The following is a 108,841-nucleotide window of genomic DNA, read 5'->3' on the forward strand; positions in this document are numbered from 1 at the left end:
GCATAGGCCTGCAGCGATTTCTGCTGCCGGTAATGCCGGTCGACCAGCGAGCGGAACTTCTCGATCTGGCGCGCCTGGCGCGAGATCGGCTGGTGCGGGGCGTTGCCGCCGGCGTCGAGCACCTCGACGATGCGGTGCACCTGCACCATCAGCGCCAGCAGCAGCGAGGTGCTGACCGCCACATGGCCCGGTGCATGGGCGCGCGATTCCTGCTCCAGCGTCTGGAACAGCGGCATCAGCTGGTCCACATAGCGCATGTCGTCCTGCCAGCTGATCAGGCGCGGCTTGCGTATCGTCGGCAGCAGCTCGGGCATCGCCACGCCGGCCACCGACTCGAGCATGCGCTGCGAGGCCGTGACCACCGGGCCGTTGACGTCATGGCTGAAGCGAAAGCCGTGCACATGGCCACAGGGCACGACTATCAGGCAGGGCGCCAGGCCCTGCCAGTGCGCGTCGTCGAGCAAGAAGTCGACCTGGCCCGTGCTCAGGTAGAGCAGCTGCAGGAAGGTGTCGTGCCGGTGCGGATGGATGACCCAGTTGTAGGGCTGGGAGCGCTGCGGAATCCACTCGAAGTTGAACGAGTCCGACCACTCGGGCGAGGCCTGGTCGCCATAGAGGTCGTAGTTCGGAATCACCCTGGGGTAGGCCATCGAATGCTTTCATGGGAGCGGGTTGCCTGGAGCCGGATCATAAGGCGAGGGCTCCAGGGCCAGGGCCGACGCTTACTGGAAGAACAGGTCCACCAGCCCCAGGGTCAGCGTCGGGAACAGCAGCAGCACGATGACGCGCAGCACGTCCCAGGCCAGGAAGGGGAATACGCCCTTGTAGGTTTCGCCCATCGAGGTGTCGCCGGCCAGGTTGTTGACCACATAGACGTTGAGCCCGACCGGCGGCGCGATCAGGCCGATGCCCACGGTCATCAGCACCAGGATGCCGAACCAGATCGCCTTCATCTCGGGCGCCAGTCCCCACAGGTCCAGGCCCATGATGGCCGGGAAGATCACCGGGATGGTCAGCAGCAGCATCGACATCTCGTCCATCACGCAGCCCAGGATGACGTAGAACACCAGCACGCTGACGACGATCCAGAGCGGCGCGATCCCGAGATGCGTGACCCAGTCGGCCAGCTGGGCCGGCAGCTGGGTCAGCGACAGCGAGGCGTTCATCATGTCGGCGCCCAGGAAGATCAGGAACACCATGGCGCTGGTCTCGGCCGAGGCGATGAAGCTGTTGCAGATCGCCTTCAGGTTGAGCTCGCGGCTGGCCAGGCCGGCGAACAGCGTCAGCGTGGCGCCGACGGCCGCGCCCTCGGTCGGCGAGAAGATGCCGCCGTAGATGCCGCCGAACACGACCAGGAAGATCGACAGGATGGGCCAGACCCCGAACAGGGCCTTCCAGCGCGCGGCCCAGGGCACGGGCGCATGCGGCGGTGCCAACTCGGGCCTGACCATGCAGTAGAGCGCGATCACGACCAGGTAGCCCAGCATGGCCAGCACGCCCGGCAGCATGGCCGCGGCGAACAGCTTGCCCACGCTTTGCTCGGTCAGGATGGCGTAGACCACCAGCGGGACCGAGGGCGGGATCAGGATGCCCAGGGTGCCGCCGCTGGCCAGCGCCGCGGTCGAGAGCCGGCCCTGGTAGCCGTAGCGCCGCATCTCGGGGTAGGCCACCTGGGTGATGGTGGCCGAGGTCGCGACCGAGGAGCCGCAGACGGCACCGAAGGCGCCGGCCGACAGCACGGCAGCCATCGCCAGTCCGCCGCGCACATGGCCGACGAAGGCGGCGGCGGCGCGGAACAGGGCCCGGCTCAGGCCGCCCTGGGTCGCGAACTGGCCCATCAGCAGGAACAGCGGGATCACGCTCAGGTCGTACAGGGTCAGGCGCGCGACCGCGCTGCCCTTGAGCATGTTGAACAGCGCGACCTCGTTGCTCATCGCGAGGTAGCCCAGCGCGCCCGGAATGAACATGGCGGCGGCAATCGGTATGCGCAGCACCATCAGCGCCAGCATGCCGGCGAACATGACCAGGCCTATCGTCATCGGACTCATGCGAATTCTCCTTGTCGCTCGCCCTGCAGGGTCTGCAGGTCCTGGCCGGTGAAATGCAGCCAGGCCTGCACCAGCGCCACCAGGGCGGCCAGCATCAGGCCGGGCGCCAGCGAGGCGTAGGCCCACCACATCGGCAGCTCCAGTGTCATGGTGGTCTCGTTGACCTCGTGCACCGCGAAGGCGCCGATCGTGGTGCGCCAGGCCAGCAGGCCGTACATCACGGCGATCAGCACGCAGCCCAGGCCATCGAGCCAGCGGGTGGTGCGGGCGCTGGCGTTCTGGGTGAAGAAGTCGACGATGATGTTGGCGCCGCGCAACTGGCACCAGGCGATGCAGAGCGAAATCGCCACCGCCACCCCCATCTGCACCATTTCCACGTCGCCCTGGATCGGTTGCGTGGTGAAGAAACGCAGGGACACGCTGGCCACGGTCATCACGCCGACCGCCAGCGCGACCAGGCCGCCCAGGACGGCGAACAGCCAGGTGATTTTTCTCAGTAACAGCCTCATGGCTTGCCTTCTTTCAGATCGAGAGCCGTAAAAAAGCCGGTGCGCGCGGCACCGGCTGCGGGACCGATGCGCCCGCAATTACTTCTTGCTGTATTTCTGCACCAGCTCGCGCGCCTCCTGCACCATGGCCTTGCCCGGCAGGCCCTTCTTCTCGACGTCGGCGACCCAGCTGTCGTAGATCGGTGCCGAGGCCTTGATCCAGTTGTCGGTCTCGGCTTCAGGCAGCACGTAGACCTCGTTCTTGCGCTCCTCGGCCACCTTGCGCGCGGGGGCCTGGCTCTCGTCGTAGGTCCGGCCGAGCTGGGCCGACAGCGCGGCGCCGCTGTTGCGGTCGATGATGGCCTTGAGGTCGGCCGGCAGGCTGTCGTACTTGGCCTGGTTCATGCCCCACATCAGCACCGCGGTGTAGAGGCCGGGACGCGACTGCGGGGTCTCGGTGTGGTACTTGACGTTCTCGGTGATGCGGAAGCTCGGCAGCGTCTCCCAGGGCACCACGGCGCCGTCGAGCGTGCCCTTGGAGATGGCGTCGGCCACGCCGGTGATCGGCATGCCGATGGCCGAGGCGCCCATCAGCGTCAGCAGCTTGGTGGTCTGGCGCGTCGGCGCGCGCAGCTTGAGTCCCTTGAGGTCGGCCAGGGTCTTGATCGGGTGCTTGGCGTTGTGGATATAGCCTTCGTCGTGGGTCCAGATCGCCAGCAGCTTGGTGCCGACGAATTCCTTCATGCCGTATTTCTGCGTGTAGTCCCAGATCGCGCGCGAGGTGGACTCGGCGTTGTAGGACATGAAGGGCAGCTCGAACACCTCGGTCGACGGGAAGCGGCCGGGGGTGTAGCCGGGCAGGGTCAGGACCATGTCGTCGACGCCGTCCTTGACGCGGTCGACCAGCTGGGCCGCCGTGCCGCCACCCGACATCGCGGGCATCAGCTGGCACTTGATGCGGTTCTTGGACTCGAGCGCGATCTTGTCGCACCAGGGGTTGAGCACCTTGCTCGGCACGATCGCGGTGTTGGGCCAGATGTGATGCACCTTGAGCGTGACTTCCTGCGCGTGGGCGCCCCAGGCGCTCAACGCCGCCAGGGCGATCAGGGAATGGTTAAGCAAGCGTTTCATGGAATGACTCCTGGGCTGTTGTTTGCGGGGTGCGGGTCACGCGCTGGCGGGCGGCATCGGGGGCTAGGTTTTTGCAATCTGTCCTGCTGGTAGCCCTGCTCGATATCGACCGATGGCTGTGCCCTTGCGCAAGCGGTTTGGACTGGCCGATTGTTAGAGGGGATGCGATCCGCGATTGGGACGATTCGGCTTTTAGCTTGGACAAATCGTGCGGATTGGTATTTTTTCGCAGAACCCGAGGGTTTACCCGGGGATGTTTCTTGCTGTCATATATGGCATTAATATCATCAAATTATCGAATATGGAATTTGATTCCAGATTTCCTGCCTGGCGCTTGCTGCATCCGCGGCGGCTGCGGGTTCAAGCCTCGTTAAGGCTGGTTCAGCATGAAAATTCACGCCTTACTGTTGTTATTGGCGTTGAAAAGATAATTTTTGATAATTATTTTCTTGTTTATCGCATTTTCATCCGGCTCTTTCCTTGGCCGGACAGGCGGCTGCCGAGCTGCAGCAGCGGGGTTGCGGCGGCGACGGGTGGGTGGGCTGGACGCCTGGCGGATCGGCCGCCTAGCTCCTGAATCCAGGCCCTGGGTGGTTGGCCGGCCGGCTTGGGAAGCTGGACGAATTTGTCCTTTCGGGCCGGATTTTTCGCTGCAGCAAGCGGCCTGGATGGGGTTTCTTTGACCCGGAGTGGGCGCGCTGATCGGGGTCCTGGCTGGATTTTTCGGACGGAGGATCAGCCAGGCCAGGCACCGCAATGGGGCATGGAACCGGAATTGATGCACGAATCGTCCTGTCGTTGGCAGGAATCGTCAAGCTTGGAGCGGGCGCCGGACTCAACAATCACTGCCATTCAAGTAGGAGTTGTTTCTCATGAGCAGTAGTCAGGATTGGTTGGGCTTGCAGGGCAAGGTCTGTGTGGTGACCGGTGCCGCCAGCGGCATCGGTGCCGCGGTGGCCAGCGGCCTGGCAGCCGTCGGGGCCCGGGTGGCCTTGCTGGACCGCGATGCCGAAGGCGCCGAGCGCGTCGCCGCCGCGCTGCGCGCCCAGGGGGCGCAGGCACTGGCGGTCAATTGCGACATTTCGCAGGAGGCCAGCGTGCTGGCCGCCGCGCAGCGGGTGCAGGCCGAACTCGGCGCTGCCTACGCGCTGATCAACAATGCCGGCCTGTTGCGCTCGGGCAGCCTGGACGAGGTCAGCCTGGACGACTGGAACGCGGTGCTCTCGGTCAACCTGAGCGGCTACCTGCTGTGCGCGCGCGCCTTCTCCGAGCCGATGCGCCGGGCCGGCCAGGGCAGCATCGTCAACATCGCGTCGATCGCGGGCCTGTTCCCGCAGACCGGCAGCGGCGCCTACAGCGCGAGCAAGGCCGGCGTGCTGCTGCTGTCGCGCCAGATGGCGGTCGAGTGGGGCCCGCTGGGCCTGCGCAGCAACGCGATCTGCCCCGGCATGATCCGCACCGCGCTGTCGGCCAAGTTCTACGAGGAGCCGGGCTTCGAGGCCAAGCGCGCCGCCGTGACCGCGAGCCGTCGCGTCGGCGAGCCGCAGGACATCGCCGATGTGGCGCTGTTCCTGGCCAGCCCGCGCGCGGCCTATGTGAATGCCGCCGAATTCCTGGTCGATGGCGGCATGGGCGCGATGCTGATGGATATGGTGCCGCGCCCTGGCTACAACAAGACCACCTGAACCGGAGAAGTCCATGTCAAACGCTAGCGAATGTGATCTGATCGTCGTCGGCTCCGGTGCCGCCGGCCTGGCCACCGCCATCACCGCCAGGAAGCGCGGTCTCGACGTGATCGTGCTCGAGAAGGAGCCGGTCTTCGGTGGCACCACCGCGCTGTCGGGCGGGGTGCTCTGGATTCCGATGAACCCGCATGGCCGCAAGCAGAACCCGGCCGACAGCGCCGAGGCCGTGCGCCGCTACATGATGGAGGAGACCGGCAAGTTCTATGACGAGGCCACGGTCAATGCCTTCATCGAGAACGGCCCCAGGATGGTCGAGTTCTTCGAGCGCGAGACCGAGATGCAGTTCATCCCGACGCTCTATCCCGACTACCACCCGAACCTGCCGGGCGGCGTCGATATCGGCCGCTCGATCCTGGCCGCGCCCTACGACATCCGCGGCCTGGGCAAGGACATGGCGCGCCTGAAGCTGCCGCTCAAGACCATCACCTTCATCGGGATGATGTTCAACTCGTCGAATGCCGACCTCAAGCATTTCTTCAACGTCACCAAGTCGCTGACCTCCTTCGTCTATGTCGCCAAGCGGCTGGCGAACCACCTCAAGGAGCTGGCGCTGTACCGGCGCGCCATCAACGTGACCAGCGGCAACGCGCTGGCCGCGCGGCTGGCCAAGTCGGCGCTGGACCTGGGCATCCCGATCCTGACCGGCACGCCGGCCCGGCAGGTCCTGATCGAGGATGGCCGCGCGGTGGGCGTGCTCGCCGGTGGCGCGGACGGCGAGCGCCGCATCCGCGCGCGCCACGGCGTGGTGCTGGCCGCCGGCGGCTTCCCGCACGATGTCAAGCGCATCGCGCAGGCCTATCCGCACCTGGCGCGCGGCGGCGAGCACCTGTCGCCGACGCCCAAGAGCAACACCGGCGACGGCGTCAACATGGCCGAGGCCGCCGGCGCGGTGGTCGACATCCGCTTCCAGGAGACCTCGGCCTGGATGCCGGTCACCAAGGTCGATTTCGGCAATGGCGAGATCGGTGTCTTCCCGCACCTGCTGGACCGCTACAAGCCCGGCATCATCGGCGTGCTGAAGAACGGCAAGCGCTTCACCAACGAGTCCAATTCCTACCACGATGTCGGCGCCGCCCTGGTCGAGGCGTGCAAGGGCCAGCAGGAGACGGCGATGTGGCTGATCTGCGACAAGACCGCGCTGGGCAAGTACGGCCTGGGCTATGTCAAGCCGGCGCCGATGCCGATCGGCCGCTTCATCAAGAACGGCTACCTGACCGAGGGCAGGACGCTCAAGGAGCTGGCGCAAAAGACCGGCATCAACGCCGCTGCGCTGGAAAAGACCGTGCGCGACTACAACGTCGGCGCGGTCAAGGGCGAGGACCGCCAGTTCGGCCGCGGCACGACCAGCTTCAACCGCTACCTGGCCGATCCGGCCAACCAGCCCAACCCCTGCGTGGCGCCGGTGCAGACCGGTCCGTTCTACGCGGTCAAGGTCATCATGGGCGACCTCGGGACCTTCGACGGCATCAAGACCAGCGTGGTCGGCGAGGTGCTCAAGCGCGACGGCAGCAAGATCGACGGCCTGTACGCGGTGGGCAACGACCGTGCCAGCATGATGGGCGGCAACTACCCCGGCGCCGGCATCACGCACGGCCCGAACATGACCTTCGGCTTCGTGACGGCGAACCATATCGCCGACCTGGCCGGAGCCCGGGCATGAGCGCGCTGACCCCGGCATTGAGCCAGTCGCTCGTCAAGCCGCTGGTCGATCACCGCATCTACACCATCGCGCTGCGCAAGATGCCCGAGTTCCTCGAGGTCTTCAACCGCCTCGCGATGCCGGTGCTGATGCAGACGCTGGGCCATCCGGTCGGCTGCTACACCAGCCTGGTCGGGCCGCAGAACCAGTTCGTCCACCTGTGGGCCTACGACGACCTGGCCGACTACGAGCGCCGCTGCCGCGCGCGCGACACGCACCCGGACTTCCCGGCCTATCTGGCGGCCTCGGGCCACCTGATCACGGCGCAGGAAACTCGCCTGATCAAGGCCTGCGCGATGCCGGGCTGGGTGGTGTCGGGCGGCTGAGCGGGCGGCGATCGAGCCAGCGCGGCGCCAGCCCGATCGGCGGCGGCCTGTTGCCAGGCCGCCGCTCTCAGGACCGCGCCGGCTTGCCCGGGCGGCCCGGAATCATGGCCAGCATATGGTCGGCTACGCCGCCGTCCACCACCAGGTTCTGCCCCGTGACATAGGCCGCGCTGGCGCTGCTCAGGTAGGCGACCGCAGCGCCCACGTCCTCGGGCCGGCCGATGCGGCCCAGCGGTACCAGTGCCTCGCGCCGCGCCAGCGTCTCGGCGTCCTGGTAGACGGCCTCGGTCAGCGGCGTGCGCGTCATGCCGGGGCAGACCGTGTTGACGCGGATGCCGTCGGTCGCCCATTCCTGCGCCAGCTGGCGGCACAGCATGATCAGCGCCGCCTTGGCGGCCGAGTAGGCGCCGTAGCCCGGGTGCGGATGCAGGCCCGACATCGAGGCGATCGCGGTGATGCTGCCGCGCGTGCGCGCCAATTGCTCACGCGCCGCCTGCGCCAGCAGCCAGGCCGAGCGGGTGTTGAGGTTGAAGGTCAGGTCCCACTGCGCGAGCGGCAGGTCGGCCAGCTGGCCCGGGCCGGAAGCGCCGGCGTTGCAGACCAGGGCCGTCAGGTCGCCGCCATCGGCCTGGGCCCGGGCGACCAGCGCCGCGCATTGCGCCGGATCGGTGATGTCGCCGCCGAGGCCGGTCGCGCTCGCGCCGGCCGCGCGCAGCTCGTCGAGCAGGCGCTCGAGTCGCTCGCCCGGCTGCGAGCCTGCCGCCGAGACATGGATGGCCTGGCCGTCGCGCCTGGCCTGTTCGACCAGCGCGAAGCAGATGCCGCGACCGATGCCACCGGTGGCGCCGGTGACCAGCGCGTGGACCCGGGATGGAACGGGAGTTGCCATGAGATCGGGCTCCTTCTGCCGCGCGTCGATCAGAGCGCCGCGTTGAAGAACTCGCCCGCCATGACCTGGAGGTCGGCGGCGATGCGCGGCTGGAATTCCATCTGGTCGAGCACGTCGCGCTGCAGGTCGATGCCGGGGGCAAGCTCGAACAGCTCGACGCCCTCGGGGGTCAGGCGGAAGCTGGCGCGCTCGGTCAGGTACAGCACCTGCTGGCCGCGCACCAGGCCCTGCGGGCCGCTGAAGGTGATCTGGTCGACCTGCTTGACCAGCTTCCTGACGCCGCCCTGCTGCAGCACGCGCATCTGGCCGTCGCCGGTCGCGAGCTTGACGCCCTTGGCGGCAAAAGTGCCGCAGAACACCACCTTCTTCGCATTCTGCGCGATGTCGATGAAGCCGCCGGGGCCGACCGTGATGCCGCCCAGGCGCGAGACGTTGACGCTGCCTTCTTCGTCGAATTCGCCGAAGCCGAGGAAGGCGATGTCGAGTCCGCCGCCGCCGTAGAAGTCGAACTGGGTCGCCGCGTCGAGCATCGCGGTCGCGTTGCGCGCGTAGCCGAACAGCACGCCGTCCATCAGCGTGCCGCCATAGGTGCCATGCTCGATGGTCTGGTAGATGCGGTGCTGCTCGTTGCGCGCGGCGATCAGCTTGGCCACTGCGTCGGGCACGCCGACGCCGTAGTTGATGACCGGGCGGGCCTTGCCGGTGTTGAACAGCTCGACCGCCGCGCGGCGCGCGACGGCCTGGCGCTCGCCGAAGGCCTCGGCGGCGGCGGCGACCTCGGCCGCGTGGTCGGCGACTTCGGCAGCCAGCCGCGCGGCGCCGGTCAGCTCGCCGCTGAAGGCCGGATCGAAGGGGATGGCGTAGCTGGTCTGCTGCTCGGGATCGACCACGATCGCATCGACCCAGGCGGCCGGAATCCGGACCTCGCGTGCCTTGAGCGAGCCCTTGGGCAAGCGCTCCTTGACCTGGACGATGACCTTGCCGCCGCTGTTGCGCGCGGCCAGCGCGAGCGACTGGGCGTCGAGGTTGGCGGCTTCGTGCTCGAAGCTGATGTTGCCTTCCTCGTCGGCGGCGCTGGCGCGCACGATCGCGACCTGGATCGGGAACGGCTTGTAGCGCAGCCACTCGCGGCCGTCCATGGTGATGACATCGGCCAGGTTTTCCTGCGCCGCGTCGTTCATCTTGCCGCCGCCATGGCGCGGGTCGCAGACGGTGCCCAGGCCGACATGGGTGATCAGGCCGGGGCGGCCGGCGCCGATCTCGCGCATCAGCTGGCTGCTGACGCCACCGGGCAGGATATAGGCCTCGATCTTGTTGTCGAGCGCGAGCTGCTGCATCGCGGGCGACCAGACCCAGTGGCCGCCGATGACGCGCTTGACCAGACCTTCGTGCGCGAAGCAGTTCATGCCCTTGGTCTTCTTGTCGCCGATGCCCAGCGCGTGCATCACGGTCAGGTTGCGCGGGGATTGCGTCGCGAGGAAGCGCGCCTGCACCGCCTCGAACATGTGGGTGGCTTCCATCAGGCCGCCACCGCCGCCCATCAGGCCCACGGTGTCGCCGTCACGGATCAGCTCGGCCGCCTGGGCCGCTGTCATGAATTTGTCCATTGTTGTCTCTTGTTTGTATTTGGTGTGCCGTAGCGGTTCTGGCGGGTGGAGGGGAGGCTTCCTCATGGCGGGGTACCGCAAATCGTCAGCCTCCCCTCCGCCCGCCAGAACCTCGTGCTGGCGCAGCGTTGCGATCAATGCGCTCGCTGCAAGGCAGAGGCAGGGGGCACATGATGGATGTGTCTTCATTCAGACGCATCAGCCGGCTCACGCCGCAAGCCAGGGGTAGGGCGGCCGACGATTTGTGGTACTCCACCATGAGGAGGCTGCGCTACCCCTGGCTTGCGGCTAACCATTTCTGCTGCCTTGGCATGAGGAGGCCGCCTTGTCCCCGGCTCCCGGCCCCCCGCTACCTGCCAACGCAGCAGCAGGCCTAAGAAATCAGCGGTTGACGTCGAACAGCATCGCGCCCTTCTTGAGCGCGCTCTTGGCGATCACGCCGCGGTGAATCTCGCTGGTGCCGTCGAAGATGCGGTAGATGCGCGCGTCGCGGTAGTAGCGCTCGATCGACAGCTCCTTGCAGAAGCCCATGCCGCCGAACACCTGCACCGCGCGGTCGACCACCCGGCCCAGGGTCTCGGCCGCGTGCACCTTGACCATTGCGATCTGCTCGCGCGCATCCAGGCCCTGGTCCAGCATCCAGGCGGCGTGATAGACCATCCAGCGCGCGGCGTTGATCTCGATCACGCTGTCGGCCAGCATCTGCTGCACCATCTGGAAGTCGCCGATGCGGGTGTTGAACTGCTTGCGGTCGTTCGCGTACTCGACCATCATCTCGCAGACATGGGTCGCCTTGCCGACCGCGCGCGCGCCGACCTGGGCCAGGCGCACCACGTTGAGCGCGCCCATCGCGAGCTTGAAGCCCTGGCCCTGCTCGCCCAGCAGCGCGGCGTCTTCCAGCACCACGTTGTCGAAGAACAGTTCCAGGTGCGGCGTGCCGCGCAGGCCCATCATCTTCTGGTCCTTGCCGACGGTGAAGCCCGGCAGGCCCTTGTCGACCATGAACATCGAGATTTCCTTCTCGCCGGTCCGGGCCGAGACCAGGAAGAAGTCGCTCCACTCGCCGTCGCTGATGAAATGCTTGGCGCCGTTGAGCACCCACTGGCCCTGCTCGTTGCGCTTGGCATGGGTCTTGATGCCGGCGGCATCCGAGCCGGCGCCGGATTCGGTGATGGTGATCGCGCAGGTGCGCTTGCCCTCGACCGCGGGCTTGAGCCAGCGCTCGACCTGCTCGCCCTTGCAGTGCAGCAGCGGCTCGTAGACGTTGCCGAAGGCGCGGCGGATCAGCATGTCGCTGGTGTGGCCGAACTGCTCCTCGCACATGATGCGGTCGAGGTTGGACAGGCCGCCGCCGCCGAGCTCGGCCGGCATGTTGAGGGCGTACAGGCCGAGCTCCTTGCCCTTGGCGTGGATGGCGGCTGCCTTTTCAGGCTCGAGGTAGCCTTTCTCCTCCAGCTCGTCTTCCAGCGGCTTGAGTTCCTCGGCGATGAAGCGACGGATGGTATCGATCATCATTTTCTGTTCGTCGTTCAGGGAAAAGTCCATCTTGTGCTCCTCTATCGATGCAAAGTCTTGGGCTGGCCAGGCCAGCCCCGGGTTCAGTAAAGCGCTGGGGAAAGGGCAGGGGCCCGCCTCAGGCGCTGCTGAACCAGCGCGCACCGAAGAAGAAGGGCAGGCGCGAGAGGATTTCCGAACGGATCAGCATGGCTTCAGCGCTCGACGAAGGGACGGCTGGCCGCCAGGCAGGTCGCGGCCCATTCGGCCGGGCTGGCGCTCTTTTCGCGCTCGAAGTTGACGACTTCGACGCTGATCGGCAGGTCGGCCGGCAGGGCGTCGAACAGGCCCTGGAGGTCGATGTTGCCGTCTCCGGGCAGCAGGCGCTCGCAGCGCGCGGTGTGGATCATCTGCTCGGTCGTGAAGCCGGTGCCGGCTTGCGCGTCGCAGATCTGCGCGTAGTGCAATAAAGAGCGCGGGATGGCGCGGATGTCGTCCAGCGTCGTGCTTGAGCGGCCGAAATGCAGCGCGTCGACCAGGATGCCGGCATTGGCCGGTTGGCCCGCGTTCTGCACGATGCGCAGCGCCGCTTTTGCGTCGGGTACCGCGGTCCAGGGCATGAACTCGAGGTCGGCCGTCATGCCATAGGGTTTCATGACCTCGCACAGGCGGGCGTAGTTGGCGGTCAGGCGGGCCTCGTCGGCATCGTCGCCGGCGACCAGGATCGCCTTGGCCTGCAGCGCCGCGCCGGCCTCGTAGAGTGCCTGCCAGCGCTGCGGGTCGAAGTCGGCATCGAGGCGGATGATCTCGAGGTCGAACACGCCGACCCCGGTATCGCGCTGGGCGGCCAGCGTCTCGCGCAGCACCTCGGGCCGGCCGAGCAGGAACTGCTGCGGCGCGCCAGCCGCGTTGGGCCACAGGCGCAGCCCGACATGGGCGTAGCCGGCCTGGGCAGCGACCCGGATGGCTTCGGGCGGGCTGCAGCGGTGCGAGCTCAGGTAGGCCAGCGAATAGATGCGTGCCCTCGCGCTGGCGCTGCCCCCCGAGGGGACGTTTGCGCCTTGAGGCGGCTCGGCGGTGCTCAGATGCTGCGACATGTCCGGCTCCGGTGGCTTACTTCAGCGGCGAGACGGCCGTGGGCAGGGCGATGGTCGAGACCATCGCCGTGGTCAGGTGGGCCGGACCGCCCTTGGGCGGCCAGATGCCCTGCGCCACCGCGTCGGCGCGTGCCTTGCTGCGCGCGTCCAGGCTGGGGTAGGCCCAGATGTTGGTGAAGCGCAGCGGGCCGTCGAGCGCGACCATCGCGACCACGCAGGGCGACAGCACCTCGCGCGGCGGCACGTACTGCTGCCACAGGTCGATGGTGGGCTGGACGCCGCCCGGCTTGATGCCGTAGGTGCGGATCTCGTAGACCGGGCCGCTGATGCCGCTCTCGGCGCTCGGGCGCACCGGCTTCATCCACGGGAAGCCCTGGTAGCTGTGCTGCTCCAGGCTCTGGAAGATCTCGCCGCAGCCGAACGGGCTGGCGCTGTGCTGGGTGCGCGCGCGCTCGGCCAGCAGGTCCTGCTCGTCGGCGAAGCCGCGCAGCACGATCATCTGGTTCAGCACGCCGATGTCGGTGAACCAGCAGGCCAGCAGCTCGCCCCTGGCTTCGGGGGCGGTGGCGAAGGCCTGGACATTGGCGGCAGCCGTGCCGGCGCTGCCGAACGGCAGGGTCATGGTCGCGAGTTCGTAGTACATGGGATTCCTGTTGCGAAAGGGAAGAAGGGGGTCGGGCGTCCTGGCTGCCAGGGCAGCGGCTCAGCGGGCGCTGCTGGCCGGATCGATGCCGGCCGCATGGTGGGCGGCGATGAAGCCGAAGGTCATGGCCGGACCGAGCGTGATGCCACCGCTCGGGTAATGGCCGCCCATCAGGCTGCTGAGGTCGTTGCCGCCGGCATAGAGGCCGGCAATCGGCTCGCCCTGAGCGTCGAGCACCTGGGCCTGCTGGTTGACCTTGAGTCCGGCGAAGGTGCCCAGGCTGCCCATGACGACCTTGACGGCGTAGAACGGACCCTGTGCCAGCGGCCCCATGCAGGGGTTCGCGAGGCCGGCGGCCTGGGCCCGGATCGCGTCGCCCTGGATGCGGTTGTACGGCGTCTCGCCCTTGGCGAAGTCCTGGTCCCGGCCCTGCAAGGCCATGGCGTTGTAGCGCTCGACCGTGGCCTGCAGCGCGGCGGCCTGGATGCCGCAGGCCTGGGCCAGTTCGGCCAGGGTGCGGCCGCGCTTGAGGTAGCCGTTCCTGAGCCAGGGGCCCAGCGGCAGCGGAAACGGCTTGACCGCGCCCAGGCCGTAGTAGCGGATGAAGGCATGGTCCACCACCAGCCAGGCCTCGGGTTTTTCGCCCGCAGGGGTGGCGGCCAGCAGGCCTTGCATGAAGTCGTGGTAGCTGTCGGCTTCGTTGGTGAAGCGCTGGCCGCGCGCGTTGACCGCGATCAGCCCGGGCTTGGCGCGCTCGATCAGGTGCGGAAAATGCGCGAACGTGCCGTCGGCGCGCGGCACCAGCGACACTGGCGCCAGCGCGGCGGCCTGCACCAGGTCGTCGGCCACCTGGCCGCCCGCGGCTTCGCCCAGGCGCAGGCCGTCGCCGCTATTGCCGCGGCTGGCGGCCGACCAGTGCTCCTGCCCGGTCGGGGCATGGGGCAGCAGCTGTGCCTTGCGCACCGGATCATGCGGGAAGCCGCCGGTGGCCAGCAGCACGCCGCGCCGGGCATGGATCGCCAGCTCGCCGGCCGGGGTCTGCACCAGGGCGCCGGTCACGCGACCGCCGGCGCGCAGCAGCTGCCTGGCCGGGCTGTTGACGCGGATCTCGACCCCGCGGTCCAGCGCCGACTTGGCCAGCGCCGCGACCAGCGCGTTGCCGTTGACCGAGCGGGTGCCGCGCCGCTTGAGCAGCAGGTCCTTGCAGTGGCGCAGCAGCAGCTTGGTCACGTACCGGAACGAGGCCGGCTGCGAGCTGGCATTGAGGAAATGGCGCAGCTCGGCGCCCGAGGCGATGCCCATGCCCCAGAGCGTGGTCTCTGGCAGCGGCGGCTTGAGGTCGTGCAGGCGCGCGCCGAGCTGGGACGCATCGAAGGGCGCGGCGCAGATCGAGCGGCCGCCGGTCGCGGCATCGGGGCTGCGGCCATGGAAGTCCGGGATCGCATTGCCGTCGATGAACTGCAGCGCGGTCCTGCGCTGGAAGAACTCGACCATACGCGGGCCGTGTTCCAGGAAAGCCAGCGCGCGTGGCAGGTCGAAGCGGTCGCCGAGCTCATGGCGCAGGTAGGACAGCGGGCGCTCGACGTCCTCGACGATGCCGGCCTGCCGCGCCAGCGGGTTGCGCGGAATCCACATCCAGCCGCCCGACCAGGCGCTGGTGCCGCCGAACTGCGGCTCCTTCTCGACCACGATCACCCGCAGACCCAGCTCGGCCGCCGTGACGGCCGCCGACAGCGCGCCGGCGCCCGAGCCCACGACCAGCAGGTCGCATGTGGTGGGGGGGGAGGCAGGATAGGACATGCGGCTGGGGAAGGGGGGTCAGAGCGCGTAGATCGGCTTGCGGCCGGCGGCGCCCTGGCTGGCGCCGGTTTCGGCGGTCAGGGTGAAGAAGGGCGAGGCACCACTGGTCGCTGCCAGCTGGTCGGCGGTGGACAGCAGCTCGGGCAGCAGCGCCTGCATGCGCTCGGGCGTGAAGCGCACGGTCGGACCGGCGACCGTGACCACGCCGAAGGCCGGCTGGCCGGCGAAGCGCACCGGCGCCGACATCGCGCTCAGGCCGGCGGTGTAGGTATCTATCGTCAGGCTGTAGCCTTGTTCGCGCGTGCGGTGCAGCGCCTCCAGCACGGCCGGCAGCGTGGCCGGCGCGGCCGGGCCGAAATCTTCCGGCTGGCCTATGCCCTGGCGCGCCACCAGGGCCAGCGCCGCGTCGTCGCTCATGGTCGACAGCCAGGCCCAGCCCGACGAGGAGCAGGACAGCTGCGCGTCGCTGCCCATGTCGGGGTCGTAGCGCAGGCCCTGGCGCGCGCCCTGGGCCCGGGCGACCCAGGTCAGGCGCTCGCCGTCGACCACCGACAGCCGCACCAGCTCGCCCGAGATCTCGGCCAGGCGATTCAGCAGCGGCTGGGCGATGTCGATGATGCCGCTGTTGCCCAGGTAGCTCAGTCCCATCGAGACCAGCTTGGTCGTCAGCAGGTAGTCGCCGTGGCCGCGCGCCTGGCGCACATAGCCCAGCCGCACCAGGTCGGCCAGCAGGCGGTGCACCGCGCTGCGCGGGATGTTGAGCTGGTCGGCGATGGCGCCGAGCTCCATGCCTTCGCCGTGCTGGGCCAGCAGTTCCAGGATGCCCAGGGTTCGTTCGAGTACGCCGTTCATGTTTGCTTCTCCTGTGTTGGGTCAGGGGGCTAGCGTACAGGCGATGGCCTGGCCCGAGCCGGCCGATGCCAGGTCGGCCATGCCGGTCAGGGCCAGTTCGGGTTTGCGTGGAATCCGGTCAATGCGGGTGTGGCCGATGGCGCCAGCATCCAGCACCGCCAGGCGGTTGGCTTGGGTCATGGGTCTTGCTTGAGTTCTTGTTTGTAAGTGTATTCAAAAATTGAGAGATATTCAATAGTTGAATGTAATTCCACTTTTATGTATGATCCGACGCAAACATCCACTCCTTCCTTGGCAGAGACAGACATGACCCAGCTTCTCAACGGCGCGACCCGCGTGCATTTCATCGTCGGCGACCCGATCGCCCAGGTGAAGTCCCCGGCTGGCGTGACCCAGGCCTTCCAGCAGGCCGGCCACGACGCGATCTGCATCCCGGCCCATGTGGCGCCGGCCGACCTGGCGGGCTGGCATGCCGGCGTCTCGCTGGCCGGCAACGTCGACGGCATCATCGTGACCGTGCCGCACAAGTTCGCCTACCAGGCGCTGTGCGACACCAGCTCCGAGCGCGCCGCCTTCCTGGGGGCTTGCAACGTGCTGCGGCGCAATCCAGATGGCAGCTGGCATGGCGACATGTTCGACGGCCTGGGCTATGTCGAGGCCCTGCGCAGCAAGGGTTGCGCGATCGAGGGCAAGCGCGTGCTGCTGGTCGGCGCGGGGGGCGCCGGCTCGGCGATTGCCTATTCGCTGGTCACCGGCGGCGTCAGCCAGCTCGCGATCCACGATCCGGACCTGAGCCGCCGCGACATCCTGGTGCAGCGCCTGGGCAGCCTGGGCCTGTGCCCGGTGGTCGCCGGCAGCCCCGACCCGAGCGGCCAGGACATCGTGCTCAACGCCACCCCGGTCGGCATGAAGGAGGGCGACCCGCATCCGATCGACTCGAGCCGCTTCACGCCCGAGATGTTCGTCGGTTGCGTGATCACGGCGCCGGCCGTGCCGCCGATGATCCAGGCCGCGCGCGAGCTGGGCTGCCACACCATGACCGGCGCCGACATGTTCGCCCGGGTGCGCGACCTGATGGTGGCCTTCCTGCTGGGGAAATGAATGCAAGTCCTGAGCCAGAACCTGCAAGCCATTCCTGAGCAGGACAGCTACGACCTGGTCGTGATCGGTGCCGGTGGCGCCGGCATGTCGGCCGCGCTCTATGCCGCGATCGACGGCGCCAAGGTGCTGCTGGTCGAACGCAGCGAACATGTCGGCGGCACCACCGCCTGGTCTGCCGGCACCACCTGGGTACCGGGCAGCCACCATGCAGCCAAGGTCAATCCGCAGGACAACCTGGACCAGGCCAGGCGTTATCTCGACAACGCCATCGGCGAGTGCAGCGACCCGGCGCTGCGCCAGGCCTTCCTCGACCATGGCAAGGCCGCGGTCGAGCGGATCGAGGCCCACAGCGAGCTGCGCTACCGGCCCTACCCGAAGCACCCGGACTACATCTCCGACCTCGGCGGATCGACCCTGAGCGGGCGCGCGCTCGAGCCGCTGCCCTTCGACGGCCGCCTGCTCGGCGAGCTGTTCCAGCTGATCCGCCCGCCGATCCCCGAGTTCACCGTGCTCGGCGGCATGATGGTCGACCGCACCGACATCAACCACCTGCTGGGGATGACGAAGTCGCTGGCCTCGTTCCGCCATTCGGCCCGCATCCTCCTGCGCCACCTGAAGGACCGGCTCGGCCACAGCCGCGGCACCCGGCTGGTGATGGGCAATGCCCTGGCGGCACGCCTGCTGTATTCGCTGTCCCGGCACGACAAGGTCACGCTGGCGCTCAACACCACGGTCGAGCAGATCGGCCACAAGACCGGCCAGAGCGGTCAGGTCGTCGACAGCGTGACGCTGCTGCAGCATGGCCAGCGCCGCAAGGTCCAGGTGCGCGGCGGGGTCGTGCTGGCCAGCGGCGGCTTCAACCGCAACCCGGAACTGCGCGCCAAGCTGCTGCCCGGCATTCCGCTCGACTGGTGTCCGGCCGCACCCGGCCACACCGGCCAGGCCCATGGGCTGGCGTCAGCCCTGGGCGCGCAGTACGGCGAGGGCGCCCTGTCCCACTCGTTCTGGGCCCCGGTGTCGCGACGCCAGCGCCCGGACGGCAGCTGGGCGGTGTTCCCGCATTTCGTGATGGACCGTGCCAAGCCCGGTTTCCTGACCGTGAACCAGGCTGGCGAGCGCTTCGTCAACGAAAGCACCTCCTACCACCTGTTCGGCCTCGGCATGCAGGCGGCGCATCAGCAAAGTCCCAGCATCCCGGCCTACCTGGTCTGCGACAGCGCGGCGCTGCACAAGTACGGCATCGGCATGGTGCGACCCGGCGCCAGCACCGGCTTGCTCAAGTCCTTCCTGGCCGACGGCTACCTGACCCAGGGCGCGACCCTGGACGAGCTGGCGGCCAGGCTCGGCATCTCGGCCCAGGGCCTCAAGTCCAGCGTCGAGAAGATCAATGCCTATGCCCAGACCGGCATCGATCCGGATTTCGGCCGCGGCTCGACCGCCTATTCGCACAACATCGGCGACGCCAGCGCGGGCGGCAAGAACCCCAACCTGGGGCCGCTGCGGCAAGGCCCGTACTACGCGGTCAGGCTGTATCCGGGCGACATCGGCGCCGCCACCGGCTTCGTCACCGATGCCCAGGCACGCGTGCTCGACGCCGAGCGCCAGCCGATCGCCGGCCTGTACGCGGTCGGCAACGACCAGCATTCGATCATGGGCGGCGTCTACACCGCGCCGGGCATCACGATCGGTCCGGGCCTGGTGTTCGCCTACCTCGCGAGCCGCGACGCGCTGGCGCGCGCCCAGGCCTGAAGCCTAACCCCCGTGCTTACCCTTGTTGCGATCGATGATCGTTCTGAAGTTATCGATCATCGAGCATTGAAGGGACAGGCCAGCGAGGCCAGCTGCCTCGACCGGCCTACAGTGCGCAGGCTATCGCATCGCTGCGGACTTTCTGCCCTTGAGTCCGGGACGCAGGACTCCAACCCTTTCCATTCCTGACAGGAGACAAACCATGCAAAGCCACAAACGCAAGATCCTGACGACAGCCCTGCTGGCCGTTGCCGCCACCACCCTGGGGGGCAATGCCTTTGCCCAGGCCTACCCGGCGCGCGACGTCACGGCCGTGATCCAGTGGGGTGCCGGCGGTGGCACCGACGTGGCGATGCGTGGCTACGCGCCTTACGCCGAGGAGGCGCTGGGCAAGAAGATCGTGCTGCAGAACAAGCCCGGCGCCGCCGGTGCGATCGGCGCCAACTTCGTGCTGCAGCAGCCGGCCGACGGCTACACCCTGCTGATGGGCGCCGAGCCGCAGTCGCTCTACAAGGTCATGGGCACGGCCGACTTCGACTACGACAAGTTCTACCCGATCAACATCGCGGCCGTCGCCAACACCATCCTGCTGGTCGCGCGTCCTGACGCGCCCTGGAACACCACGCAGGACCTGCTGAGCTTCGTCCAGTCCAACCCCAGGAAGGTCAAGCAGTACCTGGCCGGCCAGGGCACGGTGCCGTTCACGGTCAACGCGATGATGAACAGCCTGACCAAGTTCGACACCATCAAGGTGCCGTTCGATGGCGATGGCCCGGCGATTGCGGCGCTGCAGGGCGGCCATGCCGACATCGGCTTCATCGCCTCGGGTGCGGTGATCGAGCATATCAAGGCCGGCCGACTCAAGGCGCTTGCCGTGCTGAGCGACAAGCCCTTCCAGAACATCCCGCCGATGACCGATGCGCCCTCGCTGCGCGGCCTGCCCAAGTACCTGCCCTGGGGGCCTTGGTATGGCGTGTTCGTCAAGAAGGAGACCCCCGACGATGTCAAGGCCAAGCTGGTCGCGGCCTTCAAGAAGGCGGGTGACAACCCGAAGTACCGCCAGCTGATGGAAAGCCGCGGCACGACCATGCTCAACATCGGCGGCGCCGAGGCCGAGAAGTTCATCCAGAAGTGGCAGTCGACCACCGCCTGGCTGTACCAGGACGCCGGCGTGGCCAAGAAGAACCCGGCCGAGCTCGGCATCCCCAAGCCCTGAGTCGGTTCCGGCCCCGGGGCTGGTCGGCCACCAGACCTGGCCGGTCCCGGATTGAATGGATCGGCAGCCCCCGGGCTGTCCGGTCCTGCCTGGCTTACAAGAGGAAACCAATTTCATGCACACCAGCCATCCCCGCCTGCCCGGTGAGCTGACCTTCATGGCGCTCGCCGTGGCATTCAGCGCTTTCATGCTCTGGGCCGCCTACAACATTTCCCACTTCGAATCGATTTCCTCGCCTGGCGCCTTCCCGATGCTGTGCGCGGCGCTGCTCCTGGTCACCGGCCTGATGAGCCTGGCCAAGACCGCCCGGGCCAGGCTGGAGCTGGAAGGCGATACCTTCTTCCAGCATTTCGTGCGCAAGCTCGCGCCGCTGCAACTGGTGCTGTTCACGCTGCTGATCGTGGCTTATGCGCTCACGCTGGAGATCGTCGGCTTCCTGCTCGGCTCCTACCTGTTCCTGCTGCTGTCGATGCAGGTGCTGGGCAGCCAGCGCTTCGGGCTCAACCTGCTGGTCAGCGCGGTGGTGTTGGCAGCGATCTTTGTCGTGTTCCAGACCGCCTTCTCGGTCGTGCTGCCTGCGGGCAGCCTGGTCGGTCCCTATCTGCCGGAGTTCCTCAAATGACGGAAGCCCTTGGTTATTTCCTGATGTCCTGGCTGGACCCGATGATGCTGCTGCTGACGGCAGCGGGCACCTTTGCCGGCATCTACATCGGCGCGATTCCCGGCCTGTCGGTCACGATGGCGGTCTCGATTCTGATCTCCTTCACCTTCAAGTGGGACGTCAACCACGCGCTGGCACTGATCTCGGGCATCTACCTCGGGGGCGTCTATGGCGGCTCGCGCAGCGCGATCCTGCTCAACATCCCGGGTGCGCCGTCGGCCATCGCCACCGGCATGGACGGCTTTCCGCTGGCCAAGCGCGGCGAGGCGGGCCAGGCCATCGGCCTGACCACGGTGGTCTCGGTCTATGGCGGCTTCGTCGGCATCCTGGCGCTGGCCGTCGCCGCGCCGGCGGTCTCCGACCTGGCGCTCAAGTTCGGTCCGCGCGAGTACCTGCTGCTGGCCATGTGGGGCCTGCTGCTGGTGGGCAGCCTGTCGGGCGAGTCGCTCTCGAAGGGTATCTTCTCGGGCGCGCTCGGTGCCCTGATCGCCTGCGTCGGCCTCGACCCGATGACGGGCGAGCAGCGCCTGACCTTCGGCAGCCTGCAGCTGTCGGCCGGCATCTCCTACATCGCCGCCATGATCGGCTTCTTCGGCGTCGCCGAGGTGATCGCGCAGATCCATGAGCTCAAGATCAAGGCCATCAAGCAGGATGTCAGCAAGATCATCCCGTCCTGGAACCTGGTGCGCAAGCACCTGGGCCTGGCAACCCGCACCTCGACCATTGGCGTGGTGGTCGGTGCGCTGCCCGGCGCGGGTGGCGACATCGCGGCGCTGATGGCCTACGACCATGCCAAGCGCACGGTCAAGAACCCGTCGCGTCCCTTCGGCCAGGGTGCCTACGAAGGCCTGGTGGCACCGGAGTCGGCCAACAACGCCGCCGTCGGCGGTGCCTACGTGCCGATGCTGACACTGGGCATCCCGGGCGATGCGGTGACCGCCGTCATCATCGGTGCGCTCTACATCCACGGCCTCAAGCCGGGTCCGATGCTGATGATCGAGACCCCGCACCTGTTCTGGTTCATCGTCGGCTCGCTCTGCCTGGCCAACCTGTTCCTGTTGGTGTTCGGCCTGACCGGCATCAAGATCTTCGCCAAGATCGTCGAGACGCCCAAGCCCATCCTGCTGCCGCTGATCCTGGTGCTGTCCGCCGTTGGCGCCTATGCGATCAACAACAACCCGGTCGATGTCTACTGGATGCTGGGCTTCGGCTTGCTGGGCTATTTCCTCAAGATGTACGGCTTCCAGGTCGGTCCGGTCATCCTGGGCATGATCCTGGGCCCGATGATGGACCGCAGCTATCGCCAGGCCATGATGTCGACCGGCGACGATGTCGGCCTGTTCCTGACCGAGTTCGTCACCACCCCGCTGTCGGCCATCATCCTGGCCGCGGTGGTCTTCACCGTGGTCAGCCAGACCCAGTGGTGGAAGAGGCTGCTGCGCCGCGCCTGAGAAGCCGCCGCTCCTGCCACCATGGCCCGGGCTTCGTCCCGGGCTTGCTGTCTGTGCCGGCCGCGGACCTCCTGGGATTAACCCTATGAGTGAACGCTCATCGATCATGGCTGTGCGTTGATCGTGCCTTGTCGCCAGGTGGCACCGGTCTGGCGGCCCGACTTGACCCTACAGTCCAGTCACCGCATGGAATGCCGACCAGGCCGCTGCCATCCAGCCCGCTGGCCGGCACGGGCGGCAGTCCACCAGCCCTTCACTCATCAGAGGACAGACAGATGCAAGTATTCAAACGCCAGTTCCTGGCCGCCAGCTGCGCCGCGCTGGCCGCCGTCGCCTTCAGCGCTCCGGCCTTCGCCCAGGTCAAGGAACGCACGATCAAGTTCGCGATGCAGAACAGCGCCGGCAGCGCGCAGTACGATGCGGCCGTCCGGTTTGCCGACATCGTCAAGGCCAAGAGCGGCGGCAAGATCAAGGTCAACGTCTTCGGCGGCGGCACGCTGGGCAAGGACACCGCGGTGGTCTCGGCGATGCAGGGCGGCACGGTCGACATGTGCGTGATGAACTCGAGCCTGCTGGCCGGCGTCGTCAAGGAGATGGCGGTCTACGACTTCCCCTTCGTCTTCGGCACCGAGCAGGAGGCCTACACCGTGGTCGATGGCGCCTTCGGCAAGAAGCTGCACGCCATGCTCGAGCCCAAGGGCCTGGTCGGCCTGTCCTACTGGGAACTGGGCTTCCGCCATTTCCACAACAGCAAGCGCCCGATCGCCAAGTTCGAGGACCTGCAGGGCCTGAAGATCCGCGTCATCGAGACCCCGATCTACGTCGACTTCATGCGCGCCATGGGCGCCAACCCGGTGCCGCTGCCTTATCCCGAGCTCTATGGCGCGCTCGAGCAGGGCGCGGTCGACGGCGGCACCCAGCCGGTCATCAACATGACCAACGCCAAGCTCTACGAGGTGCAGAAATACTTCTCGCTGACCGGCCACATGTACAACCCGCAGTCGGTGATCTACAGCAAGAAGATCTGGGACAGCTTCAGCGCCGAGGAGAAGAAGCTGCTGCAGGACGCTGCCGACGAGGCGCGCGACTACCAGCGCAAGATCTCGCGCGAGCGCAATGCCGCCGGCCTCGCCGAGCTCAAGGCCAAGGGCATGCTGATCAACGAGCTGCCGGCCGCCGACCGCGCCAAGATTAAGGAAAAGGCCCAGCCGGTGGTCGACAAGTACACCAAGCAGATCGGCGAGCCGCTGGTCAACGAGCTCTACGCCGCCGTCGACAAGGCGCGCGCCTCTGCTGCCGCACCGGCCGCGAAGAAGTAAGCCCTGGCCTGGTTCCCAGCAGCAGTGACTTGACCTGGAGCAGCAGCCATGCAGCCGATTGAAGCGGTGATCTTCGATGCCGACGGTACCCTGGTCGACAGCGAAACCCCCGGCCTCGACGTGCTGCACGAGCAGGCGCTGGCGCTGGGGCTGGACTGGCAGCGCGAAGCCCTGCACGAGCGCTTTCGCGGCGTGCGCATGGCCGACTGTGCCGCCCGCCTGGCCGCCGAGGCCGGCCGCCACGAGCCTGGCTTCGCCGATGCCTTCCTGTTGCAGCTGCGCGCCGCGATGGCCGAGCGCTTTCGCCTCGGCCTGGCGCCGATGGCCGGCGCCGAGGCCCTGCTGCGCCGCCTGGCGCTGCCGTTCTGCGTCGCGACCAACGGCCCGCGCGAAAAGGTCGAGCTCACGCTCGGCCTGACCGGCCTGCTGCCGCTGTTGCGCGACCGCATCTACAGCGCCTACGAGGTCGGCAGCTTCAAGCCCGAGCCGGGCCTGTTCCTGCATGCGGCCGCTGCGCTGGGCGTGGCGCCGGCGCGCTGCGCGGTGGTCGAGGACAGCCTGCCCGGCGTCGAGGCCGGACTGGCCGCCGGCATGCAGGTCTTCACGCTGCTGCCGCGCGCGCAGGCGCCGACCGCGCTGCGGCAACAAGTCGTCTTCATCCGCGAACTCGCCGAGCTCGCGGACCATTTCTGAGCCTCAGGCGCCGGGCGACTTGAACGCGACCACATGGTCGACGTCGAGCCGGATGCCGATCGGCTCGCCGAGGGCATGGTTGTGGTGGCTCGGCACCAGCGACAGCACCCGCTCGCCGCTGCCGAGCTCCAGCGTGTAGAGGATCTCGGCGCCGCGGAAGGCCTTGTTCACCACCTTGGCCCGTACCGGGCTGTCGTCGTCATGCACCACGTCGTCCGGGCGCAGCAGCACGTCGACCGCGCAGGGCTCGGACGGCTGGCGCTGCGGACAGCCGGCGCAGCTGCGGCCGCATTCGACCGGATCGACCGAGGGCAGGACGCCGAGCGCGATCTCGACCTCGTGCTCGTTGATGACCCGGCCCGGCAGCAGCACGCCCTGGCCGATGAAGTTGGCGACGAAGCGGTTGGCCGGCCTGTGATACAGGTTGTAGGCGCTGTCCCATTGCTGGATCCGGCCCTCGGTGACGACGCCGATCACGTCGGCCATCGCGAAGGCCTCGTTCTGGTCATGCGTGACCAGCACTGCGGTTGCGCCCTCGCGCTTGAGGATCTCGCGCACCTCGAGCGAGAGCCGCTCGCGCAGGTCGACGTCGAGGTTCGAGAACGGCTCGTCGAGCAGCACCAGCTGCGGCCGCGGCGCCAGCGCGCGCGCCAGCGCGACCCGCTGCTGCTGGCCGCCCGAGAGCTCGTGCGGATGCTTGTGGCTCTGGCCCGACAGCCCGACCCGCTCGAGCAGATGCTCGACCCGCTGCTGCCGTTCGGCCGCGCTGGCCTGGCTCAGGCCGAAGCCGACGTTCTGCGCCACCGTCAGGTGCGGAAACAGCGCATAGTCCTGGAACACCATGCCGATCCGGCGCTTCTCGGGCGCCAGGTTGTAGCCCGGGCGGCTGACGCAAACGCCATCGAGCCGGATCTCGCCGCCGGCCACGGCCTCGAAGCCGGCGATGCAGCGCAGCAAGGTGGTCTTGCCGCAGCCCGACGGCCCGAGCAGGCAGGCGATCTGGCCCGCTTGCACCTGGAGGCTGACGTCCTGCACGATGGTCTGCCGATCGTAGCGTTGCACGAGATTGACGATGTCCAGATGAGCCATGGCAGCAGGGATAGTTAACAAACGATTATTATTCTCAACTAAAAACCGGTTCCGTTCACCATGCGCCCCATTTCTCCCTTGCTTCAGCTGTCGCTGCTGGTCGCTGCCCTGGCGGCGCTGCCGGTCGCCAGCATCGCTTTCTATCTGCTGGCCGGAGGCACTGGCGCGACCTGGCAGCATCTGGTCGACACGGTGCTGGCGGACTATATCCTCAACTCGCTGCGGCTGTGCCTGGGGGTGGCAGCGGGCGTGATCCTGTTCGGCGTCAGCACCGCCTGGCTGACCGCGATGCACGAGTTCCCGGGCCGGCGCGTCTTCGAGTGGGCGCTGGTGCTGCCGATGGCGATGCCGGCCTATGTGCTGGCCTACCTCTACACCGACTGGCTGCAGTTCGTCGGTCCGGTGCAGACCGCCTTGCGCGAGGCCTTCGGCTGGCGCCGCAGCGACTACTGGTTCCCCGACGTGCGCAGCCTGGGCGGTGCGGCCGCGATGTTCACGCTGGTGCTCTATCCCTATGTCTACCTGCTGGCGCGCAATGCCTTCCTCGAGCGCAGCAGCGGCATGCTGGAGGCGGCGCGCACGCTGGGGCAGGGGCCCTGGCAGGTGTTCTGGCGCGTCTCGCTGCCGCTGGCGCGGCCCGCGATTGCCGCCGGCGTCGCGCTGGTGCTGATGGAGACCCTGGCCGACTACGGCACCGTGGCCTATTTCGGCGTCGACACCTTCACCACCGGCATCTACCGCGCCTGGTTCTCGCTCGGCGACCGCACGGCAGCGGCCCAGCTCGCGACCCTGCTGCTGGGCTTCGTCGTGCTGCTGCTGCTGCTCGAGCGCCATTCGCGCGGCCGCGCCAGCTACCACAACACCACCGGCCGCAACCGGCCCATGCCGGGCCATCAATTGCGCGGCGGGCGCGCCTGGCTGGCGGCGCTCTGGTGCCTGCTGCCGCTGCTGCTGGGCTTCCTGCTGCCGGCCGGCCTGCTGCTGCGCATGGCCTGGGCCCAGGGCATCGGCGAGTTCGGCAGCCGCTTCTTCCAGCTGGCCGGCAACAGCCTGACGCTGGCGCTGCTGACGGCGGCGCTGGCGGTCGGCCTTGCGCTGCTGCTGGCCTATGCGGCGCGCCTGTCGCGCAGCTGGCTGGCGCGCGGCCTGAACCGGCTGGTCGGACTCGGCTACGCGGTGCCGGGATCGGTGATCGCGGTCGGGGTGCTGATCCCGGTGACCCGGCTCGACCACTGGCTGGCGGCCGGCTGGCAGCAGCTGTTCGGCAGCAACCCCGGCCTGCTGCTGACCGGCGGCATCGCCGCCCTGGTCTATGCCTACCTGGTGCGCTTCCTGTCGGCCGCGCTGCAGACCGTCGAGGGCAGCCTGGGCAAGATCACCCCGAGCATGGACGACGCCGCGCGCAGCCTGGGCTCGGGCCAGCTCGCGGTGCTGCGCCGGGTCCACCTGCCCCTCCTGCGTGGCAGCCTGTTCACCGCCGGCCTGCTGGTGTTCGTCGATGTCATGAAGGAGCTGCCCGCCACCCTGGTCATGCGGCCGTTCAACTTCGACACCCTGGCGACCCAGACCTACAACCTGGCCTCCGACGAGCGCCTGGCCGAGGCCTCGAGCGCCGCGCTGGCCATCGTCCTGGTCGGCCTGCTGCCCTTGATCCTGCTGTCGCGCCAGATCGCCCGCAGCCGCAAGGGCTGACCCTTCGGTCCTCCATCCGCCTTGCAGCAGCCCGCGCCCTGGATCCGCGCGGGCTGAATTTTTGCTTGCAAATGAGATTGATTCTTGTTTGGTGTCATAATTGTGCCATCCAGCCAGCCACAGCGCATCCCCGGCGTTGCCAGCCAGCCAGCAATCTCTCCAACGATTCTGCAACATGACTCGCAACGTCCGCCCCGATCCGCTCCACGCTTCCCTGGCCCGCCAGGCCCTGCGTGCCGAAGTCTCAACCCCAGCCGCTGCCGGCCTGTCCCTGCTGCCGCTCGGCGCGCTGCTGCTGGCCGGCTCGATGAATGCCGGCGCGCAGACGGTTCCTGCCACCAGCGAGGCCACCCTGTCGACCGTGACCGTCAAGGAGCAGGGCGATCCGGTCGAGGCCAGGACCAAGAACAGCCTGCGTACCACCGCCAGCCGTATGGCCAAGGGCGAACAGGCGCTGCGCGACATCCCGCAGAGCGTCACCGTGATGACCGAGCGGCTGATGGACGACCGCAACCTCGACGACTTCCGCGAAGTGCTCAAGACCACCGCCGGCGTGACCTTCATGGCCGGCGAGACCGGCGAGGAGGATGTGCGCCTGCGCGGCTTCTCGCTCGGCCAGGCCGGCGACATCTACGTCGATGGACTGCGCGACGCGCCGCTGATCGAGCGCGACACCTTCAACCACGACCGGGTCGAAGTCCTCAAGGGCTCGGCCTCGATGCTGTTTGGCAAGGGCTCGACCGGCGGCGTGGTCAACCAGGTCAGCAAGCAACCCTTCCTGATGGACCAGCACGAGGTCGATGTCACCGTCGGCAGCGGCAATGAATTGCGCGTGACCGGCGACTTCAACCTCCAGACCGGCGAGGACTCGGCGCTGCGCCTCAATGCGATGACGCATGACGCCGACAACCATGGCGCCAGCAGCAGCAAGAAGGGCATCGCGCCGACCTACCGCTGGGGCATAGGCTCGCGCGACGAATTCTCGGTCGGCCTGTACCACCTCGAAACCGACGGTCAGCCGCTCTACAACCATCCCTGGTTCACGGCCAACGGCAAGATCGAGCCGACCCTGCCGGCCAAGAACTACTACGGCCTGGCCAGCGACTACCTCAAGACCGAAAGCAGCTACGCCACTTTCAGCCACCTGCATCGCTTCAGCCAGGACTCCGAGCTCAAGACCACCGTGCGCACCGGCCATTACGAGCGCGACCTGCTGGCCAGCGCGGTGCGCTTCGCGCCAGCGGCGCAGCAGCCGGACGGACTGGCCGTGACGGCCGACAACCTCAGCGCCGACAGCGTGCTGTCCCGCAGTCCCAAGGCCCGCGTCGGCTACAGCGACCTGACCCAGATCCAGAGCGACTACAGCGACAAGTTCCAGGCCTTCGGCAAGCAGCACAGCCTGATCGCCGGTGTCGACCTGTCCTACGAGGATGCCGAGCGCAACAACAGCTACATCAGTGGGCTGGCAGCATCGCCGAACACCAAGGTAGGCTCGCCGAACGATGGCGCGGCGTTGGCCGACACCCGCCTGCCGCCGCTGCTCAACACCTTCCAGGCCAGCAACATCGGCCTCTATGCCCAGGACACCGTCAGCCTCAGCGATACCGTCAAGCTGATCGCCGGCCTGCGGCTGGACCATTTCGAGGCCTCCTACCACGCACCGGCCAGCGGCAGCACGCCGGCGGCGAGCTTCAAGCGCAGCGACGACCTGGTCAGCCCGCGCCTGGGCGCGCTCTACCAGCCGAGCGATACCGAGTCCTACTACGCCTCCTTCGGCACCTCGTACAACACCTCGGGCGACAGCTACCAGTTCGCGCTCGGCTCCCTGGCGGCCGGCAGCAGCAACGCCAAGGCCGCCCAGACCGACCCCGAGAAGAGCCGCAACTTCGAGCTCGGCGGCAAGTTCGAGCTGTTCGACAACAAGGCCTCGCTCGGCGTCGCGCTGTTCCACTCCGAGAAGTACAACGAGCGCAACACCGACCCGGACAGCGCTTCCGCCCAGATGCTGCTGTCGGGCAAGCGCCATGCCACCGGCATGGAATTCAACCTGGCCGGCCGCATCACGCCGAAGTGGGAAATCTTCTACAACCACAGCTGGATTCCGTTCGCCGAGATCGACGAGAGCAATGTCGCGCTCAACGCGGCTGGCACCGGCGCCCAGGTCAAGGGTGACCGCCCGGCGCTGACGCCCAGGCACAGCGCCAGCCTGTGGACCACCTACCGCGTCGCACCGCAATGGCGCCTGGGGGCCGGCCTGAACTACCGCGGCGAGCAGAACCCCGAGGGCGCGCGCCATCTCACGGCCAAGGCCTTCACCACGGTCGACGCGATGGCCGAATACACCGTGGATGCCAACCAGACGCTCAAGCTCAACATCACCAACCTGACCGACGAGCTCTATGCCGACACCCTGTACCGCGGCTTCTACGCACCGGGCGCCGCGCGCCAGGTCCAGCTGAGCTACAAGGTCCTGTTCTGATCCCTTGCTGAACCGCTCCGGCCTCGCGGCCGGGGCCCTTGCCACCATGCTGCTGCACCTCAAGAATCTGCTGGGCCCCGAAGAACTGGCCCGCGCCCGCGCCCTGCTCGGCGACGATGCACCCTGGACCGATGGCGCCAGCACGGCCGGCGGCCAGGCCGTCGCGCACAAGCGCAATGCCCAGCTGGCGCAGGACAGCGCGCAGGCGGCCGAACTGCAGCAGCTGGTGCTTGCCGCGCTGCGGCGCGACCCGCTGTTCTTCTCGGCCGCGCTGCCGCGCAAGATTTTCAACCCGCTGTTCAATCGCTACAGTGGCGACATGAACCACTACGGCCCCCATGTCGACGGCGCGGTGCTGCATTCCAGGGCCAGCCAGGAATGGGTGCGCACCGACCTGTCCTGCACCCTGTTCCTGGCCGATCCCGACGAGTACGACGGCGGCGAGCTGCGGGTGCACGACAGCCATGGCGGCCTGGCCAGCCATGCGGTCAAGCTGGCCGCCGGCGACGCGCTGCTGTATCCGGGCACCAGCGTGCACGAGGTCACGCCGGTCACGCGCGGCGCGCGCCTGGCGAGCTTCTTCTGGATCGAGAGCATGGTGCGCAGCGACGAGCAGCGCCGCACCCTGTTCGAGCTCGACATGAACCTGCTGCGCCTGCGCCAGCGCCATGGCGAGAGCGCCGAGACCATCGCCCTGAGCGGGGTCTACCACAACCTGCTGCGGCAATGGGCCAGCACCTGAGCCCGGCCTGGAACGATGCCTTCCCTGCCACGCCGCCAGAGCCTGCCGCCCGGCCTGTTCACGCTGTCCGACCACGAGGCGATGGCGCAAGGCCGGCTCGATGCGGCGGCCTGGGCCTATTTCCACGGGGGCGCTGCCGACGAGATCACGCTGCGCGCCAACCGCCAGGCCTGGGACCGCTTGTCGTTGCGTCCCCGGGTGCTGCGGCCGCTGCAGCCGCTCGACCTCGGTTGCCATCTGCTCGGGAAAAGCTGGCCGACCCCGCTGCTGGTCGCGCCCATGGCCTGCCAGCGCCTGGCCCATCCCGACGGCGAGCGTGCCACCGCGCTGGCCGCCGCCGCGCTGGGCGCCGGGCTGGTGCTGAGCGCGCAGACCAGCACGCCGCCCGAGTTGGTGGCCCAGCTGGCGCTCGGCGACGCCGGGCGCGGCCCGCTCTGGTTCCAGCTCTACGGGCTGGGCGACCGCGCCTGGATGCTGGAGCTGGTGCAGCGCGTGCAGCAGGCCGGCTACGAGGCGCTGGTGCTGACGGTCGATGCCCCGGTCAACGGCGTGCGCGACCGCGAACGGCGCGCCGGCTTCACCCTGCCGCCCGACTGGCTGGCACTGCCCGGACCCGCGGCGCCGGCCGGCACGCCAGGCGGTCCGGCCGGCCTGCAGGCCTTGCTGAGCCAGGCGCTGAGCTGGGCCGATGTCGAGTGGCTGCTCGCGCGCAGCCCGCTGCCGCTGCTGCTCAAGGGCATCACCCATCCGGACGACGCGCGCCAGGCCGCCAGCCTGGGCGTGGCGGGCCTGATCTGCTCCAACCACGGCGGCCGCGTGCTCGACACCCTGCCGGCGACGGCCGAGCTGCTGCCCGCCATCGTGCAGGCGGTGCAGGGCGCCTGTCCGGTGCTGGTCGACGGCGGCATCCGGCGCGGCACCGACATCGTCAAGGCGCTGGCACTCGGCGCGCAGGCGGTGCTGGTCGGCCGGCCGATCCTCCACGGCCTGGCCAATGCCGGCGCCACCGGCGTCGCCCATGTGCTGCGCCTGCTGCTCGACGAGTTCATGGCCGCGCTGGCCCTGTGCGGCATCGACCGCCTGGCCGACCTCAAGCCGGATTGCCTGTGGTTAAAAAATACAAATGAGATTGATTCTCGTTTATAATTTATTCAGCCCTGGATGCCGGCCCGACCCGTTTCCGTGCCACAGGGCGCAACCCCATGACCATTTCCCCTCCCATTGCCCACAGGCCTGATCCGGCCCCAGGACTGACAGCCCGCCAGCGGCGCCTGGCTTCGGTGCTGGCCGCCGTGCTGGCCTTGCATGCGCTCGGCCTCTGGGTCCTGCTGGCCGGCCAGTCCGAGCCGCCCGAACTGCCGGTGCCTGGCGAAGTCGTCACCACCGCCTTGCTGCTGCCCGAGCCGGCCTCGGCCGCTGCACCTGCTGCGCCAGCCAGGCCTGCCGTCGCGAAGCCGCAGCCGGCCAGGCCCCAGGCCAAGCCGGCGCAACAGCCGCCGACAGCCCAGCCGCTCCCGACTCCCTCGGTGCCTGCCAGGTCGCAGCCACCCGCTGCACTGCCAGCGGCCGTCCCGGCCCAGGCGCCCAGTTCGCAGGCGCCGGCGGGCGCCAGTGCGCCGGCCGCGCCTGCGGCCCAGGCCAATGCGGCGTCCGCCAGCACCGCTGCCGGCAGTGCCGCTGCCGCCAGCCCGGCGCCGGCGGCCCGCATCGAGCTGCCAAGCTCGAGCGCCGACTACCTCAACAACCCCAGGCCGGCCTATCCTGGCTTGAGCAAGCGGCTCGGCGAGGAGGGCAAGGTCGTGCTGCGCGTGCTGATCGAAGCCGACGGCAGTGCCTCGAAGGCCGAGATCCGCAGCTCGAGCGGCTACGACCGGCTCGACCAGGCCGCGCTGCAGACCGTGCTGCGCTGGCGCTACCTGCCCGGCAAGCGCGGCGGCGTGCCCGAGGCCATGTGGTTCAACGTCCCGATCAATTTTGTCTTGGAGTAGTAAGTCTATGGAAACGCAATTCGGCCTCGCGCATGTCTGGAACCAGGGCGACTGGGTCACCCGTACCGTCGCGCTGATCCTGCTGGCCATGTCGGTCGCCTCCTGGGCCGTCATCATCGTCAAGGCGCTCGACCTCAGGCGCCACCGGGCCCAGGCCCGCCGCAGCCATGATTTCTGGCACAGCCAGGATTTCGCCGCCGCCCTCGACAAGCTGCCCGGCAGCGACAACCCGTTCCGCCTGCTGGCCCAGGAAGGCCAGGACGCGACCCGGCATCTGCTGCACCTCGACGGCGAAGCGCCGGCCCAGCTGCGCGACAGCCTCGACGTCAGCGAATGGGTCACGCGCGCGCTGCGCAACTCGATCGACGACTTCACTGCCCGCCTGCAGTCCGGCCTCAGCGTGCTGGCCTCGATCGGCTCCACCGCACCCTTCGTCGGCCTGTTCGGCACCGTCTGGGGCATCTACCATGCGCTGCTTGGCATCGGTGCCGCCGGCCAGGCCAGCATAGACCAGGTCGCCGGCCCGATCGGCGAGGCACTGATCATGACCGCGCTCGGCCTGGTGGTCGCGATTCCGGCCGTGCTGGGCTACAACGCGCTGGTGCGCGGCAACAAGGGGGTGCTGCACCAGCTCAACCGCTTCGCCCATGACCTGCACGCCTATTTCGTCACCGGCGCCCGCGTCAGCGTGAGCCGCAAGGGCTGAGGAGGACGGGATGGCCTTCGGCAAGTTCGACTCCGACAGCCAGGACGAGGTCCTGAGCGAGATCAACATGATCCCGCTGATCGACGTGATGCTGGTGCTGCTGATCGTCTTCATCATCACGGTGCCGGTGATCCGCCACGCGGTGCAGCTCGAGCTGCCGCAGGCGGCGACCCAGCCGAGCCAGGAGCGCCCGCAAACCATCCGGCTCGCGATCGACGCCCAGGGCCAGTACCACTGGAACGAGGCCGCGATCAGCGACGAGGAGCTGCAGACCCGCCTCACTGCGGCCGCCGCCCAGCAGCCCCAGCCCGAGCTGCACCTGAGCGGCGACAAGGCGGTGCGCTACGAGCGGGTGGCCCAGGCCATGGCCGCGGCCCAGCGCGCCGGCCTGGGCAAGATCGGCTTCCTGACCCGGCCATGAGCGCGCCTGCTCGACCTTCTTCCTCCCTCCTGTCGGCAGCGGAGCCAGCCGCCGCCGCGCCGGCTGGGCAGCCGCCGCTCGCACCGCTGCCGGCGGCGCAGCTTGGCGTCAGCGAACCGGCCGGAGCCAGCCTGCCGCTCGACAGCCAGCTGCTGCTGCAGGGCCGGCGCGAGCTGCAGATCCGGCACCAGGGCGAGATCTACCGCCTGCAGCAGACCCGCCAGGGCAAGCTGATCCTGACCAAGTAGGTCGCCCGCCTTTCCCTGCCCGACATTTCAGCCGGCTGGCAGCGTCAGCCGCACCGACAGGCCGCCGCCGGCGCGGTTCTCGGCGCTCGCCTGGCCGCCGTGCAAGCGCATGACCCGGCTCGTGATCGCGAGCCCGAGCCCATAGCCGGCCTGGGACTGGGCGCCCGCGCTGCGCACGAAGGGGGCGAAGATCTGCTCGAGCTCGGCCTCGGGAACGCCCGACCCCTCGTCGTCGACCCGGATCTCGAGCCAGCCGGGTTGGCTCCCGGCGCGGCTCGTGATGAGCACCGTGCCACCATCGGGCGAATGCCGCAGCGCATTGCGCACCACGTTCTCCAGCGCGCGGTGCAGCAGCTCGCGGTCGCCATGCAGGACCGCGCCACTGTCGCCCTCGGTCACGATCCGGCAGCCGCGCTGCTGGCCTTCGAAGGCTGCATCCTCGGCCACGTTGGCCACCAGTTCGGCCAGATCGACCCGCTCGCGCTGGCGCGGCGCGATGTCGGCATCGAGCCGCGCTAGCGTCAGCAGTTCGCCGACCAGCCGGTCCATGCGCCCGCTCTCGCGCTCGATCCGCTCGATGAATTCGGCCGCGCGCTCGGGCTGCTGGGCCAGCAGGTCGGTAGCCGCCTGCAGCCGCGCCAGCGGCGAGCGCAGCTCGTGCGAGACATCGTGCAGCAGCCGGCGCTGGCCCTCCAGCAGCTGCTGCAGCTGGCCCGCCATGCGGTCGAAGTCGCGCCCCAGGTCGGCCAGCTCGTCGCGCCGGCCCGCCAGCCGGGGACCGACTCGGGTCCCGAGCTGGCCGTTGGCGGCCTGGTCGAAAGCCTGCCGCAGGCTGCGGATCGGGCGCGCGAAATACCAGGCCAGGGCGGCCGCGAACACCAGGCTGACCAGTCCGCCTGCCAGCAGGGTCAGGTAGAGCGGGCGCAGCAGCCAGGTCCTGGCGCCAGGGCGGGGCCGAGGTCGAGGCCGTTCGGCCAGCAGGCCGGGCGGCAGCGGGCCGGGACGCAGCTCGGCCGGCCCGCGCCAGCCGGGCGCTGCCGGCATCCCCATGCCGGGCGCCTGCCAGTGCTGCGCCGGCCGGTCGCCGCGCAGCATCCAGACTGCCGCTCCGACCCCGGCCGAGGTCAGCAGCTGGGCGCTCCAGAAGGCGAAGAAGAACTTCCAGAACAGGCGGCCGGTACTTTTTCCCGTCATGGCAGCACCAGCATATAGCCCTGGCGGATCACGGTCTCGATCGGCGAGCGGCCGTCGGGCAGCGGGCCGAGCTTCTGCCGGATGCCGCTGATGTGGACATCGATGCTGCGGTCGAAGCGTGTCAGCGGCCGCCCGAGCGCTTCCTGCGACAGCCGGTCCTTGCTGACTGGCTGGCCGGCATGGCGTGCCAGCAGTTCGAGCAGGCTGAACTCGGTGCTGGTCAGCTCGAGCGCCTGGCCGTTCCAGGCGGCGCGCCGCCTGCCGGGCCAGAGCTGCAGCGCACCGACCCGCAGCTCCTGCGCGGACTCGATGCCCGCGCCCTTGCCGGCCTGCACCCGCTTCAGGATGGCGCGTAGCCGCGCCGCCAGCTCGCGCGGGGTGCAGGGCTTGGGCACATAGTCGTCGGCGCCGAGCTCGAGCCCGACGATGCGGTCGGCGTCGTCGCCACGCGCGGTCAGCATCAGCACCGGCACCTGGCTGCTGGCGCGGATGCGGCTCAGCGCCTGGATGCCATTGATCCCGGGCATGGTGACATCGAGCACCACGATGTCGTAAGCGCCCGAAGCCGCGGCGCTGGCGCCGGATTCGCCGTCATGGGCGCAGTCGACCGCGAAGCCGTCGCGCCCGAGGTAGTCGCGCAGCAGGCCGGCGAGCTCGATGTCGTCGTCGACCAGCAGCACCCGGGCCTGGCTGGCGGGAAGGGAGGGAAAGGGCATGGCTGCCGATCTTAGGCCCGTGTGCCTGCCGCTGCGGCGCTCTTTACGCGAATTTACTTTGGCTTAACACCCGTTAACTGCCCGGGCCGCAACAATGGGCTGTCTTTCACCAACAGGAGTTCACGATGAAATCACCCGCTGTCTTGCGCAACACCGCCCTCGGCTTGCTCGCCGCCCTGAGCCTGACCGCGATGGCCGCCCCCCCGGAGGCCGGCGAAGGCTGCGACCCGCAGGGCCGCCACGGTGGCGCCATGTACGGCATGGCCGGTGCCGAAGGTCACCACGGCGGTCGCATGGGCCATGGTCCCATGGGCGGTCATATGGGAGGACACATGGGCGGCCTGTCGCCCAGGATGCTGCAGTCGCTCCAGCTCAGCGACGCCCAGCGCGACAAGGTTAAGGAACTGATGCAGGCCCAGGCCAAGACGATGCAGGAGCAGATGGGCCAGAGCCGAGCTCGCCACGAGCAGCTCGACCAGCTGTCACGCGCGCCCAGCTTCGATGCCGCCAAGGCCCGTGCCCTGGCCGACGAGCAGGGCCAGCAGATGGCCCAGCACCTGTTCCAGCGCGCCCAGTTCCAGTCCCAGCTGCGCGCGCTGCTGACGCCCGAACAGCTCAAGCAGCTCGACGAGCGCCAGGCCGCTGGCCGCCCGATGGACGGCAAGGGCCCGCGGCCCCAGCCGCGCTGAGGCCCCGGTCCGGCTTCAGCGGAAGCCGGCGCGGTCGAACACCATCTGCGCCTTGGTGCGGTACATCGCGAGCTGGCCGATCGGCAGCTGGTCGACCTTGAAGGCGCCCAGCGCCTTCAGCGCCGGGTTGGTGGTCTTGACGCTGGCGACTACCGGCCATTCGTTGTTGCCGTCGGCCAGGTAACGTTGGGCCTGGTCGCTGGCCAGGTACTCGAGGAACTTGACGGCGGCCTGCGGATTCGGCGCATGCTTGAGCATGCCGCCGCCCGAGACGTTGACATGGGTGCCGTTGCCCTTCTGGTCCGGCGCGATCACGCCCACGCTCTCCATCACCTTGCGGTCGGCCGGATCGGTCGAGCGCATCAGGCGCGCGACGTAATACGAGTTGGCGATCGTGACGCCGCATTCGCCGGCTGCCACCGCCTTGATCTGGTCGGTGTCGCCGCCCTTGGGCGCGCGCGCGAAGTTGGCCACCAGGCCCTTGGCCCATTGCTCGGCCTTCGGTTCGCCCTCGTGCGAGATCACCGAGGCCAGCAGCGAGATGTTGTAGGGGTGCGAGCCCGAGCGCGAGCAGAACTTGCCCTTGAGCGCCGGCTGCGCCAGGTCGGCATAATTGCGCACCTGCTCGGGCTTGACGTCGAGCTTGTTGTAGACGATCAGGCGGGCCCGGGTCGAGAACGAGAACCAGTCGTCGGTGCGCAGATAGGCCGGGATCCGGCTCTCGAGCAGCTTGGACTTGACCGGCGCGAACAGGCCCAGGTCATGCGCCTGCGCCAGTCGCGCCGCATCGACGGTCAGCAGCACGTCGGCCGGGCTGTTCGCTCCCTCGTTCTTGATGCGCTCGAGCAGTTCCTCCTCCTTGCCCTCGATCCGGTTGATCTTGATGCCGGTCTGCTTGGTGAAGTCGCTGTACAGCGCCTCGTCGGTCTGGTAGTGGCGCGCCGAGTAGAGGTTGAGCACCGGTTCGGCGGCCTGGGCGCCCAGGGCGGTGCCGGCCAGCAGCAGGGAGAGCAGGGGGATGCGGAAAGACATGTGAGGCTCCGGGTCGAGGTCAGTGGATGAGCGATTCTAGGAATCTGCCGCTTGATTGTAAATGAGACTGATTATCAACCGTATTGCTGCTCCGGGTATTGCTGTGATTGTTGGGACTTTTGCGTGCTGCCGGCAAAAAAGCCGGCAAGCCCCGGAAATCCTGCTATACTTGCGTTTTCAGCGGCTGTAGCTCAGTTGGATAGAGTACTTGGCTACGAACCAAGGGGTCGTGGGTTCGAATCCTGCCAGCCGCACCATATTTCGGAAGACGTCGCGCCAACGGTGACGCCTTCAGCGTGAAAGTTTCATCCGTCGCAAGGCGGACTACGGTTTAGCGGCTGTAGCTCAGTTGGATAGAGTACTTGGCTACGAACCAAGGGGTCGTGGGTTCGAATCCTGCCAGCCGCACCATGTTTCGGAAGACGTCGCGCCAACGGTGACGCCTTCAGCGTGAGAGTTTCATCCGTCGCGAGGCGGACTACGGTTTAGCGGCTGTAGCTCAGTTGGATAGAGTACTTGGCTACGAACCAAGGGGTCGTGGGTTCGAATCCTGCCAGCCGCACCAATGAAAAAACCTGCAACAGAAATGCTGCAGGTTTTTTTTCGCCCTTAGACTTTTCCCATGAGCAAAGCCTTCACCCGCGAGACCGATGCCGAGGACGACGACGAGGATCTCGGTGCGCCCAAGCTGCCGGCAGGCGGCAAGAACTACATCACCCGCGCCGGCCACGACCGGCTGCGCGCCGAGCTGCTGCAGCTGCTCGACGTCGAGCGGCCGAAGATGGTCGAGATCGTGCACTGGGCGGCCAGCAACGGCGACCGCTCGGAAAACGGCGACTACCTCTACGGCAAGAAGCGGCTGCGCGAGATCGACCGCCGCATCCGCTTCCTGACCCGGCGGCTCGATATCGCGCTGGTGGTCGACCCTTCGCTGCACCATGGCAACGAGCAGGTCTATTTTGGCGCCACCGTGACCTATGCGCGCGAGGATGGCAGCGAGACCACCGTGACCATCATGGGCATCGACGAGGTTGACAGCGCGCAGGGCCAGGTCAGCTGGATCTCGCCGGTGGCGCAGGCCCTGCTGAAGGCGCGTGTCGGCGACGAGGTGCGCCTGCGCACGCCCGCCGGCTGGGAGACGCTGGAGATCCTGGAAGTCAGCTACCCGGCGCCGGTGGCCTGAGTCCGGCCGGCGCCCGGCGCCTGGTCCGACGGCTGGTCTGGCCGTCGCGTTGCCTCACGGGTTGTGCGGCGCGGCGCGGCCCGGGTCCTCGCGCAGCACCCGCATCACGGTCGGCGTGCGCTTCAAGCTGCGCAGCACATGCGCGAGGTGCACCCGGTCGCGTACCGCGATCGTGAAGCGGATGTCGAGCGCGGACTGCACCGACTCCTCGCTCATCTGCAGATGGGTGATGTCGGCCTCGGCGGCGGCGAGGGCGGCGGCGACCTTGGCCAGTGCGCCCTTGACGTTGTTGAGCGTCACGATCAGGCAGGTCTCGAAGGTGCGCACCGGCTCGTCCGACCATTCGACCGCGGTGAAGCGTTCGCTGTCGCGCAGCAGCTGCTTCTGGATCACCGGGCAGTCGTCGGTATGCACCACCAGGCCTTCGCCGCGTCCCAGGTAGCCGACGATGGCGTCGCCCGGGATCGGATGGCAGCAGGTGGCGTAGCGCACCGAGGCGCCCTCGCTGCCGTCGAGCGCGAGCACGCCCTGGCTGAGCTTGTCGTGGCCGCCGGCGTAGCGCTCCTGGGTCATCAGCAGCACGTCGGGCTTCTGGCCGGCCTCGTTGAGCAGGGCGGCGAGCTTGATCGCGACCATGGTCGCGATGCGCTTGCCCAGCCCGATGTCGGCCAGCAGCTCGTCGCGGTTCTTGTTGCCGGTGAAGCGCAGCAGCTTGTCCCACAGGCCCTGGGTCGGTCCGCTGACCGCGGGCAGGCTGGCGATGCCTTCGGCGCGCAGCGACTGCAGCAGCAGCCGCTCGCCGAGCTCGCGCGACTCCTTGAGCTCGAGCGTCTTGAGGTGGTGGCGGATCTTGGAGCGCGCGCGGCCGGTGCGCACGAAGCTCAGCCAGACCGGGTTCGGCTTGGCATGCTGCGAGGTCGCGATCTCGACCACGTCGCCGTTCTTTAGCTCGGTGTGCAGCGGGCTCTGCTCGCGGTTGACCGTGGCGCCGATCGCGTGCGAGCCGATGTCGGTGTGGATCGCGTAGGCGAAGTCGACCACGGTCGCGCCGCGCGGCATCGCCATGATGCGGCCCTTGGGCGTGAAGACATAGACCGCCTCCGGGAACAGGTCGATCTTGACATGGTCCCAGAACTCGGCCGCGTCATGGGTCTCCTGCTGGATGTCGAGCAGGGACTGCAGCCATTGCGTGCTGAGGTCCTTGGCGGCGGCGCTGTCGGGCTCGCTGGCCTTGTAGAGCCAGTGCGCGGCCACGCCCGACTCGGCCACCACGTCCATCGGCTCGGTGCGCAGCTGGAACTCGATGTTGGTGCCGAACGGGCCGACCAGCGTCGTGTGCAGCGACTGGTAGCCGTTGGCCTTCGGGATCGCGATGTAGTCGCGGAACTTGCCCGGCAGCGGCTTGTAGAGCTGGTGCAGCACGCCCAGGGCGGTGTAGCAGTTCATCAGCTCGGGCAGCACGATGCGAAAGCCGTAGATGTCGGTCACCTGCGCGAACGACAGGTGCTTGAGCTGCATCTTGCGGTAGATCGAGAACAGCGTCTTCTGCCGGCCGCGGATGCGCGGCTCCATGCCATGCTGGTCGAAGGCGGTCTCGACCTCGGCCTGCACCTTGGCGATCAGGTCCTTGCGCCGGTTGCGCGACTTGGCGAGCGCCTTGCTCAGGATCTCGTAGCGCCAGGGATAGAGGTGCTTGAAGGCCAGATCCTGCAGTTCGCGGTAGCTGTGGTTGAGGCCGAGCCGGTGCGCGATCGGTGCGTAGATCTCCAGCGTCTCGGACGAGATCCGGCCCCATTTGCTGCGCGGCATGTCGCCCATGGTGCGCATGTTGTGGGTGCGGTCGGCCAGCTTGATCAGGATCACGCGCACGTCGCGCGCCATCGCCAGCAGCATCTTGCGGAAGGATTCGGCCTGGTTGTGCTCGCGCGAGTGGAACTCGAGCTTCTCGAGCTTGGTCAGGCCGTCGACCAGCTCGGCCACCGGGGTGCCGAAGCGCTCGATCAGGTCGGCCTTGCCGATGCCGCAGTCCTCCATCACGTCGTGCATCAAGGCGGCCGACAGCGCCTGCGCGTCGAGCTTCCACTCGGTGCAGATCTGCGCCACCGCGATCGGGTGCGTGATGTAGGGGTCGCCATTCTTGCGCATCTGGCCCAGATGTGCCTCGTCGGCCAGGCGGTAGGCGCGACGCACCAGCTCGATGTCGCTGGCACCCAGGTAGTCCAGGTTGGCTTCCAGGGCGGCAAAACTGGCGGCGGACGCCCGTGCCGCCGCTTGCGCCGGGCTCAGGGAAGTTGTCAAGGTCGCGTCCTGATTCATGCCTTTACTTTAGCCTGAATACGGCAAATTGACGTGGAAGCGGTCATGGCAGTCGGATTCGGGCCACACAAAACGAGAAGGCACCGCGTTTGCGGTGCCTTCTTGCTGGAGGATCTGAGGTTCAGATCGGAACTTTCTTGAGCATCTCGAGGCCGACCTTGCCGTCTGCGATCTCGCGCAGGGCGGTCACGCAGGGCTTGTTCTTGGTCTCGACCCGGGCGCTGTGGCCCTGGTGCAGCATGCGGGCGCGGTAGGTTGCGGCCAGCACGAGCTGAAAGCGATTGGGGATCTTTTCCAGACAGTCTTCAACGGTGATGCGTGCCATGACGGGCTCCGGTGCGGCGCTAGGCCGTGGGATTAGGGGATATCGAGAGCGCGGAAGGTCTCGGCGCGGGCGCGACGCTGGGCGGCCACCTTGAGCCGCTGCGCGTGCGCAATGGCTTTCAGGTCGAAAAGCGCGCGCTCGAACAATTCGTTGATTATAACGAAATCGAACTTGTCGACCTGCGCGACCTCCTCGGCGGCGTTCTTCATGCGCAGCTCGATCGTCGCTTCGGAGTCCTCGTTGCGGCGCATCAGGCGCGCGCGCAGCTCGGGCCAGCTCGGCGGCAGGATGAAGATCAGCACCGCGTTGGGGAACTGCTGCTTGATCTGGACCGCACCCTGGAAGTCGATCTCGAGCACGATGTCGGCGCCGGCCGCGATCTTGTCCTCGATCGTCTTGCGCGAGGTGCCGTAGCGGTTGCCATGGACCTGGGCCCACTCGACGAAGGCGTTGGCCTCGACCATGCGGTCGAATTCCTCCTGGCTGGTGAAGTAGTACTCGCGGCCGTGCACTTCCTGGCCGCGCGGGGCGCGGGTGGTGTGCGACACGGACAGCTCCATGCGCGAGTCGACTTCCAGCAGGGCCTTGACCAGGCTGGACTTGCCGGTGCCGCTCGGGGCTGCGACGACGTAGAGGTTGCCAGGGTAATCCATCTTGTTCTGCTTCATTCGAGGTTCTGTACCTGTTCGCGCATCTGCTCGATCATGACCTTCATGTCGACCGAGATCTTGGTCAGCTCCAAGCTGGACGACTTGCTGCCCAGGGTGTTGGCCTCGCGGTGCAGTTCCTGGATGAAGAAGTCGAGCCGCTTGCCGACCTCGCCGCCCTTGCCGATCAGGCGCTCGATCTCGTCGAGATGGGCCTGCAGCCGGGTCAGTTCCTCGGCCACGTCGATGCGGATCGCAAACGCGGTGGCTTCGGACAGCGCGCGCTCCTGCGCGGCCTGGGCCGCGGCGTCGGTCTGGGCCGCGCCGAGCGCCTCGTTCCAGCGCTCGAGGAAGCGCTGGCGCTGCAGCTCGACCAGCTGCGGCACCAGCGGCTGGGCCTGGGAGGCCAGCGCGCGCAGCTGCGCCGTGCGGTCGAGCAGCATGGCGCTGAGCTTGGCGCCTTCGCGCTCGCGCGAGGCGGTGAATTCCTCCACGGCCTGGCGCGCCAGCGCCAGCAGCGCATCGGTCAGGCCGGTCGGCGCCGGCGTGCCGCGGCCCAGCGCGGCCAGCACCTCGGCTACCGACAGCGGGCGCGATTGCGGCATCCAGCTCAGTACCTGGTCCTGCACGCTGATGAGCTTTTGCAGCTCGGCCATGCCGGGCTGGCGCAGGCCATGGTCGCCGCGGCCCTCGATCCAGGCGCGCAGCTCGACCTTGCCGCGCTTGATGCGCGCGCCGATCAGCTCGCGCAGCGCGGGCTCGGCCGGGCGCAGCTCGTCGGACAGGCGCAGGCTGAAGTCGAGGAAGCGGCTGTTGACCGAGCGTATTTCCATGCCGAGCATGGCCGAGGCTGCGGGGGTGGGGAGGTCGGTGTCGGCGGGCTGGCTCTGGGCCGTGGCATAGCCGGTCATGCTGTAAACTGGCATTTCAATTCTCGCAGTCGGGACGCAACGGCGTTGCATAGACTGCGATTATGTCAAAGACCAGGGTCGCTCCCGCGCGACAGGCGTCAGGGCGGCTATCCTCCTGCCCCATTCATTGTCCAAGACCTCCCCCATGACCGACCCGACCCTGACCGCCACGGTGCTGCGCGCCGATGGCCGCCGCCCCGATGCCCTGCGCCCGGTGCGCATCACCCGTCACTACACCATGCATGCCGAGGGCTCGGTGCTGGTCGAGTTCGGCAACACCAAGGTGCTCTGCACCGCCTCGGTCGAGGAGAAGGTGCCGCCGCACCAGAAGGGCAGCGGCGAGGGCTGGGTCACGGCCGAGTACGGCATGTTGCCACGCGCGACCCACAGCCGCAGCAGCCGCGAGGCCGCCAAGGGCAAGCAGAGCGGCCGCACCCAGGAGATCCAGCGCCTGATCGGCCGCTCGCTGCGTGCGGTGTTCGACCTCAAGGCGCTCGGCGAGCGCACCATCACGCTCGACTGCGACGTGCTGCAGGCCGATGGCGGCACCCGCACCGCCGCCATCACGGGCGCCTTCGTCGCGGCGCAGGACGCGGTGCACCAGTTGCTCGCCGAGGGCAAGATCACCGTCAGCCCGCTGCTGCACCCGGTGGCGGCGGTCTCGGTCGGCATCGTCAAGGGCCAGCCGGTGCTCGATCTCGACTACCTGGAGGATTCCGGCTGCGACACCGACATGAACGTGGTCATGACCGGCGCCGGCCATTACGTCGAGGTCCAGGGCACGGCTGAGGGCCAGCCCTTCAGCCGGACTGAAATGAACCAGCTGCTGCTGCTGGCCGAGCAGGGCATAGCTGAGCTGATCGTGCTGCAGCAGGCCGCGCTGGCCGGCGCCGACGTGATCTGAGGAGGCGGACATGACAGGCAGGAAACTGGTGCTGGCGTCTAACAATGCCGGCAAGCTGGCCGAGTTGCAGGACATGTTCGGGTCGCTCGGGGTCGAGCTGATCCGCCAGGGCGAGCTCAACATTCCCGAGGCGCCTGAGCCGCATCGCACCTTCATCGAGAACGCGCTGGCCAAGGCGCGCCATGCGGCGCGCTTGAGCGGCCTGCCCGCGATGGCCGACGACGCGGGCCTCTGCGTCGACGCCTTCGGCGGCCTGCCGGGGGTCGACACCGCCTACTACTGCACCCAGTTCGGCTACGCCAAGAGCGACGCCAACAATGTGCGCGCGCTGCTCGAGCAGCTGCAGGGCCAGGCCAACCGGCGCGCCGCCATGGTCAGCACCCTGGTCGCGGTGCGCAGCGCCGACGACCCCGAGCCGCTGGTGGCGAGCGGCCGCGTCGCCGGCCTGATCACCGAGCAACCGGTGGGCGAGAACGGCTTCGGCTTCGATCCGGTGATGTACATCCCCGAGTTCGGCCAGACCTTTGCCCAGCTGAGCCACGAGGTCAAGAACGCCAACAGCCATCGCGGCCGCGCCGCGCGCGCCATGTTGGCGCTGATGCGCGAGCGCTGGTATCCGGACGCTGCCGCATGAACCAATCTGTCATCCAGCTGCACCGCCCGGGCCAGCTGCAGCTGTCGGCCTTGCCGCCGTTGTCGCTCTATATCCACCTGCCTTGGTGCCTGAAGAAATGCCCCTATTGCGACTTCAACTCGCATGAGTCGGCGCAGCGCGATTTTCCCGAGCAGCGCTACCTCGATGCCTTGCGCGCCGACCTGGAATCCAGCTTGCCGCTGGTCTGGGGCCGCAGCGTGCACAGCGTCTTCATCGGCGGCGGCACGCCCAGCCTGTTCTCGCCCGACGCCATCGACCGGCTGCTGTCAGACGTGCGCGCGCTGCTGCGGCTCGAGGCCGACACCGAGATCACGCTCGAGGCCAATCCCGGCACCTTCGAGAAAGACCGCTTCAAGGCCTTCCGCGAGGCCGGCGTCACGCGCCTGAGCGTGGGCGTGCAGAGCTTCGACGACCGCTTCCTGCAGGCGCTGGGCCGGGTCCACAGCGCCGACCAGGCCCGGGCCGCGCTGGACGAGGCCGCGCGTCATTTCGAGACCTTCAACATCGACCTGATGTATGCGCTGCCGGGCCAGACCCTGGCCGACCTGGACCGGGATCTCGACATCGCGCTCGGCTTCAATCCGCCGCACCTGTCGGTCTACCACCTGACGCTCGAGCCCAACACCTATTTCGCCAAGTTCCCGCCCGCCTTGCCGGACGAGGACCTGGCCTACGAGATGCTCGACCGCATCACCGAGCGCACCGGCCTGGCCGGGCTGTCGCGCTACGAGGTCTCGGCCTATGCGCGCGCCGGCCATCGCTGCTTCCACAACTGGAACTACTGGCAGTTCGGCGACTACCTCGGCATCGGTGCCGGGGCCCATGGCAAGCTCAGCTTCGCGCACCGCGTGCTGCGCCAGGTGCGCTGGCGCGACCCGCAGCTCTACATGGACAACGCCTTGAAGGGCCAGCCCATGGCGAGCGAGGAGGAGGTCGCGCCGGCCGAGCTGCCGTTCGAGTTCATGCTCAATGCGCTGCGGCTGCGCGAGGGCTTCCCGCTGGCGCTGTTTGCCGAGCGCACCGGACTGCCGCTGAGCCGCATCATGCCGGCGCTGCAGCAGGCCGAGGCCAAGGGCTGGATCACCCGCGATCCGGCCAGCTTGCGCCCGACCGAGCGCGGCTTCGATTTCCTGAGCGACCTGCAGGAACTGTTCTTGCCGGACCCCGGTCGCTGACGCGGCTTTCCCCGCCTGGCAAAGACAGGCGACAATAGCGCATGACCCATGCCGGGGCGAAGCCGTCCCGCGCATCTAATTTCTGAATACTGTTCGCGTCGTGAATACCTCCAAGCCTTCCTCCAAGCCCGCCGACCTCTCGCAACTCGACGCCCTCACGGGCGGAGCCTTCACCGCGCCGACCTCGGGCGAGCGCGCCGCCCGCCTGCGCGAGTGGCTGGCGACCGATCCTTCGGTCGACCAGATGGCCGAGGTCTACCGCGAGCTCTCGCACCGCGACAAGGGCGCGGCCAAGGCCTTGAAGGAAAAGCTCGACGAGCTCAAGCGCGCCAAGGCGCAGGAGGCGATCGCCGAGGAATGGGCCGCCAAGGCGCGCGCGCTGATCGAGCAGCCCTGCCTGAACCTGGCCAATGCGATGGCCTGGCAGCGCGATGCCGCCAAGGCCGGCGCGCCGCTGTCGCGCGAGCCGCTGGCCGGCCTCAAGGCCGCGCTGGCCGAGCGCATGAAGGCGGTCGAGGACCTGCAGCACCGGGTCCAGGTCGAGCGCGAGACCGCACTGCTGCTGGCCCAGCGCATCGAGGTGCTGTCGACCAAGCCCTGGCGCGAGGCCCAGGCCCTGCTCGAGACCCTGCGCACCGATGTCACGCAGTGGCAGGCCGCCGCCGCGCAGTTCAATGCCGATCCGGCCTGGAGCAGCCTGGATCCCAAGTTCCCCAAGCAGCTCGAGGCCTCAAGCCAGCAGCTGACCCTGGTCTGGGAAGCCTTCTGCGCCGCCCTCGAGCAGGCCGCCGCCGCCGCCGAGAATGCCGAGGCGCCGCTGCCCGCGGTCCCGGTCTGGGCCGACGAGCTGCGCCTGGCGCGCGGTGAGGTCCCGCTGGCTGCCGCTGCCGTTGCTGCGACGGCCGCCGCGGTCGAGCTCGATCTGGCCCAGCTGCAGGCCAAGGCGGCCGAAGCCGTCGGCGCCGCGCTGGCCGCGCTGCAGCAGAACCTGGCCGAAGGCCACAACAAGGCCACGCCCAAGCTGGTCTCGGCCCTGCGCGCCGCGCTCAAGGAGCATGGCCGCCATGTCTCGGCCGAGCTCGAGCCCCAGGTCCAGGCCGCGCTGGCGCAGGCGGGCGAGCTCGCGGGCGACCAGCGCCAGCGCGCCGACCAGCTGCGCGAGGAGCTGCTGGCCAAGGCAGTCGCGCTGACCCAGGCCCCCGAAGGCCAGCGTCCGGGCGGGCGCAAGATCCAGGAGACGCTGCGCACCCTGCGCGAGCAGTGGAAGGCGACCGACCAGGGTGGTGCCCCGAACCACGCGCTGTGGAAGAAGTTCGACGAAGCCTGCACCGCCGCGCACAAGCTGGTCGAGGCCTGGCTTGGCAAGCTCAAGGAACAGAACGAGGCCAGCCGCGCCCAGCGCCTGGCCATGGTCGAGGACCTCAAGGCCTGGACCGCTGCCCATGCCGACAACAGCGACTGGAAGGCCCAGCTGCGCGAGCTGCATGCCTTCTCCGAGCGCTGGCGCCAGTCGGGCCATGTCAGCGAGAAGCTCTACACCGAGCTGCAGCCGCAATGGAAGGCCGCGATGCAGGCGGCCCATGCCCGCCTCGAAGCGGCGCAGCAAGAGAGCGTGGCACGCCGCCATGCGCTGATCGACGAAGCCAAGCAGCTGGGCGCCGCCCCGACCCTGCGCATCGACGCGGTCAAGGCGCTGCAGCAGCGCTGGCAGCAGGAAGCCCATGCCGTGCCGCTCGAGCGCAAGCAGGAGCAGAAGCTGTGGGAGGCCTTCCGCCAGCCGATCGACGAGGCCTTCGAGCGCAAGGGCTCCGAGCGCAGCAAGTCGGCCTCGGCCGTCAGCGAGCATGACAAGATCGTGCTCGAGGCCGCCAAGGCGCTCGAGGCGGCCAACGCCGGCGGCGACGCGCAGCAGATCCGCGCCGCGATGCAGGCGCTGCAGGACGCGATCCGCGGCCAGGCCGCTGCCGTGGCCGCCGAGCAGGCCAAGCCGGCTGCGCCGGCCGAAGCGGCTGCCGAAGCCGTCGCTGATGCTGCGACCGAAGCCGCCGCCGAGCAAGCACCGGCCAAGCCGGCGCCCGCTCCGCGCAAGATCGTTGCGGTGCGCGGTGACGACCGCCCCGGCATGGTCAAGGCCCAGCCGGCCGTCGGCCGTCCGGGCGACAAGGGACAGCGTGCCGGTGGCCGCGACGAGCGCGGCAGCCGCGATGGCCGTGACGGCCGCCGCGAGGGTCCGGGTCGCTTCGAGCGCGGCGACCGTGCCGACTTCGAGCCGCGCGGTCCGCGCCTGGGCGACAGCGCCTTCCGCGCCCAGCGCGAGGCGATCGAGCATGCCGAGGCCGCGCTGCGCAAGCTCGCCGCGCAAGCCCATGGCGAGGTGCTGACCCAGCTGCTGGGCGCCTGGGAGCAGCGCGATGCAGCTGCCCTGCCTGCGGCCCAGGCCCTGGGTGGCCGGGTCGGCAATGCCCGCGCGGCCTGGGTCCAGGCCCTGGGCAAGGCACCGACCGCTGCCGCCACCGAGAGCCTGCTGCGCCTGGAGATGGCCGCCGAGGTACCGACCCCGGCCGAGCAGCTCGACGCGCGTCGCGCGCTGCAGCTCAAGCTGCTGACCCGCCGCAACGACCCGGCGCCGGCCCAGACCTGGGCCCAGGACGTGGCCCAGGTGCTGGCCTCGGGCTATGACGCGGCCCAGGCGCGTCGCCTGCAGGCAGCGCTCAAGTCGCTGCTGCGCAAGTAAGCGCCTTGGATCGGGTGGCCGCGCCGTTCAGCGCGGCGGTCGCCTGAAGAAGGCGTCGAGCAGCGGCGCCAGCTGCGGGAACTCCAGCGCGAAGCGTTCCCGCGCCACCCAGTAGGCCTCGCAGGCGCAGGCGAAGAACTCGGCCGGTGCCTGCGCGGCATAGGGGTCGAGCCAGGGCGCCGGCTGGCCGAAGCGCTCGGCCAGCTCGAGCTGCTGGCAGAACTCCGCATAGGCCGCGCTCCAGTCCTGCTGCCAGCGTTGGCGCGCCGCGCCCGGGCCCAGCCCCATGAAGCCTGCCGGCAGCGGCGGGCAGCCGTTGGCGTCGCTGCCGGCCGGCTTGCCGCGCAGGTCGAGCTTGTGCGCGAACTCGTGGATCACCAGGTTGTGGCCCTCGGTCTGCGCCTGCCGGTCGCCCTGCACATGGGACCAGGCCAGCATCACCGGGCCGCCGGCCATCGCCTCGCCGATCAGCGGCTCCTGCCAGTGGTGCAGCACGCCGGCTTCGTCGAGCGCCTCGCGCGGCGCCAGCACCTCGTCGGGGTGCAGCACGATGCCGACGAAATCGTCATACCAGTCGAGCGCGTCCGTTCCCCAGTACAGCAGCGGCAGGCAGGCCTGGGCCGCGACCGCCAGTGCCATCGCGTCGCTGACCGCCAGGCCCTGGGCACCGTGGAATTCCTTCTCGGCCAGGAAACGCGCGCACAGCTCGCGCAGCCTGGCCTGCTCGTCGGGGCCCAGCCCGGCCAGCCAGGGCAGGCGACCCAGGGTCTGCTGCCAGAGCGTCGCGGGGATGGTTGCGGGCGGCACCAGGCCGGGGCGGACCAGCCAGCGCCGGACCCAGCCGGGCAGTCCTTGCAGCAGTCGGGTCCAGCGGCTTGGCGGCTTCATGGCTCGGTCGGTGTCAGGGCATCAGGCCAGGTCCGGACCTGGACTCAGTCCGCCAGCCCGATCCGTTGCCAGCGGCCCGAGGCGTCGAGCCGCAGTGCCTCGGCGCGCGCCGGGCGTGCCTCGGCCTCCCAGTCGCTCAGCACCAGGCGTTGCCGCCCGTCGCCCAGCTCGTGCCGTCCCGGGCGGTGGGTGTGGCCATGCACCAGCGTGGCGGCGTCGCTGGCTTGCAGCCAGGCGGTTGCCGTCGCGGCATCGACATCGGCCCAGTCCTGGGCCGGGTCCTGCTTGCGCGCTTCGCTGGCCGCGCGCAGGCCGCGCGCGAGCGAAGCGCGTTCGGCCAGCGGTCGCTGCAGGAAGGCGGCCTGCCAGCCGGGGCTGCGCACCTGGGCGCGGAATTCGAGGTAGTCGCCATCGCCCAGGCACCAGGCGTCGCCGTGGCTCAGCAGGACCCGCTGCTCGCCCCAGCGCAGCAGGGTCGGGTCGTCGAGCAGGGTGGCGCCGCTGGCGGCGGCAAAGCGCACCCCGAGCAGGAAGTCGCGGTTGCCGTGCATGACGTAGAGCGCTTGCCGGGCCGAAAATGCGCGCAGATCGGTGCAGATGCCGGCCAGGAAGTCGTATTCGGGCTCGGCTGTCCGTTCGGCAGGACTGGCGTCGAGCAGGTCGTCGCCGATCCAGACCTCGAACAGGTCGCCGAGGATGAAGAGCGCGTCCGCCTGGCAGTCCTGCAGGTAGCGCCTGAAGGCCTGCGCGGTGGCGGGATCGCCGGCCTGCAGGTGCAGGTCGGAGATGAAGTCGATCGTGCGCCAAGGCGCCGGGGCGTTCAGTTCGCCCCAGCGCGTCGGCGCCTCGGGATCAGAGCGCAACGGCCTTTTCGATCACGACATCGGCCACCGGCACATCGCTGTGATAGCCCTTGTTGCCGGTCTTGACGCCGCGGATCTTGTCGACGATCTCGGTGCCGCCGACGACCTTGCCGAACACGGCATAGCCCCAGCCGCTCGGGGTCTCGCTCTTGAAGTTCAGGAACTCGTTGTCGGCGACGTTGATGAAGAACTGGGCCGTCGCCGAGTGCGGGGCGTTGGTGCGCGCCATCGCGACCGTGTACTTGTCGTTCTTGAGCTGGTTGTTGGCTTCGTTCTTGATCTCGGCGCCGGTCGGCTTTTGCTTCATGCCGGGCTCGAAGCCGCCGCCCTGGATCATGAAGCCGTTGATCACGCGGTGGAAGATGGTGTTGTCGTAGTGGCCGCTCTTGACGTACTCGAGGAAGTTGGCGGCCGAGATCGGCGCCTTCTCGTCGTCGAGTTCGAGCGTGATGACGCCGTGGTCCTTGATGTGCAGTTCGACTTGGGGCTTGGCCATGTTCATTTCTCCAATGTGGCTTTGAGGATGGTGACGGGGGTGGTCGGGACGTCCTGGAACATGCCGCGGTTGCCGGTGCGGACCTGGCGGATCTTGTCCACCACGTCGGCGCCGGCAACGACCTTGCCGAACACCGCATAACCCCAGCCGTTCAGCGTCGGCTGGGTGTGGTTGAGGAAGCGGTTGTCGGCGATGTTGATGAAGAACTGGGCCGAGGCCGAGTGCGGGTCGTTGGTGCGTGCCATCGCGACCGTCAGCGGCAGGTTCTTCAGGCCGTTGTCGGCCTCGTTCTGGATCGTCGCGCGGGTCGGCTTTTGCTGCATCTCGGCCGTGAAGCCGCCGCCCTGGATCATGAAGCCGTCGATCACACGGTGGAACACCGTGCCGTCGTAATGCTTGTCCTTGACGTACTGGACGAAGTTGGCGACCGTCCTGGGCGCCTTCTGCGCGTCGAGCTCGAGCACGATATTGCCCAGGCTGGTCTCGAGCTTGACGCGCGGTGCGGCGGCCGGCGCTGCCGCATTCTGGGCCGAGGCGGGCAGGGCGGCGGCCAGTGCCAGCGCGGCGCCGGCGACCCAGCGGGTCAGGGTTCTTCTGTGCATGGCGGGTTCTCGATCAATCGGTGGATGGGGTCAGATCAGGGCGTTGCCTGCGTCGCCGGCAGCTGCTGGATGATCTGCAGCCGGGGCGGCAGCGCGGGATTGGCCGGGTCGAGCTCGAGCGCGCGCGCCCAGGCCCGGCCCGCGAGGCGGGCGTAGACATCGCCGAGGTTCTGCTGCGCGGTCGCGTAGCCGGGGTTCAGGCGCAGCGCGGTCTCGAGCGCGGCGCGGGCCGCGTCGAGCCGGCCGGCGGCGGCCTCGAGCACCGCGAGGTTGTTGTAGGGCTCGGGCAGCTCGGGAAATTCCTGCGTCAGCGCGCTGAAGGTCGCGCGCGCGGCCTCGGGCTGGCCGCCCTGGCTCTGCGCCACGCCCTTGAGGAAGCGCAGCTGCGCGTCGTTCGGCCGCGTGGCCAGGCCGGCCTCGGCCTTCTGTTGCGCTTCGCCAGCCAGCCCGGCGCGCAGCAGCCGCGCGACCTCCTCGTGCGCCGGCGACTGGGCCTGCGCGGCGCCCGCGGCCAGCCAGCAACCCAGGCCGAGCAGGGCCTGCAGGGCGATGGACCGGAGGGGAGCGAAACCTGGGTGGAAGCTTGGCATGGTGGCGTTGCGGCAAGGGGTGGGGCCGGCGGCGCGCCAAAACGGGCACAATACGCGACCTTGCGCAGCGTGGGATTGTCCAACACGATCCCGTCAGCCTGCGCCGATATACTGCAAAAGATTGTATCTGAGGGGTCCCGCCCCCAAGCTCCCCATGACCTTGCGCATTTATAACTCGCTGACGCGCCGCGTCGACGACTTCTCCCCGCTCGAGCCCGGCCATGTGCGCCTCTACGTCTGTGGCATGACGGTCTACGACCTGTGCCACCTGGGCCATGCCCGCTCCATGGTCGCCTTCGACGTCGTGCAGCGCTGGCTCAAGGCCAGCGGCTACCGCGTCACCTATGTGCGCAACGTCACCGACATCGACGACAAGATCATCGCCCGTGCCTTGAAGAATGGCGAAACCATCCGCAGCCTGACCGACCGCATGGTCGATGCGCTGCACCAGGATGCCGACGCGCTCAAGATCGAGCGCCCGACCTTCGAGCCGCGCGCGACCGAATATGTGCCGCAGATGCTGGACCTGATCGGCAAGCTCGAGCGCAAGGGCCTGGCCTACCGCAGCGCCAACGGCGACGTCAACTACGCGGTGCGCCAGTTCGAGGGCTACGGCAAGCTGTCGGGCAAGAGCCTGGACGACCTGCGCGCGGGCGAGCGCGTGGCGGTCGATGACGGCAAGCAGGACCCGCTCGATTTCGTGCTCTGGAAGGCCGCCAAGGCCGAGGAGCCGGCCGAGGCCAAGTGGGACGGCGCCTACGGCCTGGGCCGCCCGGGCTGGCATATCGAATGCTCGGCCATGAGCTGCGAGATGCTGGGCGAGAGCTTCGACATCCATGGCGGCGGCGCCGACCTGCAGTTCCCGCACCACGAGAACGAGATCGCGCAGAGCGAAGGCGCGACCGGCCAGCCGCTGGCCGCCTTCTGGATGCACAACGGCTTCGTGCGCGTCGACAACGAGAAGATGTCCAAGAGCCTGGGCAACTTCTTCACCATCCGCGAGGTGCTGCAGAAGTACGATGCCGAGACGGTGCGCTTCTTCATCCTGCGCGCGCATTACCGCAGCCCGCTCAACTACAGCGACGCCCATCTCGACGACGCGCGCAATGCCTTGAAGCGCCTCTACACCGCGCTGGCCTCGGTGCCGGCGGCGCCTGCTCGGGTCGACTGGAGCGACGACTACGCCGCCCGCTTCCAGGCCGCGATGGACGAGGACTTCGGCACGCCCGAGGCGGTCGCGGTGCTGTTCGAGCTCGCCAGCGAGGTCAACCGCAGCCGCTCGCCCGAGCGCGCCGGCCTGCTCAAGGCGCTGGGCGCCATCCTGGGCCTGCTGCAGGAAGACCCGACCGCCTTCCTGCAGGGCGGAGCCGCAGCCGGCCTCGACGAAGCCGCGATCCAGCAGCAGATCGAGGCCCGTGCCGCGGCCAAGGCCGCCAAGGACTGGCCCGAGGCCGACCGCATCCGCAAGGCCCTGCTCGAGCAGGGCGTGGTGCTCAAGGACGGTCCGGCCGGCACCAGCTGGGAACGGGCCTGAAATGGGCCAGACTCCGATCTTGTCGGCCACCTTGCCGGTGGCCGAAGCGGTTGCTGGCGCATTGCCACCGCTGCGCCCCGCCTACTGGGCCGAGGCCTGTCGCCACCTGATGAAGCGCGACCGCGTGATGAAGAAGCTCATCCCGCAGTTTCCGGACGCGACGCTGCAGTCGAGCGCCGATCCCTTCACGACGCTGGCGCGCAGCGTGATCGGCCAGCAGATCTCGGTCAAGTCGGCGCAGGCGGCCTGGCACCGCTTCGTCAAGCTGATGCCGGCGGTCAGCCCGGCCGCCTTGCTGGCGCTGCAACCCGAGGCCATGCGCGGCGCGGGCCTGAGCGCGCGCAAGATCGACTACCTGGTCGACCTGGCGCGCCATTTCGATTCGGGCGAGCTGCATGTCGATGCCTGGCACGACATGGACGACGAATCCATCATCCAGGAACTGGTCGCGATCCGTGGCATCGGCCGCTGGACGGCCGAGATGTTCCTGATCTTCTACCTGCTGCGCCCCAACGTGCTGCCGCTCGATGACGCGGGCTTGATCCGCGGCATCAGTCTCGGCTATTTCTCGGGCGAACCGGTCAGCCGCAGCGAGGCACGCGAGGTTGCCGCGGCCTGGTCGCCCTACTGCAGCGTCGCGACTTGGTATATTTGGCGCTCGCTCGACCCCGTCCCAGCGGCGAGCTGAAGCGTTCGCGCATCACAGAACCGACCAAAGGAGTACACCTTGGCGAAAAAGAACTTCCTCGACTTCGAGCAACCGATTGCCGAACTCGAAAACAAAATCGAAGAACTGCGCTATGTCCAGAGCGAGTCCGCGGTCGACATCTCGGAAGAGATCGAACAGCTTGGCAAGAAAAGCCTGCAGCTGACCAAGGACATCTACAGCCAGCTGACGCCCTGGCAGATCACCAAGATCGCGCGCCACAGCGACCGGCCCTACACGCTGGACTATGTGAACGGCATCTTCACCCATTTCGTCGAGCTGCATGGCGACCGCCATTTCGCCGACGACCTGGCGATCGTCGGCGGCTTGGCGCGCTTCAACGGCCAGCCCTGCATGGTGATCGGTCACCAGAAGGGCCGCGACACCAAGGAGCGCGCCGCACGCAACTTCGGCATGACCAAGCCCGAGGGCTACCGCAAGGCGCTGCGCCTGATGAAGCTGGCCGAGAAGTTCAAGCTGCCGGTCTTCACCTTCGTCGACACGCCGGGTGCCTATCCGGGCATCGACGCCGAGGAGCGCGGCCAGTCGGAGGCGATCGGCCGCAACATCTTCGAGATGGCGCAGCTGGAAGTCCCGATCATCTCGACCATCATCGGCGAGGGCGGATCCGGTGGCGCGCTGGCGATCTCGGTCGCCGACCAGGTGCTGATGCTGCAGTATTCGGTCTATTCGGTCATCAGCCCGGAAGGCTGTGCCTCCATCTTGTGGAAGACCAGCGAGCGCGCCAGCGACGCGGCCGAGGCGCTCGGCATCACCGCGCACCGCCTGAAGGCGCTGGGCCTGGTCGACAAGATCGTCAACGAGCCGGTCGGCGGCGCCCACCGCGACCCGCAGGCCATGGCCACCAGCCTCAAGCGCGCACTGGCCGAGGCCTGGCGCCAGCTGGCCGACCTCAAGACCGACGAGCTGATCGAGCGCCGCTACGCGCGCCTCAACAGCTACGGCCGCTTCACCGACACCAAGGCCGATGCCAAGGGCCGACGCGGCTGACAATCCCTGCTGGGGCGCGCTGCGCGCCTGGGCGGCACGCCATCCGCTGCCCGCCGACGCCGCTGCAGTTCCCCATCCCTGGGCCGTCGCCTACAGCGGCGGCGCCGATTCCAGTGCGCTCCTGCTGGCCGCCCAGGCCTTGTGGCCGGGCCGGGTGCAGGCCATCCATGTCCACCACGGCCTGCAGGCCGCTGGCGACGACTTCGAGCGTCATGCGCGCGCCGCCTGCGCCGCGCTGGCCGTTCCGCTGCAAGTGATCCGCGTCGATGCGCGCCATCTGCCCGGCCAGAGCCCCGAGGATGCCGCGCGCCAGGCCCGCTACCGCGCGCTGGCCGCTGCGGCGCAGCAGGCCGGTGCGGCCTGCGTGCTGCTGGGTCAGCATGCCCAGGACCAGGCCGAGACCCTGCTGCTCGCGCTGAGCCGTGGCGCCGGCCTGCCCGGACTGGCCGGCATGGCCGAGTCCTTCCAGCGCCACGGCGCGCGCTTCGGCCGCCCGCTGCTGCCGGTCGATGGCCAGGCCCTGCGCGACTGGCTCGACGGGCAGGGCATTGCCTACGTGGTCGATCCGACCAATGCCGACTTGCGCTACACGCGCAACCGCATTCGCGCCCGGCTGCTGCCGGCCTTCGCCGAGTCGTTTCCCGCCTATGCCCAGACCCTGGCGCGCAGCGCGCGCCACGCGGCCCAGGCGCAGGCCCTGCTGGAAGAGGTCGCGGCGCAGGACCTGGCGACCGTTGGCGATCCGCCCGCCATCAAGTCCCTGCAGCGCCTGAGCCGCGCGCGCCAGGCCAATGTCCTGCGCCACTGGCTGCGCCTGCATTGGCAGGCTAGCCCTAGCGAGGCCCAGCTCGAGCAGGCGCTCGGCCAGGTCGCCGCCTGCACCACGCGCGGCCACCAGATCCGGCTCAAGCTGGCCGACGGCCAGCTGCTGCGCGAAGGCTCCAGGCTGAGCTACCAGCCCCCGATATAATTGAAATGTTTTGCGTCCGGCAGCCGGCGTCGCAAAAGTTTCACATTCCGGCCTTACCTACACCGTTTTCACGATGGCACTGATCGTTCACAAATACGGCGGCACCAGCATGGGCTCGACCGAGCGCATCCGCAACGTCGCCAAGCGTGTCGCCAAGTGGCACCGCGCCGGCCACCAGATGGTGGTCGTGCCCAGCGCCATGAGCGGAGAAACCAACCGCCTGCTGGGCCTGGCCAAGGAACTCGCACCGGCCAAGCCGGGCGCTGCCTACGGCCGCGAACTCGACCAGCTCGGCGCCACCGGCGAGCAGGCCTCGTCCGCGCTGCTGGCGATCGCGCTGCAGGCCGAAGGCCTGGAGGCGATCAGCTTCTCGGGCTGGCAGGTGCCGATCAAGACCGACAGCAGCTACACCAAGGCGCGCATCGAGTCGATCGAGGATGCCCGCGTCAAGGCCGAGCTCGCTGCCGGCAAGGTCGTGATCATCACCGGCTTCCAGGGCATCGACCCGCTGGGCAACGTGACCACGCTGGGCCGTGGCGGCTCCGACACCTCGGCCGTGGCCGTGGCGGCCGCGCTCAAGGCCGACGAATGCCTGATCTACACCGACGTCGACGGCGTCTACACCACCGACCCGCGCGTGGTGCCGCAGGCCCGTCGCATGGAGCGCGTCAGCTTCGAGGAAATGCTCGAGATGGCCAGCATGGGCTCCAAGGTGCTGCAGATCCGCTCGGTGGAATTTGCCGGCAAATACCGTGTCCCGATGCGCGTGCTCTCGAGCTTCACGCCCTGGGACATCGACCTGAACGAAGAAGCCCGCTCGGGCACCCTGATCACTTTCGAGGACAACGAAGATATGGAACAAGCCGTCGTTTCCGGTATTGCCTTCAACCGCGACGAGGCCAAGGTCTCGGTCCTGGGCGTGCCCGACACCCCCGGCATCGCCTACCAGATCCTGGGCGCGGTCGCCGATGCCAACATCGAGGTCGACGTCATCATCCAGAACGTGAGCAAGGGCGGTTTGACCGACTTCAGCTTCACCGTCAACCGCAACGACCTGGCCAAGACCCTGGACCTGCTGAAGGAAAAGGTCGCTCCGACCCTGGGTGCTGCCGAGGTGGTGGGTGATGCCAAGATCTGCAAGGTCAGCATCGTCGGCATCGGCATGCGCAGCCATGTCGGCGTCGCCAGTCGCATGTTCCGCTGCCTGAGCGCCGAGAACATCAACATCCAGATGATCTCGACCTCCGAGATCAAGACCTCGGTCGTGATCGACGAGAAGTACATGGAGCTGGCCGTGCGCGCGCTGCACCGCGAATTCGACCTCGATCAGCCGCAAGATTCTCTGGCCAAGGCCTGAAAACCGCGTTTTTTGAGGCATAATAAGTGCTTCCGGAGCGGTGACCGAGTGGCCGAAGGTGCTCCCCTGCTAAGGGAGTATGGGGTGTAGAGCCTCATCGAGGGTTCGAATCCCTCCCGCTCCGCCAAGATGAAGCCCAAGTGATTGATTCACTTGGGCTTTTTTCTTGTCTTCATTTCAGCCCCAACATCTGACCCAACATAAAAAGAACCGCTAAAGGTTGCGGCGATCTTGCGTTTTTCCTGTCCAGCGCCTCTGCCGCGTGCCGTGTCACCAGGGGTAGAGCGTCAGGTGAATGACCAGATGCTGGTTTGGTAGAAACAGCGGTCTTTGAAAGGCCGGAATGCCCCTGCAGTACGCGGTTGCCTTATACCGGCATGGATCTGCCTAAAAGTGGCATCGTGGAAATTTTGGAAAAAACTTCGGCAAGGGGTTCTTGTTGAAAATGATATTCAATAAGGCATGCAAGGTCTTGCGCTGGGCTCTGAGGGGGTGCCGTGTCATCGCGAAGCGCATCCCCATTGGTTGACGCGCGGTGCACCCCCATCTTTCAGAGGGAAGAATGGGGGTGCACCTTACCAGTCTGTTTCTTTAGAAACAGACATGCGCAAGAAGAAGCGAACAAACCCAGTATTGGTGCCCGCGTCATCCAATCACCAGTCCTGCGGCTTCGATCTGCCTCGATACGGTTTGCCTGCTCAGCTTCTCACCGCTCAGCCGGTGCCACAGTTCAGCGGTCCGGGTCGGGCTTTTGCCGCTCAGGGCATGGACTCGGTACAACTGCGCGCGACGGCGGCCAATGTCGGCAGGCTTGTACTTTCCGCTGCGGTCCGGGTGCTCGGTCGCGTGCTGGGTCAGCTGGTCGAGCTTGCTGGTGAAGGCTTCTCCCTCAAGCGCCGCGCGGATCTTGACCATCGATGGTGTGGGGACGGAAGCCAACTGCTGCCGGTGCTCGGTCGCCAGCGCCAGCCCCTTAGATACGAGGTAAGCCAAGCCGCGCGGGTAGGCGAACAGGAATTGCCGGTAAAGGTTCTGGTGCCACTTCTCGCGGCCCCGTGGGGCCGCCAGGACGCTAGCCCAGCCCCGATACAGGGCCTTGTGTTCCGGGTGTCGTTTGTGGAGCCACAACACGTCAGCGGCTAGTGTGATGTAGTCGCCCTGGGGGCCTAGCTGGTGGCCAGGGAACCGAATGCAGGGCGGGATATTGCGCTTGTCGAGCTCAACATGCAGCGCCCACAGCATGAGCGGATCTGTAGCCGTCTGCAGGCGCGGTAGAAGGTCCATCGTAGCCCAGGTAGACAAGGCCCCCACACGGTCGCGGAAGCCTTGCCTATCGGCTGCTGTGCGCTTCGCCTCAATCAAGGCCGGGATGGACCTGACATCGGCTTCGAGCAAGGCTGCCGCACGGCTCACACTTTGGCGCCTAGCAGCTCGCGGGCTTGGTCGTGAATGCTGCCGCCTTCATGATCAAAGCTGGCGCATGGGTAGATACAGACAGCGCCGCCCGTGATCGGGTTGACGATGGCGAGCATGTCACCGCCGCCATAGTGCAGTACGTGGATCAGCTGCCCGTCGTGTTCGATGGTTTGCAGGTGCTCAGCTTCGGTGCGCAACTCAGCCAGCTCTGTCGTGTCTATGAAGTTCACTTGCATTTCGACACTCCACAGCTGGACTTTTCCAGATTGCCCAGCGCCTGCAGGGTATTGGCAATCGCTTGGTTGATGCCCGTTTCAAGGGGGGAGTTTGGCCTCAGCTGCGCTTGAAGTTCGTATAGGCCACCTAGCCAATCGGCAAGGTTGTGAGCCACACGGGCTTTGTGCATTGCGAGTTCATGCCGGGTCATCATGCGACCTCCTTGCGAGTGGCAAGCCATGCATCAAGGTCGGCTTTGAGGAAACCAACGGCTTTTTCAGCGAGACGCACGGCGGGGACAAAACGACCCTCACGGCGTAGGCGGTCAATGGTGGACAGAGAGAGTCCAGTCCGGGCAGGCGTATCGATGCGCCGGATGATCAGATTTTCGGTAGTCATGAGTTCCCTTCAGGATTGGCGACTTCGGGTGATGTCGCCTGAGGCCGATTCTGAAGAGGGTGCCTGCGAATGAATAGCGCGGAAAACTAGGGGAGGGGTTCAGTGTTGAAATTGTCCTGAAGCGGTTTACGCCCTCTTGCCTTGGGGGCGATCAAGCCAGCCTTGCGTAACTCGGGCCGTATGGTGTTGTCGAGTAGGCGCTCTGCCTCCGTCACAATCACTACACTAGCCCCGCGCGTAACGTTCACATTGCGGGTGAGGCTAGATGCGTAGTTCCTATCGGGATGTCCCAATGCAACCTGATAGGCATCGTAAGCCGCACGCTCCGCCTCCTCCTGGGAGGAGCCATTCGCACTGTGCATCTCGAAGGCGGCCAACGCCCTCTGTAGAGGTCTTTTGCTGTTGGGTCGTCCGTTTGGTTGGTGCCCCATGATGCGGCGTGCCAGCTTCGTTTCCTCGTCCCGTGCAGTGAGCGAACTGTCTGCGCGGCTAAGTACCGAGTCCAAAAAGTCAGCCAAAATAGTAATCATTTCGGGTGTGGGGTGACCTTGCCGGAGTACCTGCGCAAGCAGCTCGATGGCATCCAGCGCAAGGTCGTCGGAATGCGTGTCGAGCATCCAGGCATCGTCATTCAATAGCGCTCGATGCAGCAAGTTGAATCGTCTATTTCGCTGTTCCTCTCGGCTTACGACTTGGCCGTTCCTAAACTCGTCGAGGGTCGAAATCAGCGCATCAGACAGTTGTTGCTTGCCGATCTCTGTCATGCGGCCTCCCGGCGGATGGGCACTACGTCAGCGGTAGTCGTCGGCTGGGTTTGGGTGAAGTCAGCCCACGCCTGCATCATGGAGCGACGGTGGTCGATCATATCGAGCCGGCGGTAGCTAGCCTCCACACCCTTGACGGTGTGCGCGAGAGCCATCTCCGCGACCTCATGCGGGTAGGCTGTACGTTCTGATGCCCAATCCCGGAAGCTGGACCGTAGGCCGTGAGGCACCTCACTGCGGCCCATGCGTCGCATAACGGCTGTGAGGCTCATGTCGGAAAGGGCTCCTCCACGCGGGGCCGTGAACACGTGCTCCGAGCCCTCGACCTGGGGTAAGGCCCGGAGCAGATCCAGTGCTTGCATGGACAGGGGAACTCGGTGTTCCTTGCCAGCCTTCATGCGCGCGGCCGGGACGGTCCACACAGCGGCCTTCAGGTCAATTTCCGACCAGACGGCACCCCGGACTTCGCCGGAACGCGCAGCGGTCAACATGGCGAATTCGAGTGCGCGGGCTGCAGTGCCGTGCATGGCTCTGAGGTCTTCAGAGAAAGCAAATACTTCGTCTAGCGGTACAGCCGGGAAATGTTCCACCTTCTTGAGCTTCGTTGGATTGGGTAGTCGCTTGTCCAGTAGTCCACGCCAGCGAGCTGGGTTATCGCCTTGGCGGAAACCGCCTGCTGCGGCCCAGTCCAGTACGTTTTCAATCCGGCCTCTCAGGCGGGTAGCTGTTTCTGTCTTGGTGGTCCAGATCGGTTCAAGGATGGCTTCGACGTGCTGCTGTGCAATTAGGCGAATGTCCAGATTGCCGATCACGGGATAGGCATATGTTTCAAGGCTGGCGCGCCACTGTGCAGGGGATTTGGTGTTTTTCCATTCCGGGGATTTGGCCTTGATGAACCGCTCGGCCGCCTCTGCAAAGGTAAGGGTTGCAGCTTGCTCGGCGCGGATGCGCGCCTTTGCTGCAGTACGTTCTTGAACGGGGTTTCTTCCCTCGGCAATCTGCTGGCGCAGTTCTCCGGCTTTCTGGCGTGCTTGCGCCAGACTCACGCCAGGGAAGGCACCTAGCCCGATATCGTGCCGGGTGTTGCCGATCTTGATGCGTAGTACCCAGCTGCGAGCGCCAGTAGGGGTGACTTGCAGCGCCAGCCCGGCTACTCCGCCGACCGACCAGTGGCCGGGCTCGATCAGGCGTTGAACTTCGATGGCACTAAGTGATTTTGCTAGCTTGGGCATGAGTGAAATTTCTATGTGTCCTGTTGGCTACCCAACATACGACCCAACATAGATTTTGCACTCTGATGACTCCTCGTGAGTCGAGTTGAGTGGAGAAATTTTATTTAATTCAATGAAATCAAGTGCTTGCTTATGTCTCTTGGGTGTTCTTGAGGTCCCGGGAATGCTATATATAGGGGACTCCCGCTCCGCCAAGATGAAGCCCAAGTGATTGATTCACTTGGGCTTTTTTCTTGCCCTTCGGGGTCTGGGTCGTGCGTCCGCATCAATGCCGCGGGCAGAATATTGTCATGAGCATCAGTGTTCCAAGCTTGCTGATGGCGTTCATCGTGATGAGCGCCACCCTGGTGTTTCCGGTCGCGCTGGTGCCGTTGCGCCGACATCCCGAATTGCGCCTCTGGGCCTGGGCGCTCGGGGTCAATACCCTGGCCTATGTATTGTTCGTGCTGCGCGGCCAGGTCAACGACCTGTTGTCGGTGGTGCTGGCTAATGTCACGCAGGCGCTGGCGCTGGCACTGTTCTATCGGGGCATCTGTCATTTCCAGAAGCGCCAGCCGTCGCGCTGGATCACCGTCGCGCCGCTGCTGCTGATCGGCGCGAGCTTTCCCTTCCTGCTCGACCAGCTGCCGGCGCGCGTCATGCTGGCCTGTTCGGTCTATGCCCTGCAATCGCTGGCCTGCGTCGTCATCCTGGTCCGGCGCCGGGCGCAGACCGCCGGCCGGGGCCAGTACCTGCTGATAGTCGGTTTCGCCCTGGCGACGCTGGTCTCGCTGCTGCGCGTCGGCGCCGCCGTGGGCGGGCAGATGGAGCTGCTGGCCATCCTGTTGACCAGTCCCCTGCAGATCATGACGCCGCTGCTGATGATCGTCGCGCTGATCCTGTTCGGCACCGGCCTGGCGCTGATGGTCCATGAGCGCAACGAGTCGCGGCTGGCGCGCCAGCGCCGCTTGCTGGAGCGCAAGAACCGGCTGCTGCAGCAGTATTCGGCCAAGCTCGAGGCGGCCAACCACCGCCTGACCGAGCTGTCGATCACCGATGGCCTGACCAGCCTGGGCAACCGCCGGCATTTCGACCAGGTGCTGCGTACCGAATGGGAGCGGGCCCGGCGCAGCGGCAAGTCGCTCGCGCTGCTGCTGATCGACATCGATTGCTTCAAGGACTACAACGACTGCTACGGCCATCAGGCCGGCGACGACTGCCTGGTGCAGGTTGCCGCCGCATTGCGTGCCAATCTCGGGCGCAGGGGCGATCTCGCGGCGCGCTATGGTGGCGAGGAGTTCGTCGTCGTGGCGGTCGATGCCGATCTCGAGCAGGCCCACCAGCTCGCCCAGGTCATCTGCCAGGCTGTCGCGGCGCGGGCGCTGGCCCATGTCCGTTCGCCTTACGGTCAGGTCACGGCCAGTATCGGGGTCGCCGCCCTCGTGCCGTCCGTTGACCTGGCGGGTGCTCCCGAGCTGCTGGTCCGGCGGGCCGATGCGGCGCTCTATCGCGCCAAGGCCGAGGGGCGCAACTGCGTCAGGCTGTGCGACTCGATGTCGGCTGGCCAGCTGGTGCCGTCATGAAGCCGCCGCCCGGGAGGGGGTTCAGCTTTCGTCGCTGTCGAGGAACTCGGACAGGCGATGGTTCAGTCCGCCCCAGACACTGACGCTGGCAAAGTATTCGGCTTCGGCGCTTTCCCTGGTCGTGGCGTTGTCGCCGGCGTGCGCTGTCTTGCGGCTGCGACGGACCAGCGGTTGCAGCTTCCATACGGTCTTCTGGCTTGCGGCGGTTCTGCGGTGCGGCTGATTCATGGCGGCTCTGGGTCTTGGTGCGTGTGGGTCGGGGGGAGTCTGTGCTGGGCCCATCTGGTCGATTGTCCCGCATCCCCGTGGCGCCTGGGTGGCAGGCAAAAAGCAAAAAAGCCAGCATTTCTGCTGGCTTTTCCGGGCTATCTGGCCCTTGAATTTGGCGGAGAGATAGGGATTCGAACCCTAGATACGGTATGAACCGTATACCGGATTTCGAGTCCGGCGCATTCGACCACTCTGCCATCTCTCCGTGTCGAAGCCATTATTCTAGCAGCATTTCCGGCCGCTTTTCAAGCGGCTTCGCGCAGAATCTGCAAGGCCGCGTCGGCGTCGGCCGCGCTGGCGCCATCGGCCAGGCTGGCCAGCGCGTGCAGCGCGGGGCTGGCGCTCCAGCCCTGGGCCTTGAGCTGGGCAATGGCCTCGCCGCATTGCTTGGGCGAGGCATGGCCCAGGCTCTGCAGCAGCAGGCGGCCCTTGGCATCGGCGAGCTTGAAGTAGAACTGGCCGTCCTTCTCGCGGTACTGCTTGAAAGTCGGCAGCGTTGCCTTGTCGGCCTTGGCCTTGGTCTCGACGGCAGCCTGCAGCGGGCGCAGGCCGACCGCGTGGCGCAGCCGGGCGGCAAACGGGGTCGCGATCGCGCGCGCCTTGACGGCGCCCGCCTGCAGCAGCGCCTCGACCCGCTCCGGGTGGGCCATCAGCTCGTCGTAAGTGGCGCGCATCGGGGCGATCTCGGCGTCGATGCGCTCGAACAGGCGCTGCTTGGCGTCGCCCCAGGCGATGCCGTCGGCATAGGCCTGGGCGAAGGCGGCGGTTTCCTCGGGCGTGGCGAAGGCCTGGTAGATCTGGAACAGCGCCGAGCCTTCGGTGTCCTTGGGCTCGCCGGGCGCCCTCGAGTCGGTCACGATGCCCATGATGAGCTTTTTCAGCTGCTCGCGCGGCACGAACAGCGGGATCGTGTTGTCGTAGCTCTTGCTCATCTTGCGGCCGTCGAGGCCGGGCAGGGTAGCGACCGATTCCTCGATCGCCGCTTCCGGCAGCATGAAATGCTCGCCGTACTGGTGGTTGAAGCTCGAGGCGATGTCGCGCGCCATCTCGATATGCTGGATCTGGTCGCGGCCCACCGGCACCTGCTGCGCGTTGAACAGCAGGATGTCGGCTGCCATCAGCACCGGGTACATGAACAGGCCGGCGGTCACGCCTTCGTCCGGCTCGGCACCCGCCGCCGCGTTGCGGTCCAGCATCGCCTTGTAGGCATGGGCCCGGTTCAGCAGTCCCTTGCCGGTCATGCAGGTCAGCAGCCAGGTCAGTTCGGTGATCTCGGGGATGTCGGACTGGCGGTAGAAGGTGACTTGCTCCGGGTCGAGGCCGCAGGCGATCCAGGTCGCGGCGATCTCCAGCGTCGAGCGCTGCACGCGCGCCGGGTCGCCGGTCTTGATCAGCGCGTGGTAGTCGGCCAGGAACATGAAGCTCTCGGTGTTGGGCAGGCGGCTGGCGCGCACGGTCGGGCGCACGGCGCCGACGTAGTTGCCGAGATGGGGGGTGCCCGAGGTGGTGATGCCGGTGAGGACGCGCAGGGGAGAGCTCATGTGAGGGAAGACGGGTGCTTGGAACGAAAAAGATGGCCGGATCAGAGCAGCAGCCAGCGCAGCGGACTGAGCAGCAGTCCGATCGCGATCTTGCTCAGCGCGATCAAGGGCTCGAGCCAGAGGCTGCCGACGATGCCGCTGATGACCAGCGCCATCACGATGAAGAAGCCCCAGGGCTCGATGCGCGAGACCGCGACCGCCTGCTTCCAGGGCAGCAGGCCGACCAGGATGCGGCCGCCGTCGAGCGGCGGCAGCGGGAACAGGTTGAAGGCGAACATCACCAGGTTGACGCTGACGCCGGCCATGCACATGCCGAGGAAGAAGCGCTCTTGCAAGCCCAGGCCATGCAACAGCAGCAACAAGGCGCCCCAGGCCAGGGCCTGCAGGAAGTTGGAGCCCGGTCCGGCCAGCGCGACCCAGATCATGTCGCGCTTGGGATTGCGCAGTCGGCCGAAGTTGACCGGCACCGGCTTGGCATAGCCGAACAGGAAGTGGCCGCCAGTCGCGAAATACAGAATCAGCGGCATCAGGATGGTGCCGACCGGATCGATATGCCTGGCAGGGTTCAAGGTCACCCGCCCCTGGCTCCAGGCCGTGTTGTCGCCGAAATGGCGCGCCGCATAGCCGTGCGCCGCCTCGTGCACGGTGATGGCGAACAGCACCGGCAGGGCGTAGATGGCAACGGTCTGGATGATTTGGGCGAAGTCCATGGGGCTATTGTCGCAGCAGGGTTCAGAGGCCGAGCGCGGCCAGCTTGCCGCGACCCAGCCGGATCACCGCGGGCTCCTCGCCTGCGCCCATCGGGGTCAGGTCGATCACGGTGGTCGGCTCGAGCGAGCAGGCGCCGGCATCGATCACGGCGGCCAGCTCCGGCAGGCGTTCGCGGATCTCCTGCGGGTCGTTCAGCGCCTCGTCCGCGCCGGGCGGGATCAGCGTGCTGGCCAGCAGCGGCGCACCGTGCAGCGCGAGCAGGTCCTGCAGTACCCGGTGCTCGGGCACGCGCAGGCCTATGGTCTTGCGCGAGGGGTGGCTGACGCGCCGCGGCACTTCCTTGCTCGCTTCGAGGATGAAGGTGTAGGGACCGGGGGTGCCGAGCTTGAGCAGCCGGTACTGCCGGTTGTCGACCCGCGCATAGCTGGCGAGCTCGCTGAGGTCGCGGCACAGCAGCGCCAGCTGGTGCTTGTCATCGACGCCGCGGATGCGGCGCAGCCGCTCGACCGCCGACTTGTCGTCGAGGTGGCAGACCAGCGAGTAGCTGGAGTCGGTGGGCACGGCGAGCACGCCGCCCTTTTCCAGCAATTGCACCGCCTGCTTGAGCAGTCTGGCTTGCGGGTTCTCGGGGTGGACTTCGAAATACTGTGACATCTGGCGATTGTCCCATCTTGGGCGCTGGTCCGCATCAGGCTGGCCGCGGCAGCCGCGCTGCCAGCCAGGCCGCCGTGGCGCCGCAGAGCGCGATCAGCGCGATGCCGGCGAGCTCGAGTCGGCCCGGCACATGGGCGAACACCAGCCAGCCGGCCAGCATCGCGAAGCCGATCTGGGCGTAGAGATAGGGCGCCAGCGTGGCGGCCGGCGCACGACCGAAGGCCGCGCCGAGCGCGAAATGGCCCAGCGTGCCGGTCGCGCCCGTCAGGCAGAGCAGGGCCCAGGTCTGGCCGTCGGCCGGCGTCTGCCAGATCCAGGGCAGCGCTGCCGTCAGCACCAGCGCGCCGCCCCAGCCGGAATAGAAGTTCAGCGTCATCGCGTGCTCGGTGCGCGCCATGCGGCTGGTCAGGATCTGGTAGAGCGAGTTCGCGAGCGTGCAGCCCAGCGGCAGCAGCAGGACCCAGCCCGAGCTGGCGCCGCCCGGCTGTGCCACCAGCAGCGCGCCGCAGAAGCCGCCCGCGACCAGCAGCCAGCGCAGCGCGCTGACCTTCTCCTGCAGGAAGGTCGCGGCGAGCAAGGTCGTCACCATCGGCGTCAGCATGATGATGGCGGTGAATTCGCCGACCGGCATGTACTTGACGCTGAAGAAGCCCAGCATGCTGGTGCTCAGCAGCAGCGCCGCGCGCAGCAGGTGCAAGTAGGGATGGGCGGTCTGCAGCGAGCGCCAGCCGCGCGTGGGCAGCACCACCGCGCTCATGGCCAGGGCTTGGAACAGGTAGCGGAACCAGATCACCGTCAGCACCGAGATGCCCAGGCTCAGGTACTTGGCCGAGGCGTCGAGCGTGGCGAAGCAGGCCACGGCCAGCAGCAGCAGGACGATGCCCTGCAGCGGTCGGGCGGTGCTCATGCGGCCTGGATGCGGTCGGCCAGCAGCTCCCAGACCGGGGTCAGCCGGCCTTCGAGCAGCGGCAGCTCGCCGAGGTCGATCCGGCTCTCGTCCGGGCAGTGGAAGTCGCTGCCGCGCGAGGCGGCCAGGCCGAACTCGAGCGCGAGATCGGCGTACTTGGGGTATTCGCTCGCCGCATGGCTGCCGCAGACCACTTCGACGCCCTGGCCGCCATGGGCCTTGAATTCGCAGAACAGCGCGTATTCCTGGGTCGGGCTCTGGTCGTAGCGCGCCGGGTGCGCGATCACGGCGACGCCGCCGGCCTCGCGGATCCAGCGCACCGCGTCGCCCAGCGCGGCCCAGCGGTGCGGCACGAAGCCGGGCTTGCCGTCGGCCAGGTATTTGCGGAACACCTCGTTGTTGTCGCGGCAGACCCCGGTCTCGACCAGGAAGCGCGCGAAATGGGTGCGCGAGATCAGCTCGGGGTTGCCGGCGTACTTGAGCGCGCCCTCGTAGGCACCCGCGATGCCGACCTTGGCGAGTTCGGCGCCCATTTCCTGCGCCCGTTCGCCGCGGCCGCCGCGCGTGCGTTCCAGCCCGCGCACCAGCGCCTCGTCCCCGGGGTCGAAGCCCAGTCCGATGATGTGCACCGTGAGGTTGCAGAAGGTGACCGAGATCTCGACTCCCGTCAGGTAGGGCAGGCCCAGCTCGCGCGCGGCCGCCAGTGCACGCTGCTGGCCGCCGACCTCGTCATGGTCGGTCAGGGACCAGAGCTCGACCCCGCGGGTCTTGGCGCGTTCGGCCAGGATTTCGGGCTCCAGCGTGCCGTCGGAAACGGTGGAGTGGCAGTGCAGGTCGGCATTGAGGATAGTCACCGAACCATTTTAGTGCGGCACGGCAACATCGGCCGGACCGCCGCCGCGATGCCCAGTCGGGCCGCCGGACCAGTCAGCGTTCCTTGCGGCGGGCGGCGGCTACACTCGCGGGCGTGTCACTGTTCAAATCCGCCTCACTCGTTTCCCTGCTGACCCTGGCCTCGCGCATCACGGGCCTGGCGCGGGAGTTGCTGATCGCCTCGAGCTTCGGCGCCAGCGCGCTGACCGACGCCTTCAACGTCGCCTTCCGCATCCCCAACCTGCTGCGCCGGCTGTTCGCCGAGGGCGCTTTCAGCCAGGCCTTCGTGCCGGTGCTGGCCGCCAGCCGGGCCAAGGACGGCGATGACGCGACGCGCCAGCTGATCGACCAGGTCGCGACCCTGCTGGCCGTCGCGCTGACCTTGACCTGCATCCTGGGCGTGGCGGCGGCGCCGGTGCTGGTCTGGCTGATGGCCTCGGGCCTGCAGCAGGACCCGCATGGCTTCGACGTCGCGGTGGTGCTGACGCGCTGGATGTTCCCCTACATCGGCTTCATGTCGGGCGTGGCGCTGGCCGCCGGCATCCTGAATACCTGGAAGCGCTTCGCGGTGCCAGCCGCGACGCCGGTGCTGCTGAACCTGTCGATGATCGCGGCGGCGGCCTGGGGCGCACCCTGGTTCGGTCGCCTGGGCATCGAGCCCATCTTCGCGCTGGCCGCCGGCGTGCTGGGCGGCGGCATGCTGCAGCTCGGCGTGCAGCTGCCCGCCCTGAAGAAGCTGGGCCTGCTGCCCCACCTGCGCCTGAGCCTGGGCGGCTTGCGCGCGGCCTGGGCCCATCCGGGCACGCGCCGCATCCTGGCGCTGATGGCACCGGCGCTGCTGGGCGTGGGCGTGGCGCAGATCTCGCTGCTGATCAATACCCAGATCGCCTCCCACCTGCAGTCGGGCAGCGTGAGTTGGCTGACCTATGCCGACCGCCTGATGGAGTTCCCGACCGCGATGCTGGGCGTGGCTCTGGGCGTGGTGCTGCTGCCCCAGCTGTCGGCGGCCCGCGCCTCGGGTGACGATGCGCGCTACAGCGGCCTGCTCGACTGGGGCCTGCGCTGGGTCGTGCTGCTGGCGCTGCCCTGCGCGGTCGCCTTGCTCGCCTTCGGCCAGCCGCTGGTCGCGGCGCTCTACCACTACGGTGCCTTCCAGGCCGTCGACGTGCAGCAGACCCAGCTCGCGCTGACCGGCTACGGCGTCGGCCTGCTCGGGCTGATCGCGCTCAAGGTGCTGGCGCCGGGCTTCTATGCCAGCCAGGACATCCGCACCCCGGTCCGGATCGCGGTGATCGTGCTGGTCTGCACCCAGCTGTTCAACCTGTTGCTGGTGCCTTTCCTGGCCCATGCCGGGCTCGCGCTGTCGATCGGCCTCGGTGCGCTGCTCAATGCCGGCTGGCTGCTGGTCGGGCTGCGCCGGCGCGGCGCCTACCAGCCGCTGCCGGGCTGGCGTCGCTTCCTGCTGCAGGTCGCGGCGGCCAGTGCCTTGCTCGCGCTGTACCTGGTTTGGGCCGCGGGCGCGCTCGACTGGTTGGCGCTGGGCAAGGCCGAGCGGGTGCTGTGGCTGGCGCTCGCGGTCCTCGGCGCGGCCCTGCTGTATTTTGGCGTCCTGCTGGCGACCGGTCTCAAGCTGCGCCAGTTCGTGCGCCGGTGAACCATGCTGCCGACCTTTGAGCTCCCGACCCCGCTCGGCTATTTCGCCGCCCTGGTGCGCGAGGACCCGGGCTTTCCGCTGCTCGAGGCGACCGCCGCGGTCGCGCAGGACGAGTACCCCGAGCTCGACCTCCAGCAGCTGCTGGCTCAGGTCGACCAGATGCTGCTGCGGCTGCAGCGCCGCCTGCCGGCCGATGCCGGGCCGCTCGAGCGGCTGCACCGCCTGAACCGCTTCTTCTTCGGCGACCTGGCCTTCGGCGGCAACGTCAACCATTACTACGACCCCGACAACAGCTACCTGAACCGGGTGCTCGAGCGCCGGCGCGGCATCCCGATCACGCTCGGGGTGCTGTGGCTCGAGCTCGCGCAGGGCCTGGGCCTGTCGGCGCGCGGGATCAACTTCCCGGGCCATTTCCTGGTCAAGGTCAGCCTGGCCCAGGGCCAGGTCCTGATCGATCCCTTCACCGGCCAGTCGCTGAGCCGCGAGGACCTGTCCGAGCGGCTCGAGCCGTTCCGGCGCCGCCATGGCCTGGTCGACGAATTCGAGCCGCCGGTCGAGCTCTATCTGCAGCCGGCGCCAGAGCGTCAGATCCTGGCGCGCGTGCTGCGCAACCTGAAGGACATCCAGCGCCAGGCCGCCGACTGGCCGCGCCTGCTGCAGGTGCTCGAGCGGCTGGTGATCCTGCTGCCCGGTGACTGGAGCGAGCGGCGCGATCGTGGGTTGGCGCTGGCCGACCTGGGTCGCCTCGACGAGGCCAGGGCCGATCTCGAAATCTATCTGCAGCATGCCGAGGATGCGCCCGACCACGACCTGATCGCGCAGCGGCTGGCGCAGTTGCGCGGCGGCGGGGTCTAGGCGGCGGGGTCCAGCCAGGCCCTCTCTCTTCGGCAGGCAGCAAAGAAAACGGGACCCCGGCGGGTCCCGTCTTTCGTCAACCGGGCAGGGGGCTGGATCAGTCGCCAGCCGCCGGCCCCGGGCGATTCATCAGGCCACCACGACCTGTTCGCCAGCGCCCTGTTCGGCGATGCGGCCGATCTCGTAGACGCTCTCGCCCAGCTCGCGCAGGGTCGCGGCCGTCGCGGCAGCCGCCTCGGCGTCAACCACCACCACCATGCCGATGCCGTTGTTGAAGGTGCGGTTCATCTCGATGTCGTCGATGCCGGCGGTCTGCTGCAGCCAGGCGAACAGCTCGGTCTGCGGCCAGCTGCCCTTGACCAGGTGGGCGGCCGTGCCTTCGGGCAGCACGCGCGGGATGTTCTCGAGCAGGCCGCCGCCGGTGATGTGGGCCAGCGCCTTGATCGGATGCTGGGCCAGCGCGGCCAGCACGTTCTTCACGTAGAGGCGGGTCGGCGCCATGATGGCTTGCTTGAACGGCTGGCCGTCGAGCGTGGCCGGCACGGTGCCCTGGCTTTCGGCGCGCTCGATGCACTTGCGCACCAGCGAGAAGCCGTTCGAGTGCACGCCGTGCGAGCCCAGGCCCAGCACCACGTCGCCCGGCTTGACGTCCTTGCCGGTCAGGATCTTGGACTTCTCGACCGCGCCGACGGCAAAGCCGGCCAGGTCGTATTCGCCGGCCGGGTACATGCCCGGCATCTCGGCGGTCTCGCCGCCGATCAGCGCGCAGCCTGACAGCTCGCAGCCCTTGGCGATGCCGCCGACCACGGCCGCCGCGGTATCGACATCGAGCTTGCCGCAGGCGAAGTAGTCGAGGAAGAACAGCGGCTCGGCGCCTTGCACCAGCACGTCGTTGACGCTCATCGCGACCAGGTCGATGCCGACCGTGTCGTGCATGTTCCACTCGAAGGCCAGCTTGAGCTTGGTGCCGACGCCATCGGTACCGGACACCAGCACCGGCTCCTGGTAGCGCTTGGGCACTTCGAACAGCGCGCCGAAGCCGCCGATGCCGGCCAGCACGCCTTCGCGCATGGTCTTCTTGGCCAGCGGCTTGATGCGCTCGACCAGTGCGTCGCCCGCGACGATGTCCACGCCGGCGTCTTTATAGGAGATAGGAGTCGTTGTCATGTGGGTAAGCCCGATAGAATTTGCGAGATTTTACGGCCGAGCCGCCATGTCCATCCACAAGTTCCCATGCAACTGAGCTTCAGTCGAGTCCGTTTTGCGGCCTGGCTGTCGCTGGCGGCGGTATTTTTCCGCCGGTTTTGCCTGCTTGCGGTCGCCGACCGCCAACCCTCACTGACGCCATGACCATGCGGCAACTCGTGTTGGACATGGGCCTGGCGCCCGTGCCCTCCCTGGATAATTTCGTTGCCGGGCGCAATGCCGGCCTGCTGGAGCACCTGCGCGTCTGGTCGCGCAACCCGATGCGCTCGCCGGTGCCGACCTTCATCTGGGGCGGCGCCGGCAGCGGCAAGAGCCACCTGCTGCAAGCCACCTGCGCGGCGCTGCGCGAGCGCGGCGTGCAAGTCGGCTGGATCGACCCCAACGTGATGGCGCCGCCCGAGTTCGACGAGGCCTGGGGCGCGGTGATCTTCGACGATTGCCACCTCTACACCGAGGTGCAGCAGGCGATGGCCTTCAACTGGTTCATCAACGTCCAGTCGCCGCGGCGCGGCGCGGCGCGCTGGGTGCTGGCGGCTGCCGACTGCCCGCCGGCCGACCTGCCGCTGCGCGAGGACCTGCGCAGCCGCCTGGCCTGGGGCGATGTGTTCCAATTGCTGCCTCTGGACGACGCCGAACGCCGCGCCGTCCTGCGCCGCGCCGCCGACCTGCGCGGCGTGTTCCTGAGCGACGAGGTGATGGACTTCATGCTCAACCGTTTCTCGCGCGACCTCAGCAGCCTGATGCTGCTGCTCGAGACGCTGGACGGCTATGCCCTGCGCACCCAGCGCGCCATCACCATTCCCCTGATCAAGGCCATGCTCGAAAACGAGTGAGGCCGACCGACAAAGACCTGCCCGCCATGAAACTGGCCCTCTTCGACCTGGACCACACGCTGCTGCCGATCGACTCGGACTACTCGTGGGGCCAGTTCACCACCCGCATCGGCTGGACCGATCCGGTCGAGTTCAGCCGCCGCAACGACGAGTTCTTCGCCCATTACCAGGCCGGCACGCTCGACGTGCACGACTATGTGCGCTTCGCGATCGAGGCGGTGCGCCGCCACAGCCCGGCCGAGGCGGCCGAGGCCCATGCGCGCTTCATGGCCGAGGTGATCGGCCCCAACCTGCAGCCGCAGGCGCTCGAGCTGGTGCAGCGCCACCGCGACGCCGGCGAGCAGGTCGTGATCATCACCGCGACCAACGAGTTCGTCACGCGACCGATCGCGCAGGCCTTCGGCGTTGACGAGCTGATCGCGATCGAGCTCGAGCGCGGCACGGATGGCTGGTACAGCGGCGAGATCCGCGGCACGCCATCGTTCCGCGAGGGCAAGGTCGAGCGCCTGCAGCAGTGGCTGGCCGCGCGCGGCCTGGACTGGGACGACTGCGACATGACCTTCTATTCCGACTCGACCAACGACCTGCCGCTGCTCGAGCGCGCGCACCATCCCGTCGCCACCAATCCTGGCGCTGCCCTGCGCCAGATCGCGCAGCAGCGCGGCTGGCGCATCCTGGACCTGTTCCCCGAATCCGCATGATCAAGACCTTCATCGACAAGCTGCTGGGCAAGAGCGCCCCGCGCAAGGGCCCCAAATTTGGCAAGCGCGAGGATGTGCCGGCTGCTGTGCATGGCATCGACCCCTCGCTGGTCGATGGCCGCGCACTCGACGTGGTGCATACGCTCAAGCAGGCCGGCTACGAGGCCTATATCGTCGGCGGCGCGGTGCGCGACCTGCTGCTGGGCCTGCGGCCCAAGGACTTCGACGTCGCGACCAATGCCACGCCCGAGCAGGTCAAGGGCCTGTTCCGGCGCGCCTTCATCATCGGGCGGCGCTTCCGCATCGTGCACGTGGTCTATGGCCGCGGCCGCGAGCACGAGGTGATCGAGGTCTCGACCCTGCGCGCCCATCTCGACAGCGCCGATGCCGAGCAGATCAGCGGCAACGAGCGCACCAGCAAGCACCAGCTCGCCAGCGTCAAGCACGCGGTCGATGCCAGTGGCCGGGTGCTGCGCGACAACGTCTGGGGCCCGATCGAGCAGGACGCCGCGCGGCGCGACTTCACGATCAACGCGATGTACTACGACCCCGAGACCGAGACCGTGGTCGACTTCCACCACGGCATCCGCGACGCCAACAAGCGCGTGCTGCGCATGATCGGTGACCCGGCGGCGCGCTACCGCGAGGACCCGGTACGCATCATCCGCGCGGTGCGCTTCGCGGCGAAATTGAGCGGGCTCGGCTTCCAGTTCGAGGCCAAGACCCGCGCCGCCATCGCGCCTTCGGTCGGCCTGCTGGCCGACGTGCCGCAGAGCCGGCTGTTCGACGAGATGCTCAAGCTGCTGCAGACCGGCCATGCGCTGGCCAGCGTCGAGTCGCTCAAGGCCAACGGCCTGGCGCGCGGCATCTATCCGCTGCTCGACCTGGTGGTCGAGCGCGCCGATGATCCCTTCGTGCGCTCGGCGCTGCAGGACACCGACCGCCGCGTCGGCGAGGGCAAGCCGGTTGCACCGAGCTTCCTGCTCGCCTGCGTGCTCTGGAGCGATGTGCGCGCTGGCTGGAACAAGCGCCAGAAAGCCGGCCTGCCGGCCTTCCCGGCGCTGCAGGAGGCGGTCGACGAGGTGTTCGAGTCGCGCATCGGCGATGTCTCGGGACGCGGCAAGCTCGGCGCCGACATGCGCGAGATCTGGCTGATGCAGCCGCGCTTCGACAAGCGCACCGGGGCCACGCCGTTCTCGCTGGCCGAGCAGCCGCGCTTCCGCGCCGGCTTCGACTTCCTGCGCCTGCGCGCCCAGGTCGGCGAACTGCCCGAGGAGCTGGCGCACTGGTGGGAGACCTTCAGCACCGCCAGCGACGCGGTGCGCTACGACATGGTCGACGCGATCCGCCTCGAGCAGCAGCGCGCCAAGTCCAAGCCGCGCGCCAAGACCGGCGAGACCCAAGGCGGGCAGGGCGGACGCGTGTTCCGCCAGCCGGCCGAAAGCCGCGCCCTGCCGTCTTCCGGTGGAGCGCTGGAAGACGGCGCCGCGAGCCAGCAGTCGCCGGTCGAGCCCGAGTCGGGCGAGGCCGCGCCGCCGGCCAAGAAGCGCCGCCGTCGTCGCAAGCCCAGCAGCGGTGCCAGCGGCGCCGCTGGTGCGGCGGGCGACGACTCCGGTCCGCAGCCATGAGTCAGCCCGTGCTGGCCCATGTCGCCTTGGGCGCCAACCTGGGCGATGCGCGCGCTACGGTGCGCGACGCGATCGCGGCGCTCGATCGCCTGCCGCAGACCCGGCTGCTGCGGGCGTCGGCGCTCTACCGCAGCGCGCCCTGGGAGGCCAGCGGCCCCGACTTCATCAATGCGGTGGCGGCGATCGAGACCGTGCTCGGTGCGCATGAACTGCTGCACGCCTTGCAGGCGCTCGAGTTGCAGGCCGGACGCGAGCGGCCCTACCGCAACGCGCCGCGCACGCTCGACCTCGACCTGCTCTTGTACGGCGACGCCATCATCGACAGCCCGGAGCTGATCGTGCCGCACCCGCGCCTGCGCGAGCGCGCCTTCGTGCTGCTGCCGCTGGCCGAGATCGCGCCGGCCCTCGTGAGCGCCGCCGAGCTGCAGGCGGTCGCCGGTCAGGTCATCGAGCGGCTCTGATCCGCTGGACTGGCCGCTCTTGGGCGGCCCCGGGTCCGGGTCCGGGGCCGGGGCCGGCGCGTTCTGGCGTAGGCGGCCCCCGCTCAGGGCGCCAGCCGCTCGCGCAGCCAGCCGTCGGCCTGCTGGGTGTAGCGCAGCCGGTCGTGCAGACGGCTCTTGCGGCCCTGCCAGAACTCCCAGCAGTCCGGCACCAGACGGAAGCCGCCCCAGTGCGGCGGCCGCGGCGGATTGAGCAGGAACTGCGCACCGTACTTGGCGGCGTTGGTCACCAGCAGGGTGCGGCCCGGGATCACCTGGCTTTGCGGGCTGGCCCAGGCACCGATCCGGCTGTCGAGCGGGCGACTGTGGAAATAGGCATCGCTTTCCTCGGCGCTGACGCGCTCGACCCGGCCCTCGATGCGCACCACGCGCTCGAGCTCGACCCAGTGGAACTGCAGCGCGGCAAACGGGTTGCCGGCCAGTTCGCGGCCCTTGCGGCTGTCGTAGTTGGTGTACCAGACGATGCCGCGCTCGTCGTAGCCCTTGATCAGCACCACCCGCGTGCTCGGGCGCAGGTCGCTGCCGACGGTCGCGACCGTCATCGCATTCGGTTCGGGGATCTCGCCCTTGATCGCCTCGTTCAGCCACTGGTCGAACTGCAGCATGGGATCGGCGTGCGAGGCGTGTTCGTTGAGCTCGGCGCGCTCGTAGCTCTTGCGGATGTCGGCTATTTTCATGCTGCCAGTATAGGCAGGCCGGACCGGCTGCGGCCGTAGAATCGATCCTCCTTGTCTCGAATGCCGCCCATGACCGCTGCCATGCCCCCGACCGCCCTCGACCTGCGCGCCAGCGCGCAGAAAGCCGAAACCCTGTCCGGCCAGGCCCTGCTGTCCGCCTTCGCTCGCCTGGCCGACGGCCTGCCCGAGCTCGAGGTCGGCCCGGTGCGCTGGAGCGCGCAGGCCGAACTGCGCCAGCCCCTGGGCGAACTGGGCGCCGACCTCGGCCGCGCCGAGCTGCCCGAACCCCAGCTCTGGCTGCACCTGCAGGCCAGCGCCGAGCTGCCGCAGACCTGCCAGCGCTGCCTTGCGCCCTATGCGCAGCCGGTCGAGGTCGATCGCTGGTTCCGCTTCGTCGCCGACGAGACCGTGGCGCTGGCCGAGGACGAGGAGGCCGAGGAAGACCTGCTCGCCTTCGAGCCGCGCTTCGACCTCGCTGCCCTGGTCGAGGACGAGCTGCTGCTGGCGCTGCCCCTGGTGCCTATGCACGAGGTCTGCCCGGTGCCGGTGCGCATGAGCGCGGGCGAACTGCCCGATCTGCCCGAGGAAAAGAAGCCCAATCCCTTTGCCGCGCTGAGCGCGCTCAAGGGCCGAACAACTGGTCATTGACCGCCGGTCTGACAAGTCGCTATAATCCAAGGTTTCGCGCTGGCCTGAAAATCTGTTTTCAAGGGGCTGGTGCAGCCATCCACCCATTTGATTTTTCGATAGGAGCCGATCATGGCCGTCCAGCAAAACAAAAAGTCCCCTTCCAAGCGCGGCATGCACCGCTCGCACAATGCCCTGAACGTGCCGGGCATCGCCGTCGAAGCTACCACCGGTGAAGTGCACCTGCGCCACCACATCAGCCCGAACGGTTTCTACCGTGGCCGTCAGGTCCTGAAGAACAAGTCCGAGGCCTGATAGGCGCTGACGCGCCATTGCCCTCGCACCATCCGTTCGAGGCAAAGCCCGCATTCACTGCGGGCTTTTTTTATCCTGATGCTGCCACCTTGAGGACGCTGGAATGATCACGATCGCGGTCGATTGCATGGGCGGAGACTTCGGCCCCGCAGTCACCTTGCCGGCCTGTGCCGCCTTTCTCGCCTCCCACCCCAATTCCCGCCTGCTGCTGGTCGGCCTGCCCGAGGCCCTGGCCAAGCTGCCGCCTGCCATCGACCCGAGCCGGGTCCAGGTCATCCCCGCCAGCGAGGTCGTCACGATGGACGACCCGCTCGAGGTGGCGTTGCGGCGCAAGCGCGACTCGTCGATGCGCGTCGCGATCAACCAGGTCAAGGACGGTGCCGCCCAGGCCGCCGTCTCGGCCGGCAACACTGGCGCGCTGATGGCGATCGCACGCTTCGTGCTCAAGACGCTCGACGGCATCGACCGGCCGGCGATCGCGGGCCAGATGCCCAATGTCACTGGTGGCGCGACCACCATGCTCGACCTCGGCGCCAACGTCGACTGCAGCGCCGAGCACCTGCTGCAGTTCGCCGTCATGGGCTCGGCCCTGGTGGTTGCGATCAGCGGCAAGGAGTCGCCCACGGTCGGCCTGCTCAACATCGGCGAGGAAGCGATCAAGGGCAATGAGGTCATCAAGCAGACCGGCGTGCTGCTGCGCGCCGCGGCCGCCAACGGCGACCTCAACTTCCAGGGCAACGTCGAGGGCAACGACATCTTCAAGGGCGTGGTCGACCTGGTGGTCTGCGACGGCTTCGTCGGCAACGTCGCGCTCAAGAGCAGCGAAGGCCTGGCCAGCATGGTCAGCACCCTGATCAAGCAGGCATTCGGCCGCAACATCCTGACGAAAATGGCTGCCATCGTGGCCTATCCGGTGCTATCCGCGTTCAAGAGGCGGGTGGATCACCGGCGCTACAACGGCGCGGCGCTGCTTGGCCTGCGTGGACTGGTGTTCAAGAGCCATGGTTCGGCCGACGCCTTCGCCTTCGAGCAGGCGCTGGCGCGCGCGTATGATGCAGCCCACAACCAGTTGCTCGACAACGTGCGGGCGCGCATCGCCCATGCAGCGCCGCTGATGGCCGCCAGGAGCGCGGCCGCCTTGTCGTCCGACCCAGCCTGAGACCTAGCTGGCGTTCAGGGCCAGACCAACCCAGACCGAACATGAGACGCTATTCCCGCATTTCCGGTACCGGCAGCTACCTGCCGCCGCGCCGACTGACGAACGCCGACATGGTCGGCCTGCTGGCCGAACGCGGCATCGAGACCAGCGACGACTGGATCGTCGACCGCACCGGCATCCGCGCCCGCCATTACGCCGACGACGGCGTCAATGCCAGCGACCTCGGCCTGCAGGCCAGCCTGAAGGCGATCGAGGCTGCCGGCTGCCAGATCGGCGACATCGACCTGATCATCGTCGCGACCTCCACGCCCGACATGGTCTTTCCCTCGACCGCCTCGATCCTGCAGCGCAAGCTGACTGAGTCGGCCGTGGCGCAGGGCCAGGCCGGCGCAGCGGGCGGTGCCGCCTTCGATGTGCAGGCGGTCTGCAGCGGCTTCATCTACGCGCTGACCATCGCCGACGCCATGATCCAGACCGGCGCCGCGACGCGTGCGCTGGTGGTCGGCGCCGAGGTGTTCTCGCGCATCCTCGACTTCAAGGACCGCACCACCTGCGTGCTGTTCGGCGACGGCGCCGGCGCCGTGGTGCTCGAGGCCGTCGAGCATGACGGCAGCGGCCCGGCCGTGCTGGCCAGCGACATCCATGCCGACGGCCGCCATACCGGCATCCTGTGTGTGCCGGGCACGGTCAGCGGCGGCCAGGTGCTGGGCGACCCGCTGCTCAAGATGGACGGCCAGGCAGTGTTCAAGCTCGCCGTCGGCCTGCTCGAGACCGCCGCCAAGGCCGCGCTGGCCAAGGCCGGCATGACCGAGCCCGACGTCGACTGGCTGGTGCCGCACCAGGCCAACATCCGCATCATCCAGAGCACGGCGCGCAAGCTCAAGCTGTCGATGGACAAGGTGATCGTGACGGTGGACCAGCATGGCAACACCTCGGCCGCCTCGATCCCGCTCGCGCTCGACGAGGGCGTGCGCAGCGGCCGCATCCAGCCGGGCCAGACCGCGATGCTCGAAGGGGTGGGCGGCGGCTTTACCTGGGGTGCGGTGCTGCTGCGCCTGTGATCCCCAAGACAAGACAGTTCAGAAAGCAAACATGAGCCACTTCGCATTCGTTTTTCCTGGCCAGGGCTCCCAGTCGGTCGGCATGCTCGACGCCTGGGGTGATCACCCGGTCCTGCTCGAGACACTCAAGGAAGCCTCCGACGCGCTCGGCGAGGACATCGGCCGGCTGATCCACGAAGGCCCCAAGGAAGCGCTCGCGCTGACCACCAACACCCAGCCGGTGATGCTGGTCGGTGCCGTCGCCGCCTGGCGCATCTGGCTGGCCGAGGGCGGCGCGCTGCCGGCCGCGGTCGCCGGCCATTCGCTCGGCGAGTACTCGGCGCTGGTCGCCGCCGGCTCGCTGACCCTGGCCCAGGCCGCGCCGCTGGTGCGCTTCCGCGCCCAGGCGATGCAGGACGCGGTGCCGGTCGGTGCCGGCGCCATGGCGGCTATCCTGGGGCTGGACCCCGAGGGCGTCAAGGTCGGCTGCGCCGAGGCGCAGGCGCTGTTCGCCGCCGACAGCGGCGAAGTGGTCGAGGCCGTCAACTTCAACGATGCCGCGCAGACCGTGATCGCCGGCAGCAAGGCCGCGGTCGAGAAGGCCTGCGAGGTGCTGAAGGCCAAGGGCGCCAAGCGCGCGCTGCCGCTGCCGGTCTCGGCGCCGTTCCACTCCAGCCTGATGAAGCCGGCGGCCGAGCGTCTGAAGGAAAAGCTGGCCGATACCGTCTTCGCCGTCCCGCAGATCCCGGTGCTCAACAACATCGATGTCGCGGTCGAGACTGAGGTGGAGCGCATCCGCGACGCGCTGTATCGCCAGGCCTTCGGCCCGGTGCGCTGGGTCGAGAGCGTGCGCGCGCTGAAGGCCCGCGGCATCGGCCACATCATCGAATGCGGCCCCGGCAAGGCGCTGACCGGCATGGTCAAGCGCATCGATGCCGAGCTGGTGGCCGCCGCCATCAACGACCCGGCCACGCTGGCCGAAGTCAAGGCCTTGCTGGCCTGAAGGAATCCCCATGTCTGACAACCAAACCCCCGCCCAGGTTGCCCTGGTCACCGGCGCCTCGCGCGGCATCGGCGCGGCGATCGCGCTCGAACTGGCCCGCCAGGGCTACCAGGTCATTGGCACCGCCACCTCGGACGAGGGCGCAGCCAAGATCGGCGCCACCCTGTCGGTTTTTGCCGGCTGCCGTGGCGCCAAGCTCGACGTCAACGACGCCGCCGCCGGCGAAGCCCTGATCGACGCCATCGTCAAGGAGCAGGGCGGGCTGCAGGTGCTGGTCAACAACGCCGGCATCACGCGCGACATGCTCGCGATGCGCCTGAAGGACGAGGACTGGGATGCGGTGCTCGACACCAACCTCAAGGCCGTGTTCCGCATGAGCCGCGCCGTCATCAAGCCGATGATGAAGCAGCGCTACGGCCGCATCATCAGCATCACCAGCGTGGTGGGTGCCTCCGGCAACCCGGGCCAGGCCAACTACGCGGCCGCCAAGGCCGGCGTCGCCGGCATGACGCGCGCGCTGGCACGCGAGCTCGGCAGCCGCCACATCACCGTCAACTGCGTCGCACCCGGCTTCATCGAGACCGACATGACCGGCTCGCTGCCCGAGGCGCAGCAGCAGGCCTTGCTGGGCCAGATTCCGCTCGGACGCCTGGGCAAGCCGGCCGAGATCGCGCATGCCGTGGCCTTCCTCGCCAGCCCGCGCGCGGGCTATGTGACGGGCCAGGAGCTGCATGTCAACGGCGGCATGTTCATGGCCTGATCGGGGTCCGACTCGCGAATCGGATAACATCGGCCCCGGCTAGCCGCCAGGGGCCGGGCCGGACCGGCCCCGCTTAGGCAGAACTGCCGACGCCGGCCCGGCTAGAATGGCGGCACAGTTTTCAACCACCCTCAGAGGGAAATATGAGCGATATCGAAGCACGCGTGAAGAAAATCATTGCCGAACAACTCGGCGTGGAAGAGTCCCAGGTGACCAACGAGAAGTCCTTCGTGGCCGATCTGGGCGCTGACTCCCTCGACACCGTGGAGCTGGTGATGGCCCTGGAAGATGCCTTCGGCATCGAAATCCCGGACGAAGACGCCGAGAAGATCACCACGGTGCAAAACGCCATCGACTACGCAGTCGCCAACCAGAAGTAAGCATCCATGAGCCGCCGCCGTGTCGTCGTGACCGGTCTGGGCTGCCTCTCTCCCGTGGGCAACACGGTAGAGGCTTCCTGGGCCAACCTGCTCGCTGGTCAGTCCGGCATCGACCTGATCACCAAGTTCGATGCCAGCAACTTCGCCTGCAAGATCGCAGGTGAGGTCAAGGGCTTTGACCTGGAGTCCTACATCAGCGCCAAGGAAGCGCGGACCATGGACAGCTTCATCCACTACGGCATTGCCGCGGCCGCCCAGGCCGTGGCCGATGCCGGCCTGCCGACAGGCGAGGCGCTGGGTGAAGAGGAGGCCACGCGCATCGGCTGCGTGATCGGCTCGGGCATCGGCGGCTTGCCCCTGATCGAGAACACCCGGGACGAACTGGTGAGCCGCGGCCCGCGCCGCATCTCGCCGTTCTTCGTCCCGGCCTCGATCATCAACATGATTGCCGGCCATGTGTCGATGCGCTTTGGCTTCAAGGGGCCGAACCTCGCTGTCGTCACCGCCTGCACCACCGGCCTGCATTGCATCGGCGAGGCCGGCCGCATGATCGAATACGGCGACGCCGACGTGGTCGTCGCCGGTGGCTCCGAAGCCACCGTCTCGCCGCTGGGCGTGGGCGGCTTCGCGGCCATGCGTGCGCTCTCGACGCGCAACGATGATCCCAAGACCGCATCCCGTCCCTGGGACAAGGACCGCGACGGCTTCGTGCTCGGCGAGGGCGCTGGCGTGATGGTGCTCGAGGAGTACGAGCACGCCAAGGCGCGCGGTGCCAAGATCTACGCCGAGTTGCTGGGCTACGGCATGAGCGCCGATGCCGGCCACATGACCGCGCCGAGCATGGACGGCCCGCGTCGCGCCATGCTCAATGCGCTGCGCAATGCCGGCGTCAATGCCGACCAGATCGACTACCTGAACGCGCACGGCACCTCGACCCCGCTGGGCGACATCAACGAGACCAAGGCGATCAAGGCCGCGCTGGGTGACCATGCGCACAAGATCGTCGTGAACTCGACCAAGTCCATGACGGGCCACCTGCTGGGTGGCGCGGGCGGCATCGAGAGCATCTTCACGGTGCTCGCGCTGCACCACCAGATCAGCCCGCCGACCATGAACATCTTCAACCAGGACCCCGAGTGCGACCTGGACTACTGCGCCAACCAGGCGCGCGAGATGAAGATCGACTACGCGCTGAAGAACAACTTCGGCTTCGGCGGCACCAACGGTTCCCTGGTGTTCAAGCGCGTCTGACCCCGCCCTGAGCCATGCACAGCGCCCCTTCGGTGGAATACCCGGCGGGGCGTTCTGCTTTCCAGGGCCGGCTCGAAGGCTTGCTGCTGCTGGCCTGGCTGGCCATGCAGCTGGCCTGGTGGCTCTCGCTCAAGGGCGGAGCGCTGCCCGGCGCCTGGTGGTTCTCGGCCCTGCTCGGGCTGTTGCTCTGGGTGGTGACGCGCTGGCGCTCGCACCAGCCGTTCGCTGGCCGGTTGTGCTGGGAGCCGGTGCCGCCGCCGGGCGCCGATGCAGCGCCGCTGCCAGGCCAGGCCGGCCGGCCGGGGCGCTGGACCTGGCGCAGCGCGGCCTATCGCCATGGCACCGAGCTCGCCGGTCTGCACTGGGCGCTCGACCTGCAGGACCGGGTGCTGCTGCGGCTGGACAATGCCGCCGGCCTGGGCTGGTGGGTCTGGCTCGAGCGCGACAGCGCGCCCGCCGACTGGCAGGCCCTGCGCGTCGCGCTGGTGGCCTGGCGCGAGGCGGGACGACGCGCCGCGGGGCAGGGGACATGAGCGGCCCGGCCCCGATCCGGCTTGCAGCCAGGCGGCGGGACGGATAGAGTCGGTCCAATGGTTCCGGGTCCGTCCAACACTTCTTCCGCCCACAGCGACTGGCTGCTGGTGCAGCGCACGCTGGCCGGCGAGATGCGGGCTTTCGAGCTGCTCGTGCTCAAGTACCAGCGCCGGGTCGAGCGCCTGATCGGACGCCTGGTGCGCGACCCCGGCCTGGTCGAGGACCTTGCGCAGGAAACCTTCATCCGCGCCTACCGCGCCCTGGCCCGCTTCCGCGGCGAGTCGGCCTTCTACACCTGGCTGTACCGGATCGCGGTCAATACCGCCAAGCGGCAGCTCGCCGAGCTCAGCCGCGACCCGGTGCTCAGCCTGAGCGCGCTCGAATCCGGTGCCGACGATGAAACTTCCGGCGCCATGCATGAACTAATGCTGCAGGCGACCGATGACGCCACCCCGGAGGCCCTGCTCGCGAGCAAGGAAATCGCCCAGGCGGTCAATGCCGCGATGGAGGCATTGCCGCCCGAACTGTCCCAGGCCATCGCGCTGCGCGAGATCGAGGGCTTGAGCTACGACGCGATCGCGCAGCAGCTCGCCTGTCCGATCGGCACCGTCAGGTCGCGCATTTTCCGTGCCCGCGAGGCGATCTCGGTCCGTATCAAACCCCTGCTGGAGCGCCAGGGCGGCAAGCGCTGGTGAGGCCCGCTGCCCGTTTTCCATTTGTGCCACCTATGAATTCGCCACAGAACCCCGATGCCCTGCCGGCATCGCCTGCCGAGGGGCGCGAGTCCCTGTCCGCCCTGGTCGACGGCGAATGCCGGCCCGAGGAGCTGGCCGCCCTGCTGCGTGCCGGCCCGCAGCGCCAGGCGCTGGGCGCCGACTGGGCTTGCTTCCAGGCGGTCGGTGCCGCCCTGCGCCAGCAGGCCGGCGACGACCTGCGCCCGCCCTCGGCCGACTTTGCCGCGGCCGTGATGGCCCGCCTGGCCAGCGAAGCCCTGCCCGGCGCCGCCGAGGTCGCCGAGATGCCGCCGCAGGTCAGGGCGCGCGCCGCCGCCAACGACGAGCACTGGCGCTGGAAATGGGTCGCGGGCCTGGCCGCCTGCGCGGCCGCCGCCGCCTTCGGTTGGCAGCTGCTCGACCACGAGGCGGCGGCCGGTCCCGAACTGGCCAAGGCGCAGCCGGCGACCCGATGAAGCCCGCGCGCGCCTTCCTGCTGGCGCGCGCAGCCCTTGATCTGCCGGCTGGCGCCCTCATCTGAAGCCGGTCATCGCTACTCTGGAGAGCCGTACATGCCGATTTCCCAATCGCTGCTCCGACGCCTGAAGTCCACTCCCCTGGTGCTGGGTGCCGCCCTCACCGCGGCGACCGTCCTCTGGCAGCCGGGAGCCAGCCTGGCCCAGACCGCCAGCGCGCCCGCCGCCAGCAGCGCGCGCGGACTGCCCGATTTCGCCGACCTCGCCGAGCAGGTCGGCCCCTCGGTGGTCAACATCCGGACCATCGAGAAGGTCAGCCAGAGCCAGGCCGGCAGCCAGGAAGAGCAGATGCTCGAGTTCTTCCGCCGCTTCGGCCTGCCGGTGCCGCCGGGCGCCAGCCCGCGCGGTCCGCGCCAGAACCGGGGCCCCGAGGAGCGTCCGAGCGGCGTCGGATCGGGCTTCGTGCTGAGTGCCGACGGCTTCATCATGACCAATGCCCATGTGGTCGAAGGCGCCGACCAGGTCATCGTGACGCTGACCGACAAGCGCGAGTTCAAGGCCAAGGTCATCGGCGCCGACAAGCGCAGCGATGTCGCGGTGGTCAAGATCGAGGCGCGCGGCCTGCAGCCGGTCAGGATCGGCGACATCGGTCGCCTGCGCGTCGGCGAATGGGTGATGGCGATCGGCTCGCCGTTCGGCCTCGAGAGCACGGTGACCGCCGGCATCGTCAGCGCCAAGCAGCGCGAGACCGGCGACTACCTGCCCTTCATCCAGACCGACGTCGCGATCAACCCCGGCAACTCGGGCGGGCCGCTGATCAACCTGCGCGGCGAGGTGGTCGGCATCAACAGCCAGATCTACTCGCGCTCGGGCGGCTTCCAGGGCATCTCGTTCGCGATCCCGATCGACGAGGCGGTGCGCGTGTCGGACCAGCTGCGCGCCAGCGGCAAGGTCACGCGCGGGCGCATCGGCGTCTCGATCGCCGGCGTCGACCCGGACATCGCCGAATCGCTCGGCTTGAAGAAGGCCGAGGGCGCGCTGGTGCGCGGTGTCGAGGAAGGCTCTCCGGCAGCCAAGGCCGGGGTCGAGGCCGGCGACATCATCGTCAAGTTCGATGGCAAGGCGGTCGAGAAGTCGATCGACCTGCCGCGCCTGGTCGGCAACACCAAGCCCGGCAGCAAGGTCGGCCTGACGGTGTGGCGCCGCGGCGCCTACAAGGACCTGCGCTTGACCGTGGTCGCGCTCGAGGAGGAGAGGGTCGCCAAGGCGGCCGGCAGCGAGAAGCCGCCGGCCAAGCCCTCGGGCGCGGCGCAGGCGTTCGGATTGACCCTGCGCGAGCTCGATGCCGAGGAAAAGGCCGAGCTCAAGCTGCGCGGCGGCCTGGTCGTGCTCGATGCCAGTGGTGCCGCCGCGCGTGCCGGGCTCGGCGAGGGCGACGTGATCCTGGCGGTGGCGAACCGGGAAGTCCTCGGGCTGAAGGACTTCGAGGCGGCGCTGGCCGGCCTCGACAAGGGGCGCGCGGTCAACCTGCTGGTGCGCCGTGGCGACTGGGTCCAGTACTTCGTGATCCGGCCGAATTCGCGTTGATCGGGCTTTTGCCTACAATCGAGCCTTAGCTTCTGTATAGCCAGACTCCGGCTCTGGGCGCGTCAATTCCTGGCGCGCCTGTTTTTTTGTTGGGCAGCCTGCCCGCTCCGCCGGACATGTCCGACCGCTCGCGATGAATCACATTCGAAACTTTTCCATCATTGCCCATATCGACCACGGCAAGTCCACCCTGGCCGATCGACTGATCTCGCGCTGCGGGGGCCTGAGCGACCGCGAAATGAGCGAGCAGGTGCTCGACTCGATGGACCTCGAGAAGGAGCGCGGCATCACCATCAAGGCGCAGACCGCCGCGCTGCACTACAAGGCCCGCGACGGCCAGGTCTACAACCTGAACCTGATCGACACCCCGGGCCATGTCGACTTCTCCTACGAGGTCAGCCGCTCGCTGTCGGCCTGCGAGGGCGCGCTGCTGGTGGTCGATGCCTCCCAGGGCGTCGAGGCCCAGACGGTGGCCAACTGCTACACCGCGCTCGACCTCGGCGTGACCGTGCTGCCGGTGCTCAACAAGATGGACCTGCCCAACGCCGACCCGGACAACGCCCGCGCCGAGATCGAGGACGTGATCGGCATCGACGCGACCGACGCGATTCCCTGCTCGGCCAAGACCGGCATGGGCATCGACGAAATCCTCGAGCTGGTCGTGGCCCAGGTGCCGCCCCCGAAGGGCAACCCGGACGGTCCGCTGCGCGCGATGATCATCGACAGCTGGTTCGACCCCTATGTCGGCGTCGTGATGCTGGTGCGCGTGGTCGACGGCACGCTCAACCGCGGCGACAAGATCAAGCTGATGGCGACCGAGGCGCAGTACAACGCCGAGAAGCTCGGTGTCTTCACGCCGCACAACGAGCCGCGCCCGGCATTGAAGGCCGGCGAGGTGGGCTACATCATCGCCGGCATCAAGGAGCTGACGGCGGCCAAGGTCGGCGACACCATCACCGCGGTCAAGACCAGCAGCGGCGCCAACCTGGCCTTCGCGACCGAGGCGCTGCCCGGTTTCAAGGAAGTCCAGCCCCAGGTCTTCGCCGGCCTGTACCCGACCGAGGCCAGCGAGTACGACTCGCTGCGCGACGCGCTCGAGAAGCTGCAGCTCAACGACGCCGCGCTGCGCTACGAGCCCGAGGTCTCGCAGGCGCTGGGCTTCGGCTTCCGCTGCGGCTTCCTCGGCCTGCTGCACATGGAGATCGTGCAGGAGCGACTCGAGCGCGAGTTCGACCAGGACCTGATCACCACCGCGCCGAGCGTGGTCTACGAAGTGGTCAAGGGCGATGGCGAGGTCATCATGGTCGAGAACCCGTCCAAGATGCCCGACCAGGGCCGGATCCAGGAGATCCGTGAGCCCATCGTCACGGTCCACCTCTACATGCCGCAGGACTATGTCGGCGCCGTCATGACGCTGGCCAACCAGAAGCGCGGCATCCAGATGAACATGGCCTACCACGGCAAGCAGGTCATGCTGACCTACGAGCTGCCGCTGGGCGAGATCGTGCTCGACTTCTTCGACAAGCTCAAGTCGGTCAGCCGCGGCTACGCCTCGATGGACTACGAGTTCAAGGAATACCGCGCCTCCGACGTGGTCAAGGTCGACATCCTCTTGAACGGCGACAAGGTCGACGCGCTGTCCATCATCGTGCACCGCAGCCAGTCGCAGTACCGCGCGCGCGCCGTGGTCGCCAAGATGCGCGAGATCATCAGCCGCCAGCAGTTCGACGTCGCGATCCAGGCCGCGATCGGCGCCAACATCATCGCGCGCGAGACCGTCAAGGCGCTGCGCAAGAACGTGCTGGCCAAGTGCTATGGCGGCGACATCAGCCGCAAGAAGAAGCTGCTCGAGAAGCAGAAGGCGGGCAAGAAGCGCATGAAGCAGATCGGCTCGGTCGAGGTGCCGCAGGAGGCCTTCCTGGCCATCCTGCAGGTGGAGGAATGATGAGCGACGAAAAGATGGCGACGCTGACCGGCGTCCTGCTGGCGGCCTTCGGCGGCTACGGCCTGGCCTGGTACCTGGGCCTGGTCGAGGGCAACTTCGCCCTGCTGCTGTTCCTGGCCACGGTCGTGACCGGCATCTACTGGGTGGCCGAGAAGCTGGTCTTCCTGCCGCGCCGCCGCGCTGCCGCCGACCATCTGGCGGCCGAGCAGGCGCGCCGCGGCGCCGAGCTCGACAAGATCGGTGTCAAGGGCGACAGCGTCGACATCGCGGCCGCGCAGCACAAGCTGCTGGCCCAGCCCTGGTGGCTGGACTGGACCGCCGGCCTGTTCCCGGTCATCGTGGTGGTGTTCCTGCTGCGCAGCTTCCTGTTCGAGCCGTTCAAGATCCCGTCCGGCTCGATGATTCCGACCCTGCGCGTGGGCGACCTGATCCTGGTCAACAAGTTCCACTACGGCGTGCGCCTGCCGGTGCTCAACCGCAAGGTCATCGACAACCACGAGCCGCAGCGCGGCGACGTGATGGTGTTCCGCTACCCGCCGCAGCCCAGCCTGGACTACATCAAGCGCGTGATCGGCGTGCCGGGCGACGAGGTGGCCTACCTGAACAAGCGCCTGACCGTCAACGGCCAGCCCGTTCCCACCGTCAAGGCGCCCGAGTTCTTCGATTCCGAATCGATGCGTTATGCGCGCCAGTTCGAGGAGCGCCATGGCGGCAAGACCTACCGCACGCTCAACGACGACGAGCGTCCGGCCTTCATTCCCGGCGCCAGCGACTTCCCGTACAAGGACCAGTGCCGCTACAGCGTCGAGGGCGTGGTCTGCAAGGTGCCGGCCGGCCACTACTTCATGATGGGCGACAATCGGGACAATTCGCTCGACTCGCGCTACTGGGGCTTCGTGCCCGAGGCCAACATCGTCGGCAAGGCCTTCTTCGTCTGGATGAATTTCGGCGACCTGGGCCGCATCGGCACCTTCGAGTGATGGGCAATCCACCCGCCAGCCTTTAAGATGCGGGCAGGGTGGTAGCCGGGAGGGCGATGATGAAAAGACAAGAGCGAGGCCTGGGTCTGGTCGGTCTGATCCTGGTCAGTGCGATGGTGGCGGTGTTCGGTCTGGTGCTGGTGCAGGTGGTGCCGACCGTGATCGAGTACCAGACCATCCAGCGCGCCGCCCAGCGTGCTGCCCAGGGCAACACGGTGGCCGAGGTGCGCAACCTGTTCGACAAGGCCGCCGCCATCGATGACATCCACTCGATCGACGGTCGCGACCTCGAGATCAGCAAGCAGAACGACCAGGTGATCGTCGAATTCGCCTACGAACGCGAGATCCACCTGGCCGGCCCGGCCTGGCTGGTCATGCGCTATTCCGGCCGCTCGAAGTGAGCGCCGGCCTGAAGGGAACACACAGCTTTTGAATGCCGATTTGCTGGCGCTGCAAACGCGCCTGGGATACCGTTTCACCTCAGTCCCGCTGCTCGCGCGGGCGCTGACCCACCGCAGCCATAGCGCCGACCATTACGAGCGGCTCGAGTTCCTGGGCGACTCGGTGCTGAGCCTGGCCATCTCGGGCCTGCTCTACGAGCGCCTGAGCCGCCAGCACGAGGGCGAACTCTCGCGCATCCGCGCCAACCTGGTCAAGGAAGACACGCTGGCGGGCATCGCCACCACGCTGGGGCTGTCTGCCGTGCTGCGCCTGGGCGAGGGCGAGCTGCGCTCGGGTGGCCAGCGCAAGCCCTCCATCCTGGCCGACGTGGTCGAGGCCATCATCGGCGCGGTCTACCTCGATGCCGGCTTCTCCGAGGCCGAGGCGCTGGTGCGCCGGCTCTACCAGGGGGTCGACATCAATCCGGCCATGAGCGCGAGCAGCAAGGACGCCAAGACCGCCCTGCAGGAATGGCTGCAGGGGCGCAAGATGAAGCTGCCGGTCTACCGCGTGACCGCGATCAAGGGCGAGGCGCATCGCCAGACCTTCGAGGTCCTGTGCGAGATCGAGTCCGGCCAGAGCCAACCCGGCAGCGGTGTCTCGCGCCGCGCCGCCGAGCAGGCCGCCGCCGCGGCCCTGCTGCAACAACTGAACAAGAATCCGAAATGAGCCGACCCCTTACCCCCAAGTCCAAGTCCGATGCCGCCGCCAAGCCGGGCCTGAACCAGGACCTCGACGCGATGCTGGCTGGCGCGCTGCGCAAGCCGGGCCAGGCGGTCGCCAGCCCGGTCGCCGCGCCGGCCGAACCAATGGGCCCCAAGCGCTGCGGCTATGTCGCCATCGTCGGCAAGCCCAACGTCGGCAAGTCGACCCTGCTCAATGCCCTGGTCGGCCAGAAGGTCAGCATCACCTCGAGCAAGGCGCAGACCACGCGCCACCGCATCACCGGCCTGCTGACCCAGGGCGCGACCCAGTTCGTCTTCGTCGATACCCCTGGCTTCCAGACCCGGCATGGCAATGCGCTGAACCGCTCGCTCAACAAGACCGTGCTCGGCGCGGTGACCGATGTCGACGTGATCGTGTTCGTGGTCGAGGCCGGCAGCTTCCAGGCGGCCGATGCCAAGGTGCTCGAGCTGCTGCCGAAGAACATCCCGGTCATCCTGCTCGCCAACAAGCTCGACATGGTGCACCGCCGCGCCGAGCTCGCGCCCTGGCTGGCCGAGATGCAGCAGCGCCATCCCTTCGCCGAGTTCGTGCCGATGTCGGCCAAGAGCGCCAAGGACATCCAGCGCTTCTACGCCATCTGCGAGAAATACCTGCCCGAGCAGGACTGGATGTTCGATGCCGACGAGCTGACCGACCGCAGCGAGCGCTTCATGGCCGCCGAGATGGTGCGCGAGAAGCTGTTCCGCCTGACCGGCGACGAGCTGCCCTATACCTCGACCGTCATCATCGACAAGTTCGAGCAGGAGGGCAAGCTGCGCCGCATCGCCGCGACCATCGTGGTCGAGCGCGAGGGACACAAGGGCATGGTGATCGGCGACAAGGGCGAGAAGCTCAAGCGCATCGGCTCCGAGGCGCGCCAGGAGCTCGAGAAGCTCTGGGGCGGCAAGATCTTCCTCGAGCTCTGGGTCAAGGTGCGCTCCGGCTGGGCCGACGACGAGGCACGGGTGCGCAGCTTCGGCTACGAATGAGGGCGCGCTGAGCGACCATGGCCCAGGCCAAGCTGCCGCGCGTCCACGAGGAGCCGGCCTATGTGCTGCACCGCTACGACTGGAGCGAGTCCAGCCTGATCCTGGAGGTGTTCAGCCGCCGCCATGGCCGGGTCGCGCTGGTGGCCAAGGGCGTCAAGCGCCCGACCTCGCAGTACCGGGCCGTGCTGCTGCCGCTGCAGCCGCTGCGCCTGGGCTGGGGCGGCGATGCCGAGGTCCGCACCCTGCGCAGCGCGCACTGGCAGGGCGGGCATGTGATGCCCTCGGGCGATACCCTGCTGGCGGGCTACTACCTCAACGAGCTGCTGCTCAAGCTGCTTGCGCGCGATGACGCGCACCCCAAGCTGTTCGACCATTACGCCGACGCGGTGCTCGCGCTGGCCGAGGGCCAGCAGGCGCAGGCCGCCGTGGTGCGTGCCTTCGAGCTGCTGATCCTGCGCGAGGCCGGCCTGCTGCCGGCGCTCGACCTCGAATGCGCCAGCCTGGCGCCGCTGCTGCCCGATGCCCATTACCGCCTCGAGCCCGAGGCCGGCCTGCGCCTGACCGAGCCGGCCGACGGCCCGTCGGCGCTGCACCACGCCCTGTCCGGCGCCTGCTGGCTGGCGCTGCAAGCGGCGCTCGACGACCCCTATCCCTTTGCCGCGCTGCTGCGCGCCTGCGAGGGCGCGCGCGGCCATGCCCTGCGCCAGCCGCTGCGCCAGCTGCTGCACTACCATAGCGGCGTGCGCGTGTTCCAGACCCGCCAGCTGATGCTGGACATCAGGCGCCTGCGGCCGGCACATCCGCCCGAACCCTCATCCAGACCATGAACTCCACCGCCTCCCTGCTCAGCGTCCAGCCTGCCGCCAGCCTGCCGACCGCCTTGTCCGTCAACGTCAACAAGGTCGCGCTGGTGCGCAACACCCGCCACCTGGGCATCCCGAGCGTCACCCGCGCCGCCCAGCAATGCCTGGAGGCGGGCGCGCAGGGCATCACCGTGCACCCGCGCCCGGACGGCCGCCATATCCGCGAGCAGGACGTGTTCGACCTGCAGGCCCTGATGCAGGACTGGCCGCAGCGCGAGTTCAACATCGAGGGCAATCCCTTCCACAACCTGATGGAGATCGTGCGCCAGGTACGACCGCAGCAGGCCACCTTCGTGCCCGACAGCGAAGGCCAGTTCACCAGCGACCACGGCTGGAACCTGGCCCAGGACGGCGAACGCCTGCGCCCGCTGATCGCTGAATGCCGCGCGCTCGGCGTGCGCGTGAGCCTGTTCATGGACCCGGTCCCCGAGGCAATGGCCGCGGTCAAGGCGCTGGGCGCCGACCGCATCGAGCTCTATACCGAGCCCTATGCCGCCGCCTGGGGCTATGCCGCGCAGGCCGAGCAGCTCGAGCGCTACCGCGCCGCCGCGCAAGCCGCGCTCGACGCCGGCCTGGGCGTCAACGCCGGCCACGACCTGAACCGCGACAACCTGGTCGATTTCCTGCGCAGCGTGCCGGGCGTGGCCGAGGTCTCGATCGGCCACGCGCTGATCGCCGATGCGCTCGAGCTTGGCTATCGAGCCACCGTGCGCGCCTACCTGGACTGCATCCTGGCCGCGCGCGGCTGAAGCCGGCGGCCCGGACCATGATCTACGGCATCGGCACCGACATCTGCGACGTGCGCCGCATCCGCGACAGCCTGGAGCGCCACGGCGAGCGCTTCGCCGAGAAGATCCTCAGCGAGGCCGAACTGGCCACCTGGCGCGCGCGCAGCGAGCGCTGGCCCGAGCGCGGCGTACGCTACCTGGCGACCCGTTTCTCGGCCAAGGAGGCCTTCAGCAAGGCGATCGGCATGGGCATGCGCATGCCGATGACCTGGCGCGACTGTGAGATCGCCAAGCTGCCCAGCGGCCAGCCCACCATCCGGCTGCACCGCGGCCTGAAGGACTGGTTCGAGGCCCAGGGCCTGAGCGCCCATGTCAGCGTCACCGACGAAACCGATTACGCCGCCAGCTTCGTGGTGGTCGAGCGCACCGGCGGCGCCACCTTGTCACCAGAAAAATCATGACTTTCCATTCCCCGCTGATCATCGACATCGCCGGCACCAAGCTCAGCAAGGTCGACAAGCAGCGCCTGGCCCATCCGCTGGTCGGCGGCGTGATCCTGTTCGCCCGCAACTGGCAGGACCGCGCGCAGCTGACCAAGCTCTGCCGCAAGATCAAGAAGGTCAGAGGCGATCTGCTGATCTGCGTCGACCACGAGGGCGGTCGCGTGCAGCGCTTCCGCCGCGACGGCTTCACCCACCTGCCGCCGATGCGCGCCTTCGGCCAGGTCTGGCTCGAGGGCGACGGCTCGGTCACCGGTGCTGCTGCGCTGGCGGCCTGCAATGCCGCGACCGCGGCCGGCTATGTGCTGGCGTCCGAGCTGCGCGCCTGCGGCGTCGATTTCAGCTTTGCCCCGGTGCTCGACCTCGACCATGGCGGCAGCAGCGTGATCGGCGACCGCGCCTTCGCGCGCGACCCGCGCATGGTGGCCCTGCTGGCGCAGGCGCTCATGCATGGCCTGCGCCAGGCCGGCATGGCCAACTGCGGCAAGCATTTTCCCGGCCATGGCTGGGCCACGGCCGACTCGCATGTCGACATGCCGGTCGACGAGCGCGGCTTGGACGCCATCCTGGCCGACGACGCCGCGCCCTACGGCTGGCTCAACGCGTCCTTGAGCAGCGTGATGCCGGCCCATGTGATCTACCCGCAGGTCGATGCACGGCCGGCCGGCTTCTCCAGCTTCTGGCTCGGCGAGGTGCTGCGCCGCCGCCTCGGCTTCACCGGCGCGGTGTTCAGCGACGACCTGTCGATGAAGGGCGCGCGCCAGCTCGAGGGCCGCGAGCTCAGCTACACCGAGGCCGCGATCACCGCGCTCGAGGCCGGCTGCGACATGGTGCTGCTGTGCAACCAGTCGCTGCTCGACGAGGGGCGGGCGATCGACGAATTCCTCGCCGGCATGAGCGAGGCCCTGCTCAAGGGCCGCTGGACCGCGCGCGAGGCCAGCGAGCAGCGCCGCCAAGACCTGCTGCCCAGAGCCAAGGCACCCAAGTGGGACCAGCTGATGGTCGAGCCGAGGTATATGCATGCGCTGGGGCTGCTGCCTTGAGCCCAGGCGCTCACTTGATCTTCTTCACGCGCTCGAGCTCCGTTTGCAGCAGCTTGACCATGGTCGGATCGTAGGTCTGCAGCACGCGATTGACCACGCCCTGGGTGGCCTGGCGCATGCGCGCGAGTTCTGCCGCCGGCACGGCATCGAACTGCATGCCGCCGGCGGTCAGCTCGTCGACGGCCCGCTTGGCCTGGGCGCGGCTGACCTGGCGCTCGTAGTCCCGGGCCTCGATGGCGGCCGAGCGCAGGATCTTCTGCTCCTCGCTTGACAGCTTGTCCCAGAATTTCTTGCTGACCAGCACCGCGATCACGCCATAGGCATGGCTGGTCGAGCTCAGGTATTTCTGGGTCTCGTTGAGCTTGGCCGAGCGCGTGATCAGGTAGGGATTCTCCTGGGCGTCGAGCGCCTTGCTCTCCAGCGCGCCGTAGAGCTCGGCAAACGACATCGGCACCGGATTGGTCTTGAGCGCCTTGAAGGTCTCGATGAAGACCGGGTTCTGCTGCACGCGGATCTTCAGGCCTTCCAGGTCTTCCAGGCGCTTGATCGGACGCTTGCTGTTGGTGACATGGCGAAAGCCGTTTTCCCAGAAGGCCAGTCCGACCAGACCCTTCTCCGGCAGCTTGGCCAGCAGCGCCTGGCCGAACGGGCCGTCGAGCAGCGCGTCGGCCTGTTCCGGCGTGTCGACCAGGAAGGGCAGGTCGAGCAGCGCGAAATCCTTCACCATGCCGGCGATCGGCGGCGTGCCCGGGGCGAACATCTCCTGCACGCCGCCGGCCAGCGCCGACAGCTGCTGCATCTCGTTGCCGAGCTGCAGGGCCGGGAATTCGCGCACCTTGAGCTTGCCGCCGCTCCTGGCCGCGACCAGGTCGGAGAATTTCTTGACGCCGAAGCTGATCGGGTGATCCGCGTTCACCGGGTGGCCGATGCGTATCGTGCGTTCCTCTATCTGGGCATTCGCGGCCGAGCCCAGCAGCAGGGCGGCGGCAACAGCGGCGACTTGCGACAGCTTGATCAGTTTCATTTTGACTCCTCGTGCATTGTTATGGGGGCCAGCGCCGCCGGTCACGGGGTGATTGACCGGCATCTGCCGCCACTGGAGGCGGCGGGCGTGGCTGATCCATCATAAGGAGGGAAATGCCGCTTTCCGGAGCTCTAGGGTATGTCCTGATAGAGATGGCACTTTGGCAAGACATGCCCAGTGCCAGTTATCCCGGACCTGGTCGTTTCTACAACTCGGCACCATTGATGCAAACGGAAACATTCTCTGACCGGGATGCGCCGGACAATCGATGCATCGCATCCGGACTCCGAGAGTCCCCGCATTTCAGCAAGGTAATCTCATCATGAAGCCGATCAATCGATTGCTCAAACCCGTGGCGGCCATGTTGCTGCTGTCCGCCTTGATGGCCTGCGCCCCCTTGTCCCACCGGCAGCAGAACGCGGCCGTCGGCGCTGGTGTCGGCGCCGTGGCCGGATCTATCCTGACCGGCGGCAGCACCCTGGGCACCCTGGGTGGGGCGGCCATCGGCGGCGTCATCGGCAACGGCACCGATGGCCATTCCAGGCGCCGCTAAGGCCGGTCCAGCCAGGCCTGCGTCGCGCAGTCTGCCTGGCTGCGGCAGGCAGCAAGCATCATAAAAAAAGTCCCGCCTCCAAGGCGGGAGGCGGGACTCTGGCGTGATTGCCCTGGCTCGGCCAGGGCGGGTGGACTTCAGGCCACCGCGTCGGCGCTCTGGCGCTGCAGCATGGCCAGCGTGCTGGCGATGGTCGCGCGCAGCTCGCGGCGGTCGCAGATGAAGTCGACCGCGCCCTTGGTCTGCAGGAACTCGGCGCGCTGGAAGCCCTCGGGCAGCTTGACGCGCACGGTGTTCTCGATCACGCGCGGACCCGCGAAGCCGATCAGCGCCTTGGGTTCGGCGATCACGACATCGCCCATGAAGGCAAAGCCGGCCGAGACCCCGCCCATGGTCGGGTCGGTCAGCACGCTGATGTAGGGCAGGCCCTTCTTGGCCAGCCGCGTGAGCGCGGCATTGGTCTTGGCCATCTGCATCAGGCTCAGCAGGCCTTCCTGCATGCGCGCGCCACCGGTGGCGGTGAAGCAGATGAAGGGCACTTTCTGCTCGATCGCAGTCTCGACGCCGCGCACGAAGCGCTCGCCGACCACCGAGCCCATCGAGCCGCCCATGAAGTCGAACTCGAAGCAGGCCACCACGACCGGAATCGTGTGGATGGCGCCGCCCTGGACGATCAGCGCGTCGGTCTCGCCGGTCGCCTCCAGCGCTTCCTTCAGGCGCTCGGGGTACTTGCGGCTGTCCTTGAACTTCAGCGAGTCGACCGGAATCACTTCTTGGCCGATCTCGTAGCGTCCCTCGGCGTCGAGGAAGGCGTTCAGGCGCTCGCGCGCGCCGATGCGGTGGTGGTGCGAGCAATGCGGGCAGACGTTCTGGTTCTTTTCCAGGTCGGTCTTGTAGAGCACGGCGTCGCAGCTCGGGCACTTGATCCACAGGCCCTCGGGCATGCTGCGGCGTGCGCTCGGGTCGGTGCGGGAAATCTTCGGGGGCAGCAGTTTTTCCAGCCAGGACATGGATTCTCCTTGCTTGATGGCGGTATGGGGTCCGGCCGCAGGAAGGCGGCCGGGCTCGCGAATGGCCGTAATTATGCGCGCAAGCTGTCGAGTGCCTGACGGATGCCGCCCAGGAACTCGGCAGCCACGGGGGCAACGCGCTCGCGCGGCTCGTTCTCGATCAGCTGGATCAGCTTGGTGCCGATCACGACCGCGTCGGCGCTGCGACCCACCGCGCAGGCAGTCGCCGCATCGCGGATGCCGAAGCCCACGCCGACCGGGGTGTTCACATGCTGGCGGATGCGCGGCAGCATGGCCTCGACCGCGTCGGTGTCGAGATGGCCGGCACCGGTCACGCCCTTGAGCGACACATAGTAGACATAGCCGCTGGCGATGCGGCCGACCTGGGCCATGCGCTCGTCGGTCGAGGTCGGCGCGAGCAGGAAGATCAGGTCGAGCCCGTGCGACTTCAGCTGGGCGGCGAACTGCTCGCATTCCTCGGGCGGGTAGTCCACGATCAGCACGCCGTCGACGCCGGCCCCCGCCGCGTCGCGCGCGAAGCTGTCGGCGCCATGCTTGAGTTCGTAGCGCTCGACCGGGTTGGCATAGCCCATCAGCACCACCGGCGTGTTGCCGTCCTGCTGGCGGAACTCGCGCACCATCTCGAGCACCTGGCGCAGGCCGATGCCGAAGGACAGCGCCTTCTCGCCGGCCTTCTGGATCACCGGGCCGTCGGCCATCGGGTCCGAGAACGGCACGCCGAGCTCGATCACGTCGCAGCCGGCCTTGACCATGCCGTGCAGCAGTTCGGGCGTGATGTCGGGGTAGGGGAAGCCCGCGGTGACATAGGGGATCAGCGCCTTGCGGCCCTGGGCCTGCAGCTGCTGGAAGGTGGTTTCGATGCGGCTCATCTTGGTTTCCTCAGGCGCGCGGGCTCAGGGTGACGGGCTCGTACTCGCCCTTGACGGTCTGGCCGCGACAGCTCGGGCGGCAGTAGAAGTCGGCCTTGGACAGGTCGGCGACGGTGCCGATGTCCTTGTCGCCGCGGCCCGACAGATTGACCAGGATGGTCTGGTCGCTGCGCATGGTCTTGGCCAATTTCAGCGCGTAGGCCAGCGCATGGCTGGACTCGAGCGCGGGGATGATGCCCTCGGTGCGGCACAGGTAGTGGAAGGCGTCGAGCGCCTCCTGGTCGGTGATGCCGACATACTCGGCGCGGCCGATGTCCTTCAGGTAGGCGTGCTCGGGGCCGACGCCGGGGTAGTCCAGGCCGGCGCTGACGCTGTGCGTCTCGGTGATCTGGCCGTCCTCGTCCTGCAGGATGTAGGTGCGGTTGCCGTGCAGCACACCGGGCTGGCCCAGCTGCAGCGAGGCCGAGTGCTTGCCGCTCTCCAGGCCCTCGCCAGCCGCCTCGACGCCGATCAGTCGCGTCTTGTCGTGCGAGATATAGGGGTGGAAGATGCCCATCGCGTTGCTGCCGCCGCCGACGCAGGCGATCACGGCATCGGGCTGCAGCTCGGCGCCGTTGCCCGGCAGGCGCAGCTCGCCCAGCATCTCGGGCATCTGGGTCAGGCATTCCTCGCCGATCACGCTCTGGAAGTCGCGCACCATCATCGGGTAGGGATGCGGGCCGGCCACGGTGCCGATGATGTAGAAGGTGTTCTCTACGTTGGTGACCCAGTCGCGCATCGCCTCGTTCAAGGCGTCCTTCAGCGTCTTGCTGCCGGATTCGACCGGCACCACGGTGGCGCCGAGCAGCTTCATGCGGTAGACGTTGGGGCTCTGGCGCTTGACGTCCTCGGCACCCATGTAGACCACGCATTCGAGGCCGTAGCGCGCGCAGATGGTCGCGGTCGCCACGCCATGCTGGCCGGCGCCGGTCTCGGCGATCACGCGCGGCTTGCCCATGCGCTTGGCGAGCATGGCCTGGCCGATCACGTTGTTGATCTTGTGTGCGCCGGTGTGGTTCAGGTCCTCGCGCTTGAGGAAGATCTGCGCACCGCCCATCTCGCGGCTGGTGCGCGCGGCGTGGTAGATCGGGCTCGGGCGGCCGACGAAATGCTTGAGCTCGTAGTGGAACTCGGCCAGGAAGGCCGGGTCATGCTGGTACTTCGCGTAGGCGTCCTTGAGCTCCTGGATCGCGTGCGTCAGGGTCTCGCTGATGAAGCTGCCGCCGTAGGGGCCGAAATGGCCGCGGGCGTCGGGTTGGTGGTAGTCAAACATGGCGACTCCGTGAGGTATTGGGCGGCCGATGCGGCGTGGGCACCGGCCTGGAATGGGGGGTGGCCAGGCCGGTGCGGCCTGTTCCTGCTGCGCTCAGCCCAGGTCGGCCTCGCGCACGGCGGCGATGAAGCGATCCATGAGCTCCGCGCTCTTGATGCCCTTGGCAGTCTCCACGCCTGAACTGACGTCAACTGCCCAGGGGCGAACCAGCCTGATCCCTTCGGCCACGTTTGCAGGTGTGAGTCCACCAGACAAGACGAGGCGAGAGCCGGCGCTTAGTCGAGGATGTGACCAATTGAAAGCTGTCCAGTCAAAAGCGACGCCGCCGCCGCCGTAGCCCTGCACATGGGCGTCCAGCAGGATGGCCTGGGCATCGGCGTAATCCTGGGCATATTCTAGAAGATCGAAGCCCTGGGCGTCTGCGCCCACCGGAACGCGCGCGGCGCGGATGAAGGGGCGACCGGCGGCCCGACATTGCTCCGGCGTCTCGTCGCCATGGAACTGCAGCAGCGCGTTGGGCACCGCCTGCAGGCCGGCGGCGATCTCGGCCGCGCTGGCATTGACGAACAGCAGCACCGGGGTCACGAAGGGGGGCAGCAGCCGGGCCAGTTCGCCGGCGCGGGCCGCAGTGACCGCGCGCGGGCTGTTGGGGTAGAGCACGAAGCCGATCGCGTCGGCGCCGGCCTGCACCGCGTGCTGCACGTCGGCCTCGCGCGTCAGGCCGCAGATCTTGATTCTTGTGCGTTTCATCATCCTGGCAACCAGTCGAAGCCGGCCACGGTATCGGGCAGGCCCCAGTGCGCTTCGTAGCGGGGCCCGAGGAAGTAGAGCCCGTCGGGCGAGAAGGTCGGCGCCGCGATCTCGCGGCTGCGCGCATCGCGCACCTCGGCCATCCATGCGGGCGGACGCAATCCCTGGCCGACCGCCAGCAGGCAGCCCATGATGTTGCGGATCATGTGGTGCAGGAAGGCGCTGGCCTCGAACTCGAAGCGCCAGTAGGCGCCGTGGCGGCTGATGTCGATCCGGCGCAGGTCCTTGACCGGCGACAGCGCCTGGCATTGGGCGGCGCGGAAGCTGCTGAAGTCATGCTCGCCGAGCAGATGCTGGGCGGCGGCGTCCATCGCGGCCAAGTCGAGCGGGCGGAACACCCAGCCCACGCGCCCGCTGTCCAGGCTCGGGCGCACCGGCGACTCGAGCAGCACATAGGCGTAGCGCCGCGCAATCGCGCTGGCGCGGCAGTGGAAGGCGGCGGGCACCTGATGCGCCCACTGCACCGCGATGTCGTCGGGCAGGTAGCGGTTGGTGCCGCGTACCCAGGAATTCATGACGCGTTCGACCTCGGTGTCGAAGTGCACCACCTGCATCAGGCCGTGCACGCCCGCATCGGTGCGTCCGGCGCACAGGGTCGAGACCGGCCGGTCGGCGAATTGCGCCAGCGCCTTTTCGAGCTGGTCCTGCACGGTCCGGCCGCTGGGCTGGCTTTGCCAGCCCTGGTAGGCGCTGCCGAGATAGCTGATACCGAGTGCAATCCGCAAGATGGGTCTTTTCTCAGAGAAGTCAGAAGGGGCGGTGGCCCTGGCCTGGCCGCCGTGCAAGATGGTGCGGCTGGCGCTGTGCCTGGGGCCAGGTTCCGGCCGCAGCCGGAAGGTGGAGCGAACTCGAGGTCGCCAGCCGGCCTGCAGGGCAGGGGCTGGCGACTTGGTTCACGTCAGGCGGCCAGCAGGATGCGCAGCATGCGGCGCAGCGGCTCGGCAGCGCCCCACAGCAGCTGGTCGCCGATCACGAAAGCCGACAGGTACTCGGGGCCCATGTTGAGCTTGCGCACGCGGCCGACGCCCACTTCGAGCCCGCCGGTGATGGCGGCCGGGGTCAGTTCCTTGACGGTGATCGCGCGGTCGTTCTCGACGAACTTGACCCAGGGGTTGCCGCCCTTGATGATGGCCTCGATCTCTTCCAGCGGCAGGTCCTTCTTGAGCTTCAGGGTCAGCGCCAGGCTGTGGCAGCGCATCGCGCCGATGCGCACGCACAGGCCGTCGACCGGAATGGTGGCTTCGGTGCCGAGGATCTTGTTGACCTCGGCCTGGCCCTTCCACTCTTCCTTCGACTGGCCGTTGGGCAGCTGCACATCGATCCAGGGGATCAGGCCACCAGCCAGCGGGGCGCCGAAGAACTCGGTCGGAACGTCCTCGCGGATGGTCTTGGCGACCTTGCGGTCGATCTCGAGGATGGCCGAAGCCGGGGTCGCCAGCTCGTCAGCCACGGCGGCATGGACCACGCCCATGCCCTTGAGCAGCTCGCGCATGTGGTTGGCGCCGCCGCCCGAAGCCGCCTGGTAGGTCATCGAGCTGACCCATTCGACCAGGCCAGCCTTGAACAGGCCGCCCAGGCCCATCAGCAGGATGGAGTTGGTGCAGTTGCCGCCGATCCAGTTCTTGCCGCCGTTGGCCAGCGACTGCTTGATCAGCTCGTCATTGACCGGGTCGAGCACGATCACGGCATCGGATTCCATGCGCAGCGACGAGGCCGCGTCGATCCAGTGGCCTTGCCAGCCAGCCGCACGCAGCTTGGGGAAGACTTCCTTGGTGTAGTCGCCGCCCTGGCAGGTGATGACGATGTCGCATTGGCTCAGCGCCGCGATGTCGTTGGCGTCCTGCAGCTGGGTGTGCTGCTTGGCCTGCGCCGGGGCCTTGCCGCCAGCGTTCGAAGTCGAGAAGAAGATCGGTTCGATATGGTCGAAGTCGCCTTCGGCCACCATGCGGTCCATCAGGACCGAACCCACCATGCCGCGCCAGCCCACGAGGCCGACCAGATTGCCCACTTTGCTCATCGCAAACCCTTTCAAGTTACAAAAGATGGGGCCTGGGGCCCCGTTTGGTTTTGCCCGGCTCGTCTGGCCGGGTAGGGGCGCGACGAACCGGAGCTGAATCAGCCCTTAATGGTGGTCTTGGTGATGGCAGCCACCACCGCGTCGCCCATTTCGCGCGTGCTCACCCGCTTGGTGCCTTCCGACCAGATGTCGGCCGTGCGGTAGCCCGCGGCGAGCACGTCCTTGACCGCCGCTTCGATGCGATCGGCGGCTTCGGCTTGGTTGAGGGAAAAACGCAACATCATGGCAGCAGACAGGATTGTAGCCAAGGGGTTGGCAATGCCCTGGCCCGCGATGTCGGGCGCGCTGCCATGGCTGGGCTCGTACAGGCCCTGGCCCTTGGCGTTGAGGCTGGCCGAGGGCAGCATGCCGATCGAGCCGGTCAGCATCGAGGCCTCGTCGCTCAGGATGTCGCCGAACATGTTGCCGGTGAACAGCACGTCGAAGGCCTTGGGCTTCTTGACCAGCTGCATCGCGGCGTTGTCGACATACATGTGCTCGAGCGCCACGTCCGGGTATTCCTTGGCGACCTCGGTCACGACATCCTTCCAGAACTGGAAGGTCTCGAGCACGTTGGCCTTGTCGACGCTGGTGACCTTCTTGCTGCGCTTGCGCGCGGCCTGGAAGGCGACATGGGCGATGCGCTCGATCTCGGGACGCGAGTAGCGCATGGTGTCGAAGGCTTCCTCGGTGCCCGGGAAATGGCCGTCGGTCGCGATGCGGCGGCCGCGCGGCTGGCCGAAGTAGATGTCGCCGGTCAGCTCGCGGATGATCAGGATGTCGAGGCCGGCGATCAGCTCGGGCTTGAGGCTCGACGCACCGACCAGTTCCTCGTAGCAGATCGCGGGGCGGAAGTTGGCGAACAGGCCCAGGTGCTTGCGCAGGCCCAGGATGGCCTGCTCGGGGCGCAGCGGGCGGTCCAGCTTGTCGTATTTCCAGTCGCCGACGGCGCCGAACAGGATGGCGTCGGATTCCTGTGCCAGCTTGAGCGTGGACTCGGGCAGCGGGTGGCCGTGCACCTCGTAGGCGGCGCCGCCGACCAGGGCCTGTTCCATCTGAAGGTCGAGGCCGAGGGTATTCAGGACCTTGACCGCTTCGGCGACGATTTCGGTGCCGATGCCGTCACCAGGAAGAACTGCGATTTTCATGCGTGATCCATTGCTGGCGGCCGCTTGCGCGGTCGCCGTCATTCAAAAGGGGGTGGCCAGCTTCAGCCGTTCATGCTGTGGGCCAGCCAGGGCTTGGCCTGCAGGCGCGTGGCCTCGAAGGCCTTGATCTTGTCGGCATGGCGCAGGGTCAGGCCGATGTCGTCGAGGCCGTTGAGCAGGCAGTACTTGCGGAAAGGCTGGACCTCGAAGGCGATCTCGCTGCCATCGGGCTTGACGATGGCCTGGCGTTCCAGGTCGATCGTCAGTTCATAGCCCGGGTTCGCGGCGACCTCGTCGAACAGCTGCGCCACGGTGGCCTCCGGCAGCACTATGGGCAGCAGGCCGTTCTTGAAGCAGTTGTTGAAGAAGATGTCGGCGAAGCTCGGCGCGATGACGGCGCGGAAGCCGTACTGGTCGATCGCCCAGGGCGCATGCTCGCGCGAGGAACCGCAGCCGAAGTTCTTGCGCGCCAGCAGCACCGAGGCGCCGGCATAGCGCGGCTGGTTCAGCACGAAGTCCGGGTTCGGCTGCCGGCTGGCCGGGTCCTGGCCGGGATAGCCCGCGTCCAGGTAGCGCCACTCGTCGAACAGGTTCGGGCCGAAGCCGGTCTTGCGGATCGACTTGAGGAACTGCTTGGGGATGATCGCGTCGGTGTCGACGTTCTCGCGGTCCATGGGGGCGACGACCCCCTTGAGGATAGTGAATTTTTTCATAAATCAGCAAGCTAGCAATCTGACTCCGATTTTGGGTTCGTCACATTTCGGGCCACAAGCCTGCAATGTCACAACGCATAGGCAGACAGACAAAGTACAGATAAAAGTCTTCATGCGTCTAGCGTCTGATTTATTTCAGGCGAATTGGCGGATGTCGACGAAATGGCCCTCGATCGCCGCGGCAGCGGCCATCGCGGGGCTGACCAGGTGGGTGCGGCCACCCGCGCCCTGACGGCCTTCGAAGTTGCGGTTGCTGGTCGAGGCGCAGCGCTCGCCCGGCTCGAGACGGTCGGCATTCATCGCCAGGCACATCGAGCAGCCCGGTTCGCGCCACTCGAAGCCGGCCGCCTTGAACACCTGGTCCAAGCCTTCGGCCTCGGCCTGCGCCTTGACCAGGCCCGAGCCCGGGACCACCAGCGCCTGCTTGACATTGGCTGCGACCTGGCGGCCGAGCTTTTGCACCAGGGCAGCGGCTTCGCGCATGTCCTCGATCCGGCTGTTGGTGCAGGAGCCGATGAAGATCTTGTCGACCGGGATCTGGCTCAGCGGGGTGCCGGCCTTCAGGTCCATGTAGGCCAGCGCGCGCTCGATCGCGCCGCGCTTGTTCGGGTCCTGTTCGTCGGCCGGGTTCGGCACCACGGCAGTCACGGGCAGCACCATCTCGGGCGAGGTGCCCCAGGTGACCTGCGGCTCGATTTGCGCCGCGTCGAGTTCGACCACGGTGTCGAACACCGCGTCGGCGTCGGAATGCAGCGTCTGCCAGTAGGCGACGGCGGCATCCCATTCGGCGCCGGTCGGAGCCAGCGGGCGGCCCTTGACGTAGGCTATCGTCTTGTCGTCGACCGCGACCAGGCCGGCACGCGCACCGGCCTCGATCGCCATGTTGCAGACCGTCATGCGGCCTTCCATCGACAGGGCGCGGATCGCGCTGCCGCCGAACTCGATCGTGTAGCCGGTGCCGCCGGCGGTGCCGATGCGGCCGATGATGGCCAGCACGATGTCCTTGGCGCCGACGCCCGGGGCGCAGTCGCCCTCGACCTTGACCAGCATGTTCCTGGCCTTCTTGGCCAGCAGGGTCTGGGTCGCCATCACATGCTCGACCTCGGAGGTACCGATGCCATGCGCCAGCGCGCCAAACGCGCCGTGGGTCGAGGTGTGCGAGTCGCCGCAGACCACGGTCATGCCGGGCAGGGTGGCGCCGTTCTCGGGGCCGACCACGTGCACGATGCCCTGGCGCTGCGACATGAAGGGGAAGAAGGCCGCCGAGCCGAATTCCGCGATATTGCTGTCGAGCGTGGTGATCTGCTCCTTGGAGATCGGGTCCTCGATGCCGTCATAGCCCTTGTCCCAGCCGGTGGTCGGGGTGTTGTGGTCGGCGGTGGCCACGACCGAGCTGACGCGCCAGAGCTTGCGGCCCGCTTCGCGCAGACCCTCGAAGGCCTGCGGACTGGTGACTTCGTGCACCAGGTGGCGGTCGATGTACAGCACCGCGGTGCCGTCTTCCTCGACGTGGACGACATGCTCGTCCCAGATCTTGTCGTAAAGGGTGCGTCCCATGCGTGAATCTCTCGTGACTCGTTGTGGCCAAACTTCAGATTTTAGGCCCAGTGGCCGGATCGGAACGGAAAAAGCCCGCACGAGGCGGGCTTTTGATGGCGTCTGCGTTCAGGCAGGGCAGCGCATCAGCGCTGTGCCAGCGGCGGCACGTCGCGCTTGACGGAGCCGGTGAACAGCTGGCGCGGACGGCCGATCTTGTACTCGGGGTCGCTGATCATCTCGTTGAGCTGGGCGATCCAGCCGACGGTGCGGGCCAGCGCGAAGATGCCGGTGAACAGGTTGACCGGGATGCCGATCGCACGCTGGACGATGCCGGAGTAGAAGTCGACGTTCGGGTAGAGCTTGCGCTGCACGAAGTAGTCGTCTTCCAGCGCGATCTTCTCGAGTTCCTTGGCCAGCTTGAACAGCGGGTCGTTCTCGAGGCCGAGCTCGGCCAGCACTTCGTTGCAGGTTTCCTGCATCAGCTTGGCGCGCGGGTCGTAGTTCTTGTAGACGCGGTGACCGAAGCCCATCAGCTTGACGCCGGAGTTCTTGTCCTTGACCTTCTCCATGAACTCGCCGACCTTGGCGACACCGCCGCTGGCCTGGATCTCTTCGAGCATGTTCAGGCAGGCTTCGTTGGCGCCGCCGTGAGCCGGACCCCACAGGCAGGCCACGCCGGCGGCGATGGCCGCGAACGGGTTGGTGCCCGACGAGCCGCACAGGCGCACGGTCGAGGTCGAGGCGTTCTGCTCGTGGTCGGCGTGCAGCGTGAAGATGCGGTCGACGGCGCGCTCGATCACCGGGTTGACCACGTAGTCCTCGCAAGGCGTGGCGAACATCATGCGCAGGAAGTTGCCAGCGTAGGACAGGTCGTTGCGCGGGTAGACGAAGGGCTGGCCCATGCCGTACTTGTAGGCCATGGCGACCAGGGTCGGCATCTTGGCGATCAGGCGGATCGCGGCGATCTGGCGATGCTCCGGATTGTTGATGTCGGTGCTGTCGTGGTAGAAGGCCGACATGGCGCCGACCAGGCCGGTCAGCACGGCCATCGGGTGCGCGTCACGGCGGAAGCCACGCAGGAAGTACTGCATCTGCTCGTGCACCATGGTGTGGTTGATCACGAGGCTGTGGAAGTCCTTGCGCTGGCTTTCGTTCGGCAGTTCGCCGTTGAGCAGCAGGTAGCAGGTGTCGAGGTAGTCGCAGTTGGTTGCGAGCTGCTCGATCGGGTAGCCGCGGTACAGCAGTTCGCCCTTGTCGCCGTCGATGTAGGTGATGGCCGACTGGCAGGAAGCGGTCGACAGGAAGCCCGGGTCGTAGGTGAACATGCCGGTCTGTGCATACAGCTTGCGGATGTCGATCACGTCCGGACCGATGTTGCCGGCGTAGACCGGGAGATCGACGCTGGGGGCGCCGTTGCTGAACGACAAGGTGGCTTTGTTGTCAACGAGTTTCATAGCTTCTCCTAGGGGCACTGTTGTGAGTGGGGCTCTGTGTTCAATGCCGGGTGCGCAGGACACCCAGCAGTTCGACGACTTCGTCACAGGCGAGTTCGTCCTGTGGCTCTTTGCGCTGCAGCAACAGATCGAGCAGGTCGTTATCCGACAGGTCCATCAGTGCAGTCATCGCACGAGCCTGACGCACCGTGATGCAAGATTCATGCTCAGCGAAGAAACGTTCGATGAACAGGTCGTTCTCGAGCAGGCCGCGCCGGCAGCGCCAGCGCAGCTTGCTCAGAGCACGTTCATCCAGCAGGTCGGTGTCGTTCATGCTTCGTGCGGGTTAGGGACGTCAGATGGCGCGGCGGACCATCAGTTCCTTGATCTTGCCAATCGCCTTGGTCGGGTTCAGGCTCTTGGGGCAGACATCCACACAGTTCATGATGGTGTGGCAACGGAACAGGCGGTACGGGTCCTCAAGGTTGTCGAGGCGCTCGGCGGTCGCGTCATCGCGGCTGTCGGCGATGAAGCGGTAGGCCTGCAGCAGGCCGGCCGGGCCGACGAACTTGTCCGGGTTCCACCAGAAGCTCGGGCAGCTGGTCGAGCAGCTCGCGCACAGGATGCACTCGTACAGGCCGTTGAGCTCCTCGCGCTCCTCGGGCGACTGCAGGCGCTCCTTCTCCAGCGGCGGGGTCTGGTTGATCAGGTAGGGCTTGACCGAGTGGTACTGCTTGAAGAACAGCGTCATGTCCACGATCAGGTCGCGGATCACCGGCAGGCCCGGCAGGGGCTTCAAGGTGATCACGCCCGGCAGCGTGTTCATGTTGGTCAGGCAGGCCAGGCCGTTCTTGCCGTTGATGTTCATCGCGTCCGAGCCGCAGACGCCTTCGCGGCAGCTGCGACGGAAGGAGATCGAGGGGTCGACCGCCTTCAGCTTCATCAAGGCGTCGAGCAACATGCGCTCATGGCCGTCGAGTTCGACCTCGATGGTCTGCATGTAGGGCTTGGCGTCCTTCTCGGGGTCGTAGCGGTAGATCTTGAAAGTGCGTTTTGCCATTTGGTGCTCCAGTTCGCTGCGCTTAGAAGGTACGGACCTTCGGGGGAACGGATTCCACCGTCAGCGGCTTGAGGTTGACCGGCTTGTAGGTCAGGCTGTTGTCGGCGCTGTGCCACAGGGTGTGCTTCATCCACTCCTTGTCGTTGCGGCCCAGCGGGAATTCGGCGTCGTCGGCGCCGCGCTCGTAGTCGTTGACGGTGTGCGCGCCGCGGCATTCGTGGCGGGCAGCAGCCGAGGTCATCGTCGCCTGTGCGGCTTCGATCAGGTTGTCGACTTCCAGCGCCTCGATGCGCGCGGTGTTGAACACCTTGGACTTGTCCTTCAGCGTGATCTTGGCGACGCGCTCGCGCATCGCATTGATCTTCTTGACGCCTTCGTCCATGCTGGCCTGGGTGCGGAACACGCCGGCGTGTTGCTGCATGGTCGCGCGCAGGTCGTTGGCCACGTCCTGGGCGTATTCGCCGTCGGTGCTGGCATCCAGGCGAGCCAGGCGCGCCAGGGTCTTGTCGGCGGCGTCCTTGGGCAGCGGCTTGTGCTCGGCCTTGCGGTCGAGGTTGGCGACGATGTGGTTGCCGGCCGCGCGGCCGAACACCAGCAGGTCGAGCAGCGAGTTGGTGCCCAGACGGTTGGCGCCGTGCACCGAGACGCAGGCGCATTCGCCGACCGCATACAGGCCGTTGACGACCGCCTGGCCGCCGTTGCCGTCAGGGGTGACGACCTGGCCGTGGATGTTGGTCGGGATGCCGCCCATCTGGTAGTGGATGGTCGGCACCACCGGGATGTCTTCCTTGGTGATGTCGACGTTGGCGAAGTTGACGCCGATCTCGTACACCGAGGGCAGGCGCTTGTGGATGGTCTCGGCGCCCAGGTGGCTGAGCTTGAGCATCACGTAGTCCTTGTTCGGACCGCAGCCGCGACCTTCCTTGATCTCCTGGTCCATGCAGCGCGAGACGAAGTCGCGCGGTGCCAGGTCCTTCAGGGTCGGGGCATAGCGCTCCATGAAGCGCTCGCCGTTGCTGTTGAGCAGGATCGCGCCTTCGCCGCGGCAGCCTTCGGTCAGCAGCACGCCCGCGCCGGCCACGCCGGTCGGGTGGAACTGCCAGAACTCCATGTCCTGCAGCGGGATGCCGGCGCGCGCCGCCATGCCCAGGCCGTCACCGGTGTTGATGAAGGCGTTGGTCGAGGCAGCGAAGATGCGGCCGGCGCCACCGGTGGCCAGCAGCGTGGTCTTGGCTTCGAGGATGTAGGTGTCGCCCGTCTCCATCTCGAGCGCGGTGACGCCGAGCACGTCGCCCGAGGCGTCGCGGATCAGGTCCAGCGCCATCCATTCGACGAAGAAGGTGGTGCGGGCTTCGACGTTCTGCTGGTACAGGGTGTGCAGCATCGCGTGGCCGGTACGGTCGGCTGCGGCGCAGGCGCGTTGCACCGGCTTCTCGCCGTAGTTGGCGGTGTGGCCGCCGAACGGACGCTGGTAGATGGTGCCGTCCGGGTTGCGGTCGAAGGGCATGCCGAAATGCTCGAGCTCGTAGACGACTTTCGGCGCTTCGCGGCACATGAACTCGATCGCGTCCTGGTCACCCAGCCAGTCCGAACCCTTGATGGTGTCGTAGAAATGGTAGTGCCAGTTGTCTTCCGACATATTGCCCAGCGAGGCGGACACGCCGCCCTGCGCCGCGACCGTGTGCGAGCGGGTCGGGAACACCTTCGAGAGCACGCCGACCTTCAGGCCGGCACGCGCGAGCTGCAGCGAGGCGCGCATGCCGGAGCCGCCGGCTCCGACGAT

At 67.8% G+C, this 108,841-nt stretch carries 112 protein-coding genes and 5 tRNA genes (2 of these 117 only partly in view); 63 read left to right on the plus strand and 54 right to left on the minus strand.

Going from position 1 to position 108,841, the window contains the following annotated elements:
• The 4 genes from C6P64_RS03540 to C6P64_RS03555 all read right to left on the minus strand — a co-directional run.
• Positions 1 to 650: the 5' portion of a helix-turn-helix domain-containing protein gene (locus C6P64_RS03540; protein ID WP_105747219.1), read on the minus strand. Its footprint begins 286 nt before the window's first position; the window shows 650 of its 936 coding nt (coding positions 1-650); the start codon lies at positions 648 to 650; the stop codon falls past the left edge of the window.
• Positions 651 to 722: 72 nt separating this feature from the next.
• On the minus strand, positions 723 to 2,048 hold the full coding sequence (locus C6P64_RS03545) for a TRAP transporter large permease (protein ID WP_105747220.1): 1,326 nt from the start codon (positions 2,046 to 2,048) through the stop codon (positions 723 to 725).
• Positions 2,045 to 2,557 (minus strand): TRAP transporter small permease, encoded by a 513-nt coding sequence (locus tag C6P64_RS03550; protein WP_105747221.1) that lies wholly within the window; start codon positions 2,555 to 2,557, stop codon positions 2,045 to 2,047. The genes C6P64_RS03545 and C6P64_RS03550 overlap by 4 nt, the downstream gene beginning before the upstream one ends.
• A 78-nt stretch (positions 2,558 to 2,635) precedes the next feature.
• Positions 2,636 to 3,667, minus strand: coding sequence for a TRAP transporter substrate-binding protein (locus C6P64_RS03555; protein WP_105747222.1), 1,032 nt, complete (start codon positions 3,665 to 3,667; stop codon positions 2,636 to 2,638).
• A gap of 208 nt (positions 3,668 to 3,875) precedes the next feature.
• Here C6P64_RS03555 and C6P64_RS17860 point away from each other — a divergent pair, with 208 nt between their 5' ends.
• The 4 genes from C6P64_RS17860 (at position 3,876) to C6P64_RS03570 (ending at position 7,437) form a co-directional block, all read left to right on the plus strand.
• The gene (locus tag C6P64_RS17860; protein ID WP_146115855.1) at positions 3,876 to 4,244 is read left to right on the plus strand and encodes a hypothetical protein; all 369 of its coding nucleotides are present in this window, start codon (positions 3,876 to 3,878) and stop codon (positions 4,242 to 4,244) included.
• A gap of 295 nt (positions 4,245 to 4,539) precedes the next feature.
• The gene (locus C6P64_RS03560) at positions 4,540 to 5,352 is read left to right on the plus strand and encodes an SDR family NAD(P)-dependent oxidoreductase (protein WP_105747223.1); all 813 of its coding nucleotides are present in this window, start codon (positions 4,540 to 4,542) and stop codon (positions 5,350 to 5,352) included.
• A 13-nt stretch (positions 5,353 to 5,365) separates the two neighbouring features.
• Entirely contained in the window at positions 5,366 to 7,072 is a 1,707-nt protein-coding gene (locus C6P64_RS03565) for an FAD-dependent oxidoreductase (protein ID WP_105747224.1), read from the plus strand.
• A complete protein-coding gene (locus C6P64_RS03570) occupies positions 7,069 to 7,437 on the plus strand; it encodes an NIPSNAP family protein (protein WP_105747225.1) in 369 nt (122 codons plus the stop codon). Before C6P64_RS03565 ends, C6P64_RS03570 begins: the two co-directional genes overlap by 4 nt.
• Before the next feature lie 67 nt (positions 7,438 to 7,504).
• On the opposite strand, the gene C6P64_RS03575 is transcribed toward C6P64_RS03570, so the two are convergent.
• From C6P64_RS03575 to C6P64_RS18145, 8 genes are all read right to left on the minus strand, one after another.
• Complete coding sequence (locus tag C6P64_RS03575) at positions 7,505 to 8,326, minus strand: SDR family NAD(P)-dependent oxidoreductase (RefSeq protein ID WP_105747226.1); 822 nt, start codon at positions 8,324 to 8,326, stop codon at positions 7,505 to 7,507.
• Between the two features lie 29 nt (positions 8,327 to 8,355).
• Complete coding sequence (locus C6P64_RS03580; RefSeq protein WP_105747227.1) at positions 8,356 to 9,933, minus strand: acyl CoA:acetate/3-ketoacid CoA transferase; 1,578 nt, start codon at positions 9,931 to 9,933, stop codon at positions 8,356 to 8,358.
• A 381-nt stretch (positions 9,934 to 10,314) separates the two neighbouring features.
• The gene (locus C6P64_RS03590; RefSeq protein WP_105747229.1) at positions 10,315 to 11,478 is read right to left on the minus strand and encodes an acyl-CoA dehydrogenase family protein; all 1,164 of its coding nucleotides are present in this window, start codon (positions 11,476 to 11,478) and stop codon (positions 10,315 to 10,317) included.
• 164 nt (positions 11,479 to 11,642) lie between these two features.
• Positions 11,643 to 12,524 carry a sugar phosphate isomerase/epimerase family protein gene (locus tag C6P64_RS03595; RefSeq protein WP_105747230.1) on the minus strand — a complete coding sequence of 294 codons (882 nt, stop codon included), beginning with the start codon at positions 12,522 to 12,524 and terminating at the stop codon, positions 11,643 to 11,645.
• Positions 12,525 to 12,540: 16 nt separating this feature from the next.
• Entirely contained in the window at positions 12,541 to 13,167 is a 627-nt protein-coding gene (locus C6P64_RS03600; RefSeq protein WP_105747231.1) for an NIPSNAP family protein, read from the minus strand.
• 60 nt (positions 13,168 to 13,227) lie between these two features.
• Positions 13,228 to 14,967, minus strand: a complete 1,740-nt coding sequence (locus tag C6P64_RS03605; protein WP_105747232.1) for an FAD-dependent oxidoreductase — start codon at positions 14,965 to 14,967, stop codon at positions 13,228 to 13,230.
• Between the two features lie 18 nt (positions 14,968 to 14,985).
• A complete protein-coding gene (locus tag C6P64_RS03610; RefSeq protein ID WP_105747233.1) occupies positions 14,986 to 15,819 on the minus strand; it encodes an IclR family transcriptional regulator in 834 nt (277 codons plus the stop codon).
• A 21-nt stretch (positions 15,820 to 15,840) separates the two neighbouring features.
• Positions 15,841 to 15,999: a hypothetical protein gene (locus C6P64_RS18145; RefSeq protein WP_170073036.1), complete on the minus strand. Its 159-nt coding sequence runs from the start codon at positions 15,997 to 15,999 to the stop codon at positions 15,841 to 15,843.
• 126 nt (positions 16,000 to 16,125) lie between these two features.
• Between C6P64_RS18145 and C6P64_RS03615 the strand changes: the two genes are divergently transcribed.
• The 7 genes from C6P64_RS03615 (at position 16,126) to C6P64_RS03645 (ending at position 24,009) form a co-directional block, all read left to right on the plus strand.
• On the plus strand, positions 16,126 to 16,920 hold the full coding sequence (locus C6P64_RS03615) for a shikimate dehydrogenase family protein (RefSeq protein WP_105747234.1): 795 nt from the start codon (positions 16,126 to 16,128) through the stop codon (positions 16,918 to 16,920).
• Positions 16,921 to 18,669 carry an FAD-dependent oxidoreductase gene (locus C6P64_RS03620; RefSeq protein WP_105747235.1) on the plus strand — a complete coding sequence of 583 codons (1,749 nt, stop codon included), beginning with the start codon at positions 16,921 to 16,923 and terminating at the stop codon, positions 18,667 to 18,669.
• 202 nt (positions 18,670 to 18,871) lie between these two features.
• A complete protein-coding gene (locus C6P64_RS03625; protein ID WP_105747236.1) occupies positions 18,872 to 19,885 on the plus strand; it encodes a Bug family tripartite tricarboxylate transporter substrate binding protein in 1,014 nt (337 codons plus the stop codon).
• A gap of 115 nt (positions 19,886 to 20,000) precedes the next feature.
• Positions 20,001 to 20,507 carry a tripartite tricarboxylate transporter TctB family protein gene (locus tag C6P64_RS03630; RefSeq protein ID WP_105747237.1) on the plus strand — a complete coding sequence of 169 codons (507 nt, stop codon included), beginning with the start codon at positions 20,001 to 20,003 and terminating at the stop codon, positions 20,505 to 20,507.
• Entirely contained in the window at positions 20,504 to 21,997 is a 1,494-nt protein-coding gene (locus tag C6P64_RS03635; RefSeq protein ID WP_105747238.1) for a tripartite tricarboxylate transporter permease, read from the plus strand. Before C6P64_RS03630 ends, C6P64_RS03635 begins: the two co-directional genes overlap by 4 nt.
• A gap of 275 nt (positions 21,998 to 22,272) precedes the next feature.
• A complete protein-coding gene (locus tag C6P64_RS03640) occupies positions 22,273 to 23,316 on the plus strand; it encodes a TRAP transporter substrate-binding protein (RefSeq protein WP_105747239.1) in 1,044 nt (347 codons plus the stop codon).
• A gap of 48 nt (positions 23,317 to 23,364) precedes the next feature.
• The gene (locus C6P64_RS03645; protein ID WP_105747240.1) at positions 23,365 to 24,009 is read left to right on the plus strand and encodes an HAD family hydrolase; all 645 of its coding nucleotides are present in this window, start codon (positions 23,365 to 23,367) and stop codon (positions 24,007 to 24,009) included.
• Between the two features lie 3 nt (positions 24,010 to 24,012).
• Here the strand turns inward: C6P64_RS03645 and C6P64_RS03650 are convergent, their stop codons facing one another.
• Positions 24,013 to 25,098 (minus strand): ABC transporter ATP-binding protein, encoded by a 1,086-nt coding sequence (locus C6P64_RS03650; RefSeq protein WP_105747241.1) that lies wholly within the window; start codon positions 25,096 to 25,098, stop codon positions 24,013 to 24,015.
• A gap of 60 nt (positions 25,099 to 25,158) precedes the next feature.
• Between C6P64_RS03650 and C6P64_RS03655 the strand changes: the two genes are divergently transcribed.
• The 8 genes from C6P64_RS03655 (at position 25,159) to hemP (ending at position 33,374) form a co-directional block, all read left to right on the plus strand.
• On the plus strand, positions 25,159 to 26,790 hold the full coding sequence (locus C6P64_RS03655; protein ID WP_105747242.1) for an ABC transporter permease: 1,632 nt from the start codon (positions 25,159 to 25,161) through the stop codon (positions 26,788 to 26,790).
• 175 nt (positions 26,791 to 26,965) lie between these two features.
• Positions 26,966 to 29,269 carry a TonB-dependent receptor gene (locus C6P64_RS03660; protein ID WP_342747512.1) on the plus strand — a complete coding sequence of 768 codons (2,304 nt, stop codon included), beginning with the start codon at positions 26,966 to 26,968 and terminating at the stop codon, positions 29,267 to 29,269.
• 46 nt (positions 29,270 to 29,315) lie between these two features.
• Positions 29,316 to 30,011, plus strand: a complete 696-nt coding sequence (locus C6P64_RS03665; protein WP_105747243.1) for a Fe2+-dependent dioxygenase — start codon at positions 29,316 to 29,318, stop codon at positions 30,009 to 30,011.
• Positions 30,012 to 30,026: 15 nt separating this feature from the next.
• Positions 30,027 to 31,157, plus strand: a complete 1,131-nt coding sequence (locus C6P64_RS03670; RefSeq protein ID WP_105747244.1) for an alpha-hydroxy acid oxidase — start codon at positions 30,027 to 30,029, stop codon at positions 31,155 to 31,157.
• Positions 31,158 to 31,213: 56 nt separating this feature from the next.
• Positions 31,214 to 31,999 (plus strand): energy transducer TonB, encoded by a 786-nt coding sequence (locus C6P64_RS03675; RefSeq protein WP_105747245.1) that lies wholly within the window; start codon positions 31,214 to 31,216, stop codon positions 31,997 to 31,999.
• A 7-nt stretch (positions 32,000 to 32,006) separates the two neighbouring features.
• The gene (locus C6P64_RS03680; RefSeq protein WP_105747246.1) at positions 32,007 to 32,705 is read left to right on the plus strand and encodes a MotA/TolQ/ExbB proton channel family protein; all 699 of its coding nucleotides are present in this window, start codon (positions 32,007 to 32,009) and stop codon (positions 32,703 to 32,705) included.
• A gap of 10 nt (positions 32,706 to 32,715) precedes the next feature.
• Complete coding sequence (locus tag C6P64_RS03685; RefSeq protein ID WP_105747247.1) at positions 32,716 to 33,126, plus strand: ExbD/TolR family protein; 411 nt, start codon at positions 32,716 to 32,718, stop codon at positions 33,124 to 33,126.
• Complete coding sequence (hemP, locus tag C6P64_RS03690; RefSeq protein WP_105747248.1) at positions 33,123 to 33,374, plus strand: hemin uptake protein HemP; 252 nt, start codon at positions 33,123 to 33,125, stop codon at positions 33,372 to 33,374. The genes C6P64_RS03685 and hemP overlap by 4 nt, the downstream gene beginning before the upstream one ends.
• 27 nt (positions 33,375 to 33,401) lie before the next feature.
• Here the strand turns inward: hemP and C6P64_RS03695 are convergent, their stop codons facing one another.
• Complete coding sequence (locus C6P64_RS03695) at positions 33,402 to 34,568, minus strand: HAMP domain-containing sensor histidine kinase (protein WP_105747249.1); 1,167 nt, start codon at positions 34,566 to 34,568, stop codon at positions 33,402 to 33,404.
• Positions 34,565 to 35,284 carry a response regulator transcription factor gene (locus tag C6P64_RS03700; protein ID WP_105747250.1) on the minus strand — a complete coding sequence of 240 codons (720 nt, stop codon included), beginning with the start codon at positions 35,282 to 35,284 and terminating at the stop codon, positions 34,565 to 34,567. The genes C6P64_RS03695 and C6P64_RS03700 overlap by 4 nt, the downstream gene beginning before the upstream one ends.
• Positions 35,285 to 35,409: 125 nt before the next feature.
• Between C6P64_RS03700 and C6P64_RS03705 the strand changes: the two genes are divergently transcribed.
• Positions 35,410 to 35,973 (plus strand): Spy/CpxP family protein refolding chaperone, encoded by a 564-nt coding sequence (locus C6P64_RS03705; protein ID WP_105747251.1) that lies wholly within the window; start codon positions 35,410 to 35,412, stop codon positions 35,971 to 35,973.
• A gap of 15 nt (positions 35,974 to 35,988) precedes the next feature.
• Here C6P64_RS03705 and C6P64_RS03710 read toward each other — a convergent pair whose 3' ends face one another.
• Positions 35,989 to 37,005: a Fe(3+) ABC transporter substrate-binding protein gene (locus tag C6P64_RS03710; protein WP_105747252.1), complete on the minus strand. Its 1,017-nt coding sequence runs from the start codon at positions 37,003 to 37,005 to the stop codon at positions 35,989 to 35,991.
• A gap of 180 nt (positions 37,006 to 37,185) precedes the next feature.
• Here C6P64_RS03710 and C6P64_RS03715 point away from each other — a divergent pair.
• The 4 genes from C6P64_RS03715 to greB all read left to right on the plus strand — a co-directional run bounded on the left by C6P64_RS03715 (position 37,186) and on the right by greB (position 38,188).
• Positions 37,186 to 37,262 (plus strand) — tRNA-Arg (locus C6P64_RS03715).
• A gap of 77 nt (positions 37,263 to 37,339) precedes the next feature.
• A tRNA-Arg gene (locus C6P64_RS03720) sits at positions 37,340 to 37,416 on the plus strand.
• Positions 37,417 to 37,493: 77 nt separating this feature from the next.
• Positions 37,494 to 37,570: transfer RNA gene (locus tag C6P64_RS03725), tRNA-Arg, on the plus strand.
• Between the two features lie 57 nt (positions 37,571 to 37,627).
• The gene (gene greB, locus C6P64_RS03730) at positions 37,628 to 38,188 is read left to right on the plus strand and encodes a transcription elongation factor GreB (RefSeq protein ID WP_105747253.1); all 561 of its coding nucleotides are present in this window, start codon (positions 37,628 to 37,630) and stop codon (positions 38,186 to 38,188) included.
• A 54-nt stretch (positions 38,189 to 38,242) separates the two neighbouring features.
• Here greB and C6P64_RS03735 read toward each other — a convergent pair whose 3' ends face one another.
• The 4 genes from C6P64_RS03735 to C6P64_RS03750 form a co-directional block, all read right to left on the minus strand.
• Positions 38,243 to 40,504: a RelA/SpoT family protein gene (locus C6P64_RS03735; protein WP_105747254.1), complete on the minus strand. Its 2,262-nt coding sequence runs from the start codon at positions 40,502 to 40,504 to the stop codon at positions 38,243 to 38,245.
• 121 nt (positions 40,505 to 40,625) lie between these two features.
• Positions 40,626 to 40,829 (minus strand): DNA-directed RNA polymerase subunit omega, encoded by a 204-nt coding sequence (gene rpoZ, locus C6P64_RS03740; protein WP_105747255.1) that lies wholly within the window; start codon positions 40,827 to 40,829, stop codon positions 40,626 to 40,628.
• Between the two features lie 32 nt (positions 40,830 to 40,861).
• The gene (gene gmk, locus C6P64_RS03745; protein WP_105747417.1) at positions 40,862 to 41,482 is read right to left on the minus strand and encodes a guanylate kinase; all 621 of its coding nucleotides are present in this window, start codon (positions 41,480 to 41,482) and stop codon (positions 40,862 to 40,864) included.
• 11 nt (positions 41,483 to 41,493) lie between these two features.
• On the minus strand, positions 41,494 to 42,402 hold the full coding sequence (locus tag C6P64_RS03750) for a YicC/YloC family endoribonuclease (RefSeq protein ID WP_105747256.1): 909 nt from the start codon (positions 42,400 to 42,402) through the stop codon (positions 41,494 to 41,496).
• A 130-nt stretch (positions 42,403 to 42,532) separates the two neighbouring features.
• Between C6P64_RS03750 and rph the strand changes: the two genes are divergently transcribed.
• The 4 genes from rph to C6P64_RS03770 all read left to right on the plus strand — a co-directional run bounded on the left by rph (position 42,533) and on the right by C6P64_RS03770 (position 47,855).
• A complete protein-coding gene (rph, locus tag C6P64_RS03755) occupies positions 42,533 to 43,291 on the plus strand; it encodes a ribonuclease PH (protein WP_105747257.1) in 759 nt (252 codons plus the stop codon).
• Between the two features lie 10 nt (positions 43,292 to 43,301).
• The gene (gene rdgB, locus C6P64_RS03760) at positions 43,302 to 43,925 is read left to right on the plus strand and encodes an RdgB/HAM1 family non-canonical purine NTP pyrophosphatase (RefSeq protein WP_105747258.1); all 624 of its coding nucleotides are present in this window, start codon (positions 43,302 to 43,304) and stop codon (positions 43,923 to 43,925) included.
• A complete protein-coding gene (gene hemW, locus C6P64_RS03765; RefSeq protein WP_105747259.1) occupies positions 43,922 to 45,121 on the plus strand; it encodes a radical SAM family heme chaperone HemW in 1,200 nt (399 codons plus the stop codon). The genes rdgB and hemW overlap by 4 nt, the downstream gene beginning before the upstream one ends.
• A 100-nt stretch (positions 45,122 to 45,221) precedes the next feature.
• On the plus strand, positions 45,222 to 47,855 hold the full coding sequence (locus C6P64_RS03770) for a DUF349 domain-containing protein (RefSeq protein WP_105747260.1): 2,634 nt from the start codon (positions 45,222 to 45,224) through the stop codon (positions 47,853 to 47,855).
• Between the two features lie 27 nt (positions 47,856 to 47,882).
• Here the strand turns inward: C6P64_RS03770 and C6P64_RS03775 are convergent, their stop codons facing one another.
• From C6P64_RS03775 to C6P64_RS03795, 5 genes are read right to left on the minus strand one after another with little or no spacing between them, the layout of a single operon-like run.
• Positions 47,883 to 48,743, minus strand: coding sequence for a M90 family metallopeptidase (locus tag C6P64_RS03775; protein WP_105747261.1), 861 nt, complete (start codon positions 48,741 to 48,743; stop codon positions 47,883 to 47,885).
• Between the two features lie 44 nt (positions 48,744 to 48,787).
• A complete protein-coding gene (locus C6P64_RS03780) occupies positions 48,788 to 49,606 on the minus strand; it encodes a UDP-2,3-diacylglucosamine diphosphatase (protein ID WP_105747262.1) in 819 nt (272 codons plus the stop codon).
• Positions 49,596 to 50,102 carry a peptidylprolyl isomerase gene (locus C6P64_RS03785; protein WP_105747418.1) on the minus strand — a complete coding sequence of 169 codons (507 nt, stop codon included), beginning with the start codon at positions 50,100 to 50,102 and terminating at the stop codon, positions 49,596 to 49,598. The genes C6P64_RS03780 and C6P64_RS03785 overlap by 11 nt, the downstream gene beginning before the upstream one ends.
• A gap of 2 nt (positions 50,103 to 50,104) precedes the next feature.
• Positions 50,105 to 50,704 (minus strand): peptidylprolyl isomerase, encoded by a 600-nt coding sequence (locus C6P64_RS03790; protein WP_105747263.1) that lies wholly within the window; start codon positions 50,702 to 50,704, stop codon positions 50,105 to 50,107.
• Positions 50,705 to 50,739: 35 nt separating this feature from the next.
• Positions 50,740 to 51,294 (minus strand): tetratricopeptide repeat protein, encoded by a 555-nt coding sequence (locus C6P64_RS03795; protein WP_105747264.1) that lies wholly within the window; start codon positions 51,292 to 51,294, stop codon positions 50,740 to 50,742.
• Positions 51,295 to 51,448: 154 nt separating this feature from the next.
• Here C6P64_RS03795 and cysS point away from each other — a divergent pair, with 154 nt between their 5' ends.
• The 6 genes from cysS (at position 51,449) to C6P64_RS03825 (ending at position 56,999) form a co-directional block, all read left to right on the plus strand.
• Entirely contained in the window at positions 51,449 to 52,828 is a 1,380-nt protein-coding gene (cysS, locus tag C6P64_RS03800; protein WP_105747265.1) for a cysteine--tRNA ligase, read from the plus strand.
• A gap of 1 nt (position 52,829) precedes the next feature.
• Positions 52,830 to 53,516, plus strand: coding sequence for a DNA-3-methyladenine glycosylase family protein (locus C6P64_RS03805; RefSeq protein ID WP_105747266.1), 687 nt, complete (start codon positions 52,830 to 52,832; stop codon positions 53,514 to 53,516).
• Between the two features lie 39 nt (positions 53,517 to 53,555).
• The gene (locus tag C6P64_RS03810) at positions 53,556 to 54,545 is read left to right on the plus strand and encodes an acetyl-CoA carboxylase carboxyltransferase subunit alpha (RefSeq protein ID WP_105747267.1); all 990 of its coding nucleotides are present in this window, start codon (positions 53,556 to 53,558) and stop codon (positions 54,543 to 54,545) included.
• Entirely contained in the window at positions 54,523 to 55,515 is a 993-nt protein-coding gene (tilS, locus tag C6P64_RS03815) for a tRNA lysidine(34) synthetase TilS (protein ID WP_105747268.1), read from the plus strand. Before C6P64_RS03810 ends, tilS begins: the two co-directional genes overlap by 23 nt.
• Before the next feature lie 73 nt (positions 55,516 to 55,588).
• Positions 55,589 to 56,872: an aspartate kinase gene (locus C6P64_RS03820; protein ID WP_105747269.1), complete on the plus strand. Its 1,284-nt coding sequence runs from the start codon at positions 55,589 to 55,591 to the stop codon at positions 56,870 to 56,872.
• A 34-nt stretch (positions 56,873 to 56,906) separates the two neighbouring features.
• Positions 56,907 to 56,999 (plus strand) — tRNA-Ser (locus C6P64_RS03825).
• A 518-nt stretch (positions 57,000 to 57,517) separates the two neighbouring features.
• Here C6P64_RS03825 and C6P64_RS03830 read toward each other — a convergent pair.
• The 6 genes from C6P64_RS03830 to C6P64_RS03850 form a co-directional block, all read right to left on the minus strand.
• The gene (locus C6P64_RS03830) at positions 57,518 to 58,114 is read right to left on the minus strand and encodes a hypothetical protein (RefSeq protein ID WP_146115856.1); all 597 of its coding nucleotides are present in this window, start codon (positions 58,112 to 58,114) and stop codon (positions 57,518 to 57,520) included.
• 167 nt (positions 58,115 to 58,281) lie between these two features.
• Positions 58,282 to 58,524, minus strand: a complete 243-nt coding sequence (locus tag C6P64_RS03835; protein ID WP_105747271.1) for a hypothetical protein — start codon at positions 58,522 to 58,524, stop codon at positions 58,282 to 58,284.
• The gene (locus tag C6P64_RS17865; protein WP_146115857.1) at positions 58,515 to 58,715 is read right to left on the minus strand and encodes a hypothetical protein; all 201 of its coding nucleotides are present in this window, start codon (positions 58,713 to 58,715) and stop codon (positions 58,515 to 58,517) included. The genes C6P64_RS03835 and C6P64_RS17865 overlap by 10 nt, the downstream gene beginning before the upstream one ends.
• A complete protein-coding gene (locus C6P64_RS03840) occupies positions 58,715 to 58,903 on the minus strand; it encodes a helix-turn-helix transcriptional regulator (protein ID WP_105747272.1) in 189 nt (62 codons plus the stop codon). The genes C6P64_RS17865 and C6P64_RS03840 overlap by 1 nt, the downstream gene beginning before the upstream one ends.
• Positions 58,904 to 58,989: 86 nt before the next feature.
• Entirely contained in the window at positions 58,990 to 59,667 is a 678-nt protein-coding gene (locus tag C6P64_RS03845; RefSeq protein WP_105747273.1) for a hypothetical protein, read from the minus strand.
• Positions 59,664 to 60,899 (minus strand): tyrosine-type recombinase/integrase, encoded by a 1,236-nt coding sequence (locus C6P64_RS03850; RefSeq protein ID WP_105747274.1) that lies wholly within the window; start codon positions 60,897 to 60,899, stop codon positions 59,664 to 59,666. Before C6P64_RS03850 ends, C6P64_RS03845 begins: the two co-directional genes overlap by 4 nt.
• 290 nt (positions 60,900 to 61,189) lie before the next feature.
• On the opposite strand from C6P64_RS03850, the gene C6P64_RS03855 reads away from it, so the two are divergent.
• Entirely contained in the window at positions 61,190 to 62,461 is a 1,272-nt protein-coding gene (locus C6P64_RS03855; protein ID WP_105747275.1) for a GGDEF domain-containing protein, read from the plus strand.
• Positions 62,462 to 62,482: 21 nt separating this feature from the next.
• Here C6P64_RS03855 and C6P64_RS03860 read toward each other — a convergent pair whose 3' ends face one another.
• From C6P64_RS03860 to C6P64_RS03890, 7 genes are all read right to left on the minus strand, one after another.
• Positions 62,483 to 62,689, minus strand: a complete 207-nt coding sequence (locus tag C6P64_RS03860; protein WP_105747276.1) for a hypothetical protein — start codon at positions 62,687 to 62,689, stop codon at positions 62,483 to 62,485.
• 155 nt (positions 62,690 to 62,844) lie between these two features.
• A tRNA-Ser gene (locus tag C6P64_RS03865) sits at positions 62,845 to 62,936 on the minus strand.
• 40 nt (positions 62,937 to 62,976) lie between these two features.
• Positions 62,977 to 64,272 (minus strand): tryptophan--tRNA ligase, encoded by a 1,296-nt coding sequence (locus C6P64_RS03870; protein ID WP_105747277.1) that lies wholly within the window; start codon positions 64,270 to 64,272, stop codon positions 62,977 to 62,979.
• A 41-nt stretch (positions 64,273 to 64,313) separates the two neighbouring features.
• Positions 64,314 to 64,982, minus strand: coding sequence for a site-2 protease family protein (locus C6P64_RS03875; RefSeq protein WP_105747278.1), 669 nt, complete (start codon positions 64,980 to 64,982; stop codon positions 64,314 to 64,316).
• A 22-nt stretch (positions 64,983 to 65,004) separates the two neighbouring features.
• A complete protein-coding gene (locus C6P64_RS03880; protein ID WP_105747279.1) occupies positions 65,005 to 65,637 on the minus strand; it encodes an L-threonylcarbamoyladenylate synthase in 633 nt (210 codons plus the stop codon).
• Positions 65,638 to 65,671: 34 nt separating this feature from the next.
• Entirely contained in the window at positions 65,672 to 66,544 is an 873-nt protein-coding gene (locus tag C6P64_RS03885; protein ID WP_105747280.1) for a DMT family transporter, read from the minus strand.
• Entirely contained in the window at positions 66,541 to 67,398 is an 858-nt protein-coding gene (locus C6P64_RS03890; RefSeq protein WP_105747281.1) for a 3',5'-nucleoside bisphosphate phosphatase, read from the minus strand. The genes C6P64_RS03885 and C6P64_RS03890 overlap by 4 nt, the downstream gene beginning before the upstream one ends.
• A gap of 113 nt (positions 67,399 to 67,511) precedes the next feature.
• Between C6P64_RS03890 and murJ the strand changes: the two genes are divergently transcribed.
• Together murJ and C6P64_RS03900 are read left to right on the plus strand one after the other, a co-directional pair.
• Positions 67,512 to 69,071, plus strand: a complete 1,560-nt coding sequence (gene murJ, locus C6P64_RS03895) for a murein biosynthesis integral membrane protein MurJ (protein WP_105747282.1) — start codon at positions 67,512 to 67,514, stop codon at positions 69,069 to 69,071.
• A gap of 3 nt (positions 69,072 to 69,074) precedes the next feature.
• The gene (locus C6P64_RS03900) at positions 69,075 to 69,926 is read left to right on the plus strand and encodes a SirB1 family protein (protein ID WP_105747283.1); all 852 of its coding nucleotides are present in this window, start codon (positions 69,075 to 69,077) and stop codon (positions 69,924 to 69,926) included.
• A gap of 129 nt (positions 69,927 to 70,055) precedes the next feature.
• Here C6P64_RS03900 and purM read toward each other — a convergent pair whose 3' ends face one another.
• A complete protein-coding gene (gene purM / locus C6P64_RS03905) occupies positions 70,056 to 71,093 on the minus strand; it encodes a phosphoribosylformylglycinamidine cyclo-ligase (RefSeq protein ID WP_105747284.1) in 1,038 nt (345 codons plus the stop codon).
• A gap of 185 nt (positions 71,094 to 71,278) precedes the next feature.
• Here purM and hda point away from each other — a divergent pair, with 185 nt between their 5' ends.
• From hda to folK, 4 genes are read left to right on the plus strand one after another with little or no spacing between them, the layout of a single operon-like run.
• Positions 71,279 to 71,965, plus strand: coding sequence for a DnaA regulatory inactivator Hda (gene hda / locus C6P64_RS03910; protein ID WP_105747419.1), 687 nt, complete (start codon positions 71,279 to 71,281; stop codon positions 71,963 to 71,965).
• A 26-nt stretch (positions 71,966 to 71,991) separates the two neighbouring features.
• Positions 71,992 to 72,666, plus strand: coding sequence for a histidinol-phosphatase (locus C6P64_RS03915; RefSeq protein WP_105747420.1), 675 nt, complete (start codon positions 71,992 to 71,994; stop codon positions 72,664 to 72,666).
• Positions 72,663 to 74,294, plus strand: a complete 1,632-nt coding sequence (gene pcnB, locus C6P64_RS03920) for a polynucleotide adenylyltransferase PcnB (RefSeq protein WP_105747285.1) — start codon at positions 72,663 to 72,665, stop codon at positions 74,292 to 74,294. Before C6P64_RS03915 ends, pcnB begins: the two co-directional genes overlap by 4 nt.
• Entirely contained in the window at positions 74,291 to 74,755 is a 465-nt protein-coding gene (folK, locus tag C6P64_RS03925) for a 2-amino-4-hydroxy-6-hydroxymethyldihydropteridine diphosphokinase (RefSeq protein ID WP_105747286.1), read from the plus strand. Before pcnB ends, folK begins: the two co-directional genes overlap by 4 nt.
• Before the next feature lie 83 nt (positions 74,756 to 74,838).
• On the opposite strand, the gene pdxH is transcribed toward folK, so the two are convergent.
• Complete coding sequence (pdxH, locus tag C6P64_RS03930) at positions 74,839 to 75,471, minus strand: pyridoxamine 5'-phosphate oxidase (RefSeq protein WP_105747287.1); 633 nt, start codon at positions 75,469 to 75,471, stop codon at positions 74,839 to 74,841.
• Between the two features lie 81 nt (positions 75,472 to 75,552).
• Between pdxH and C6P64_RS03935 the strand changes: the two genes are divergently transcribed.
• The 21 genes from C6P64_RS03935 (at position 75,553) to nagZ (ending at position 93,510) form a co-directional block, all read left to right on the plus strand.
• Positions 75,553 to 76,119, plus strand: coding sequence for a YceD family protein (locus tag C6P64_RS03935; RefSeq protein WP_105747421.1), 567 nt, complete (start codon positions 75,553 to 75,555; stop codon positions 76,117 to 76,119).
• A 111-nt stretch (positions 76,120 to 76,230) separates the two neighbouring features.
• Positions 76,231 to 76,413: a 50S ribosomal protein L32 gene (gene rpmF / locus C6P64_RS03940; RefSeq protein ID WP_105728868.1), complete on the plus strand. Its 183-nt coding sequence runs from the start codon at positions 76,231 to 76,233 to the stop codon at positions 76,411 to 76,413.
• A 103-nt stretch (positions 76,414 to 76,516) separates the two neighbouring features.
• Positions 76,517 to 77,572, plus strand: coding sequence for a phosphate acyltransferase PlsX (gene plsX / locus C6P64_RS03945; protein WP_105747288.1), 1,056 nt, complete (start codon positions 76,517 to 76,519; stop codon positions 77,570 to 77,572).
• A gap of 41 nt (positions 77,573 to 77,613) precedes the next feature.
• Positions 77,614 to 78,633 (plus strand): beta-ketoacyl-ACP synthase III, encoded by a 1,020-nt coding sequence (locus C6P64_RS03950; protein ID WP_105747289.1) that lies wholly within the window; start codon positions 77,614 to 77,616, stop codon positions 78,631 to 78,633.
• Positions 78,634 to 78,664: 31 nt separating this feature from the next.
• The gene (gene fabD, locus C6P64_RS03955; protein ID WP_105747290.1) at positions 78,665 to 79,615 is read left to right on the plus strand and encodes an ACP S-malonyltransferase; all 951 of its coding nucleotides are present in this window, start codon (positions 78,665 to 78,667) and stop codon (positions 79,613 to 79,615) included.
• A 10-nt stretch (positions 79,616 to 79,625) separates the two neighbouring features.
• Positions 79,626 to 80,375, plus strand: coding sequence for a 3-oxoacyl-ACP reductase FabG (gene fabG, locus C6P64_RS03960; RefSeq protein ID WP_105747291.1), 750 nt, complete (start codon positions 79,626 to 79,628; stop codon positions 80,373 to 80,375).
• A 143-nt stretch (positions 80,376 to 80,518) separates the two neighbouring features.
• On the plus strand, positions 80,519 to 80,755 hold the full coding sequence (gene acpP, locus C6P64_RS03965; protein WP_105747292.1) for an acyl carrier protein: 237 nt from the start codon (positions 80,519 to 80,521) through the stop codon (positions 80,753 to 80,755).
• A gap of 6 nt (positions 80,756 to 80,761) precedes the next feature.
• The gene (fabF, locus tag C6P64_RS03970; protein WP_105747293.1) at positions 80,762 to 82,006 is read left to right on the plus strand and encodes a beta-ketoacyl-ACP synthase II; all 1,245 of its coding nucleotides are present in this window, start codon (positions 80,762 to 80,764) and stop codon (positions 82,004 to 82,006) included.
• Positions 82,007 to 82,020: 14 nt separating this feature from the next.
• Positions 82,021 to 82,539 carry a hypothetical protein gene (locus C6P64_RS03975; RefSeq protein ID WP_146115858.1) on the plus strand — a complete coding sequence of 173 codons (519 nt, stop codon included), beginning with the start codon at positions 82,021 to 82,023 and terminating at the stop codon, positions 82,537 to 82,539.
• 57 nt (positions 82,540 to 82,596) lie between these two features.
• Positions 82,597 to 83,235, plus strand: coding sequence for an RNA polymerase sigma factor RpoE (gene rpoE / locus C6P64_RS03980; RefSeq protein ID WP_105747295.1), 639 nt, complete (start codon positions 82,597 to 82,599; stop codon positions 83,233 to 83,235).
• Positions 83,236 to 83,267: 32 nt separating this feature from the next.
• A complete protein-coding gene (locus C6P64_RS03985; protein WP_105747296.1) occupies positions 83,268 to 83,729 on the plus strand; it encodes a sigma-E factor negative regulatory protein in 462 nt (153 codons plus the stop codon).
• A gap of 96 nt (positions 83,730 to 83,825) precedes the next feature.
• Entirely contained in the window at positions 83,826 to 85,316 is a 1,491-nt protein-coding gene (locus tag C6P64_RS03990; protein ID WP_105747297.1) for a DegQ family serine endoprotease, read from the plus strand.
• 133 nt (positions 85,317 to 85,449) lie between these two features.
• Positions 85,450 to 87,261 (plus strand): translation elongation factor 4, encoded by a 1,812-nt coding sequence (gene lepA / locus C6P64_RS03995; protein WP_105747298.1) that lies wholly within the window; start codon positions 85,450 to 85,452, stop codon positions 87,259 to 87,261.
• A 14-nt stretch (positions 87,262 to 87,275) separates the two neighbouring features.
• Entirely contained in the window at positions 87,276 to 88,241 is a 966-nt protein-coding gene (gene lepB, locus C6P64_RS04000) for a signal peptidase I (protein WP_105747422.1), read from the plus strand.
• Between the two features lie 59 nt (positions 88,242 to 88,300).
• Positions 88,301 to 88,642, plus strand: coding sequence for a DUF4845 domain-containing protein (locus C6P64_RS04005; protein ID WP_105747423.1), 342 nt, complete (start codon positions 88,301 to 88,303; stop codon positions 88,640 to 88,642).
• A 28-nt stretch (positions 88,643 to 88,670) separates the two neighbouring features.
• Positions 88,671 to 89,351 (plus strand): ribonuclease III, encoded by a 681-nt coding sequence (rnc, locus tag C6P64_RS04010; protein WP_105747299.1) that lies wholly within the window; start codon positions 88,671 to 88,673, stop codon positions 89,349 to 89,351.
• Positions 89,348 to 90,376: a GTPase Era gene (gene era / locus C6P64_RS04015; RefSeq protein WP_170073037.1), complete on the plus strand. Its 1,029-nt coding sequence runs from the start codon at positions 89,348 to 89,350 to the stop codon at positions 90,374 to 90,376. The genes rnc and era overlap by 4 nt, the downstream gene beginning before the upstream one ends.
• Positions 90,377 to 90,393: 17 nt before the next feature.
• Positions 90,394 to 91,203, plus strand: a complete 810-nt coding sequence (gene recO, locus C6P64_RS04020) for a DNA repair protein RecO (protein WP_105747300.1) — start codon at positions 90,394 to 90,396, stop codon at positions 91,201 to 91,203.
• Complete coding sequence (locus tag C6P64_RS04025; RefSeq protein WP_105747301.1) at positions 91,200 to 91,988, plus strand: pyridoxine 5'-phosphate synthase; 789 nt, start codon at positions 91,200 to 91,202, stop codon at positions 91,986 to 91,988. Before recO ends, C6P64_RS04025 begins: the two co-directional genes overlap by 4 nt.
• A 17-nt stretch (positions 91,989 to 92,005) precedes the next feature.
• On the plus strand, positions 92,006 to 92,428 hold the full coding sequence (acpS, locus tag C6P64_RS04030; RefSeq protein ID WP_105747302.1) for a holo-ACP synthase: 423 nt from the start codon (positions 92,006 to 92,008) through the stop codon (positions 92,426 to 92,428).
• Positions 92,425 to 93,510, plus strand: coding sequence for a beta-N-acetylhexosaminidase (nagZ, locus tag C6P64_RS04035; protein WP_105747303.1), 1,086 nt, complete (start codon positions 92,425 to 92,427; stop codon positions 93,508 to 93,510). The genes acpS and nagZ overlap by 4 nt, the downstream gene beginning before the upstream one ends.
• 10 nt (positions 93,511 to 93,520) lie before the next feature.
• Here the strand turns inward: nagZ and C6P64_RS04040 are convergent, their stop codons facing one another.
• Positions 93,521 to 94,534 carry a TRAP transporter substrate-binding protein gene (locus C6P64_RS04040; protein ID WP_105747304.1) on the minus strand — a complete coding sequence of 338 codons (1,014 nt, stop codon included), beginning with the start codon at positions 94,532 to 94,534 and terminating at the stop codon, positions 93,521 to 93,523.
• A gap of 322 nt (positions 94,535 to 94,856) precedes the next feature.
• Here C6P64_RS04040 and C6P64_RS04045 point away from each other — a divergent pair, with 322 nt between their 5' ends.
• Positions 94,857 to 95,087, plus strand: a complete 231-nt coding sequence (locus tag C6P64_RS04045) for a glycine zipper 2TM domain-containing protein (protein ID WP_211296791.1) — start codon at positions 94,857 to 94,859, stop codon at positions 95,085 to 95,087.
• A gap of 137 nt (positions 95,088 to 95,224) precedes the next feature.
• Here C6P64_RS04045 and accD read toward each other — a convergent pair whose 3' ends face one another.
• The 13 genes from accD to sdhA all read right to left on the minus strand — a co-directional run.
• Positions 95,225 to 96,097 (minus strand): acetyl-CoA carboxylase, carboxyltransferase subunit beta, encoded by an 873-nt coding sequence (accD, locus tag C6P64_RS04050; RefSeq protein ID WP_105747305.1) that lies wholly within the window; start codon positions 96,095 to 96,097, stop codon positions 95,225 to 95,227.
• A gap of 71 nt (positions 96,098 to 96,168) precedes the next feature.
• Positions 96,169 to 96,987, minus strand: coding sequence for a tryptophan synthase subunit alpha (gene trpA, locus C6P64_RS04055; protein ID WP_105747306.1), 819 nt, complete (start codon positions 96,985 to 96,987; stop codon positions 96,169 to 96,171).
• Positions 96,988 to 96,997: 10 nt separating this feature from the next.
• Complete coding sequence (gene trpB, locus C6P64_RS04060) at positions 96,998 to 98,299, minus strand: tryptophan synthase subunit beta (protein WP_105747307.1); 1,302 nt, start codon at positions 98,297 to 98,299, stop codon at positions 96,998 to 97,000.
• A 93-nt stretch (positions 98,300 to 98,392) separates the two neighbouring features.
• On the minus strand, positions 98,393 to 99,049 hold the full coding sequence (locus C6P64_RS04065) for a phosphoribosylanthranilate isomerase (protein WP_105747426.1): 657 nt from the start codon (positions 99,047 to 99,049) through the stop codon (positions 98,393 to 98,395).
• The gene (gene truA, locus C6P64_RS04070) at positions 99,049 to 99,834 is read right to left on the minus strand and encodes a tRNA pseudouridine(38-40) synthase TruA (protein WP_105747308.1); all 786 of its coding nucleotides are present in this window, start codon (positions 99,832 to 99,834) and stop codon (positions 99,049 to 99,051) included. The genes C6P64_RS04065 and truA overlap by 1 nt, the downstream gene beginning before the upstream one ends.
• Positions 99,835 to 100,007: 173 nt before the next feature.
• Entirely contained in the window at positions 100,008 to 101,126 is a 1,119-nt protein-coding gene (gene asd, locus C6P64_RS04075; RefSeq protein WP_105747309.1) for an aspartate-semialdehyde dehydrogenase, read from the minus strand.
• 98 nt (positions 101,127 to 101,224) lie between these two features.
• Positions 101,225 to 102,313: a 3-isopropylmalate dehydrogenase gene (gene leuB, locus C6P64_RS04080; protein WP_105747427.1), complete on the minus strand. Its 1,089-nt coding sequence runs from the start codon at positions 102,311 to 102,313 to the stop codon at positions 101,225 to 101,227.
• A gap of 62 nt (positions 102,314 to 102,375) precedes the next feature.
• Positions 102,376 to 103,026 (minus strand): 3-isopropylmalate dehydratase small subunit, encoded by a 651-nt coding sequence (leuD, locus tag C6P64_RS04085; protein WP_105747310.1) that lies wholly within the window; start codon positions 103,024 to 103,026, stop codon positions 102,376 to 102,378.
• Positions 103,027 to 103,161: 135 nt separating this feature from the next.
• Positions 103,162 to 104,583: a 3-isopropylmalate dehydratase large subunit gene (gene leuC, locus C6P64_RS04090; RefSeq protein ID WP_105747311.1), complete on the minus strand. Its 1,422-nt coding sequence runs from the start codon at positions 104,581 to 104,583 to the stop codon at positions 103,162 to 103,164.
• Between the two features lie 125 nt (positions 104,584 to 104,708).
• Entirely contained in the window at positions 104,709 to 106,019 is a 1,311-nt protein-coding gene (gene gltA, locus C6P64_RS04095; protein WP_105747312.1) for a citrate synthase, read from the minus strand.
• A gap of 40 nt (positions 106,020 to 106,059) precedes the next feature.
• Positions 106,060 to 106,332 (minus strand): FAD assembly factor SdhE, encoded by a 273-nt coding sequence (locus C6P64_RS04100; RefSeq protein WP_105747313.1) that lies wholly within the window; start codon positions 106,330 to 106,332, stop codon positions 106,060 to 106,062.
• A gap of 21 nt (positions 106,333 to 106,353) precedes the next feature.
• Positions 106,354 to 107,058 (minus strand): succinate dehydrogenase iron-sulfur subunit, encoded by a 705-nt coding sequence (locus C6P64_RS04105; protein WP_105747314.1) that lies wholly within the window; start codon positions 107,056 to 107,058, stop codon positions 106,354 to 106,356.
• Positions 107,059 to 107,080: 22 nt separating this feature from the next.
• Positions 107,081 to 108,841, minus strand: partial view of a succinate dehydrogenase flavoprotein subunit gene (gene sdhA / locus C6P64_RS04110; RefSeq protein WP_105747315.1) — the 3' portion only. It continues 45 nt past the right edge of the window; the window shows 1,761 of its 1,806 coding nt (coding positions 46-1,806); its start codon lies off the right edge, out of view; it ends in the stop codon at positions 107,081 to 107,083.

This window comes from Malikia granosa (genome assembly GCF_002980595.1).
Lineage (GTDB): Bacteria > Pseudomonadota > Gammaproteobacteria > Burkholderiales > Burkholderiaceae_C > Malikia > Malikia granosa.

Coding starts and splice junctions, on each gene's coding strand:
- C6P64_RS04025 (WP_105747301.1), top strand. CDS start 91,200: ATGAACTCCACCGCCTCCCTGCTCAGCGTCCAGCCTGCCGCCAGCCTG.
- hda (WP_105747419.1), top strand. CDS start 71,279: ATGCGGCAACTCGTGTTGGACATGGGCCTGGCGCCCGTGCCCTCCCTG.
- C6P64_RS03735 (WP_105747254.1), bottom strand. CDS start 40,504: ATGAATCAGGACGCGACCTTGACAACTTCCCTGAGCCCGGCGCAAGCG.
- C6P64_RS03985 (WP_105747296.1), top strand. CDS start 83,268: ATGAATTCGCCACAGAACCCCGATGCCCTGCCGGCATCGCCTGCCGAG.
- C6P64_RS03950 (WP_105747289.1), top strand. CDS start 77,614: ATGAGACGCTATTCCCGCATTTCCGGTACCGGCAGCTACCTGCCGCCG.
- C6P64_RS04040 (WP_105747304.1), bottom strand. CDS start 94,534: ATGAAACTGATCAAGCTGTCGCAAGTCGCCGCTGTTGCCGCCGCCCTG.
- C6P64_RS03975 (WP_146115858.1), top strand. CDS start 82,021: ATGCACAGCGCCCCTTCGGTGGAATACCCGGCGGGGCGTTCTGCTTTC.
- C6P64_RS18145 (WP_170073036.1), bottom strand. CDS start 15,999: ATGACCCAAGCCAACCGCCTGGCGGTGCTGGATGCTGGCGCCATCGGC.
- plsX (WP_105747288.1), top strand. CDS start 76,517: ATGATCACGATCGCGGTCGATTGCATGGGCGGAGACTTCGGCCCCGCA.
- folK (WP_105747286.1), top strand. CDS start 74,291: ATGAGTCAGCCCGTGCTGGCCCATGTCGCCTTGGGCGCCAACCTGGGC.
- C6P64_RS03670 (WP_105747244.1), top strand. CDS start 30,027: ATGCCTTCCCTGCCACGCCGCCAGAGCCTGCCGCCCGGCCTGTTCACG.
- C6P64_RS03595 (WP_105747230.1), bottom strand. CDS start 12,524: ATGTCGCAGCATCTGAGCACCGCCGAGCCGCCTCAAGGCGCAAACGTC.
- C6P64_RS03705 (WP_105747251.1), top strand. CDS start 35,410: ATGAAATCACCCGCTGTCTTGCGCAACACCGCCCTCGGCTTGCTCGCC.
- C6P64_RS03625 (WP_105747236.1), top strand. CDS start 18,872: ATGCAAAGCCACAAACGCAAGATCCTGACGACAGCCCTGCTGGCCGTT.
- C6P64_RS03680 (WP_105747246.1), top strand. CDS start 32,007: ATGGAAACGCAATTCGGCCTCGCGCATGTCTGGAACCAGGGCGACTGG.
- C6P64_RS03830 (WP_146115856.1), bottom strand. CDS start 58,114: ATGCTGTGGGCGCTGCATGTTGAGCTCGACAAGCGCAATATCCCGCCC.
- rpmF (WP_105728868.1), top strand. CDS start 76,231: ATGGCCGTCCAGCAAAACAAAAAGTCCCCTTCCAAGCGCGGCATGCAC.
- C6P64_RS03610 (WP_105747233.1), bottom strand. CDS start 15,819: ATGAACGGCGTACTCGAACGAACCCTGGGCATCCTGGAACTGCTGGCC.
- C6P64_RS04065 (WP_105747426.1), bottom strand. CDS start 99,049: ATGAAACGCACAAGAATCAAGATCTGCGGCCTGACGCGCGAGGCCGAC.
- C6P64_RS03885 (WP_105747280.1), bottom strand. CDS start 66,544: ATGAGCACCGCCCGACCGCTGCAGGGCATCGTCCTGCTGCTGCTGGCC.
- acpP (WP_105747292.1), top strand. CDS start 80,519: ATGAGCGATATCGAAGCACGCGTGAAGAAAATCATTGCCGAACAACTC.
- C6P64_RS03570 (WP_105747225.1), top strand. CDS start 7,069: ATGAGCGCGCTGACCCCGGCATTGAGCCAGTCGCTCGTCAAGCCGCTG.
- rph (WP_105747257.1), top strand. CDS start 42,533: ATGACCGACCCGACCCTGACCGCCACGGTGCTGCGCGCCGATGGCCGC.
- C6P64_RS03650 (WP_105747241.1), bottom strand. CDS start 25,098: ATGGCTCATCTGGACATCGTCAATCTCGTGCAACGCTACGATCGGCAG.
- C6P64_RS03790 (WP_105747263.1), bottom strand. CDS start 50,704: ATGCACAGAAGAACCCTGACCCGCTGGGTCGCCGGCGCCGCGCTGGCA.
- C6P64_RS03805 (WP_105747266.1), top strand. CDS start 52,830: ATGGGCCAGACTCCGATCTTGTCGGCCACCTTGCCGGTGGCCGAAGCG.
- C6P64_RS03795 (WP_105747264.1), bottom strand. CDS start 51,294: ATGCCAAGCTTCCACCCAGGTTTCGCTCCCCTCCGGTCCATCGCCCTG.
- trpB (WP_105747307.1), bottom strand. CDS start 98,299: ATGTTTGACTACCACCAACCCGACGCCCGCGGCCATTTCGGCCCCTAC.
- C6P64_RS03635 (WP_105747238.1), top strand. CDS start 20,504: ATGACGGAAGCCCTTGGTTATTTCCTGATGTCCTGGCTGGACCCGATG.
- leuB (WP_105747427.1), bottom strand. CDS start 102,313: ATGAAAATCGCAGTTCTTCCTGGTGACGGCATCGGCACCGAAATCGTC.
- nagZ (WP_105747303.1), top strand. CDS start 92,425: ATGACTTTCCATTCCCCGCTGATCATCGACATCGCCGGCACCAAGCTC.
- rpoZ (WP_105747255.1), bottom strand. CDS start 40,829: ATGGCACGCATCACCGTTGAAGACTGTCTGGAAAAGATCCCCAATCGC.
- C6P64_RS03820 (WP_105747269.1), top strand. CDS start 55,589: ATGGCACTGATCGTTCACAAATACGGCGGCACCAGCATGGGCTCGACC.
- tilS (WP_105747268.1), top strand. CDS start 54,523: ATGCCAAGGGCCGACGCGGCTGACAATCCCTGCTGGGGCGCGCTGCGC.
- C6P64_RS03870 (WP_105747277.1), bottom strand. CDS start 64,272: ATGAGCTCTCCCCTGCGCGTCCTCACCGGCATCACCACCTCGGGCACC.
- C6P64_RS03900 (WP_105747283.1), top strand. CDS start 69,075: ATGCTGCCGACCTTTGAGCTCCCGACCCCGCTCGGCTATTTCGCCGCC.
- C6P64_RS03580 (WP_105747227.1), bottom strand. CDS start 9,933: ATGGACAAATTCATGACAGCGGCCCAGGCGGCCGAGCTGATCCGTGAC.
- accD (WP_105747305.1), bottom strand. CDS start 96,097: ATGTCCTGGCTGGAAAAACTGCTGCCCCCGAAGATTTCCCGCACCGAC.
- C6P64_RS03850 (WP_105747274.1), bottom strand. CDS start 60,899: ATGCCCAAGCTAGCAAAATCACTTAGTGCCATCGAAGTTCAACGCCTG.
- gltA (WP_105747312.1), bottom strand. CDS start 106,019: ATGAAACTCGTTGACAACAAAGCCACCTTGTCGTTCAGCAACGGCGCC.
- lepA (WP_105747298.1), top strand. CDS start 85,450: ATGAATCACATTCGAAACTTTTCCATCATTGCCCATATCGACCACGGC.
- C6P64_RS03685 (WP_105747247.1), top strand. CDS start 32,716: ATGGCCTTCGGCAAGTTCGACTCCGACAGCCAGGACGAGGTCCTGAGC.
- C6P64_RS03615 (WP_105747234.1), top strand. CDS start 16,126: ATGACCCAGCTTCTCAACGGCGCGACCCGCGTGCATTTCATCGTCGGC.
- C6P64_RS03640 (WP_105747239.1), top strand. CDS start 22,273: ATGCAAGTATTCAAACGCCAGTTCCTGGCCGCCAGCTGCGCCGCGCTG.
- rpoE (WP_105747295.1), top strand. CDS start 82,597: ATGGTTCCGGGTCCGTCCAACACTTCTTCCGCCCACAGCGACTGGCTG.
- pdxH (WP_105747287.1), bottom strand. CDS start 75,471: ATGAAAATAGCCGACATCCGCAAGAGCTACGAGCGCGCCGAGCTCAAC.
- C6P64_RS03880 (WP_105747279.1), bottom strand. CDS start 65,637: ATGTCACAGTATTTCGAAGTCCACCCCGAGAACCCGCAAGCCAGACTG.
- C6P64_RS03645 (WP_105747240.1), top strand. CDS start 23,365: ATGCAGCCGATTGAAGCGGTGATCTTCGATGCCGACGGTACCCTGGTC.
- lepB (WP_105747422.1), top strand. CDS start 87,276: ATGGCGACGCTGACCGGCGTCCTGCTGGCGGCCTTCGGCGGCTACGGC.
- C6P64_RS04100 (WP_105747313.1), bottom strand. CDS start 106,332: ATGAACGACACCGACCTGCTGGATGAACGTGCTCTGAGCAAGCTGCGC.
- C6P64_RS03590 (WP_105747229.1), bottom strand. CDS start 11,478: ATGGACTTTTCCCTGAACGACGAACAGAAAATGATGATCGATACCATC.
- C6P64_RS04005 (WP_105747423.1), top strand. CDS start 88,301: ATGAAAAGACAAGAGCGAGGCCTGGGTCTGGTCGGTCTGATCCTGGTC.
- C6P64_RS03655 (WP_105747242.1), top strand. CDS start 25,159: ATGCGCCCCATTTCTCCCTTGCTTCAGCTGTCGCTGCTGGTCGCTGCC.
- cysS (WP_105747265.1), top strand. CDS start 51,449: ATGACCTTGCGCATTTATAACTCGCTGACGCGCCGCGTCGACGACTTC.
- C6P64_RS03545 (WP_105747220.1), bottom strand. CDS start 2,048: ATGAGTCCGATGACGATAGGCCTGGTCATGTTCGCCGGCATGCTGGCG.
- C6P64_RS03835 (WP_105747271.1), bottom strand. CDS start 58,524: ATGCAAGTGAACTTCATAGACACGACAGAGCTGGCTGAGTTGCGCACC.
- C6P64_RS03785 (WP_105747418.1), bottom strand. CDS start 50,102: ATGGCCAAGCCCCAAGTCGAACTGCACATCAAGGACCACGGCGTCATC.
- C6P64_RS03990 (WP_105747297.1), top strand. CDS start 83,826: ATGCCGATTTCCCAATCGCTGCTCCGACGCCTGAAGTCCACTCCCCTG.
- C6P64_RS17865 (WP_146115857.1), bottom strand. CDS start 58,715: ATGACCCGGCATGAACTCGCAATGCACAAAGCCCGTGTGGCTCACAAC.
- pcnB (WP_105747285.1), top strand. CDS start 72,663: ATGATCAAGACCTTCATCGACAAGCTGCTGGGCAAGAGCGCCCCGCGC.
- hemW (WP_105747259.1), top strand. CDS start 43,922: ATGAACCAATCTGTCATCCAGCTGCACCGCCCGGGCCAGCTGCAGCTG.
- C6P64_RS03630 (WP_105747237.1), top strand. CDS start 20,001: ATGCACACCAGCCATCCCCGCCTGCCCGGTGAGCTGACCTTCATGGCG.
- C6P64_RS03675 (WP_105747245.1), top strand. CDS start 31,214: ATGACCATTTCCCCTCCCATTGCCCACAGGCCTGATCCGGCCCCAGGA.
- fabD (WP_105747290.1), top strand. CDS start 78,665: ATGAGCCACTTCGCATTCGTTTTTCCTGGCCAGGGCTCCCAGTCGGTC.
- asd (WP_105747309.1), bottom strand. CDS start 101,126: ATGAGCAAAGTGGGCAATCTGGTCGGCCTCGTGGGCTGGCGCGGCATG.
- C6P64_RS03860 (WP_105747276.1), bottom strand. CDS start 62,689: ATGAATCAGCCGCACCGCAGAACCGCCGCAAGCCAGAAGACCGTATGG.
- C6P64_RS03710 (WP_105747252.1), bottom strand. CDS start 37,005: ATGTCTTTCCGCATCCCCCTGCTCTCCCTGCTGCTGGCCGGCACCGCC.
- C6P64_RS03660 (WP_342747512.1), top strand. CDS start 26,966: ATGACTCGCAACGTCCGCCCCGATCCGCTCCACGCTTCCCTGGCCCGC.
- C6P64_RS03935 (WP_105747421.1), top strand. CDS start 75,553: ATGCCCCCGACCGCCCTCGACCTGCGCGCCAGCGCGCAGAAAGCCGAA.
- purM (WP_105747284.1), bottom strand. CDS start 71,093: ATGACAACGACTCCTATCTCCTATAAAGACGCCGGCGTGGACATCGTC.
- greB (WP_105747253.1), top strand. CDS start 37,628: ATGAGCAAAGCCTTCACCCGCGAGACCGATGCCGAGGACGACGACGAG.
- C6P64_RS03575 (WP_105747226.1), bottom strand. CDS start 8,326: ATGGCAACTCCCGTTCCATCCCGGGTCCACGCGCTGGTCACCGGCGCC.
- C6P64_RS03665 (WP_105747243.1), top strand. CDS start 29,316: ATGCTGCTGCACCTCAAGAATCTGCTGGGCCCCGAAGAACTGGCCCGC.
- C6P64_RS03695 (WP_105747249.1), bottom strand. CDS start 34,568: ATGACGGGAAAAAGTACCGGCCGCCTGTTCTGGAAGTTCTTCTTCGCC.
- C6P64_RS03620 (WP_105747235.1), top strand. CDS start 16,921: ATGCAAGTCCTGAGCCAGAACCTGCAAGCCATTCCTGAGCAGGACAGC.
- hemP (WP_105747248.1), top strand. CDS start 33,123: ATGAGCGCGCCTGCTCGACCTTCTTCCTCCCTCCTGTCGGCAGCGGAG.
- C6P64_RS03600 (WP_105747231.1), bottom strand. CDS start 13,167: ATGTACTACGAACTCGCGACCATGACCCTGCCGTTCGGCAGCGCCGGC.
- C6P64_RS03700 (WP_105747250.1), bottom strand. CDS start 35,284: ATGCCCTTTCCCTCCCTTCCCGCCAGCCAGGCCCGGGTGCTGCTGGTC.
- C6P64_RS03750 (WP_105747256.1), bottom strand. CDS start 42,402: ATGCCAGTTTACAGCATGACCGGCTATGCCACGGCCCAGAGCCAGCCC.
- C6P64_RS03605 (WP_105747232.1), bottom strand. CDS start 14,967: ATGTCCTATCCTGCCTCCCCCCCCACCACATGCGACCTGCTGGTCGTG.
- C6P64_RS03555 (WP_105747222.1), bottom strand. CDS start 3,667: ATGAAACGCTTGCTTAACCATTCCCTGATCGCCCTGGCGGCGTTGAGC.
- C6P64_RS04045 (WP_211296791.1), top strand. CDS start 94,857: ATGAAGCCGATCAATCGATTGCTCAAACCCGTGGCGGCCATGTTGCTG.
- gmk (WP_105747417.1), bottom strand. CDS start 41,482: ATGGATTACCCTGGCAACCTCTACGTCGTCGCAGCCCCGAGCGGCACC.
- trpA (WP_105747306.1), bottom strand. CDS start 96,987: ATGAGCCGCATCGAAACCACCTTCCAGCAGCTGCAGGCCCAGGGCCGC.
- C6P64_RS03915 (WP_105747420.1), top strand. CDS start 71,992: ATGAAACTGGCCCTCTTCGACCTGGACCACACGCTGCTGCCGATCGAC.
- C6P64_RS03840 (WP_105747272.1), bottom strand. CDS start 58,903: ATGACTACCGAAAATCTGATCATCCGGCGCATCGATACGCCTGCCCGG.
- C6P64_RS03855 (WP_105747275.1), top strand. CDS start 61,190: ATGAGCATCAGTGTTCCAAGCTTGCTGATGGCGTTCATCGTGATGAGC.
- fabF (WP_105747293.1), top strand. CDS start 80,762: ATGAGCCGCCGCCGTGTCGTCGTGACCGGTCTGGGCTGCCTCTCTCCC.
- recO (WP_105747300.1), top strand. CDS start 90,394: ATGGCCCAGGCCAAGCTGCCGCGCGTCCACGAGGAGCCGGCCTATGTG.
- C6P64_RS03775 (WP_105747261.1), bottom strand. CDS start 48,743: ATGAAGCCGCCAAGCCGCTGGACCCGACTGCTGCAAGGACTGCCCGGC.
- rdgB (WP_105747258.1), top strand. CDS start 43,302: ATGACAGGCAGGAAACTGGTGCTGGCGTCTAACAATGCCGGCAAGCTG.
- C6P64_RS04105 (WP_105747314.1), bottom strand. CDS start 107,058: ATGGCAAAACGCACTTTCAAGATCTACCGCTACGACCCCGAGAAGGAC.
- leuC (WP_105747311.1), bottom strand. CDS start 104,583: ATGGGACGCACCCTTTACGACAAGATCTGGGACGAGCATGTCGTCCAC.
- leuD (WP_105747310.1), bottom strand. CDS start 103,026: ATGAAAAAATTCACTATCCTCAAGGGGGTCGTCGCCCCCATGGACCGC.
- fabG (WP_105747291.1), top strand. CDS start 79,626: ATGTCTGACAACCAAACCCCCGCCCAGGTTGCCCTGGTCACCGGCGCC.
- C6P64_RS03845 (WP_105747273.1), bottom strand. CDS start 59,667: ATGACAGAGATCGGCAAGCAACAACTGTCTGATGCGCTGATTTCGACC.
- C6P64_RS03565 (WP_105747224.1), top strand. CDS start 5,366: ATGTCAAACGCTAGCGAATGTGATCTGATCGTCGTCGGCTCCGGTGCC.
- C6P64_RS03550 (WP_105747221.1), bottom strand. CDS start 2,557: ATGAGGCTGTTACTGAGAAAAATCACCTGGCTGTTCGCCGTCCTGGGC.
- acpS (WP_105747302.1), top strand. CDS start 92,006: ATGATCTACGGCATCGGCACCGACATCTGCGACGTGCGCCGCATCCGC.
- era (WP_170073037.1), top strand. CDS start 89,348: ATGAGCCGACCCCTTACCCCCAAGTCCAAGTCCGATGCCGCCGCCAAG.
- C6P64_RS03560 (WP_105747223.1), top strand. CDS start 4,540: ATGAGCAGTAGTCAGGATTGGTTGGGCTTGCAGGGCAAGGTCTGTGTG.
- C6P64_RS03875 (WP_105747278.1), bottom strand. CDS start 64,982: ATGGACTTCGCCCAAATCATCCAGACCGTTGCCATCTACGCCCTGCCG.